Origin of the sequence: Phyllobacterium chamaecytisi, assembly GCF_020164455.1 — a bacterium.
GTDB lineage: Bacteria > Pseudomonadota > Alphaproteobacteria > Rhizobiales > Rhizobiaceae > Phyllobacterium > Phyllobacterium chamaecytisi.
The window spans coordinates 56909-171054 of record NZ_JAIQWW010000012.1 but is presented as its reverse complement, the minus strand read 5'-3'; the positions used below and the strand labels follow the sequence as shown (position 1 = coordinate 171054).

The 114146-nt window shown below is 56.9% G+C and carries 110 protein-coding genes, 2 tRNA genes and 2 pseudogenes (2 of these 114 running past the window's edge); 52 read left to right on the top strand and 62 right to left on the bottom strand.

Features of this window, described 5'->3' with window-relative positions; genetic code table 11:
* The 4 genes from prmC to LB462_RS18905 form a co-directional block, all read right to left on the bottom strand.
* A protein-coding gene (gene prmC, locus LB462_RS18920) for a peptide chain release factor N(5)-glutamine methyltransferase (protein WP_224511193.1) crosses the window boundary here: on the bottom strand, positions 1-540 show its 5' portion. 330 nt of this gene lie to the left of the window's left edge; the window shows 540 of its 870 coding nt (coding positions 1-540); it begins with the start codon at positions 538-540; its stop codon lies off the left edge, out of view.
* Between the two features lie 5 nt (positions 541-545).
* Entirely contained in the window at positions 546-1601 is a 1056-nt protein-coding gene (prfA, locus tag LB462_RS18915; protein ID WP_255626878.1) for a peptide chain release factor 1, read from the bottom strand.
* Positions 1602-1632: 31 nt separating this feature from the next.
* Complete coding sequence (gene ptsP, locus LB462_RS18910) at positions 1633-3873, bottom strand: phosphoenolpyruvate--protein phosphotransferase (RefSeq protein WP_224511191.1); 2241 nt, start codon at positions 3871-3873, stop codon at positions 1633-1635.
* Positions 3874-4011: 138 nt separating this feature from the next.
* Positions 4012-5265, bottom strand: a complete 1254-nt coding sequence (locus LB462_RS18905) for an aspartate kinase (protein ID WP_112532270.1) — start codon at positions 5263-5265, stop codon at positions 4012-4014.
* Positions 5266-5510: 245 nt separating this feature from the next.
* Between LB462_RS18905 and LB462_RS18900 the strand changes: the two genes are divergently transcribed.
* Positions 5511-5903 (top strand): GFA family protein, encoded by a 393-nt coding sequence (locus LB462_RS18900; RefSeq protein ID WP_224511155.1) that lies wholly within the window; start codon positions 5511-5513, stop codon positions 5901-5903.
* Between the two features lie 87 nt (positions 5904-5990).
* Positions 5991-6737 (top strand): bifunctional 2-polyprenyl-6-hydroxyphenol methylase/3-demethylubiquinol 3-O-methyltransferase UbiG, encoded by a 747-nt coding sequence (ubiG, locus tag LB462_RS18895; protein WP_224511153.1) that lies wholly within the window; start codon positions 5991-5993, stop codon positions 6735-6737.
* On the opposite strand, the gene LB462_RS18890 is transcribed toward ubiG, so the two are convergent.
* From LB462_RS18890 to LB462_RS18870, 5 genes are all read right to left on the bottom strand, one after another.
* Positions 6721-7629 carry a DMT family transporter gene (locus tag LB462_RS18890; protein WP_224511150.1) on the bottom strand — a complete coding sequence of 303 codons (909 nt, stop codon included), beginning with the start codon at positions 7627-7629 and terminating at the stop codon, positions 6721-6723. The genes ubiG and LB462_RS18890 overlap by 17 nt on opposite strands.
* 64 nt (positions 7630-7693) lie before the next feature.
* Positions 7694-8107, bottom strand: coding sequence for a DUF1178 family protein (locus tag LB462_RS18885; protein WP_224511148.1), 414 nt, complete (start codon positions 8105-8107; stop codon positions 7694-7696).
* Positions 8104-8970, bottom strand: a complete 867-nt coding sequence (locus tag LB462_RS18880) for a carbon-nitrogen hydrolase family protein (protein WP_224511146.1) — start codon at positions 8968-8970, stop codon at positions 8104-8106. Before LB462_RS18880 ends, LB462_RS18885 begins: the two co-directional genes overlap by 4 nt.
* A gap of 16 nt (positions 8971-8986) precedes the next feature.
* Positions 8987-9256, bottom strand: coding sequence for a glutaredoxin 3 (grxC, locus tag LB462_RS18875; protein ID WP_224511144.1), 270 nt, complete (start codon positions 9254-9256; stop codon positions 8987-8989).
* Between the two features lie 88 nt (positions 9257-9344).
* Positions 9345-10124, bottom strand: a complete 780-nt coding sequence (locus tag LB462_RS18870) for a ComF family protein (RefSeq protein WP_370637223.1) — start codon at positions 10122-10124, stop codon at positions 9345-9347.
* Between the two features lie 62 nt (positions 10125-10186).
* On the opposite strand from LB462_RS18870, the gene LB462_RS18865 reads away from it, so the two are divergent.
* Entirely contained in the window at positions 10187-11068 is an 882-nt protein-coding gene (locus tag LB462_RS18865) for a methyltransferase domain-containing protein (RefSeq protein WP_224511143.1), read from the top strand.
* Between the two features lie 2 nt (positions 11069-11070).
* Here LB462_RS18865 and LB462_RS18860 read toward each other — a convergent pair whose 3' ends face one another.
* From LB462_RS18860 to LB462_RS18840, 5 genes are all read right to left on the bottom strand, one after another.
* A complete protein-coding gene (locus LB462_RS18860; RefSeq protein WP_112532261.1) occupies positions 11071-11400 on the bottom strand; it encodes a hypothetical protein in 330 nt (109 codons plus the stop codon).
* A 110-nt stretch (positions 11401-11510) separates the two neighbouring features.
* Entirely contained in the window at positions 11511-11918 is a 408-nt protein-coding gene (locus LB462_RS18855) for a (deoxy)nucleoside triphosphate pyrophosphohydrolase (RefSeq protein ID WP_224511141.1), read from the bottom strand.
* On the bottom strand, positions 11915-12667 hold the full coding sequence (locus tag LB462_RS18850; RefSeq protein ID WP_224511139.1) for a GNAT family N-acetyltransferase: 753 nt from the start codon (positions 12665-12667) through the stop codon (positions 11915-11917). Before LB462_RS18850 ends, LB462_RS18855 begins: the two co-directional genes overlap by 4 nt.
* A gap of 154 nt (positions 12668-12821) precedes the next feature.
* Positions 12822-14063: a bifunctional glutamate N-acetyltransferase/amino-acid acetyltransferase ArgJ gene (gene argJ, locus LB462_RS18845; RefSeq protein WP_224511137.1), complete on the bottom strand. Its 1242-nt coding sequence runs from the start codon at positions 14061-14063 to the stop codon at positions 12822-12824.
* Between the two features lie 226 nt (positions 14064-14289).
* Entirely contained in the window at positions 14290-15207 is a 918-nt protein-coding gene (locus LB462_RS18840; protein ID WP_209999568.1) for a peptidylprolyl isomerase, read from the bottom strand.
* 270 nt (positions 15208-15477) lie between these two features.
* Here LB462_RS18840 and secA point away from each other — a divergent pair, with 270 nt between their 5' ends.
* The 8 genes and pseudogenes from secA to LB462_RS18800 form a co-directional block, all read left to right on the top strand.
* Positions 15478-18204 carry a preprotein translocase subunit SecA gene (gene secA, locus LB462_RS18835; protein ID WP_224511136.1) on the top strand — a complete coding sequence of 909 codons (2727 nt, stop codon included), beginning with the start codon at positions 15478-15480 and terminating at the stop codon, positions 18202-18204.
* Between the two features lie 129 nt (positions 18205-18333).
* Positions 18334-19749 (top strand): lipopolysaccharide biosynthesis protein, encoded by a 1416-nt coding sequence (locus tag LB462_RS18830; protein ID WP_224511133.1) that lies wholly within the window; start codon positions 18334-18336, stop codon positions 19747-19749.
* Positions 19749-21032, top strand: coding sequence for a type IV secretion system effector crotonyl transferase BspF (gene bspF / locus LB462_RS18825; protein ID WP_112532268.1), 1284 nt, complete (start codon positions 19749-19751; stop codon positions 21030-21032). Before LB462_RS18830 ends, bspF begins: the two co-directional genes overlap by 1 nt.
* A 273-nt stretch (positions 21033-21305) precedes the next feature.
* Positions 21306-22823, top strand: coding sequence for a hypothetical protein (locus LB462_RS18820; RefSeq protein ID WP_224511131.1), 1518 nt, complete (start codon positions 21306-21308; stop codon positions 22821-22823).
* Entirely contained in the window at positions 22754-23785 is a 1032-nt protein-coding gene (locus LB462_RS18815; RefSeq protein WP_370637222.1) for a glycosyltransferase family 2 protein, read from the top strand. Before LB462_RS18820 ends, LB462_RS18815 begins: the two co-directional genes overlap by 70 nt.
* A complete protein-coding gene (locus LB462_RS18810) occupies positions 23782-24171 on the top strand; it encodes a GtrA family protein (protein ID WP_224511129.1) in 390 nt (129 codons plus the stop codon). The genes LB462_RS18815 and LB462_RS18810 overlap by 4 nt, the downstream gene beginning before the upstream one ends.
* Positions 24172-24173: 2 nt before the next feature.
* Positions 24174-24845 carry a class I SAM-dependent methyltransferase gene (locus LB462_RS18805; protein WP_224511187.1) on the top strand — a complete coding sequence of 224 codons (672 nt, stop codon included), beginning with the start codon at positions 24174-24176 and terminating at the stop codon, positions 24843-24845.
* 142 nt (positions 24846-24987) lie between these two features.
* Positions 24988-25367, top strand: a pseudogene (locus LB462_RS18800) (hypothetical protein); the annotation flags it as partial.
* 237 nt (positions 25368-25604) lie between these two features.
* Here the strand turns inward: LB462_RS18800 and zwf are convergent.
* Positions 25605-27062 (bottom strand): glucose-6-phosphate dehydrogenase, encoded by a 1458-nt coding sequence (gene zwf, locus LB462_RS18795; protein ID WP_224511127.1) that lies wholly within the window; start codon positions 27060-27062, stop codon positions 25605-25607.
* A gap of 432 nt (positions 27063-27494) precedes the next feature.
* The gene (locus tag LB462_RS18790) at positions 27495-27845 is read right to left on the bottom strand and encodes a hypothetical protein (RefSeq protein ID WP_224511125.1); all 351 of its coding nucleotides are present in this window, start codon (positions 27843-27845) and stop codon (positions 27495-27497) included.
* A 692-nt stretch (positions 27846-28537) separates the two neighbouring features.
* Between LB462_RS18790 and LB462_RS18785 the strand changes: the two genes are divergently transcribed.
* A complete protein-coding gene (locus tag LB462_RS18785) occupies positions 28538-29260 on the top strand; it encodes a DUF2270 domain-containing protein (protein ID WP_224511123.1) in 723 nt (240 codons plus the stop codon).
* Positions 29261-29401: 141 nt separating this feature from the next.
* Here LB462_RS18785 and LB462_RS18780 read toward each other — a convergent pair whose 3' ends face one another.
* Positions 29402-30922 carry an FAD-dependent oxidoreductase gene (locus LB462_RS18780; RefSeq protein ID WP_224511121.1) on the bottom strand — a complete coding sequence of 507 codons (1521 nt, stop codon included), beginning with the start codon at positions 30920-30922 and terminating at the stop codon, positions 29402-29404.
* 510 nt (positions 30923-31432) lie between these two features.
* On the opposite strand from LB462_RS18780, the gene LB462_RS18775 reads away from it, so the two are divergent.
* Positions 31433-32773: an adenylate/guanylate cyclase domain-containing protein gene (locus LB462_RS18775; protein WP_224511119.1), complete on the top strand. Its 1341-nt coding sequence runs from the start codon at positions 31433-31435 to the stop codon at positions 32771-32773.
* Positions 32774-32927: 154 nt separating this feature from the next.
* Here the strand turns inward: LB462_RS18775 and LB462_RS18770 are convergent, their stop codons facing one another.
* From LB462_RS18770 to LB462_RS18750, 5 genes are all read right to left on the bottom strand, one after another.
* Positions 32928-33329, bottom strand: coding sequence for a cupin domain-containing protein (locus LB462_RS18770; RefSeq protein WP_224511116.1), 402 nt, complete (start codon positions 33327-33329; stop codon positions 32928-32930).
* An 8-nt stretch (positions 33330-33337) separates the two neighbouring features.
* The gene (locus tag LB462_RS18765; RefSeq protein WP_224511114.1) at positions 33338-34822 is read right to left on the bottom strand and encodes a 4-hydroxyphenylacetate 3-hydroxylase family protein; all 1485 of its coding nucleotides are present in this window, start codon (positions 34820-34822) and stop codon (positions 33338-33340) included.
* Positions 34823-34836: 14 nt separating this feature from the next.
* The gene (locus tag LB462_RS18760) at positions 34837-35373 is read right to left on the bottom strand and encodes a flavin reductase family protein (RefSeq protein ID WP_224511112.1); all 537 of its coding nucleotides are present in this window, start codon (positions 35371-35373) and stop codon (positions 34837-34839) included.
* Positions 35374-35475: 102 nt separating this feature from the next.
* A complete protein-coding gene (locus LB462_RS18755) occupies positions 35476-36192 on the bottom strand; it encodes a GntR family transcriptional regulator (protein WP_224511185.1) in 717 nt (238 codons plus the stop codon).
* A 299-nt stretch (positions 36193-36491) separates the two neighbouring features.
* A tRNA-Leu gene (locus tag LB462_RS18750) sits at positions 36492-36576 on the bottom strand.
* A 259-nt stretch (positions 36577-36835) separates the two neighbouring features.
* Here LB462_RS18750 and LB462_RS18745 point away from each other — a divergent pair.
* Together LB462_RS18745 and LB462_RS18740 are read left to right on the top strand one after the other, a co-directional pair.
* Positions 36836-37426, top strand: coding sequence for a YqaA family protein (locus LB462_RS18745; protein WP_224511110.1), 591 nt, complete (start codon positions 36836-36838; stop codon positions 37424-37426).
* 33 nt (positions 37427-37459) lie between these two features.
* Positions 37460-37963 (top strand): disulfide bond formation protein B, encoded by a 504-nt coding sequence (locus tag LB462_RS18740; protein WP_224511108.1) that lies wholly within the window; start codon positions 37460-37462, stop codon positions 37961-37963.
* A 223-nt stretch (positions 37964-38186) separates the two neighbouring features.
* Here the strand turns inward: LB462_RS18740 and LB462_RS18735 are convergent, their stop codons facing one another.
* Positions 38187-38744 (bottom strand): HNH endonuclease, encoded by a 558-nt coding sequence (locus tag LB462_RS18735; protein WP_112524159.1) that lies wholly within the window; start codon positions 38742-38744, stop codon positions 38187-38189.
* 110 nt (positions 38745-38854) lie between these two features.
* Entirely contained in the window at positions 38855-39499 is a 645-nt protein-coding gene (locus LB462_RS18730) for a DNA-3-methyladenine glycosylase family protein (RefSeq protein WP_224511106.1), read from the bottom strand.
* An 80-nt stretch (positions 39500-39579) separates the two neighbouring features.
* Here LB462_RS18730 and gluQRS point away from each other — a divergent pair, with 80 nt between their 5' ends.
* Complete coding sequence (gluQRS, locus tag LB462_RS18725) at positions 39580-40440, top strand: tRNA glutamyl-Q(34) synthetase GluQRS (protein ID WP_224511104.1); 861 nt, start codon at positions 39580-39582, stop codon at positions 40438-40440.
* A 67-nt stretch (positions 40441-40507) separates the two neighbouring features.
* Positions 40508-41392 carry a DMT family transporter gene (locus LB462_RS18720; RefSeq protein WP_224511103.1) on the top strand — a complete coding sequence of 295 codons (885 nt, stop codon included), beginning with the start codon at positions 40508-40510 and terminating at the stop codon, positions 41390-41392.
* Here the strand turns inward: LB462_RS18720 and LB462_RS18715 are convergent.
* Positions 41359-42213, bottom strand: a complete 855-nt coding sequence (locus LB462_RS18715) for a YihY/virulence factor BrkB family protein (RefSeq protein ID WP_224511101.1) — start codon at positions 42211-42213, stop codon at positions 41359-41361. The genes LB462_RS18720 and LB462_RS18715 overlap by 34 nt on opposite strands.
* A 95-nt stretch (positions 42214-42308) precedes the next feature.
* Here LB462_RS18715 and LB462_RS18710 point away from each other — a divergent pair, with 95 nt between their 5' ends.
* The 11 genes from LB462_RS18710 to LB462_RS18660 all read left to right on the top strand — a co-directional run bounded on the left by LB462_RS18710 (position 42309) and on the right by LB462_RS18660 (position 53810).
* A complete protein-coding gene (locus LB462_RS18710) occupies positions 42309-43142 on the top strand; it encodes an SDR family oxidoreductase (RefSeq protein WP_224511183.1) in 834 nt (277 codons plus the stop codon).
* Between the two features lie 43 nt (positions 43143-43185).
* Positions 43186-43383 (top strand): twin transmembrane helix small protein, encoded by a 198-nt coding sequence (locus tag LB462_RS18705; RefSeq protein ID WP_112523457.1) that lies wholly within the window; start codon positions 43186-43188, stop codon positions 43381-43383.
* Between the two features lie 13 nt (positions 43384-43396).
* Positions 43397-43978 carry a cob(I)yrinic acid a,c-diamide adenosyltransferase gene (locus LB462_RS18700; RefSeq protein WP_224511100.1) on the top strand — a complete coding sequence of 194 codons (582 nt, stop codon included), beginning with the start codon at positions 43397-43399 and terminating at the stop codon, positions 43976-43978.
* 50 nt (positions 43979-44028) lie between these two features.
* On the top strand, positions 44029-44790 hold the full coding sequence (locus LB462_RS18695) for a rhomboid family intramembrane serine protease (RefSeq protein ID WP_224511098.1): 762 nt from the start codon (positions 44029-44031) through the stop codon (positions 44788-44790).
* A 182-nt stretch (positions 44791-44972) separates the two neighbouring features.
* A complete protein-coding gene (locus tag LB462_RS18690) occupies positions 44973-45725 on the top strand; it encodes an electron transfer flavoprotein subunit beta/FixA family protein (RefSeq protein ID WP_112523466.1) in 753 nt (250 codons plus the stop codon).
* An 18-nt stretch (positions 45726-45743) separates the two neighbouring features.
* Entirely contained in the window at positions 45744-46673 is a 930-nt protein-coding gene (locus LB462_RS18685) for an electron transfer flavoprotein subunit alpha/FixB family protein (protein ID WP_224511096.1), read from the top strand.
* A gap of 105 nt (positions 46674-46778) precedes the next feature.
* Positions 46779-47660 carry a 3-hydroxybutyryl-CoA dehydrogenase gene (locus LB462_RS18680; RefSeq protein ID WP_224511094.1) on the top strand — a complete coding sequence of 294 codons (882 nt, stop codon included), beginning with the start codon at positions 46779-46781 and terminating at the stop codon, positions 47658-47660.
* 114 nt (positions 47661-47774) lie between these two features.
* Entirely contained in the window at positions 47775-48398 is a 624-nt protein-coding gene (locus LB462_RS18675; RefSeq protein WP_224511093.1) for an exopolysaccharide biosynthesis protein, read from the top strand.
* Between the two features lie 2 nt (positions 48399-48400).
* Entirely contained in the window at positions 48401-48877 is a 477-nt protein-coding gene (locus LB462_RS18670; protein WP_224511091.1) for a YaiI/YqxD family protein, read from the top strand.
* Between the two features lie 150 nt (positions 48878-49027).
* Positions 49028-50956: a DEAD/DEAH box helicase gene (locus LB462_RS18665; RefSeq protein ID WP_224511089.1), complete on the top strand. Its 1929-nt coding sequence runs from the start codon at positions 49028-49030 to the stop codon at positions 50954-50956.
* Positions 50957-51281: 325 nt separating this feature from the next.
* Positions 51282-53810 carry an alpha/beta hydrolase family protein gene (locus tag LB462_RS18660; protein ID WP_224511087.1) on the top strand — a complete coding sequence of 843 codons (2529 nt, stop codon included), beginning with the start codon at positions 51282-51284 and terminating at the stop codon, positions 53808-53810.
* 222 nt (positions 53811-54032) lie between these two features.
* Here LB462_RS18660 and LB462_RS18655 read toward each other — a convergent pair whose 3' ends face one another.
* The 4 genes from LB462_RS18655 to ftsE all read right to left on the bottom strand — a co-directional run bounded on the left by LB462_RS18655 (position 54033) and on the right by ftsE (position 57305).
* On the bottom strand, positions 54033-54818 hold the full coding sequence (locus LB462_RS18655) for a lysophospholipid acyltransferase family protein (protein ID WP_224511086.1): 786 nt from the start codon (positions 54816-54818) through the stop codon (positions 54033-54035).
* Positions 54819-54885: 67 nt separating this feature from the next.
* On the bottom strand, positions 54886-55584 hold the full coding sequence (locus LB462_RS18650) for a YdcF family protein (protein ID WP_224511084.1): 699 nt from the start codon (positions 55582-55584) through the stop codon (positions 54886-54888).
* 106 nt (positions 55585-55690) lie between these two features.
* A complete protein-coding gene (locus LB462_RS18645; protein ID WP_370637221.1) occupies positions 55691-56689 on the bottom strand; it encodes a cell division protein FtsX in 999 nt (332 codons plus the stop codon).
* A complete protein-coding gene (ftsE, locus tag LB462_RS18640) occupies positions 56682-57305 on the bottom strand; it encodes a cell division ATP-binding protein FtsE (RefSeq protein ID WP_245426436.1) in 624 nt (207 codons plus the stop codon). The genes LB462_RS18645 and ftsE overlap by 8 nt, the downstream gene beginning before the upstream one ends.
* 190 nt (positions 57306-57495) lie before the next feature.
* Between ftsE and LB462_RS18635 the strand changes: the two genes are divergently transcribed.
* From LB462_RS18635 to LB462_RS18625, 3 genes are all read left to right on the top strand, one after another.
* Positions 57496-57876 (top strand): hypothetical protein, encoded by a 381-nt coding sequence (locus LB462_RS18635; protein ID WP_224511082.1) that lies wholly within the window; start codon positions 57496-57498, stop codon positions 57874-57876.
* A 202-nt stretch (positions 57877-58078) separates the two neighbouring features.
* Positions 58079-58615 carry a hypoxanthine phosphoribosyltransferase gene (hpt, locus tag LB462_RS18630; RefSeq protein WP_224511080.1) on the top strand — a complete coding sequence of 179 codons (537 nt, stop codon included), beginning with the start codon at positions 58079-58081 and terminating at the stop codon, positions 58613-58615.
* Positions 58616-58774: 159 nt separating this feature from the next.
* A complete protein-coding gene (locus tag LB462_RS18625; protein ID WP_224511078.1) occupies positions 58775-59155 on the top strand; it encodes a hypothetical protein in 381 nt (126 codons plus the stop codon).
* Positions 59156-59225: 70 nt separating this feature from the next.
* Here the strand turns inward: LB462_RS18625 and LB462_RS18620 are convergent, their stop codons facing one another.
* From LB462_RS18620 to argH, 4 genes are all read right to left on the bottom strand, one after another.
* Positions 59226-61793, bottom strand: a complete 2568-nt coding sequence (locus LB462_RS18620; protein WP_224511076.1) for a TIGR02302 family protein — start codon at positions 61791-61793, stop codon at positions 59226-59228.
* A 292-nt stretch (positions 61794-62085) separates the two neighbouring features.
* Positions 62086-63351, bottom strand: coding sequence for a diaminopimelate decarboxylase (lysA, locus tag LB462_RS18615; protein ID WP_224511074.1), 1266 nt, complete (start codon positions 63349-63351; stop codon positions 62086-62088).
* 8 nt (positions 63352-63359) lie between these two features.
* Complete coding sequence (gene lptM, locus LB462_RS18610) at positions 63360-63545, bottom strand: LPS translocon maturation chaperone LptM (protein ID WP_209999448.1); 186 nt, start codon at positions 63543-63545, stop codon at positions 63360-63362.
* A 79-nt stretch (positions 63546-63624) separates the two neighbouring features.
* Positions 63625-65025, bottom strand: a complete 1401-nt coding sequence (gene argH, locus LB462_RS18605; protein ID WP_224511073.1) for an argininosuccinate lyase — start codon at positions 65023-65025, stop codon at positions 63625-63627.
* A gap of 35 nt (positions 65026-65060) precedes the next feature.
* Between argH and tlpA the strand changes: the two genes are divergently transcribed.
* Positions 65061-65738, top strand: a complete 678-nt coding sequence (tlpA, locus tag LB462_RS18600) for a thiol:disulfide interchange protein TlpA (protein WP_224511071.1) — start codon at positions 65061-65063, stop codon at positions 65736-65738.
* Positions 65739-65873: 135 nt separating this feature from the next.
* On the opposite strand, the gene LB462_RS18595 is transcribed toward tlpA, so the two are convergent.
* Entirely contained in the window at positions 65874-66392 is a 519-nt protein-coding gene (locus tag LB462_RS18595) for a gamma-glutamylcyclotransferase (RefSeq protein WP_224511069.1), read from the bottom strand.
* Between the two features lie 114 nt (positions 66393-66506).
* On the opposite strand from LB462_RS18595, the gene LB462_RS18590 reads away from it, so the two are divergent.
* Positions 66507-67616, top strand: a complete 1110-nt coding sequence (locus tag LB462_RS18590) for a DUF2125 domain-containing protein (RefSeq protein WP_224511067.1) — start codon at positions 66507-66509, stop codon at positions 67614-67616.
* Between the two features lie 242 nt (positions 67617-67858).
* On the opposite strand, the gene LB462_RS18585 is transcribed toward LB462_RS18590, so the two are convergent.
* Both LB462_RS18585 and hisC read right to left on the bottom strand, forming a co-directional pair.
* Positions 67859-68794: a prephenate/arogenate dehydrogenase family protein gene (locus tag LB462_RS18585; protein ID WP_224511065.1), complete on the bottom strand. Its 936-nt coding sequence runs from the start codon at positions 68792-68794 to the stop codon at positions 67859-67861.
* Positions 68795-68939: 145 nt separating this feature from the next.
* The gene (gene hisC / locus LB462_RS18580) at positions 68940-70046 is read right to left on the bottom strand and encodes a histidinol-phosphate transaminase (protein WP_224511064.1); all 1107 of its coding nucleotides are present in this window, start codon (positions 70044-70046) and stop codon (positions 68940-68942) included.
* A 132-nt stretch (positions 70047-70178) separates the two neighbouring features.
* On the opposite strand from hisC, the gene metX reads away from it, so the two are divergent.
* Positions 70179-71366: a homoserine O-acetyltransferase MetX gene (gene metX, locus LB462_RS18575; RefSeq protein WP_224511062.1), complete on the top strand. Its 1188-nt coding sequence runs from the start codon at positions 70179-70181 to the stop codon at positions 71364-71366.
* Complete coding sequence (metW, locus tag LB462_RS18570) at positions 71363-71977, top strand: methionine biosynthesis protein MetW (RefSeq protein WP_209999420.1); 615 nt, start codon at positions 71363-71365, stop codon at positions 71975-71977. The genes metX and metW overlap by 4 nt, the downstream gene beginning before the upstream one ends.
* Positions 71978-72097: 120 nt before the next feature.
* Here metW and LB462_RS18565 read toward each other — a convergent pair whose 3' ends face one another.
* The gene (locus LB462_RS18565; RefSeq protein ID WP_224511060.1) at positions 72098-72838 is read right to left on the bottom strand and encodes a class I SAM-dependent methyltransferase; all 741 of its coding nucleotides are present in this window, start codon (positions 72836-72838) and stop codon (positions 72098-72100) included.
* A gap of 104 nt (positions 72839-72942) precedes the next feature.
* On the opposite strand from LB462_RS18565, the gene gloB reads away from it, so the two are divergent.
* Positions 72943-73713 (top strand): hydroxyacylglutathione hydrolase, encoded by a 771-nt coding sequence (gene gloB / locus LB462_RS18560; protein ID WP_224511058.1) that lies wholly within the window; start codon positions 72943-72945, stop codon positions 73711-73713.
* Positions 73714-73715: 2 nt separating this feature from the next.
* Entirely contained in the window at positions 73716-74147 is a 432-nt protein-coding gene (locus LB462_RS18555; protein ID WP_224511178.1) for a cupin domain-containing protein, read from the top strand.
* On the opposite strand, the gene yddG is transcribed toward LB462_RS18555, so the two are convergent.
* Together yddG and LB462_RS18545 are read right to left on the bottom strand one after the other, a co-directional pair.
* Complete coding sequence (gene yddG, locus LB462_RS18550; protein ID WP_224511056.1) at positions 74111-75004, bottom strand: aromatic amino acid exporter YddG; 894 nt, start codon at positions 75002-75004, stop codon at positions 74111-74113. The genes LB462_RS18555 and yddG overlap by 37 nt on opposite strands.
* Positions 75005-75043: 39 nt before the next feature.
* Positions 75044-75850 carry a DUF3108 domain-containing protein gene (locus LB462_RS18545; protein WP_224511055.1) on the bottom strand — a complete coding sequence of 269 codons (807 nt, stop codon included), beginning with the start codon at positions 75848-75850 and terminating at the stop codon, positions 75044-75046.
* 273 nt (positions 75851-76123) lie between these two features.
* On the opposite strand from LB462_RS18545, the gene rpmB reads away from it, so the two are divergent.
* On the top strand, positions 76124-76423 hold the full coding sequence (gene rpmB / locus LB462_RS18540; RefSeq protein WP_112523551.1) for a 50S ribosomal protein L28: 300 nt from the start codon (positions 76124-76126) through the stop codon (positions 76421-76423).
* An 81-nt stretch (positions 76424-76504) separates the two neighbouring features.
* Positions 76505-77155 (top strand): queuosine precursor transporter, encoded by a 651-nt coding sequence (locus LB462_RS18535; RefSeq protein ID WP_224511052.1) that lies wholly within the window; start codon positions 76505-76507, stop codon positions 77153-77155.
* Here LB462_RS18535 and LB462_RS18530 read toward each other — a convergent pair.
* The 4 genes from LB462_RS18530 to LB462_RS18515 form a co-directional block, all read right to left on the bottom strand.
* Complete coding sequence (locus LB462_RS18530) at positions 77128-78141, bottom strand: esterase-like activity of phytase family protein (RefSeq protein ID WP_224511050.1); 1014 nt, start codon at positions 78139-78141, stop codon at positions 77128-77130. The two genes, LB462_RS18535 and LB462_RS18530, sit on opposite strands and share 28 nt — an antisense overlap.
* Before the next feature lies 1 nt (position 78142).
* The gene (gene cobT, locus LB462_RS18525; RefSeq protein WP_224511049.1) at positions 78143-80032 is read right to left on the bottom strand and encodes a cobaltochelatase subunit CobT; all 1890 of its coding nucleotides are present in this window, start codon (positions 80030-80032) and stop codon (positions 78143-78145) included.
* 14 nt (positions 80033-80046) lie between these two features.
* On the bottom strand, positions 80047-81033 hold the full coding sequence (gene cobS / locus LB462_RS18520; RefSeq protein ID WP_112523562.1) for a cobaltochelatase subunit CobS: 987 nt from the start codon (positions 81031-81033) through the stop codon (positions 80047-80049).
* Between the two features lie 86 nt (positions 81034-81119).
* The gene (locus LB462_RS18515) at positions 81120-81773 is read right to left on the bottom strand and encodes a J domain-containing protein (protein WP_112523565.1); all 654 of its coding nucleotides are present in this window, start codon (positions 81771-81773) and stop codon (positions 81120-81122) included.
* Between the two features lie 144 nt (positions 81774-81917).
* Between LB462_RS18515 and LB462_RS18510 the strand changes: the two genes are divergently transcribed.
* Positions 81918-82220: a BolA family protein gene (locus LB462_RS18510; protein WP_112523568.1), complete on the top strand. Its 303-nt coding sequence runs from the start codon at positions 81918-81920 to the stop codon at positions 82218-82220.
* Between the two features lie 8 nt (positions 82221-82228).
* Here the strand turns inward: LB462_RS18510 and LB462_RS18505 are convergent, their stop codons facing one another.
* Genes LB462_RS18505 through LB462_RS18495 form a run of 3 tightly spaced genes read right to left on the bottom strand, consistent with a single transcriptional unit; the run spans position 82229 to position 85253 of the window.
* Positions 82229-83512 (bottom strand): HlyC/CorC family transporter, encoded by a 1284-nt coding sequence (locus LB462_RS18505; protein WP_224511046.1) that lies wholly within the window; start codon positions 83510-83512, stop codon positions 82229-82231.
* Positions 83509-84633 carry a 3-dehydroquinate synthase gene (gene aroB, locus LB462_RS18500; protein WP_224511044.1) on the bottom strand — a complete coding sequence of 375 codons (1125 nt, stop codon included), beginning with the start codon at positions 84631-84633 and terminating at the stop codon, positions 83509-83511. Before aroB ends, LB462_RS18505 begins: the two co-directional genes overlap by 4 nt.
* Positions 84630-85253, bottom strand: a complete 624-nt coding sequence (locus tag LB462_RS18495; protein WP_370637220.1) for a shikimate kinase — start codon at positions 85251-85253, stop codon at positions 84630-84632. Before LB462_RS18495 ends, aroB begins: the two co-directional genes overlap by 4 nt.
* 142 nt (positions 85254-85395) lie before the next feature.
* Between LB462_RS18495 and LB462_RS18490 the strand changes: the two genes are divergently transcribed.
* The 5 genes from LB462_RS18490 to LB462_RS18470 all read left to right on the top strand — a co-directional run bounded on the left by LB462_RS18490 (position 85396) and on the right by LB462_RS18470 (position 88334).
* A complete protein-coding gene (locus LB462_RS18490) occupies positions 85396-85557 on the top strand; it encodes a histidine kinase (RefSeq protein WP_224511033.1) in 162 nt (53 codons plus the stop codon).
* 4 nt (positions 85558-85561) lie between these two features.
* On the top strand, positions 85562-86488 hold the full coding sequence (xerD, locus tag LB462_RS18485) for a site-specific tyrosine recombinase XerD (protein WP_224511032.1): 927 nt from the start codon (positions 85562-85564) through the stop codon (positions 86486-86488).
* A 41-nt stretch (positions 86489-86529) separates the two neighbouring features.
* Positions 86530-87036, top strand: coding sequence for a hypothetical protein (locus LB462_RS18480; protein ID WP_224511029.1), 507 nt, complete (start codon positions 86530-86532; stop codon positions 87034-87036).
* Between the two features lie 140 nt (positions 87037-87176).
* Positions 87177-88130 carry an acetyl-CoA carboxylase carboxyltransferase subunit alpha gene (locus tag LB462_RS18475; RefSeq protein WP_112523587.1) on the top strand — a complete coding sequence of 318 codons (954 nt, stop codon included), beginning with the start codon at positions 87177-87179 and terminating at the stop codon, positions 88128-88130.
* A gap of 127 nt (positions 88131-88257) precedes the next feature.
* Positions 88258-88334: transfer RNA gene (locus LB462_RS18470), tRNA-Arg, on the top strand.
* A 921-nt stretch (positions 88335-89255) separates the two neighbouring features.
* Here LB462_RS18470 and LB462_RS18465 read toward each other — a convergent pair.
* Genes LB462_RS18465 through LB462_RS18445 form a run of 5 tightly spaced genes read right to left on the bottom strand, consistent with a single transcriptional unit; the run spans position 89256 to position 94215 of the window.
* A complete protein-coding gene (locus LB462_RS18465; protein WP_224511027.1) occupies positions 89256-89870 on the bottom strand; it encodes a DJ-1/PfpI family protein in 615 nt (204 codons plus the stop codon).
* Between the two features lie 55 nt (positions 89871-89925).
* Positions 89926-90876, bottom strand: a complete 951-nt coding sequence (locus tag LB462_RS18460) for a substrate-binding domain-containing protein (protein ID WP_224511018.1) — start codon at positions 90874-90876, stop codon at positions 89926-89928.
* A gap of 57 nt (positions 90877-90933) precedes the next feature.
* Positions 90934-91917, bottom strand: coding sequence for an ABC transporter permease (locus LB462_RS18455; protein WP_370637225.1), 984 nt, complete (start codon positions 91915-91917; stop codon positions 90934-90936).
* A 5-nt stretch (positions 91918-91922) separates the two neighbouring features.
* Complete coding sequence (locus LB462_RS18450) at positions 91923-93503, bottom strand: sugar ABC transporter ATP-binding protein (RefSeq protein WP_224511014.1); 1581 nt, start codon at positions 93501-93503, stop codon at positions 91923-91925.
* A gap of 10 nt (positions 93504-93513) precedes the next feature.
* Positions 93514-94215, bottom strand: a complete 702-nt coding sequence (locus LB462_RS18445) for a GntR family transcriptional regulator (RefSeq protein ID WP_224511012.1) — start codon at positions 94213-94215, stop codon at positions 93514-93516.
* A 491-nt stretch (positions 94216-94706) separates the two neighbouring features.
* Here LB462_RS18445 and LB462_RS18440 point away from each other — a divergent pair, with 491 nt between their 5' ends.
* From LB462_RS18440 to LB462_RS18425, 4 genes are all read left to right on the top strand, one after another.
* Positions 94707-95933, top strand: coding sequence for an iron-containing alcohol dehydrogenase (locus LB462_RS18440; RefSeq protein ID WP_224511010.1), 1227 nt, complete (start codon positions 94707-94709; stop codon positions 95931-95933).
* A 15-nt stretch (positions 95934-95948) separates the two neighbouring features.
* Positions 95949-97436: an NAD-dependent succinate-semialdehyde dehydrogenase gene (locus tag LB462_RS18435; protein WP_224511009.1), complete on the top strand. Its 1488-nt coding sequence runs from the start codon at positions 95949-95951 to the stop codon at positions 97434-97436.
* Positions 97437-97452: 16 nt separating this feature from the next.
* Positions 97453-98274 carry an alpha/beta hydrolase gene (locus tag LB462_RS18430; protein WP_224511007.1) on the top strand — a complete coding sequence of 274 codons (822 nt, stop codon included), beginning with the start codon at positions 97453-97455 and terminating at the stop codon, positions 98272-98274.
* A gap of 210 nt (positions 98275-98484) precedes the next feature.
* Positions 98485-98790, top strand: a complete 306-nt coding sequence (locus LB462_RS18425; protein WP_224511006.1) for a hypothetical protein — start codon at positions 98485-98487, stop codon at positions 98788-98790.
* Between the two features lie 137 nt (positions 98791-98927).
* Here the strand turns inward: LB462_RS18425 and LB462_RS18420 are convergent, their stop codons facing one another.
* The 10 genes and pseudogenes from LB462_RS18420 to LB462_RS18375 form a co-directional block, all read right to left on the bottom strand.
* On the bottom strand, positions 98928-99233 hold the full coding sequence (locus LB462_RS18420; RefSeq protein ID WP_224511005.1) for a DUF488 domain-containing protein: 306 nt from the start codon (positions 99231-99233) through the stop codon (positions 98928-98930).
* Between the two features lie 35 nt (positions 99234-99268).
* Positions 99269-100894: a GMC family oxidoreductase gene (locus LB462_RS18415; RefSeq protein WP_224511004.1), complete on the bottom strand. Its 1626-nt coding sequence runs from the start codon at positions 100892-100894 to the stop codon at positions 99269-99271.
* Positions 100891-102420, bottom strand: coding sequence for an FGGY-family carbohydrate kinase (locus LB462_RS18410; protein ID WP_224511003.1), 1530 nt, complete (start codon positions 102418-102420; stop codon positions 100891-100893). Before LB462_RS18410 ends, LB462_RS18415 begins: the two co-directional genes overlap by 4 nt.
* A gap of 31 nt (positions 102421-102451) precedes the next feature.
* Entirely contained in the window at positions 102452-103294 is an 843-nt protein-coding gene (locus LB462_RS18405; RefSeq protein ID WP_224511002.1) for a class I fructose-bisphosphate aldolase, read from the bottom strand.
* Positions 103267-105011 (bottom strand): annotated as a pseudogene (locus tag LB462_RS18400) (glycerol-3-phosphate dehydrogenase/oxidase). Before LB462_RS18400 ends, LB462_RS18405 begins: the two are co-directional and overlap by 28 nt.
* A gap of 11 nt (positions 105012-105022) precedes the next feature.
* Positions 105023-106018, bottom strand: a complete 996-nt coding sequence (locus tag LB462_RS18395) for an aldo/keto reductase (RefSeq protein WP_224511000.1) — start codon at positions 106016-106018, stop codon at positions 105023-105025.
* Positions 106015-107025, bottom strand: coding sequence for a sugar-binding transcriptional regulator (locus LB462_RS18390; protein ID WP_224510998.1), 1011 nt, complete (start codon positions 107023-107025; stop codon positions 106015-106017). The genes LB462_RS18395 and LB462_RS18390 overlap by 4 nt, the downstream gene beginning before the upstream one ends.
* A 1-nt stretch (position 107026) precedes the next feature.
* Entirely contained in the window at positions 107027-108016 is a 990-nt protein-coding gene (locus LB462_RS18385) for an ABC transporter permease (RefSeq protein ID WP_106716035.1), read from the bottom strand.
* A gap of 22 nt (positions 108017-108038) precedes the next feature.
* A complete protein-coding gene (locus LB462_RS18380) occupies positions 108039-109580 on the bottom strand; it encodes a sugar ABC transporter ATP-binding protein (protein WP_224510996.1) in 1542 nt (513 codons plus the stop codon).
* A 71-nt stretch (positions 109581-109651) separates the two neighbouring features.
* Positions 109652-110680, bottom strand: a complete 1029-nt coding sequence (locus tag LB462_RS18375) for a substrate-binding domain-containing protein (protein ID WP_224510994.1) — start codon at positions 110678-110680, stop codon at positions 109652-109654.
* 428 nt (positions 110681-111108) lie between these two features.
* Here LB462_RS18375 and LB462_RS18370 point away from each other — a divergent pair, with 428 nt between their 5' ends.
* From LB462_RS18370 to LB462_RS18360, 3 genes are all read left to right on the top strand, one after another.
* On the top strand, positions 111109-111549 hold the full coding sequence (locus LB462_RS18370; RefSeq protein WP_224510992.1) for a low affinity iron permease family protein: 441 nt from the start codon (positions 111109-111111) through the stop codon (positions 111547-111549).
* Between the two features lie 179 nt (positions 111550-111728).
* Positions 111729-111878, top strand: a complete 150-nt coding sequence (locus LB462_RS18365; RefSeq protein WP_106666964.1) for a DUF1127 domain-containing protein — start codon at positions 111729-111731, stop codon at positions 111876-111878.
* 200 nt (positions 111879-112078) lie between these two features.
* Entirely contained in the window at positions 112079-113626 is a 1548-nt protein-coding gene (locus LB462_RS18360; protein WP_224510990.1) for a VOC family protein, read from the top strand.
* A gap of 38 nt (positions 113627-113664) precedes the next feature.
* Here the strand turns inward: LB462_RS18360 and LB462_RS18355 are convergent, their stop codons facing one another.
* Positions 113665-114146 carry the 3' portion of a ring-cleaving dioxygenase gene (locus LB462_RS18355; protein ID WP_224510988.1) on the bottom strand. Its footprint extends 472 nt past the window's final position, so the window shows 482 of its 954 coding nt (coding positions 473-954); the start codon falls outside the window, past its right edge; the stop codon is at positions 113665-113667.

Below are 114146 nucleotides of genomic sequence, written 5' to 3'. Positions count from 1 at the left end.
ATCCGAACGAAGGCCTGCAAACCGATCCGATACGTTGTTGATGTGGGCATTGTCACGCGACGTATCAAGGGCACCCGCAGAAATATCGACGCCCACTGCGCGCAATTGGCTGAATTGGTCGAGCAACGCCAAGGCAATCGCGCCCGTCCCGGTTCCAAGGTCGATCAGGTCCGCGACACCCTGCTCCTCGATACGCTGGCGCAGAAAAGGGATCGCGAGCTCCACCAGGGCTTCGGTGTCGGGCCTAGGCTCGAGTGTATCGGCGGAAAGCCCAAGTTCGATACCAAAGAAGGCACGTTTGCCGATGATGCGATGCACCGACTCGCCATCGATTCGCCGGATAAGAACTGCGTGAAGCTGCGCAACGATCGTCTGGTCGATCTGGCGAGCGGGATTGCGGATCGCCTCGAGCTGATCACAGCCGGTCAGCCATTCCACCAACAGCCGTGCGTCGAGATCGGCCGTTTCGAGTCCCGCTTTTGCTAAAAGAACGCGGGCCTCTCTGTGCACATCGGCGAGGCGCGTCCCATGCTCTACCATGACGCTCAAAAGCTTTCGTTCATCTGGGCAAGTAGTGCCGTCTGGTAATCGGAGATCAGCGCGCCGATGAGCTCATCGAGATCGCCTTCCATGATGCGATCGAGCTTGTAGAGCGTCAGGTTGATGCGATGATCGGTCACACGCCCCTGCGGGAAATTATAGGTGCGGATGCGCTCGGAGCGATCGCCCGAACCGACCTGGCTCCGCCGGGCCTCGGAGCGCTCGCTGTCGGCCTTCTGGCGCTGCATGTCGAACAGACGCGAACGCAGAACCTGCATGGCCCGGGCACGGTTCTGGTGCTGCGACTTCTCTGCCTGCACGACGACGATGCCGGAAGGAATGTGCGTGATACGGACCGCCGAGTCGGTCGTATTGACGTGCTGACCGCCAGAACCCGATGCGCGCATCGTATCGATGCGGATATCGTCGGGACGGATATCGATGTCGATTTCCTCGGCTTCCGGCAGTACGGCAACTGTCGCGGCGGACGTATGGATGCGGCCGCTCGCCTCGGTGTCCGGCACGCGTTGCACCCGGTGGACGCCCGATTCAAATTTGAGCTTGGCGAAAACGCCCTTGCCCGAAACCATGGCGATCACTTCCTTGTAGCCGCCGGCCTCGCCATCGCTGGCCGATATCAGCTCGACACGCCAGCCGTTTGCGGCCGCATAGCGCTCATACATGCGAAACAGGTCACCGCCGAACAGTGCCGCCTCGGAACCACCGGCACCGGCGCGAATTTCGAGGATGGCGTTGCGCTCGTCGGCGACATCTTTCGGCAAAAGGAGGACCTGGATATCCTTCTCCAGTTCCTCGATACGCTCCTCGATGTCGGGCAGCTCGGCTTCCGCCAGTTCGCGCATGTCCTTGTCGGTGGCGCTGTCATCGAGCATGGCTTGCAACCCTTCCGCTTCGCTGCGCGCAGCGAGCAGATCGCGGATCTTGGCGACCACGGGCTCAAGCTCGGAATACTCCGAAGCCAGCTTCACATAGGTTTCGGAATCAGGATTACTCGCCATCTGCGTCTCCATCATGGAGAAACGCTTCAGCAGTTGATCCATACGATCCTGCGGAATAGAACTCACTCAAACCTCACAATGGGACGCCAGCTCGCTCTGCGAACTTGGTCAGGACATGGCGCAACGACCCGGTTTCGCCGTGATTGTCGATCGCATCGGCGAGTTGCGCGGTAAGTTCTGCCACATCGACAGTGCCGAGCATGGCCTTGATCGGGCCGATCGAAGCGGGCGACATCGAGATGGAGCGATATCCAAGCCCGATCAGCGCCATGGCAGAAAGCGGCTTACCCGCCATCTCACCACATAGCGTCACGTCCGTGTGGTTGCGGTTGCCGGCGTCGGCGATCTGACGCAACACCCGCAAGAAGGGCACCGACAGATTGTCGAACCGGTTGGTGATGATCGAATTGCCGCGATCGACCGCCATGACGAATTGGAACAGGTCATTCGAGCCGACCGAGACAAAATCCACCACCGCCATCAGTTCGTCGAGTTGCCAAAGCAGTGACGGTACCTCGACCATTGCCCCGATCTTGACACGCGTCGGCAGGTTGTGGGCAAAGCGCGACAGGTGCTGGACCTCGCGGTTGATCAGTTCGCTGGCCTTGCGCACTTCAGCCACTTCCGTGACCATCGGCAGCATCAGCCGGAGCTCGCGCCCGCCGGCCGCTTTCAAAAGCGCGCGAACCTGCGTACGCAACAGGCCCGGACGATCGAGCGTCAGGCGGATTGCCCGCCAGCCCATGGCCGGGTTTTCTTCATTGGCATCGCTGCGGAAATAGGGCAGCACCTTGTCGCCGCCTATGTCGAGCGTCCGGAACGTCACCGGTTTGTCACCGGCGGCATCCAGTACCGAGCGATAAAGCCGCTCCTGCTGTTCGGCACGCGGGAAAGTCGAGGCGACCATGAATTGAAGTTCGGTACGGAACAGGCCGATACCAGCAGCACCAGCTTCCACCAATTGCGGCAGGTCGACGAGCAGACCGGCGTTCATCAGGAGCGAAATATGCACCCCATCCTTCGTCATCGAAGGCTGGTCGCGCAATTCCCGGTAAAGCGCCTGACGCTTGGCGCGGAACTTGACCTTCTCCGTGTAGGCGGCTTCCACGTCCGACTGCGGGCGCAAATGAACGCGGCCATCGTCACCATCGACGATCACCGCATCGTTGTTTTCGGCCATGGAAACGACGCCCTTGACCTGCCCGGCAACGGGGATGCCCATGGCGCGGGCTACGATCACAACATGGCTGGTCGCGGCACCATCCTCGAGCACGAGGCCTCGCAGGCGTTCGCGCGGATAGTCGAGGAGTTCTGCCGCGCCCATCGAGCGTGCGATAATGATGGCGTCCTTGGCGAGGGAACCCGCCATGGTCTTGACATCACGGCCCATCAGCTGGCGCAGCAAACGGTTGGCGAGGTCGTCGAAATCGCTCAGCCGTTCACGCATATAGGGATCTGTCAGGTGCATCATCCGGGCGCGGGTATCGCTTTGCACTTTTTCAACGGCAGCTTCCGCCGTCAGGCCGTTGCGAATTGCCTCTTCGAGACGCCGCACCCATCCCGTATCGTGTGCGAACATGCGATAGGCTTCGAGCACTTCGCGATGCTCGCCCTCGAAGGCCACGTCACGGCGCGACAACATGTCATCGATCGAAATGCGCAATGAACCGAGCGACGTTTCGAGCCGGTCGATTTCCGTGTCGATGTTTTCGTTGAAGAGGTTTGTGACGACAATGCGTGGCTCATGCAGCACGACGTGCCCGAGGCCGACGCCATCATTGAAGGCGCTGCCACTGAAGCTCATGGGCTTGCCCATGTCGAGTTCGACCCCGGGCCGTGCAAGCCGCGTCAGACTGCCAGCGGCAACCATTTCCGCCAGCACCATGGCCGTCGTTTCGAGCGCTTCGACCTCATCCTCGCGATAGACGCGCTTGGTTCGGTTCTGAACGACGAGGACGCCCAGGGTGCGCCCCGCGCGGAGAATCGGCACACCAAGGAACGAATTGTAGACTTCCTCGCCTGTCTCCGGCAGATAGGCGAACGCCGGATGCGTTTGTGCGTCGGTCAGATTGAGAGGACGGGCGCTCGCTGCGATGGTACCGACAAGGCCCTGCCCAAGACGCAGTTGCGCCAAATGCACGGCGGACGGGTTCAAACCTTCGGTTGCGTAAAGTTCCAGGACACCATCGGAGCGAAGCACGTAGAACGAGCACACTTCCGCAACCATGTTCTGCGCGATATCGCGAACGATCCGGTCAAGCCTCTCCTGCGGCTCAAGCGCCTCCGCCATCAATTCGCGAAGACGCTTCAGCATGACACGGGGACCTGTTGTCTGCTCGCGCGTTGGCACTGGGGGCCTTTCTCCATAAGAATACCGGCAAGACCGGATGGCCTCACCGCATTCGAGTGATCATGTCAGCCAGCGACGCGGCCGACAAACATTTTCTTGATTCTAATGCTTATCCAGACCGTACACAGAATGCAAAGTGCGTACGGCAAGTTCCGCATACGGGCCATCAATTAGAATGGAAATCTTGATCTCCGAGGTCGTGATGGCCCGGATATTGATACCCTTGTCCGCCAACGCGCGAAACGCCGTTGCGGCAACACCCGCATGACTGCGCATACCAATACCTATGACCGAGACTTTGACCATGCCGGCTTCCGACTGGATGATATCGCAGCCGATCTCCGCCTTGACCTTTTCGAGGACCACGAGAGCCTTGTCGAGATCGCCCGAAGGCACGGTAAAGGTCATGTCGGTCTTGGTGCCGTCTTCAGAAACATTCTGGACGATCATGTCGACATTGATGTGAGACTCTGCGAGCGGGCCAAAAATAGCGGCGGATATGCCCGGACGGTCGGCAACACGGCGCAGCGAAATCTGGGCTTCGTCCTTGGCGTAGGCAATTCCTGTGACAACCTGCTGTTCCACGATTTCTTCCTCGTCGCAAATAAGTGTTCCGGGCGGATTGATGAGATCACCCATGCCCGGCGCATCGGGGTCTTCGAAACTGGACCTGACAAAGGTGCGCACTTTGTGCACCATGGCAAGCTCGACAGACCGAACCTGCAGGACTTTCGCGCCAAGAGATGCCATCTCCAGCATTTCTTCGAACGATATCCGCGACAGCCGCCGTGCTTTCGGTTCGACGCGCGGATCGGTCGTATAGACACCATCGACGTCGGTATAGATATCACATCGATCGGCCTTGACCGAAGCGGCGATTGCAACCGCACTGGTATCTGAACCACCGCGTCCCAGTGTGGAAATGCGATTGTCCGGCCCAATGCCCTGAAATCCGGAGATCACAGCCACCTGGCCCTCGGCGAACCGCTCGATCAAGAACGAACCATCGATATCGAGGATACGGGCAGCGCCATGGGCATTGTCAGTCTTGATCGGAATTTGCCAGCCTTGCCATGAACGGGCGTGGACGCCCATCGCCTGCAGGGCGATTGCAAGCAGACCAGCCGTCACCTGCTCGCCTGATGCGACAATTGCATCGTACTCGCGCGCGTCGTGCATGGGCGATGTCTGCCGCGTCCAGGCCACGAGCTCATTGGTCTTCCCGGCCATGGCGGAAACCACAACAGCAACCTCATGTCCCGCATCGACTTCGCGTTTGACATGCCTGGCCACATTACGGATGCGGTCAATATCGGCCACCGAAGTGCCACCGAATTTCATCACAATGCGTGCCATGGGAAGGTACCGTTCTGGAATGCCTGAAATAAATTGGTAAGGAGCCGCTTGAATCGGAACAGCCACCCGCCAAATGAATGCGGCTCCCATACCGAAAATATCACCGGACTGCAAGAACGCCCGATGGTTGTTTGAACTATCCCCACGCCGGAAGAACGACGCGCCGCCGGCCGCAGCGAGCAATTGCAGGGACAATGCCGTTCGTTGTAAACATTCCGCTCCCTTGATTTCAAAGGAGACACAGCATGGACCGATTCACCGGCGGCTGCCTGTGCGGCAACGTCCGAATTGTAGCCTCGGGACGCCCGTACCGGGTCGGCCTCTGTCACTGTCTGGATTGCCGCAAGCATCATGGGGCTCTTTTTTACGCTGCCGCGGTATTTCCTCAGGATGCAGTAACGATCGATGGCGAAACACGCGACTACGCCGGACGTTTCTTCTGTCCCCGCTGCGGCTCATCCGTTTTCGCCCGCACAGCAGACGAAGTCGAAGTGCACCTGGGAGCTTTGGATGCCCCTGATCAACTTATGCCTACCTACGAAAACTGGATCGTCCGTCGCGAGTCGTGGCTGCCCCCGTTTCCGCTCGCGAAACGGTACGACCAGGATCGTGAGGGCACCGGCCGTTTTGAGGATTAGGCCGTAAGAGCATTGTGAAATGCCGGGTACGGCTTGACATTTTTTGCTGGAAGGGTCCACTCGAAGAGAGCAACAAGGACAGAACCGATGGCAACAGCACAGCGCACGACAATTGATGACGCAGAAGTCGAGCGTTTCTCGCGCATGGCAGCAGAATGGTGGAATCCGCAAGGCAAATTCCGTCCCTTGCACAAGTTCAATCCCACACGCCTTGCCTATATCAAGGAGAAAGTCTGCGCCCACTACGGCATCGATCCGAATGTCCCGGCACCCTTGGCGGGCTTGCGTATTCTTGATATCGGTTGCGGCGGCGGCCTTCTGTGCGAACCCATGGCGCGCCTTGGGGCGACGGTCGTTGGGGCCGATGCCGGCGAAACAAATATCGAAGTTGCGAAGATCCACGCGGCGCAGAGCGGACTCTCGATCGATTATCGCGCAACGACAGCCGAAGCTCTCGCCGATGCGGGAGAACAGTTCGACGTGGTCCTGAATATGGAAGTCGTCGAGCACGTTGCCGATGTCGAGCTCTACATGTCTGCCTGTTCCCAAATGGTCAAACCCGGCGGCATGACCTTTGTCGCCACCATCAACCGGACTTTGAAAGCGCTCGGCCTTGCCATATTCGGTGCGGAGTATGTGCTTCGCTGGTTGCCGCGCGGAACGCACCAATATGAAAAGCTGGTCCGGCCGGAAGAGCTCGAAACCGCCATGTCGCGCGCTGGCCTGGAAGTCGTGGAAAAAGTCGGCGTAAGTTACAATCCGCTGGCAGACAGCTGGAACAGATCAAGCGATACGAGCGTCAATTACATGGTCCTGGCTACCCGGTCGGCTTAGCCTTTGCCGCCATCTGTTGCTGGGCTTTCGTGGTCATCAACACGCCGATGGTGATGACCGCCGCACCAATCCAGGTTGCGAGCTGATAGACCTCCCCGAGAAAAAGCGTTCCAGCGAGCAATGCAACTGCCGCGCCGACATAACCGATCTGGCTGAGATAGACCGGTCCGCCAACGGCCTGGAGCCGGAAGTACAGCGCGAACATGCAAGCTGACGCCAGAACCTGGACAAAGACCAGCCATGGCACAGCACCGAGCGGGGCAATGGGGAATGTGCCTGTCATAAAGAATATAATCGGAACCAGCAGCACCGCTGTAGTCAGATGGCTGCCAGCCGCAAGCTCGGTCGGATCAGCACCTTTCGGCCAATCGATCGTGCGATAGACATTGCCGAGGGCAAGCAGTACCGGGATGAGCAAGCCAATCGCCACCCAGAGAGGTTCAGCCGGCTGACCGACCTGCCCCCGGGTAAACCCCACGAGGACGGCCCCGGCAAAGCCGGTAAATATGCCGAGAAGTCCAAGGAGATTGGGGCTGCGCATCTTGAAAAGGATGGAAAGCAGAAGGGTGAACACTGGCGACAATGTGTACATGATCCCCGTAAACCCTGAGCCGAGGTGCGGAATCGCCGAGAGAGTCATGAGGTTAGGAATGGCATAGGAAATCAGTGCGGCGATAAGGTAGTACCGTATCATATGCGCATCGATACGCGGACGCTTTCCCATGAGAAGGAAGGCAACCAGAAGCACCGTCCCGGCGCCGGTCGAGATAACGAACGCCCATAGAGATGGAGCAATGCCCGCGGCAAAAGCCAATTTGCCGAATGGAAGCGTCAACCCCAGAAAAGCGCCCGTCAACACGAGCAGCGCGGGAGCGGAATTCAGAAATGGCATGGAATTCATCCGGTTAGTCAGAATCGACTACCGCACCATAGACATCGCCATCAGCCTATCAAGATCAATTGTGGTCGTCGGGAAACACCGGCAGCGGCATCACATCGACACCGTCATCGACGAGCGCTTCGACTTCGTCGCGCGTCGCCTCGCCATAAATGCCGCGCTGTTCTGCCTCGCCAAAATGAATTTTGCGGGCTTCCTCGGCAAAATCACTGCCAACATAATCGGAGTTTTCGCGAACCTTCTTGGCCATTTCACGTAGTTCACTTGCCATCTTGCTCATCGCGATGGCGATCTTTTCCTTCTGGCGGCCAGTGGCAACCGACGGCGCCATCAGGGCCTTGTCGACTTTGTGCGAACCACAGACGGGGCAGGAAACGAGCTGCTTCTCTACTTGGGTATCGAAATCGTCATTGCTGCGAAACCAGCCTTCGAACTCATGGTCATGGTCGCAGTGGAGAGAAAATCGAATCATGATGCGGCGTTGAACCTCGTCGCCTGTCCATCGTTTTCCACGACAACCCCGAATGGCCGGGCGTTCTTGAGGTTGGGCACCTTCGTTCGCGCCGTTGCACTCAGTGCCGGATCGATGTCCGCCACAATAACCGCAGGTTCCGCATGATCGGCCTCCGCCAAAACCTCGCCCCACGGCGCGACGATGATGGAATGACCATAGGTTTCCCGGCCATCCTCATGCACACCGCCCTGAGCCGCCGAAATCATGAAGGCGCCATTCTCGATCGCACGAGCGCGCTGCAGCACGTGCCAATGCGCTTCGCCGGTCTGGCGGGTGAAGGCGGCAGGTGCTGAAATCACCGATGCACCGGCCAATGCCTGGGCGCGGAACAATTGCGGAAAACGTACATCATAGCAGATGGCAAGACCGAGCCGTGCAAAAGGCAGATCGATCACGACCGTATCGGCGCCCGGCGCGTAGACAGCGGACTCGCGCCAGCTCTCGCCATTGTCGAGATCGACGTCAAACATGTGGATCTTGTCATAGCGCGTGAGAATATTGCCGTCCGGCCCGAAGAGAAACGCGCGGTTGGCAATCTTGCCATCGTCGCGGGCAATCGCAGTCGATCCTATATGAAGATGAATACCGTGCTTGGCCGCTAGCTCCGAAGCCGTGCGAACGATGATGTCGTCGCTTTCGCTTTTCAAAACGCTGGCAAGTGCCTTGCGATCGCGCTGCAGTGCACCCGTCATTTCCGGTGTCTGGATGTAGACGGCACCCTGGCCGGCAGCATCGGCAACGTAGGTCGCAAGATCGGCGGCATTGCGTTCAGGATCTGTGCCCGAGCGCATCTGGATGGCGGCAGCGCGAAATGAACTCATGTCACAAATCCAATCTTCAAGCGAGTTCGCCGGTCTTCAACAATGTGTCGAGACGGCCCTGATTTTCCAGCGCATACAGATCATCGCAACCACCGACATGAGCCTCGCCGATGAAGATTTGCGGAAATGTCGAGCGGCCATTGGCGCGCGCCAGCATTTCCTGACGGGCGGCGGGCTCGATCGAGGCATTGTGCTCGGTAAAAGCGACGCCCTTTTTAGACAAAAGGCTTTTGGCGGCTGTACAATAACCACAACCGTTACGCGTATAGATTGTTACATCAACCATTCGAAAGCTCCGTTTGCCTTTCTATATAGGCATCAAAACTTCAGGCGAAAAGACCTGTTTTTTGCGCGGAAGTAGTGTCAGAGGACTCTCAGAGAGACAATTCTTTTGATAACACCCGGCCGAAAGTCAGGACATCGACGCTCACCGCGCCGCCCCGGAGCAACGCGCGGGCGGCGGCCTTGACGGTCGCGCCAGTTGTATAGACGTCGTCGATCAGGAGGACATTGCGGCCGCGCACCTTGATTTCCTGCGTCACGGGCACCTTGAACGCACCGCGCACATTGGCGACGCGCTCATTCAGGCCGAGGCCCACTTGCTGTTTCGTCTGCTTAATGCGTTTGAGCGCATCCGGATCAAATGCCTTGCCGCTCGACCGCGCCAGATGCCGGGCAAGTTCGGCGGATTGGTTGAACCGGCGAAACCAGAAACGCCGCGCGTGCAGCGGGACCGGCACGATAATATCGCAATCATCCAGCAATTCGCCACCCGCACGCACCATCCAGCGCGCCATCCATGGCCCGAGGTCAGTGCGATCATTATATTTGAGCCGATGCACCAAATCGCGGATGACACCTTCGTGCACAGCGACTGAACGGGCGCGCCGGAACGGGGGCGGCTCGGCAATCGCTTCTGCGGAGAGGATTTCGGCGCCAAGATCATGACTGAAGGGGATGCCGAGCACCGGGCAATAGGGCTTCTCGATGAAACGCACCTTCGACCAGCATTGACCGCACAGTGACCCTGGTTCCGCGACGTGCTTGTCGCAGCCGGCGCAAACCGGCGGAAACAGCAATCCGAACAACCCATCGGTTGCGCTGCGTGCGAAGAGACTTATCGTTGCTCCGATTGTTTTCCCGCTGGTTTTCATTGCAATTCGTTCCAAGGCGACGCATCTACACCCCAACTATACAGACATCAAAGAAATCCGGAATGGATCGGCATCAGGTCTTCGATCGAAATTTATTGCTGGCGAGGCGTTTGCGCGCTTTGCGGCAGCATGGAAATTCTGCGGATTTCCTGCTTGCGCGCGCTTGCGAAGATCTGGAGGAGCGCCTGTCCGCCGTTGAACGCAAGTTCGACGTTGCCGTGGATCTGGCGAGCCACACGGGTCTCGCCGCGCACGCAATCCAGCGGTCCGGCAAGGCCGCGACGATCGTGCGTGTCGAGCACGCGCGGCAGTTTCTCGACAATACGTTTCCTGCAGTGGTCGCCGATGAGGAAATCCTGCCGCTTAAACCGGCCAGCATTGACCTTATTGTGTCACTACTATCCCTGCATCTCACGAACGACACACCGGGCACCCTATTGCAAATCCGTCGCGCGCTGAAACCCGATGGTCTGTTCCTCGGTGCGATGGCCGGCGAGAATACCCTGGCGGAACTGCGCGAATGCCTGCTGGCGGCTGAGAGCGAGATTTATGGCGGTGCCTCTCCCCGCGTTGTGCCCTTTGCCGACGTTCGCGACGTCGGCGGCCTGCTGCAGCGTGCGGGCTTTACCCTGCCCGTCACCGATATAGAGAGCTATACGGTGCGCTATGACTCTGCCTTCGCCCTGATGCGCGACCTGCGCGCCATGGGCATGCAGAATGTCCTCATCGGACGGTCGCGCCGGCCATTGACACGGCACTATTTCATGCGGGTTGCGGAGATTTATGCGGAACGCTTCAGCGATCCCGACGGCCGGATCAGGTCGACTTTCTCGTTCATCTGGATGTCAGGCTGGGCTGCGCATGAATCGCAGCAGAAACCCTTGAAGCCCGGCTCAGCCAAGGCATCGCTTGCCGATTTTCTCAACGATATCGAGAAGAAATAGCGCTAGCAGTCGCCGATCTTTGAACCATCGCTGTTCAATATACAGACCGCCTTGGGCGAAGACTGCAGTACGCTCCGGCGAATGGTATAGGTGGACGTGGTTATCGGTTCGGGCTTCTTGATCGATCCGGTCTGGATCTCATCGATGGAACGGCTGGTCGAATAATCGACGACAGCCTGCGAACCGCGGTCGGCAAGCGGCGCAATGATCAGAGCCAGCGCAACGGCTGCGGAACCGAAAAGCAACGTGATCCGCAAGATACCTCCGGCTGCACCCGAAAGAGCGCTCGGTTGCAACAGTTCATCATCGAGATAGTCGTTCTTACGCCCCATGCCCCACCTGAAATACGCGTCAAGATTAACTAAAAGTCGCTCAATCAGGTGAAGGATCAATTAAGCATCAGAGTTAACGCGGCAAGAATACAGTCTGGGGTTGCGAAAAGTTATAGGAGATCGACAAGGAACGGGATAAGCGGGATATCTGCGGGCGGCATTGGATAGTCGCGCATATCCTTTGGCCGTACCCATTTGAGAACCTGCCCCTCCATTCCGCGGGGTATTCCCTCATAGCGCCGGCAGATGAACAATGGCATCAGCAGATGGAAGGTCTCATAGGTGTGGCTGGCAAAGGTCAGCGGCGCCAGGCAGGCCGGTTTGATGACAATGCCGAGCTCTTCGTGCAATTCGCGGATCAGGCTTTCCTCGGGCGTTTCTCCCGGATCGACCTTGCCACCCGGAAACTCCCAGAGGCCGGCGAGCGATTTGCCTTCCGGACGCTGCGTCAGCAACACCCGGCCATCAGCGTCGACCAGCGCACAGGCCGTCACGAGAAGGATCGGGTGTTCGCTCATGTCCCCGGCGCCTGCCTGTAGGCATAGCGATAGGCTTCATTGAAGCCCATCTGCTCGTAGAGCGCGACGGCGCCGGTGTTCGCTACTTCGACCTGTAACCACGCCTTCTTCGCGCCGTGCTGCAAGGCCCATTTCAATGCCGATTTGATAATCGTGCGACCGAGGCCCACGCGACGCCGGTTTGCCGCCGTTCCAATGTTGAACAGACCTGCGAGTGCGCCATCCTGCACACAGATCGCCGTTGACACCGGTACTGCGCCCTCTTCGATAACGAACAAGCCCTTGGATGGACGAATGGCATTGATAACTTCGAAGAGGCCAGGTTTCAGCGCGGCATTATCTTTCTGCACCTGCAAGGCGGCGTCGATGAACCGGCCTATATCTTTGAGCGGAATTTGATCGAGCGCGTCCGAAAGATCGACATTTGCCAGATCGACGACCATGACCATGGATTCGTCGAAACGTGCCCAGCCAAGCTCCTCGAGGTAATCATCGAGCGCTTCCGGCGCGAGCGGTGACTGGCGGAAAATCGGCGGTCTGCCATAGGCGCGAAACCGTTGTGCTGCACGTGCCACCCGCTGTTCGAGATTGTCGGTATCACCGGGATCGAGCGGATTGACCGAATTCAACCGCTTCGACGGGTGGCTGGCCGTCATGCGAATTGCCCAGCTTCCATCATAGTGCACCGACGATGCGGGCCAGGACCGGAAACCAACCGCCTCAAACTGTCTGATTTGGGCTAACTGCATGCATGATCCTTGTCAGAGCCTGTTTGTAAGTCGCTGCGGCGCGGCATATGGCGTGGTTTTCGAGAACCGGAGCGCAGCGTACTTAAAGTACGTGAGCACCGGAAGCGGAGAAAATCGCGTCAGATGACCGCCGCAGTAGAGTTTCAAACGGCTCTTAGCTGCGATAATCGCCATTGATCGCCACATATTCCTTGGTCAGATCACAGGTCCAGACAGTCGCCTTGCCTTTGCCGAGACCGATGTCGACACGGATCTTGATATCGTCATTCTTCATATAGGCGGAGGTCGCTTCTTCCGAATAGTCCGGATCGCGCTCGCCTTCGCGGGCAACGCGGATATCCCCGAACCAGATCGCCAGCCGGTCGCGATCCGCCGGTTCGCCAGCCTTGCCGACGGCCATGACGACGCGGCCCCAATTGGCGTCCTCGCCAGCGGCAGCGGTCTTGACCAGCGGCGAATTGGCGATCGACAACGCGATCCGCTTGGCGGAGCGCGCGGAGGTCGCACCCGTTACGCTGATTTCAAGCATCTTGCGTGCGCCCTCGCCGTCACGCACCACTTGCAGCGCGAGATCCTTCAGAACGCGGTCAAGCGCTTTGGCGAAAGGCTTGAGACGCTTGTCCTTGAGCTTGGTAACAGGTGCAGCGCCGCGCTCGGCAGCTGATCCGGTAGCGAAAAGCAGCAGGGTGTCGGATGTCGATGTATCGCTATCGACGGTGACGGAATTGAAACTCTTGCCAACGGATTTCGACAGGAGCTTCTGCAGAATATCTGCCGCAATCGGCGCATCGGTGGCTACGAAAGACAGCATCGTGGCCATATCCGGCGCGATCATGCCAGCACCCTTGGCGATGCCATTTATTGTTACCGGCACGCGGCCCAGCAGTACTGTTTCGGTTGCGACCTTGGGAAATGTATCGGTCGTCATGATGGCGCTCGCGGCATCCTGCCAGCGCTCGGCAACGGCATTCTTCGTCATGTCCGTCAGAAGATGGCTGAATTTACCCGCATCGAGCGGCTCACCGATCACGCCGGTCGAGGCAAGAAAAATATGATGAGGCTTGCAACCCACGGCCTTGGCGGCCGCTGCAGCGGTCAATTTGGCAGACTCGCGACCCTTTTTCCCGGTAAAGGCATTGGCATTGCCGGAATTGACAACGACGGCCCGCGCCGTGCCACCCTCAAGACTTGTACGGCAGTAATCCACGGCAGCCGAAGGGCATTTGGACCGTGTGAATACACCGGCCACGGCCGTTGGCCGATCGAATACGATGAGCAAAACGTCTGTCCGGCCCTTGTATTTGATACCGGCTTCAGCTGTGGCGATCTTTACCCCGTGAATTTCCGGCATGGTCGGATAATGTTTCGGAGCCAGCGGAGAGACGGATGTGGACATGGAACCTCGCAAGGGTTGACGAAGTGAGCGCTGATTATCTCTCCCCTTGTGGGAGAGAAAGGGTTTTCCTGGATTTAGCTTCTTTGCTAAATCCTTGGAAAATCCAAGTGAGGGGATTTCAAAAGAACGTGCAGTTTCCCCTCTCTGGCGATTTTCAGCACTTAGCAATAGCTAAGTGCTGAAATCGCTTTCTCCCCCACAAGGGGGGAGATAAACCGGCACCGTATTACTGCTGGGCTTCGGTTGCAGCCTTGATCGCTGCTTCCGTTGCCGGATCGGTATATTCGATCTTCAGGTCGCCGCGGTCCTTCTTCACCAGCTCCATGTACTTCTCGCGAATGAGGATGGATTTCACCTGGTCCTTGACCTGATCGAACGCAGGCGGCTGCTGGGTACGCTTGTCTTCGAGCTTGATCACATGGAAGCCGAACTGGGTCTGGACGGGTTCTTTGGTGTACTGGCCGACTTCCAGCGCATTGGCTGCCTTGTCAAATTCCGGCACCATCTGCCCTGGTCCGAAATAGCCGAGATCGCCGCCCTGCGCCGCAGAGCCGTCCGTCGACTTCTCCTTGGCAACGTCTTCGAACTTCGCTCCGCCATCGAGCTGCTTGATGATAGCTTCGGCTTCTTCCTTGGTCTTCACCAGAATATGACGGGCGCGGACTTCATTTTGTGGCGGCATCGCTGCGATTTCCTTATCGTAGCGAGCGCGAATGTCAGCGTCGGTGATCTTGTCGACGACCTGCTGCTTGAAGTAGTCATTGTGCAGGGCGCGGTCCTTCAGAAACTCGAGACGAGCCTGGAACTCAGGGGTCTGGTCAAGCTTTTCGGCTTCAGCCTTCGCTGCAAGTGACTTGATGTCGATAATGGCAGCCAGAGCGGCCAAACGCCGCTGATCATCAGGCAGCTTGGCAAATTGCGGATCGAGGTCCGCAGAAATCTGGTCTACGTCCTTGTTGGTGATCTTGCTGCCGTTGATTGTTGCAAGCACTTTATCGGGATCGGCCTTGGCAGTATCTGCCTGTGCGGCATCTGGCTTGGCAGGTTCCGTTTTACCGGCTTCCTGGGCCATTGCCACAGAAGATATACCGGTCAAAAGTGCAGCGACAGTCATTAATGAAAGGGTTTTACGCAATTGGTTCATGGGTCAATTTCTCCTTGGGAGGACCGGTACGGGCTATGAATACGGCAGAATTTTGCCATGAGGCGGCGATCGATCGCTTGTTGCTTCAACATTGACATCATTCGTGCCCCCTCTTATCTGTCCATCGGCTTTGCGTCCAGATAGCTTGGCAACAGATAGACTTATACCTTGGGCTTGGTGTCCGTATTGTATCAGGCGTCTTGAATGTCAGGCTTTGGATGCCTCAAATGCCACAGTTGCTGGCAAAACGTATTATAGAGAGGACCAGGGATGGTCAGTTTCGGCGGCCTCGCCCGCAAGATTTTCGGCTCCTCGAATGAGCGCCGCGTCCGCAGCTTCAAACCCCGCGTTGATCAGATCAATGCGCTTGAGGCAGAAATCTCGTCGCTTACCGATGATGAGCTCAAGGCAAAAACCGCGGAGTTTCGCGAAAAGCTCGCCAATGGCACCAAACTCGACGATCTGCTTGTTCCGGCCTTTGCCGTGGCACGTGAGGCTGCCAAGCGCGTTCTTGGCATGCGCCCCTTCGACGTCCAGCTGATCGGCGGCATGGTCCTTCATAATGGCGGCATTTCCGAGATGCGAACCGGCGAAGGCAAGACCCTCGTTGCGACCCTGCCAGTCTACCTGAATGCGCTTGAGGGCAAAGGCGTTCATGTCGTCACTGTGAACGACTACCTTGCCACCCGCGATGCGCACTGGATGGGCCAGATCTATAATTTCCTCGGCCTCTCCTATGGCATCATCGTGCATGGTCTCGATGATGAAGAGCGTGCCAAGGCCTATAACGCCGATATCACCTACGCCACCAACAATGAACTCGGCTTCGACTATCTGCGCGACAACATGAAATATGAGCGCGCCCAGATGGTGCAGCGTCCGCACAACTACGCCATCGTCGACGAAGTGGATTCGATCCTCGTCGATGAAGCGCGCACGCCGCTGATCATCTCCGGCCCGCTCGACGATCGGTCCGATTTCTACAATCTCATCGATGCGTTCATCAAACCATTGAACCCCGAAGACTATGAGATCGACGAGAAGCAGAAGACGGCGATCTTTACCGAGGAGGGCACCGAGAAGCTCGAAAACCTCCTGAAGGAAGCCGGTCATCTCAAGGGCGAAGGCCTTTACGATATCGAGAACGTTGCTGTCGTGCACCACGTCAACAATGCTTTGCGAGCGCACAAGCTCTTCCAGAAGGACAAGGACTACATCGTTCGCAACGACGAAATCGTTATCATCGATGAGTTCACCGGCCGCATGATGCCGGGCCGCCGCTTCTCGGAAGGCCTGCACCAGGCGCTTGAAGCGAAGGAACATGTGACGATCCAGCCGGAAAATCAGACACTGGCCTCGATCACGTTCCAGAACTATTTCCGCATGTACAAGAAGCTTGCCGGCATGACCGGTACAGCTTCCACCGAAGCGGAAGAATTCGGCAACATCTACGGTCTCGAAGTGACTGAAATTCCGACCAACGTTCCCGTTCAGCGTCTCGACGAGGACGACGAGGTCTACCGGACCGTCGAGGAAAAATACAAGGCGATCGTTCGCGATATTCGTGATGCGACAGCCAAGGGCCAGCCTATCCTCGTTGGCACCACGTCGATCGAGAAATCCGAGCAACTGGCTGAACGCCTGCGCAAGGAAGGCTTCAAGGACTTCCAGGTCTTGAATGCCCGCTATCACGAACAGGAAGCCCATATCGTCGCGCAAGCCGGTGTTCCAGGTGCAATCACCATAGCCACCAACATGGCAGGCCGTGGTACCGACATTCAGCTTGGCGGCAATCTGGAAATGCGCATAGCGCGCGAACTCGACGATATGGCCGAGGGCGAAGAGCGTAAGGCAAAAGAAGCCGCGATCAGAGCCGACATTGCCAAGCTCAAGGAAAAAGCACTTGCGGCCGGCGGGCTTTACGTTCTTGCGACCGAACGCCATGAAAGCCGCCGCATCGACAACCAGTTGCGCGGCCGTTCAGGCCGTCAGGGTGATCCCGGCCGCTCGAAGTTCTTCCTGTCGCTGCAGGACGATCTGATGCGGATTTTCGGTTCCGAACGCATGGATGGCATGCTGCAGAAGCTTGGCCTCAAGGAAGACGAAGCCATCGTCCATCCCTGGATCAACAAGGCGCTGGAAAAAGCGCAGAAGAAGGTCGAGGCGCGCAACTTCGATATCCGCAAGAACCTTCTGAAATATGATGATGTGATGAATGATCAGCGCAAGGTGATCTTCGAGCAGCGCATTGAATTGATGGACAGCACCGATCTCAGCCAGACCACCAGGGAAATGCGCGAGGATGTGGTGGACGATCTGCTGGCGCGCTACACGCCCGAAGGCGCCTACGCGGAACAATGGAAGATCGCCGAGCTCGACGAGGATGTGCGCAATGTTCTCAATCTCAATCTGCCGATCACCGAATGGGCCCTCGAAGACGGTATTACGCCGGACGATATCCGGGAACGCCTGACGGAAGCCGTTGAGAAGGCCGCCGCCGATCGTGCCGAGCGGTTTGGTCCGGAAATCATGGCCTATGTCGAGAAGTCTGTCATTTTGCAGACCCTCGATGCCCTGTGGCGCGAACATCTGGTCAATCTCGATCATCTTCGCTCCGTCGTCGGCTTCCGCGGTTACGCCCAGCGCGACCCGCTCAACGAATACAAGAGCGAAGGCTTCGAACTCTTCCAGACGCTGCTGGCCAATTTGCGCCAGAACGTGACCAGCCAGTTGATGCGCGTGGAACTCGTGCGCGAAGCCGCAAGCGCGCCTGAGCCGGAACTGCCGGTGATGGAAGCACATCACCTCGATGGCCTCACGGGTGAGGACGATTTCGGTGGCGGCAGTGTTCTTGCAGTACAGCAGGATCTGCGTGTCGTTGATCCCAAGGATCGCGATCCGAATAACCCGCAGACGTGGGGCAAGGTTGGCCGCAACGAGGCCTGCCCCTGCGGTTCGGGCAAGAAATACAAGCACTGTCACGGTGCTTTCGTCTGATGAACCCAAAGGCCGCGTTCAAAACGCGGCCTTTTCTCTTGTTCCAACAACACAAGCCGTTGACTTTCCGAACCGTTTCTAAACGTTTACGCAGTAAGCGTCTTGCATTGGAAACGAGTGGAGCTGCCCTTGCGAATTTCTGCGGTCGAAGCTGCAGACCGGTATCTGCCGGATAAACTGTCAAAGCAGCTCCGTCCGTGGCTAGTCCGCCTCGATCAGCTGTTTGACGGTTCAATGGAGCACGCCGCAGCGCAGCGCGTGTCACTGATCGCCTTTTCCATCCGTATTATCAGCGCTGCCATCGCACTCGTCTCGCAGGTCATCTTCGCCCGCTGGATGGGCCAGTTCGAATACGGCATTTTCGTCCTTGTCTGGGTGACGGTGGTTATTCTCGGGAACCTCTCCTGTCTGGGTTTCCAGACCAGTGTCATCCGCTTCGTGCCGGAATATCTGGAACACCGGCAGCTGGATCATCTGCGCGGCATTTTGTTCACCAGCAAGATATTCGCGCTCGGCCTGACGACCTGCATCGCGATCATCGGCGCTGCCGGGGTCTATCTCTTACGCGATGCGATCGAATCCTACTACGTCGCGCCCTTCATCATCGGCTTCATCTGTCTGCCGATGATTGCGCTCGGCGATACGCTGGACGGAACCGCACGGTCACGATCCTGGGCATTGGTCGCGCTGACGCCGACCTACATCATCCGTCCAATTCTCACTCTTGTCATTATGACCATCGCCCATGTGGCCGGCTTTGCACCGACAGCAGTGGCGGCGGTAATATCGGCGATTATTGCGACCTATATGACCTCGCTGGTGCAATTAGCGGTCGTCAATCACAGGTTCAGAGAGGTTGTGTCGCCCGGTCCGAAGGCGATCCGTTTTGGAGAATGGTTCGCGGTTTCGCTACCGATCTTTCTGGTCGAAGGGTTCTTCTTCCTTTTGACCAATGCCGACGTCCTGATGGTCGGCCGCTATATGGACCCGGACAAGGTCGCGACCTATTTCGCGACGGTCAAACTGCTCGCATTGGTCCATTTCGTCTATTTCTCGGTCAAGGCTGGCGCCGCCCAGCGCTATTCCGAGTTGATGCATACCCATGACCATGACCAGCTTGCGCAATTCGCCAGCGATACGGCGCGCTGGACCTTCTGGCCGTCATTGGCGATGGCAATCATCCTTCTCGTTCTTGGCAAGCCGCTCCTCCTGCTCTTCGGCGCCCAGTTTACCGATGGTTATCCACTGTTGTTCATTCTGGTGATCGGCGTCGTCGCCCGCGCTTCGGTCGGTCCGGCAGAAAGCCTCCTCAACATGGCCGGCAAGCAGAAAATTTGCGCCATGGTCTATGCGGTCACACTGATTGTTAATATCTGTCTCAGCATTGTATTGATACCGGCCTACGGCCTTGCTGGTGCCGCTTTTGCGACGGCATTCTCGATGGTGTTTGAAGCGGTGACGCTGGCGCTGACTGTTTACAATCGTCTGAACATTACGATGTTCGTTTTTGCGGGCAGGACAGACGCTGCCAAGGAAGAAGTCTGATGGCAGCCATACCGCTTCTCGAAGAACTTGCCGGAGGCCCGTCCTCGCAGATCCTCTCCCAGCTCTCGGGCTTCGAGTCGCACGAGGCGACTAAGCAGCTCGAGGAGACCCTCGGCACGCGCGCCGTTCCGCGCAAGCTTTCCGTCTATTCGGCCTCCGCCGGTTTCGAACTCCTCGATGAGCTTGAATATCTGACGTATCGTACGGTCGAGCCAAACATCTTCTTCAATCCGCGTTTCCTCGCCCCCGCCATGCCACGCCTCGACGACCGGCAGGTTCGCTTCATGGTCATGCGCGACGAGAACGATGTGAAGAGCCGTTTGCGCTTCCTCATGCCCTATACGATCGAGCGGCCGGGTTTCAATGTGACGGCTTCCATCATCCGCGCCTGGGCCACGCCCTTCGGGCCACAGGGCACGCCGCTGATCGACCGCGACGATCCGGTCGGGGTGCTTAATGACCTGTTCGACATGCTGGGGCGCAAGCACCTCAAATTCCCGGAAATTCTGGTGCTGCCGGACATACTGCTGAACCGCACCGCGGCACAGCTGATCCGTTCCATCGCGCTGGACCGCAATCTTACGATGGTGACCGTCAATCAGGTCGAGCGGCCCTTCCTTGAAAGCGCCAAGGAAGGCGAAGAGTACCTGCGTGATGCCATTGGTGCCAAGCACGCCAAGGAATATCGCCGGCTATGGCGCCGCCTCGCCGACAAGGGCAAGCTGACCTATACCGTCAGCCGCAGCGAAGAAGATATCCGCGTGCGGCTGGAGGATTTCCTCGTGCTCGAAGCCAGCGGCTGGAAAGGCCAGCGCGGTTCCGCCATGGCGGTCGACCGTTTCCGTGCTGCCTTTGCCCGCGAGGCGGTCAACAACCTCGCGACCCGCGATCTCGCCCGCATCCACACACTCGAACTTGACGGCAAGACCATCGCCGTCCTCGTAGTCTTTGTCGAAGCTGGCGAAGCGTGGACATGGAAAACCGCCTATGACGAAAGCCTCGCGGCCTATTCGCCCGGCGTTCTCCTGATGATCGAGATGCTGAAAAACCACCTGGACGATCCCAACATCGACCGGACGGATTCCTGTGCCGTACCGGACCATCCTGTCGCATCGCGCCTGTTCATGGAGCGTGAACCCGTCGGCACGCTGGTGATCGGGCTGACACCCGCCGCCGACCGCGCAGCACGGCAGGCGGCTTCACAGCTTCACCTTTACCGGCGCACGCAGAATATCGCGCGTCTGGTCCGCGAGCGCCTGCGGAACTTGACCGGCCGGAAGTAGATGCGTCGCCGTCAAAGGTGTCCGACTAAAGTCTAGCTTTTCATCCTTTATGTTTTTGTGTAACGAGTAAGAAGCTTTTTTGCATTTTCTCGCGTGCCGCGCCTTATAGGGGGCAGCACGAAGCAACGAAGTATAAAGACGCTATAAATATTTGTGCCATTGCTTTATTTCATTTCAAGGTGATTTTATCACCGGAATTTTCCAGGGTTTATTATTTTGCGGATCCCGATTTCATTTCCTGTGACCAGGGAGGTAGCGATATTTGTATTTTGCATGGTCATTGCTGCAAGCATAGCTGTAACAATGGGGCATGATGCAAATTGGGATCTTCTCAACTACCACTTGTATGCTGGATTTGCGTTAGCCGATTGGAGATATGACTCAGATTTGATGCCAACGGGTGTCCAGGCTATGTTCAGCCCTATCATCGATCTTCCATTTTATTTGATGGTTAAAAATTTTAGCCTTCGGACAACTACGATAATCCAGTCATTTTACTACGGTATTTTGATGTATGTGACATTTAGATTTAACGTTGTGCTGTTTTCGACGGTATCATTATTAAGAAAAGAAGGAAGCGCGGGAAGGATATTCTATACCGTTATGGCAACATTTTTGTGCCTATCGGGTGTTGCTTCTATTTCACAAATTTCTTCTTCGTTTAACGAAATGCAGTTGGCGGTCCTCACTATGCTCGGAGCGCTCCTCATTCTTGCCGCTCTAGAAAGCGACGGACGTGTTGCCCGCTCTTCATTATTTGCTGGCATTGCGATCGGATCGGCAGCCGCACTTAAATTGACGGCCCTTATCTATGCTCCCGCCGGATTGATCGCGTTGTTTTTTGCACTTGGCATTCGGCGAGGGCTGGTTCCGGCCGCAGCATTCTGTGCGGGATGGGCAATTGCGTTTGCGCTGATATTCGGATGGTGGGGATATTTGACCTTCGCTCGTTTTGAAAACCCTATTTTTCCCTTCTTCAACGAAACCTTCCGATCCTCTTGGTATCCGCCTATCAATGAAGGTGACCCACGATTTTTCCCAACTACGTTAGTCATGTGGATCGCGTATCCATTCTTTTGGGCATTTTCGACCGTAACCGGTATGGTTGCAGAACCGCCACTTCGTGATCCGCGATTTGCTTTTTTTCTAACTGCGACAATGGGCTTCCTTCTGTTCGGACGTAAATACCTGTCGCATTCACCCAGAGTCCGTTTCCTGCTTGCCTTCGCCGTCCTGGGTTATGTTGTCTGGCTCATGCGGTTTTCGATCATTCGCTATGCCATACCCATTGAGATCATCGGGTCTTCTATCACCGTATTGGGCTTCGCCACTCTAATTCCGATCCGCGTTGGCAGAATTGCAGCACCCACCGCGGTGATCCTGGTGTGCGTCACCTCGCAGATGCTCACCTCCTATCCGCAATGGGGTCGACTGCCATATTCTTACAAGGACTATGGCATCGAGATTCCACCGGTCGATAACGGTGCCCTCATCGTCGTGGCAACACAACCAGCGAGCTACTTACTGCCATATTTTGAAGCTCGTGAGCTTCGATTCGTCGGAGCAATTTACGTGACCGGGCGCAGCATCGGATATCGCCTTTATGCGCGGACACTGGAGATCATTTCTAACCACCATGGCCGCATCTATACCATCGAGCGTGCCGGCGGCAATGAAGCCGGGATGTTTTCTGGCCTTGGCATGCAATCCTTGCCTGAGACTTGCAAGCCAATTCGATCAAACCTCGAGCCATCCGCCGATTTGAAACTCTGCGAAGCGAGAAAACTTTGACCCATCAGGCCACGTCAATCGAGGTATCCGGCCTGTTGACCTACAAGGTAGCTGTTCTGCTGCCTTGCTACAATGAAGGCTCGACCATTGGGGTAGTAGTAAAAGCGTTTATCGAGGCTCTCCCTCACGCCAGGGTTTACGTTTATGACAATAATTCAACCGATAATACTTCAGCCGAGGCAAGTGCGGCAGGAGCTATTGTCAGACGCGAGCCACGGCAAGGCAAAGGGCACGTCGTCCGGAGAATGTTCGCGGATATCGATGCCGATATTTACGTTATGGCCGATGGCGACAACACTTATGACGCGTCTGCTGCGCCTGCTCTCATACAGGCCCTTGTTGCCAACCAACTGGACCTCGTCAACGGCGCACGCGTTGCACCAGAAGCGCTGGCCTATCGATTAGGCCATCGGACCGGCAACGTAATACTGAGCGGCATCGTCCGGTGCATTTTTGGCCGGCAGTTTCGTGACATGCTCTCGGGCTATAAGGTTTTTTCGCGACGGTTTGTAAAATCATTTCCCCTGATGTCGAAGGGATTTGAAATCGAAACGGAATTTACCGTACATGCTCTGGAGCTGGGCATGTCATGTGCCGAACTTCAGACAGTATATGATGTTCGACCGGAAGGTTCTGAGTCCAAGCTGAGGACTATACCAGACGGAATCAAGATCCTGATGCTGATTGCCCGGCTAATAAAAGATGAAAAGCCTTTTGCGTTCTTTGCGACCCTTGCCCTGGTAGCGCTCCTGATCGGCATGGCAACCGGTATTCCTGTGATTTTCGAGTTCCTTGATACGAGAACCATCACACGCCTGCCCTCCGCAGTGTTAAGTGCAGGCATCATCGTCATATCAGCTCTTTTATTCACGACCGCGCTTATCTTGGACATGGTTACGAAGACACGGCGAGAGATCAAGCGCCTTGCCTATCTGTCCGCCGGAACCAGGCTATGGCTTTGAAGCGGCTCACCGGATTCCTTTTAGTTGGAATAGTGGGGTTTTTGATAGACGGCGGGATTTTGCTGTGTCTCACCGAAATATTTCACATCGAGGTGATCCTCGCTCGCCTGGCCTCGTTCCCCGCGGCAATGGTCACCACGTGGCTGCTCAACCGCACTTTCGTGTTTACTTCGAATCCCTCGGTTTCTTTCGCGGAATTCTTTAAATATTTCACCGTCCAAGGAACCGGCGCAATCATAAACTTCACTGTCTATAGTGTTCTGGTGACAATTACCCGACTAAGCGATTATCCCGTCATTGCCCTCGCGATAGCGGCGCTCCTCGCTATGATCTTCAACTACGCGGGCGCGAACAAAATCGTGTTCAACCGAAAAGCACCGAATTGACCATGCAGGAAACAATTGATCAGCAGTATTATGAGGTTGCTCGTCCCGGAACGGCGGCAGGCAGAATTATGATGCGGGCTCGTGAAAACATGTACGATGAATTCGCCGCGCTTGTGAGGCCTATTGAAACCGAGAGCATATTGGACGTCGGCGTCTCCGACATCCAAACGGACGGCGCAAATTGGTTCGAGGCGCGCTATCCACATAAATCTACTATTCACGCATGCGGTCTTGGGCAGGGCCGCGAATTGAAACAGGCCTATCCGGAGATAACCTATACACAGATATCGGCCAACAAGGCGTTGCCTTTTGCGGACGACCAATTTGACATAGCAACGGCGAATGCCGTTTTGGAGCATGTTGGCAATCAAGAGAATCAGCAGTTCTTTGTCAGCGAACTAATCAGAGTTTCTCGACGTGTTTTCATCACCGTGCCGCATCGATACTTTCCCGTAGAACATCACACGGGGTTTCCCTTCGTGCATTATACGAACTGGTCATTCTCTGTGTCATGTTCAATCTTTGGGAAAGAAGATTGGAGCAAAGAGGAAAATCTGATCTTGATGAGTGCTTCCAGACTACGTTTGTTGTCGCCTCCCGGAAGCAAGGTTGGTTACACCGGCATCCGCCTTGGATGCTTCTCGTCAAACCTGTTTCTTTATTATGAGAAGTGAAGCAGCAGGCGTTCAGGAATGCGGCTGTGCGAAAATCATCCGCATATTTTGGACGCCTGCACCACCTACTGAAAGAGATTGCTTTCGACGCCTTCGAAAGTCGAAAGGCCGAGCTGAAAGGCGACGGTAAGGCAGGGCGCTGGCGCTTGCGGTCATTGATGAAACCAAGCGCCATGCCCGTGAAGGGTTCCTCTTTCCCAGCGTCAAGAAGGGTGTGATTTCAGACGCGACCATGGCGCGCGATACATGGAACGAGCACAAATGACAGCACGTCCGCATGGATCTCGGTCAAGTCTGCGCGACTGGATAGCGGAAGGAACAGACGCACCATACGAAATAGCCGAGACGGTGCTCGGCTATACCGTCGGTGGATCTGTCGAGCGGGCTTATCGACGCACGGATTTCATAGAGCGCCGGCGCGAACTGTTGGCACGCTGGGCGCAGCACGTCGCTGGTCAAAGCGCTCCCATCCAAAAACGCCTGACAATTTCGCCATTGCTTGGTCAAGAAGCCAACTGGTGAATAATTGAAATGCAGCTGGCTCTGGCCCATTATGCGATTTCCGACGCGAATATCAAAAACGTTGTGTGAACGGTTCCCAAGATCTGGGCAACGTAATCGATCTTATGTTGCTCTAGAGCCATCATCCTGAAGCCTCTCATCAAGCTTCGGAGCCAATTGCTACGTCCAGCAGCCTTGAGACTATGTGAATAGTTCCATGACATTCTTGTCGCCTGGAAATGTTTACAAGTCCGCCGATTACTCCTTCGCCGAATCTCGCCAAGCCCGCTCGAAGGGCAGGCGCCAGGCATGAGGCGCGATGAGCTGGTGGATCGATTTCGGCCCCCAGCCGCCCTGATCATAGAGGCGCACCGGCGGCGGGTTTTCCAAGAGGGGTTGCGAGATCTCCCAAAGCCGCTCTATACCCTCGGCGGTGGTAAACAGCGTGTGATCGCCACGCATGGCGTCGAGGATTAACCGCTCGTAGGCCTCGAGCACTTCGCCGATCAGACCGGTTTCGCTCATTGCGAACTGCAACGACAGCTTGTCGAGCCTGAAGCCTGGGCCGGGTCGCTTGCCATAGAAGGACAGCGAGACCTTTGAGGCATCCGCAAGGTCGAACGTGAGGTGGTCCGGCCCTTGCGCCCCAACGCCCGAGCCGGCCGGGAACATCGATTTGGGTGGCTCTCGGAAGGCGATCGAGATGATGCGCTGGCCCTCCGCAAGACGTTTTCCCGTGCGCAGGAAGAAGGGCACGCCCGCCCAGCGCCAATTGTCGATGGCACATTTGAGGGCGATGAACGTATCGGTGTCGCTCTCCGGATCAACTCCCGGCTCCTTGCGGTAGCCGATGTATTGGCCGCGCACAACATTGCGTGGCTCAATCGGCAGCATGGACCGGAACACTTTGTTCTTTTCCTCCGAGATCGGCGCCGGCTCCAAGGCCGTGGGCGGCTCCATCGCCATAAAGGCTAGGATCTGAAAGAGGTGAGTCACCACCATGTCGCGATAGGCGCCCGTCGTCTCGTAGAAGGCCGCGCGAGTGGAAAGCCCCAGCGTCTCCGGAACGTCGATCTGCACATGGTTTATGAAGTTGCGGTTCCAGATTGGCTCGAAAAGTCCGTTGGCGAAGCGGAAAGCGAGGATGTTCTGCGCCGGTTCCTTGCCGAGGAAGTGGTCGATACGGAAAATCTGCTTTTCGTGGAAAACCTCGTGCAGTCTCTTGTTCAGTTCCATCGCACTGACAAGGTCCGTGCCGAACGGCTTTTCCATAATGATGCGGCAACCCTCAACGAGTTTCGCCTCAGCAAGGAGCTGCACGGCCGGAAGCGCCGCCCTCGGCGGCACGGAGAGATAATGCACGCGCCGCGTTTCCGGTCCAAGCGCCTCCTCTGCCCTGTTCACCGCTTCCTTCAGCAAGTCCGCGCCGGCAGAAAGCGAGACATAGTCAAGCGATGAGGAGAAATCTTCCCATTCGGTCTCGGTGAATTTGCGGGTCAGGAACTTGCTGAGCGACTCGCGTGCGATGGCGCGGAAACCGTCGGCATCGATCTCATCAAGCGAGACACCGACGATGCGGCACCCGGGGATAAAGCCAGCCTTAATGAGATGGAAAAGGCCCGGCAGCAGCTTGCGTCGGGAGAGATCGCCCGTTGCACCGAAGAGGACGACGACCTGCGGATAGCCGGGTCCGACCCGAGTGAAATTCTTTTGCACAGTGCCCGTTCCACCTTCTGCTGTTGCCCAGCCCTGCACCTGCGTGGCAGGCCGCCCTAATGCTTGAGGCCCCGCAGCATGCCTCACCCGATCGAAGGCTGAATAGAGACATGAATTACCCAGTCGATCAAGGATTTACGGGTCTCTCCATCCCTCAGGCGCCCAATCAATCCGGAGCAGGGACGCGATGACGAATCGCGCCGCGGCCAAGTCAATCGACGGAAGCCGCGGGTTCCGTGCCCAATAATTAGCGAAACACCACCAGCGACTTCGACACCGCTCGTCGGTGCGCCCCAAGCTCGGCCGCACGACCGTTATCGGCGCAACTGGGACGCGCGTTGTACTGGTCATGTCCGCTTGCAGTACCAGAGATCGGTGGCTCGATGACAATTATGACGGCGCGAAGCGGAGGTCGGCGACTCAGGCGAAGGGCTAGGAAGCGGGTTCGGTGAGGAAGGGCATGATGTCCACGCCGTCTCCTGGAAAGACAGAAAAATGCGGGTGGTTTTCAAAGAGACGGGCGGCGGCCTCGATGGTCTCGGCCTCAACGACGATGTAGCCGCAGAAGGGATTCACGGCGCCGGCGATGCCGTCCTTTGTCACGCGCGTCGTCTTGCCGACCATGCCGCCACGATCGGGTAACGATGCGGCGTTCCTCGCCTCCCAGTCCACCCACTGCTTGAACCCGACGGTGTCGATCGCGTCCTGCTCTGGCTTGGGCAGGCTGCGAAAGCGGGCGAGGTCTTCGGGCTTCATGGTGTAGACGGCGAGAAAGCGGGGCATGCGGCGTGCTCTTCATGCTGGCAGAATGGTATTCGAGCCTAGCCTGCCTACTGGCTGAAGTCACTCCGCATTCGCACCGTTTAGGCGCCTGTCGCCCATCCGCATCAGATCGGGAAGTCCGCTTGCGCAAAGCGGCCTCAAGCGAGGGAATAACGATGGCAGCTTGCAGGATGTGGACGTGGTCGGCGAAATGACCGAGATGCGGGCGCAAAGCCGTCAGTCGCGCCACGATCGCCAAACGGCAGCTTCGGACCACTTGCGGACATTCATTTAATGTCCGCTTCGCACCAATCCGGCGTCATGACTGAGCAAAAGACGGATGCCCGGGCGGAAGGCCTCCGTAGCGGGTATCTTCTTCGGTGCCAGCAACTTCTACGGCTACGTCGCTCAACGGCCATAGGCTCGAGCCTATGGCAAAGGGTGGAGAGCGAACGTCACATCTCCCCTGGATCCATCTGCCTCAGGCTAATTTGAATGGACCAAAGCAAGTAGCCGATGTCGTGACCCACCGGGTTGATAACCCGGTGCTTGCCAACATATCCGCTTCAACAGTGACGCCTTCAAAATATCGAACGAGCATTTTCCACTCTAAGTTCTCTTGACTCTCTTCAACCTCCAGAACGAAACTAGAACGCCACTATTGGCGAATTCAGTTGATTAAATACGGGGGAGGATCTTGCTGGGAGGTGGATATGAACGAAGCTCAGGAACAACTGCCGGTCAGCGACACCGCGGCTCGATGGTCAATCCCGCCGTTCCCAGCCACATCAGCCGAGTACATCACGGTATTGGCGCATTATCACCGCGCCGAGATGGGCCGCATGGCGGGATGGCGCGACAGGATCGACCGCACAACCAACTGGGCCATTACCGGCGTTGCAGCAATGCTGTCTCTGTCGTTGTCATCGCCGACGTCGCATCACGGCGTGCTCTTGTTCGCCATGGTGCTGGTGCAACTTCTGCTGATCATCGAGGCGCGACGCTATCGGTTCTTCGACGTCTACCGCGGACGAGTACGCCGACTGGAGAAACACTATTTTGCTCAGGTCTTTGCACCCCTGCCAGGGTTGGACAGCGACTGGGCGCGCCTACTCGGCCAAGATTTGCGCAAGCCGCAATTCCTGATCTCCATCCGAGCGGCAATGTCGCGGCGGTTGCGCCGTAATTATCTATGGATGTTCCTGGTCCTGCTTCTGGCTTGGGTATTGAAAATCTCGACGCCTAAATTGCAGGATGACGGAGTGGCGCTCGATGTTGCGCGATCACTCCATGAGATCGTCGCAAACGCCGCATTCGGGCCGTTACCGGGCTGGGCCATATTGCTCGGGGTAGTTGCCTTCTACTGCTGGCTCGCCTACGCCGCCCTGCTCGCTGGCGACTCTGACAAGAAGGAGCACGGCGAGGTACATGTCTGATGGACGGCGAAAGCAGAGCGCACTTGATGTTTGCTAAATTGGCCGCCGACGTGTCGGCTCTCCACCCCACGCGGTCCTTTCTGATCAACAGGTGGGCGGCAGCTGAGGGCAAAAAGTCGACGGTCGCAGGATTGCGTGACTTTAAGCGATTTCGCGCTCGATACGCACCTCGGTCTCCAGACTTTCGATATCCCGATATATTGAGGCTGTGGCAAGAACCCGTCCGCCGTTTTTGTATTGCAGCGTGCAGTCCTTCGCTTTGATGTCACCGTCAACGACAATCTCATCCCATTTTCCTGCGTGACCAACGTAGTTGATCGGGACGTCATAGTGCTGGCTCCAGAAGAAAGGCACGGCGTCGAACTTTTGCTGCTGCCCAAGCATGTTGAGTGCAGCGACCTGCCCCTGGCGCTCTGCGACCACCCAATGCTCGACGCGAATGTTTTGACCGGAATGCGGATCTGGCCAGCGCGCGATGTCGCCCGCCGCATAGATCCCCGGCACGCTTGTCTCGAGATAGGCATTGACCATAACACCGTTGTCGATAGCAAGGCCGGCCTGTTCGGCCAAGGCGAGGCGCGGCCGCACGCCGATGCCGGCCACAACGAAGTCGGTCTCCTGCACGGCTCCGCTCTTGAGCCGAACTTTTGAACCTTCAATCGCCGTCACCGCGTCTTCGAGATGAAAAATGACGCCATGCTCTTCATGGAGGGCCCGGATGAAGTCCCCCATCTCCGGTCCGAGAATTCGCTCCATCGGCCGTTTGCTCGGAGCGACGACGTGAACTTCGATCCCGCGTGCGCGCAAAGCGGCCGCAACTTCGAGCCCGATAAAGCTGGCCCCGATCACGACGGCACGTCGACCGCTCTTGGCTGCAGCGATGATGGCGCGGCTGTCATCGAGCGTACGCAACGTATAGACATTCGTCTGATCCGCGCCGGGTATGGTCAAGCGCGCTGGTTCTGCACCGGTTGCCAGGAGCAGCCGATCATAGGGAATCTTCTCGCCGCCAGCAGTCACGACATGTCTTGAGAAAGTGTCGATGGAGGTGACTTCCGTACGAAGGCGGAGGTCGATTTGCGCCTTGCTATAATACTTGTCCGACCGCAGCGGCAGCCATTCTTCGGGCGCACTGCCCGCCAGGTAATCCTTCGAAAGGTTCGGTCGGTCGACCGGAGCTGCGGAGTCCGCGCTCAGCATGACAATGCTGCCTTGGAAATCCCGCCTGCGAAGCATTTCCGCCGCGGCAAAACCCGCCGCACCACCACCAATGATGACGATGCGTTCCGGCGCGGCCGATTGCGATGGCTGTGCCTGTTTTTGGTCATCGCGCTTATGTTGAACGAAGAGATGTCCATCTCGCTTATCGACGCGCCAGCACGACAATGAGCTTAAAGCCGGCGCACGGATAGCTTCGCCGCTGCGCAGATCGAAGCATGCGTGGTGCCAGGGACAGCGCACCGTGCTTTCCACCACTAGCCCGTCGATGAGGGGTCCATGATAGTGGCTGCAATAAGCATCGATGGCGTATATCTCTTCCTCTACGCGCACAAGAAGAACATCCTTTTGGCCGACATGACCAAGGAGCTTCCCTCCGTCGAGGGCAGTCACAGGAACGCCCTGTGTGAGGTCAGGGCCGATTGGGGACTGGTTTTCAACCATAGGTGTCTCCCTTCATAGCGAACAGGTAGTAGCCTTGAAGGCCATACTGGACTTCAGTATATTACGACCTGTTATGCGGGGATAGAAGCGCGCCTACAATCAATCGACCGTGCCGCTTCTGATCCGAACAGTCGGCATCGGTATCGACATAAAGAATGTAAGTCCGCTTTGCGCCACTTGCGGACATTCACAATATTCGCTTCTTTAATCGGGCATTTGGGTCAAGCTTTTTTCTAATTTTCCGGCAGCCTGGTCGTTCACGCGGGTCACGCTTCTCTTCGCAGTCTATTGGCTCCCTTGCGTTCGGAGCGGCTGCATGCATGCCTGGGATCAGGGTCTAAAAAGCCTTGCTTTGCGACGCGCTCGAAGCGCAGCAGACATGAACGGCTTCATCCATCCCGTCGTCCGCGTGCGGTGTCCGTATTGGGTCCTTCGCTGATAAATGAACGCGTTCCACCTGTGGAGAATTGGGCCAATTCACAATGGTGACGGGCGTGATATGCTGGCATCATGCATCCAAGCACCCGATATGCGCGAAGCGGCGGTCTGAACATTGCCTATCAGGTGATTGGCGATGGTCCTCTCGACATAATCTACGTTCCTGGCTTTGTCTCCAATCTCGACTATGCTTGGACGTTTCCGCGCATGGCGCACGTATTCGAGCGACTGAGTGGGTTTGCTCGATTGATCCTTTTCGACAAGCGCGGCACGGGGCTATCGGACCGGAGCGTCGGCTTCCCCACCCTTGAGGATCGAATGCAGGACGTGCAGGCGGTTATGGATGCGGCTGGTTCGCGCCGGGCGGCGCTGGTTGGCACGTCCGAAGGCGGCAATATGTGTATGTTGTTTGCAGCGACGTATCCAGAGCGGACCGCGGCACTGGTACTAAATGGGTCTTTCGCTAAGGGCATCTGGTCGGAAGATTATCCCTGGGGCAAGACACGCGAGCAAGTTGAGGAGGAACTGGCGGTAATCGCTCGCGATTGGGGCGGTCCGTTTGACCTCAGCAATGCGGCACCCAGCCTTGCCGAAGATCGGGAGGCGCGGGACTGGCTTGCCGGCTATTTGCGGAACTCAGCCTCCCCGCAGGATGCAATAGAACTGTGGCGATGGAACACCGAGATCGATGTACGCGGCATCTTGAGCGCCATTCATGTCCCCACACTTGTGCTGCACCGGACGGGTGATCGCTGGGTGAACGTCAATGAGGGCCGCTTTGTCGCTGACCACATCCAAGGGGCCAAATGGGTGGAATTGCAGGGCGACGATCATGTAATCTGGGCGGGTGACGTTGACCGAACACTCGACGAAATCGAGGAGTTCCTGACTGGAATGCGGCCGCGGCAGGCTTCGGAGCGCGTTCTTCTCACGGTGTTGTTCACCGATATTGTTGGTTCAACTTCCGTTGCCAACAAATTAGGCGATCAAAGCTGGAAGGAGTTGCTGCAACGCCACGACGATGCCGTGCGTATGGAGCTCCGCCGCTTCGACGGCACGGAGGTCAAGACCACGGGAGATGGTTTCCTGGCAACTTTTCTAGGGCCTACCAAGGCAATTCAATGCGCTTGCGCGATACACCACCGTGCGTCCGCCATGGGTCTCGACATCCGAGCCGCGTTGCACACAGGTGAATGCGAAAAGCGCGGCCATGACTTGAGCGGGATCGCGGTGCATCTTGCATCTCGGATCCTCGATCACACTGCTCCAGGCGAAGTCGTGGTGTCGAGGACCGTGAAGGATCTGGTCGTCGGGGCTGGCGTCGCATTTGACGCCCGCGGTGAGACAAAGCTACGCGACGTTCCTGGAAGTTGGCAACTTTTTGCGGCCAGTGTGACGCCCTCCGCTCAATGAAATGATCATATATCCGTCATCGTGAGCCTTTTGAATACACACAAGGTGGCAACTTCAATCTACAGCAGACCTTCACTAACGTTCACTTCGCGTCATAAGCGGCAGCTAGCCTCGCAGCGCTCGACCTTACATGTCCAAATCCGACGCCATTGTACTATCGCACGTGTTTTTTGGGCGAAGATGGGTCGGGATAGTAGTGAAACTCAAGTAACAGGCATCCTGTCTCTGACCCGAAGGGACCGTGTCGGACGCCGGGTGGGCGGCAGGCATAAGTGTTGGAAAGGAAGGTCGTCTGATGCTGGGCATCTGGTCCGCCAACGATCAGATCTCCTGAGATCAGATATACCTCCTCCCAATAATCGTGCACAAACGCGATTGCTGTGTAGGCGCTCGGCTTGAACCGAAGCAGTCGCGTCCGGCTTCCCATCATGTTTTCTTCGTCGAGACTGCCGGAAAGTATCTTTTGCTCGATCTCAGGCGGATAGCCGGGAGGCGAATGCCAGCCCTCGCCTTCCATGTCCACGGAGTGGAATTCCTTGTGCTCCTTGGTCTGCATGGAATACCTCAGGCGGCTACAGGGTTTTCTTTGATTTCATCGTCCAGCGCATAGCTGTCGAGCATTTGATCGACCAGCTGCGTGCAACGATCCCAATCAAACGTTCGGAAGCTGTGGCCTGTGGTCACGAATGAAGCTCCGCCGTAAAACATCTCGTATTGCGTGTGGCGCGATGCAAATTCCGATCCAACTGCATCCCAGGCGAGCTTGAAAAATTTCACGCGGCCCTCGGCGGATGTAACCGGCGATTGCTGCGTTTTCCCGATCAGATCGCGCAGTTCACCATTTGCGAAGTCCGAGACCGACGATGGCAGCATGATCAATCCGCCGCCCGCCAGCTCACGCAGCGTCACCATGACCTGTGCGTAAAGCTGCTGAGTCAAGACCTGGGCGGAGTACAAGGTGTGTGCGTCTGGAACGAAGTAACCGCCGTGCATTCGGCCCTTTACCTCCATCGAATGCACGAGCGCATCCACCATTGTGTTGTGGGCAGCCAGACTACCCAGTGTTTCCTTCACTTGAGGGAAGTTGATGACGCCGTTTGTTTCCGCGATGCGCTTGGCGACGCCAACAAGGAAGCGCATCTTCACCATCAGGCGAATCTGCGCCTGATAGTTCTGGTAGACGTGGGCTGGCGTGGTGTGAAACTGCTTCAGGGTCATTTCAATGTCCTGATTAACGAACACGCGTTCCCACGGGACTTTCACATCATCGAAGTAGAGGACCGCATCGTTTTCATCGAAGCGGCTGGCGAGCGGATTGTCGAAAACACTCGTAGCGTTTTCCTCGTACGACTTGCGCGAAAGAATTTTCAGCCCCTTGGCATTCATCGGTATGGCGAAGGAAACCGCATAACGTTCATCACCCTCGCGAAGCGGCTGAATGCAGGTCACCAGCACTTCATTTGCCATAATGCCGCCAGTTGCCAGCATCTTGGCACCACGAATGGTCAGGCCTTCGCTGTCCTCATCGACTACGCCCGCAGTCAGAAATGGATCCTGCTGCTCATGCGCTGCCCTTGAGCGATCGGCTTGAGGGTTGATGATGACATAGGTGAGATAAAGCTCATTGTCGCGCGCATATCGATAATAGTCGGCAAGGGCGGCAGCGCGGGTGGGGTCATAGGTCTGAAATACCTCGATACCCATATACATGCCTGAGACACATGAGGCGACGTGATCCGGCGCACGTCCCAGAAAACCGCCATGAAGTTCGGCCCAAGTCTCCAGTGCCTTGCGTCGTTCCAACAGCTCCTGGTAGCTATGCGGTAGTTGCCAAATCCGGTTGGCGGGCACCCCCGGCGCTTCAGGTACTTCGAACGTCATCAGTTCGAGATTGTCCGCCCTGGACTGAAAATCGTAGAGCATTCCAATAGATTGAATTGTGCGCCGAAAAGCGCTGTGGATCGTAACATCTCCGGCCAACTGACCATTGATATAGACCTGCCTGCCGTCCCTCAGAGTTTCAATGTGCATTGCCCCTGTCTTGATCATTTCCCTCTCCCCTGTCAGTAGTGAATGTCGAGCGGCCAAAGTGGCGCAACGAATTCGGTTGACTCGAGTGCTGCATACCGCCCCTTGCTGAACACAAGTGGCATCCGGTCAATTGACGAATTGAAACTCCGTACTTCCGCTATGAAAAGGATGTGGTCACCAGCGGTATATTTGGCCTTGCGAATGCACTCGAACACCGCAGCAACGCCGGGCAACAAGGGTGCACCGAATTGTCCGTGCGCAAATTTCGCTCCTTCCCATTTGTTTGAACGAGACTTCGCGAACCGATTGGATATATCTTTCTGGTTTTCGGCCAGCACATTGACCGCGTAGCCCGCGGCCTTCTCCCATAGAGGGAGGCTTACGGCCTTGCGATCGATGCTGAAGAGGATAAGGGGTGGTTCAAGCGACAAACAGTTGAATGAGCTGATTGTCATGCCAAGCTGTTGAGACCCCGCTGAGCATGTCACAACGCAAACGCCGGTGGGAAACTGGCCCAAAGCTTGCCGAAACGCCTGTTGATCGAAAGACATTTCCGGCTCGAGACCCATTTTCCCCTCCTCCTTGTTCGAATATCAGGAAGGAGAACCGCTTTGGCTGCCTCTACTTCCGGACTTCAGGCCACAACTCAAACAATCGCACCCTCATTGTCATCAAAACCGACTTCCATGGGTATCTGCTGTGCTGCGCACCCAGCCTGCCGTTGCCGGCGATCGCATGGCAAGCAACGTATTTGACAAGTGCACGGCTATTGAAGCAGCAGCGCGTTCGGGATCGCCCGACCTTATCGCTTCGACGATGGCAGCATGCTCGACCAGTACAACACTGGTGCGCTCCTCAGAGGCAGCGATTGCCTGCACCCCCATTCGCAATTGCCGATCCCGCAGGGTTTCATAAAAATCCGCCAGTATTGGATTCCCGGCAGAACGTACAATCGTCCGGTGAAACTCTCGATCGCACTCGATGAACGTCACCGGGCTTTGCTGCAACTCAGCTTGTCGAACCACGAACTGGTCCAACAGCGCTGCCAGCGGCTCTCCTATAAGGGCCGCACGTCGCACGCACCAATCTTCCACCAGCCCTCTGGCCTGCATCACGGACTCGACATCGGCTTCGGTTATCGCTGCTACGTATGCGCCCTTCTTGGGCACAATTCGCAGAAATCCGTCCGATTCCAACCTCAACAGTGCCTCCCGCACGGGTGTCCGTGATGATCCAGTCGCACGGCAAACCTCCGCCTCTGTGACAAACGTTGCTTCATGGCGTGGCAATGTCAGAACATGCTGCTTCAACCATCTGTAAACAACATCCTGAGCCGCCTCGGCAGGTGGCGCAATTGAAGAGAGCTTTCCAGCTTTTTGTAGTCTCATCATAAACATCATGTATACATGATGTTTATGTTCGTGGAAACAACTTTCTATCGTACTCTCGGGGTGAGACCGCCCTTCCGCAGGCTAGCCGTTGCGAGATGCGACTGCTGGATATTCGCGACTGGAGTAGGGTGGGAAAGTGCTCGTGCAACGGTATGTCGAGCCTATCTCGCCACCCCGGTAATTTTCTACCGTAGTCACGCAACACGACAGCAAATTGTTGACAGGGATACAAAGGTGGATCGCGAAGGCCGGAGCAACCATAACCCATTGAAAAATAGCGATATTACCTTAAAAAGTGGTGCCCCCTGCCGGAATCGAACCAGCACTCCTTTCGGAACCTGATTTTGAGTCAGGCGCGTCTACCAATTCCGCCAAGGGGGCCGCAAGAGCGTCGGACATGGGTGAACTCACGACCGTGAAAAGCCAAATACATGCAGAGCCACCCTTCGGTCAACAGCAATAAGATGATTTCTTAAATGTAACACAGTCGTGTGTTGCCCTGCCCGCACGAGACAAATAGAGGCGAATGGCTAGGAAGACAGCCTTGGCAAAAATTGAGCGGAACGATTCCATTTGGCCGCGGTTTGCTCTAAAGATCACACGACTTTTCAAAATTGCCTCCCCCACAGGAACCGACTTGATGCTGCGCAGACTATACGATTGGACCATGTCTCTGGCTGCGCGCAAATCGGCGGAAGTCTGGCTTGCCGTCATCGCATTCATCGAAAGCTCGGTGTTCCTCGTTCCGGCCGATGTGCTGTTCCTGCCGATGGCACTGGCGCGTCCGCAGCGCGCCTACCGCTACGCGCTGGTGGCAACCATCGCATCTGTCCTAGGCGGGATAGCAGGCTGGCTGCTCGGCTACTACGCCTATGAAACACTGGCGAAGCCGATTCTTGAAATGTACGGCAAGCTCGATGCCTTCGAACAATTGCGCGGTTCGACCAGCGCCGATGCGATCCTGCTCCTGCTCGTCACATCCGGCCTTGCCCACCTGCCGCCGATCAAGGTCGTTACGATTCTTTCGGGAGCGGCAGGTATCAATATCTGGCTGTTCATCATCTCGGCAGTGCTTGCGCGCGGGGCGCGCTTTTTCTTCCTGGCCTGGCTGTTGAGGCGGTATGGGGAGCCTATTCGCGGCTTCATCGAAAAGCGGCTTGGCCTGATCGCGGGCGCGGCAGCGCTTGTCCTGATTTTGCTCTATGCTCTGTTCCACTACACCCAGTTGTAAACCCATCGCCATGAATGAGGACGGCAAGATAGTATGACTGCAACGAATTCCCCCATCCATTTCAGGACGGCCGTATTTCTCCTCGTCGCAATGGTTTTCACGGTCGGTTCCGCGCTCGGTTTTCAATATATCGGCGGCTATCTGCCCTGCAAATTGTGCCTGGAACAGCGCTTTCCCTACTATGCCGGCATTCCGCTGATGGCATTGGCTGTTGTCTCGTCCAGCCTGAAATGGCCAGCGAGCCTTACACGTCTCCTGCTGGCACTTGGGGGGCTCCTCATGCTCATCGGCCTCGGCCTCGCCATCTTCCATGCGGGCGTTGAATGGAAATTCTGGGCCGGACCGACGGATTGCACCGCGGTATCCATGTCGATCACCACCGATGCGGGTAATCTTCTGAAGGATATGAACGCCATTCACCCGCCCGCATGCGATACCGCCGCGCTGCGCGTATTTGGCCTGTCCTTTGCCGGCTGGAATGCCATCGCCAGCCTGATCTTGATGCTCGTCGCTTTCCGGGGCGCAGCGAAGGCGTAGGCGGCACTTATCTCCCCCCTAGTGGGGGAGAAAGCGATTTCAGCAGCTTAGCCTTTGCTAAGTGCCAGAAATCGCAAGAGAGGGGATCTGCAATCATCGTAGTACCCCCCTCACTTGGATTTTCCAAGGATTTAGCAAAGAGGCTAAATCCAGGAAAATCCTTTCTCTCCCACAAGGGGAGAGATAACCAGCGCCAGCCATCGGGGTGGATTGGCAGAGGTTTTTATGGTTCCAGTTCGACATCCCAGTAGAGATAATCCATCCAGCTTTCGTGCAGATGGTTTGGCGGAAACAGCCGGCCGTTATTGTGCAGATCATGCACCGTCGGCTCATAGGGCCTTTGCCGCGGCCACATTTTGGCACGGTTGGGCATCAGACCGCCCTTGCGAAGATTGCAAGGTGAACAGGCCGCCACGACATTCTCCCAGATCGTTTCGCCGCCCGCACAGCGCGGGATGACGTGATCGAAAGTCAGGTCTTCCTCCGAGCCGCAATACTGGCATTCGAACCGGTCGCGCAGGAAGACATTGAACCGGGTAAAGGCAGGATTGCGCGAAGGTTTGATGTAGGTCTTGAGTGATACCACGCTGGGCAGCCGCATCGCGAAGGAGGGCGAGGAAACCTCGTGCTCGTATTCGGCGACGATGTTCACACGGTCAAGAAAAACCGCCTTGATCGCGTCCTGCCAGGACCAGAGCGACAAGGGATAATAACTGAGCGGACGGTAGTCCGCATTGAGTACCAGAGCCGGTAACCCGTCCGGCGAGACGGCTATTGTCAAGGAATCAACTCCCAATCCAACCATCAGGCTTGCATTATTGTAAGCTGGACGTGACAGGAATGTGAAGCAAATTGCGGTGTTTGCTAAGGAAAAACCCCGTTATTTCAACTTCATGGCACTGGTGTGCCATCGCGGCCACGCGTTGCGGCATAGTAAGCCCAGAAAAGTCGGGCGGCAACACCGCGCCACGGGATCCAGCGCTCGGCAAACAGCCGCAGCGCCTTGGAGTCCGGCCGCACTGATTCGCCATAGGCATGGGCATAGGCATGCTGGAGAGCGACGTCTCCCGACGGGAAGACATCCGCATGGCCCGCAGAGAACAGCAGATAGACTTCCGCTGTCCAGGGACCGATCCCCTTCACATTGGTCATGACCTGCATGGCCTCGTCGATCGGCATATCCGCCAAAGCAGTAAGATCGAGTTCTCCGGCAATGACCGCTTCGCTGATCCGGGCGAGAGTGGCCTGTTTGGCGCGGGATAGGCCGGCAACCCGCCACGCCTCCTCGCCAGCAGCAAGATAGTTTTCCGGTGTCAGGGGATCGATGATGCTGACAAGCCGCTTCCAGATCGAATCGGCGCTGGCCTTGGAGACCTGTTGCGAAACGATCACCGAGGCAAGGCTCTCGAAGCCCGGGACGGAACGGCGCAGCGGCAGCGGCCCGGCGCGTTCGGCAATCGCCGCGAGTTCAGGGTGGGTTCGCAGCAAGGCTTCCAGCCCTTCCGCGATATCCTCGAGCGTATCAATTCTGCGCATTTCAATCGTTCACTTTGCTTCGTTTGGGAAACACCGTATCAATTGCCTCGATACCCACGCAAGAACGCCACTCATCACTCATGACAGTTCCGGTATTCCGCTTTGCCCCCAGCCCCAATGGCCATCTGCATCTCGGCCATGCCTGTTCCGCGTTGCTCAACCAGCAGATGGCGCGCGATGCAGGCGGCAGATTGCTCCTGCGCATGGAAGATATCGACCGGGAGCGCTGCACCCCGGAACTCGAACAGACCATGCAGGAGGATCTGCACTGGATCGGCTTCGATTGGGAGAAGCCGGTCCGCCGCCAGTCGGAACACTTCCCTGTCTACCGCGAGGCGCTCGATCGACTGATCGATATGGAACTCGTCTATCCAGCGTTTCTAAGCCGCGGCGAGATCAAACGCGAAATCGAAAACCTTGGCGGAAATGAGAGCTGGCCGCGCGATCCGGACGGAGCCCTGCTCTATCCGCCAACGGACCGGCAGCTTTCAAACGCCGAGCGCGAACGGCGTATCAGCGAAGGACAACCGTTTTCATGGCGTTTGAACATGGACCGTGCGCTTGAACATATCGGCGAGCCATTTTTCTGGACCGAGCTTGCCGGTGAAGAACGCACCGTCGAAGCCGCACCGCGTATTTGGGGTGACGTCATCATTGCGCGAAAGGATATGCCGACGAGCTATCATCTGTCCGTCGTCATCGACGATGCGTTGCAAGGCATCACCCACGTCGTGCGCGGCAAGGACCTTTTCCAGGCAACAAGCGTCCATCGCCTGCTGCAGCGGATATTCGATATTGAGCCGCCTGTTTATCACCACCATGCACTTATCCTGGATCACGACGGGGAGAAACTTTCGAAAAGCCGCAAGGACACCGCGTTGCGTTCACTGCGGCAAGGAGGTGTCACCTGTCAGGAGATACACGCTATGATCGGGTTGTGATCTATCGCCTCTGCCCGTTCCGGTATAGATCAGCACCACAATGCATTCCCGATCCGGTCCCTTGACTATGCCTGTCCGTTATTTTCCCGCTCTGTTCGTCGTTCTTTGGGCCACCGGCTTCATCGGCGCGCGCTATGCCATGCCCTACATAGAGCCGTTCTATTTCCTAACGGTTCGGTTTTTGATCGCGGGCGTTATCCTTGGCCTCTGGGTGGTACTCGATGGCAATCACTGGCCCAGCAAACGTGGTGCAATGCACGCGATCATTGCGGGATGCCTCATACACGGAGCCTATCTCGGCGCCGCCTTCTGGGCCATTCACAATGGATTGCCCGCAGGTATGTCGGCACTCGTCGTTGGACTGCAGCCCTTGATCACAGCGCTGATCGCGGGGCTGGTACTCGGCGAAACCATCCAGCCGCGCCATTGGGCCGGGCTTGCCGTCGGCTGCATCGGCGTCGCCATGGTCCTGTGGCCGAAGCTCGTCATTTCCGCCGGCGGCATCACCCCGGCGACTGTTTCGGCAGCAATCTTTTCGGTTGTTGCCATCAGCATCGGCACCGTCTGGCAAAAACGCTTCGTCGGCACTATCGATCTGAAGGCGGGTACGACCCTGCAATATCTTGGCGCTGCCGTCCTCACTGGCATATGCTCGCTGCTGCTGGAGACGCACACGATCATCTGGTCGGGCGAATTGATATTCGCCATGTTCTGGCTGGTATTCGTCCTGTCGATCGGCGCCGTGCTTCTGCTGATGCTGCTCATCAATCAGGGGGCCGTGTCCAAGGTTGCATCGCTGTTCTATCTGGTTCCGGGTGTCACGGCGCTGATGGCCTATGCGCTGTTCGGCGAAACACTGACACCGTTCCAGCTGGTGGGAATGGTCATTGCCAGCCTAGGCGTTGCCCTCTCGACGGGTCAGAGACGCGTGGCTTCCTCGATTTCCCAATAACGGATGATGGCGGCGTTGATTTCCGCGCCGATGATGAAGATGGCCGCGACGATATAGAGGAAAACGATCGCCGCCATGATCGATGCGAGACCCGCATAGGTCGACACATAGGTTGCAAAGGTTTCGAGATAACTTGCAAAGATCGTAGCGCCAACGGTCCATGCAAGCAGCGTCAACAGGACGCCGGGCAAGATCTCGACAAAACGGCGGTGCCCGGCCGGCAGCCACAAATGCACCACCAGCAAGCCGATAATCAGCACAGCCGAAGCAATACAATAGCGCCAGAAACTGATCGTTCCTGATACGAGAACAAGCTCCGGGATATAGATGGTCGCGATACGCATGGCGAGCGGCGCCAGGATCAGCAGGAAGCTGATGGCCATGATGCCGATCGTTGCGACGATGACATAGCCGAGGCTTTGCAGGCGGCAATAGACGATCGAACGGGTATCGATGACGCGATAAGCACGGTTGAGCGCGACCCGCAGCGCTTCGATACCGTTCGAGGCAAAATAGGCTGCCGCGATCACGCTGATCGTCAAAAGGCCGCCGCGCTGAATATTGAGGACATTGCGCACTTCCTGCGCAATCGGCTTGGCGATCACCTCCGGCCAAGTATCGAAGATCACATGAACAGCCGTATCGGTGAAGGCGCTCGCCCCAAGAAAACTTGCGAGGGAAGTCGCGAAAATCAGGAACGGAAAAAGCGCGAGAATTCCCGAAAGGGCAACGTGGCTTGCGAGCGCCCAACCATCATCGGTGCTGAAATGCCGCCACGTATCGACGACAACACGCCAAAGAAAAGATTTTGCCCTACGCATAGATGATTGTTCGCCCCTTCAACTGAGCAGATTGCAAGGCGCCGGGGAATATGTGAAGTCTTTTCATGCAATCAATTGAAAAACATCCGGAAAACATGACCCGTTCTAGAACGATTTTGATCACAGGATGTTCCAGCGGGATAGGGGCTCATTGCGCCCGGGCGTTGAAACGGGACGGCTGGACCGTCTTCGCGACCGCCCGGAATCCTGCAGATATTGAAATGCTTCAGGCCGACGGCTTAACCACCTTTTACATGGACTACAGCAAATCCGAATCGATCTCTGCGCTGGTCGAAGCGGTGCTCGGCGAAACCGGCGGCACGCTGGATGCCCTCTTCAACAATGGCGCCTACGCTTTGCCCGGCGCGGTGGAAGATCTCCCCATCAATGGACTGCGCGAACAGTTCGACAGCAATTTCTTCGGTTGGCATGAGCTCACCCAGTATCTTGTACCGGTGATGCGCAAGCAGGGCCATGGCCGGATCGTCCATTGCTCGTCCATCCTTGGCCTCGTACCGATGAAATGGCGCGGCGCCTATGTCGCATCAAAATTCGCGCTGGAGGGGCTGATGCTGGTGCAGCGGATGGAACTGGAAGGCTCAGGCGTCCAAATGTCGCTGATCGAGCCGGGGCCCATCGCCACCCGGTTCACCTACAATGCTCGCAAGCAGATCGAAAAGTACATCGACGTCGAAAACTCGGTGCATCGTGATGAGTACCGCAGGCTGATAGCCCGGCTTTCGGGGGGCGGCACCAAGTCGAAATTTAAACTCGGTCCTGATGCGGTCTATGCGGTGCTTAAGGACGCATTGGAAAATCCCCGCCCGCGTCCTCATTATCTGGTGACACGCCCGGCAAAAATTACAAACTTTGCCCGCAGATTTCTATCCGCACGTGCGCTATATCGCGTGCTTGCGAGCCAGTCGTGACAGGAGCAGACTGCAGGCAAGTCTGACGATCAAGGAATAGAGTATGGATGTCATTTTCAAATTTTTGGCGCTCGTGGCAATTGCCGCGGTGACCATCGTGCTTCTGATTGGCCTGCGTAACATGATGAAGGGCGGCGACGCCAACTTCTCCAACAAGATGATGCAATTGCGCATATTATTGCAGCTGGTCGCCATTATCCTCATCGTCGGTGCGATCTATTTCCACCGCGCGGCAGGCTAGAGACACCAATCATATGGTCAAGCTCAACAAGATTTACACGCGTACGGGCGATGACGGCACGACCGGCCTCGGCAGCGGCGAACGGCGTCTGAAACATGATCTGCGCGTTGAAGCCTACGGTACCGTGGACGAAGCAAATTCTTGTCTCGGGCTCGCACGGCTCCACACGGAGAAAGCCTTCCCCGAACTCGACGCCATGCTTATGCGCATCCAGAACGACCTCTTCGATCTCGGTGCCGATCTTGCAACGCCCGATACAGGCGAAACGCTCCCTTATGAGCCCTTGCGCATTATCGACGGCCAGGTCCTGCGGCTTGAAGCGGAGATTGACCGGTTGAACGCAAACCTTGCGCCATTGCGTTCTTTTGTGCTGCCCGGCGGCTCGCCCGCATCCGCTGCGCTGCACCTTGCCCGCACCGTGGCACGCCGCGCCGAACGGCAGATGGTCGAACTCGCCCAGAAGCCCGACGAGACGGTCACACCGGCCGCCCTGAAATACATCAACCGCGTTTCGGATTTTCTCTTTGTCGCCGCCCGCGTGGTCAATGACAATGGCGCGAGGGACGTGTTATGGGTGCCCGGTCACAATCGCTAAATGCCACAATCGCTAAATGTCACGATCGCTGAGGCAGGGGACCGGCGCCGATGTTCATTCCATTGCATGACGCCAACAGTCTCAAATACATCAAGCTGCAATATGTGACGCTTTCGCTGATCGTCATCAACGTGCTTGTCTATCTGGTCATGGCTGTTGACGGCGAGACTGCCCAGGCCGCCGCGATCGGCCTCGGTTACATACCCGCCGTCATCCATGACATCGCGGTTCTGCCTGCCAGTTACTACTTCGTCCCGTCCGATTTCACCTACATCACCTACGCCTTCCTGCACGCTGACATCTTCCATCTCGGCGGCAATATGCTGTTCCTCTGGGTCTTCGGCGACAACGTCGAAGATGCGCTTGGCCACATCAAGTTTCTGATTTTCTATCTTCTATGCGCCGCTGCCGGAGCGTTCCTGCATGGCGTGATCCTGCCCGATTCAGAAGCGCCGCTCATCGGCGCTTCCGGCGCCATCGCCGGCATTGTCTCCGCCTATCTGCTGCTGCATCCACGCGTAAAGGTCTGGGTGCTGGCGTTTGGGCGCATTCCCCTGCGCATCCCGGCAATCTATCCGCTGGTGCTGTGGGTTGTGATACAATTCGCAATGCTTTTATGGGGCGGGCAGGAACAGGTGTCCTGGCCGACCCACGTCGGCGGCATCATCGCCGGCGCTGTGCTTATCGTGATCATGAAACGTCGAAGCGTGCCATTGTTTGACCGGGCTATCGTCTCGCCGCGCGCCGTCGTGGTGGAGAAACAACCGGAGCCAGTCACCCGCGAGGCAGAACCGGTCAAGTGGGGCCGATGATCGTTCTTTCAATCGGTTGAACTTGGCGCAGCCAGATTGACCTTTACTCCGCCCATAATTACGGTCCCGCGCAATCCCGGCACAAACGTGTCGTTTTTCTCACCTCCATGTCGGCTTCCGGCAAGCGGGTAGCACCACGGGACAGGTAAATCTGTCCTTCGTTTATTTGAGAGGGAATCCCTATGAAAGTCCTCGTACCGGTAAAGCGGGTAGTCGATTACAACGTGAAGATCAGGGTAAAAGGCGACGGCTCCGGCGTTGAACTTGCCAATGTGAAGATGTCGATGAACCCATTCGACGAAATCGCGGTCGAGGAAGCTCTCCGTCTGAAGGAAGCCGGCAAGGTCGAGGAAGTGATCGTCGTATCGATCGGCCCGGCACAGGCGCAGGAAACCATTCGCACCGCGCTCGCCATGGGTGCCGACCGCGGCATTCTGGTCAAGGTTGACGATATCGTCGAGCCGCTCGCCGTCGCCAAAATTTTGAAGGGCGTCGTCGACGCCGAACAGCCAAAGCTCGTCATCCTCGGCAAGCAGGCCATCGACGACGATGCCAACCAGACCGGCCAGATGCTTGCGGCCCTGCTTGGCTGGAGCCAGGGCACCTTCGCATCCAAGGTCGAGCTCGGTAGCGACAATGCCAAGGTCACCCGGGAAGTCGATGGCGGCCTGCAGACAATCGAAATCACGCTCCCGGCGATCGTCACCACCGACCTCCGCCTGAACCAGCCGCGTTATGCCTCGCTGCCGAACATCATGAAGGCCAAGAAAAAGCCGCTGGATGAAAAGTCCGCTGCCGATTATGGCGTCGATACCAAGCCGCGTTTGAAGGTCATCAAGACTGAAGAGCCAGGTGGCCGCAAGGCGGGCGTCAAGGTCAAGGATGTCGCTGAACTCATCAGCAAGCTGAAGAACGAAGCCGGCGTTCTGATTTAAAGGATAAGGAATTTCACCATGGCTATTCTTCTTTTTGCCGAACATGACAACGAGACCCTTTCCGACCAGACCGCCAAGGCACTGACGGCAGCGCTTGCCATCGGCTCCGATGTGCACGTACTCGTCGCAGGCAAAGGCGCCAAGGGCGTCGCCGATCAGGCTGCCAAGCTTGCGGGTGTCAAAAAGGTTCTCCTCGCCGACAGTGACGATCTGGCCAACCGCCTTGCCGAGGCAAGCGCAGCGCTCATCGTTTCGCTGGCTGGCAATTATGACACGATCATTGCCGCAGCCACCACCAACGGCAAGAACATCCTGCCGCGTGTTGCTGCCCTGCTCGACGTCATGCAGGTCTCGGACATCATCGAGGTCATCTCGCCCGATACGTTCAAGCGCCCGATCTATGCGGGCAACGCCATCCAGACCGTGCAGGCAACCGACGCCACGAAGGTCATCACCGTGCGCACCGCAACCTTCGCGGCAGCCGGCGAAGGCGGTTCGGCTCCGGTCGAAACTGTCTCGGCTGCAGCCAACCCCGGTCTGTCGAAGTTCGTCGAGGCCAAGCTTTCCGGCGGCGACCGTCCGGAGCTGACATCGGCAAGGATCATCATCTCCGGTGGCCGTGCCCTTGGCTCGAGCGAGAAGTTCAAGGAAGTCATCCTTCCGGTTGCCGACAAGCTCGGTGCAGCCGTTGGCGCCTCGCGCGCCGCAGTGGATGCCGGTTACGCGCCAAACGATTGGCAGGTTGGCCAGACCGGCAAGGTAGTGGCACCGGATCTCTACATCGCCGTCGGTATTTCCGGCGCGATCCAGCATCTGGCCGGTATGAAGGACTCGAAAGTCATCGTCGCCATCAACAAGGACGAGGAAGCGCCGATCTTCCAGGTCGCTGACTATGGCCTCGTCGGTGATCTCTTCGTCATCTTGCCGGAGCTCGAAAAGGCGCTTTGATTATTTAATTCGAACTTTAAAATGAAATTGCTTGGCCGGGGTAGACGAACGCTACCCCGGCCATTTAGTTTGTGTGATATATTCATAAAAAAAGCGGATGGAAACATGGCAGGCTCGATCAAGACCGTAGGCATTGTTGGCGCAGGGCAGATGGGCAGCGGTATTGCACATGTCTGCGCTTTGGCTGGATACGATGTTTTGATCCATGACCAGTCGGCCGAGCAGATCGAAAAGGCGCTCGCCACCGTTAACGGCAACATGGCCCGCCAGGTTTCCCATGGCAAGCTCGAGGAAGCTGAGCGCGTCAAGGGAATGTCGCGTATTCGTCCGGCATTGCGGATGGAAGACCTTTCCGGTGTCGATCTTGCCATTGAAGCCGCCACGGAAGATGAGACGGTAAAACGCAAGATTTTCGCGCAGCTTTGTCCAAACCTCAATCCAGAGGCGATCCTCGCCACCAACACGTCATCGATATCGATCACACGCCTTGCTGCGACCACCGATCGCCCGGAACGATTCATCGGCATTCACTTCATGAACCCGGTTCCGGTGATGCATCTGGTCGAGCTTATTCGCGGCATCGCAACAGAGAACGTCACATTCGAAAGTGCCCGGGAATTTGTCGCAAGCCTCGACAAGACCATTACCGTATCCGAGGACTTTCCGGCATTTATCGTCAACCGCATCCTTTTGCCGATGATCAACGAGGCGATCTATGTGCTCTATGAGGGCGTTGGCTCTGTGGATGCCATCGATACCGCGATGAAACTCGGCGCCAATCACCCCATGGGACCGTTGCAGCTGGCCGATTTCATCGGCCTCGATACCTGCCTGTCGATCATGCAGGTGCTGTATGACGGCCTGGCGGATTCCAAATATCGCCCCTGCCCGCTCCTGGTAAAATATGTCGAGGCAGGTTGGCTCGGACGCAAGGCCGGCCGCGGCTTCTATGATTATCGCGGCGAACATCCCGTTCCGACGCGCTGAATGTCCTCCACGCATGACTGTTGAGATTCATGCCATGACGCGACGAAAATGGTGGGTTTCGAGCACCGGAGCGCAGAAAAACGCCATTTGCAGGCCGTCAGAGCGTGAATATCAATGAGCGGCGACGATAGCACGCCGTACGATCCGGATACGCGGCGCTTGTCCAAAGTCCTTGTCGAGATTGGCGCGGATCCTGCGACAAGAATATCGTTCGACGACATTCTTGACGCCTTGTCTGAACGCAGTTTCGGCGCGCTTATGATTCTTTTTGCGGCGCTCAATCTTGTGCCGCTTCCTCCGGGCACTTCCACGATCTTCGGTATTCCGCTGGTGCTGCTCTCGATCCAGATGCTGCTGGGCTTTGAAAAACCGTGGTTTCCCGCTTTCATGCGGCGCAAATCAATGCAGGTCGAAACGTATCGCAGGTTCATTGCACGGCTGGAGCCCATGCTCGTTCGCTTTGAAAAGCTGGCACGCCCGCGCTATTGGTTCGTTCCGCAAATGATCGTCGAGCGCGTCGTCAGCATCGTCGCGCTGCTGATGTCGCTGATTGTCATCCTGCCGGTCCCGCTTATCAATCAGCTGCCGGCGCTCAGCATTGTCCTTTTGGCCATCGGCCTTGGTGAACAGGACGGCGTCTGGCTTGGAACAGGCCTGTTGGTGGCAGCGCTTGCCGCAGGCATCGCCATCGGGCTCGGCGCCTCGGTCGGTCTCGCGGCCCTGCACATTTTTGGTTGAACATGAACGAAGAAAAAAAGATCACAATTTATGTCGACGCCGATGCCTGCCCGGTCAAGGCGGAGATCTACCGCGTAGCCGAGCGGTATGGCGTCAAGACCTTCGTCGTCTCCAACTCGATGATGGCAATTCCGCGCGATCCGATGATCGAGCGTGTCATCGTCAGCGACGGTTTCGACGCCGCCGATCACTGGATCGCGGAGCGAGTCTCGCGCGGCGACGTTGTGGTGACGGCGGACATCCCGCTCGCCAGCCGTTGCGTCAAAGCCGGGGCCGACGCCATTTCGCCCACCGGGCGCGCCTTTACCGAAGCCTCCATCGGCAACACGCTGGCCACGCGCAATCTCATGGACGAGCTTCGCTCTGCCGGGCAGATCACCGGCGGTCCGCGGCCGTTTTCGCCGAAAGATCGTTCGAGCTTTCTTTCCGCGCTCGACCTCGCTATTGTGCGTTTGAAACGTGCGGGCTTCACCTCCTGACGGGAGTGCGGATGGGAGCTATGCGTTTCTTGGCATTGACGGAACGCGTCGCAGGCTCTACGAGAGCGCAACAAAGCTACATGCGTGCCGCTCGTGCTCCCATTGACGCCGAGCCAACCACACGCCCAAACCAGCACTGAAAGTTCATTGATGACTATTTTTGATTCTATCGCTCCGGCGTTGTCCGGTGCATTGGCAGCCCGTGGCTACGAGACCCTGACGCCGGTGCAGACCGCTGTTCTGGCTCCGGAAGCCGAGGGCGCCGACCTTCTGGTCTCAGCCCAGACCGGCTCCGGCAAAACCGTCGCCTTCGGTATCGCCATCGCGCCGACCTTGCTTGAAGGCGAAGACCGCTTCACCTCCATTGGCGCACCTTACGCACTGGTCATCGCCCCGACGCGCGAACTGGCATTGCAGGTTCGCCGCGAACTCGAATGGCTCTATGAGCCCACCGGCGCGCGCATTGCCTCCTGCGTTGGCGGCATGGACATGACCAAGGAGCGCCGTGCGCTGCAACAGGGCGCGCATATCGTTGTCGGAACACCCGGCCGCTTGCGCGACCATATCACCCGCGGTTCGCTCGACATGAAGGAACTGCGCGCAGTCGTGCTCGATGAAGCCGACGAGATGCTCGATCTCGGTTTCCGCGAAGACCTCGAATTCATTCTCGGCGAAGCGCCGAAAGACCGCCGCACCCTGATGTTCTCGGCGACCGTGCCAAAGCCCATCGCTTTGCTCGCCAAGCAGTTCCAGAAAGATGCCCTGCGCATTTCCGCCACGAGCGACCGCGAGCAGCACGCGGATATCGAATACCACATCATGCCGGTGGCGCCGCGTGAGCGCGAAAACGCCATCATCAATTCCCTGCTCTTCTATGATGCACAAAACACCATCATTTTCGGCTCGACCCGCGAAGCGGTGAAGCATCTGACCAGCCGCCTGTCGAATCGCGGCTTTTCGGTCGTTTCCCTTTCGGGCGAATTGAGCCAAGCTGAACGCACCAACGCCCTGCAGGCGATGCGCGATGGCCGTGCCCGTGTCTGCGTTGCAACCGATGTTGCGGCACGTGGCATCGATCTGCCCAATCTCGACCTCGTTATCCACGCCGACCTGCCGAACAACTCCGAAACGCTCCTGCATCGCAGCGGCCGTACTGGACGTGCCGGTCGCAAGGGTATCTGCGTATTGATCGTCCCCGCATCGCGCCGCCGCACCGCCGAGCGCCTGTTGCAGGGTGCCAAGCTGTCGACAACCATGGTGCCGCCGCCGGACGCGGATGCCATCAACAAACGCAACCATGACCGCATTCTCAATGACCCTTCCTTGACGGAAGTCGTGAGCGAGGAAGAGGCCGGATATGTTGCCGAATTGCTCGGCCTGCATTCTGCCGAACAGATCGCCGCTGCCTATCTGCGCCAGCAGATGGCGGCGCGCCCTGCCCCGGAAGAACTCTCAAACACCCCGTCGCACGTGCTTGAACCGATCCGCAAGGGCAGCTTCGAGGATCGTCCGGGCCGAGGCGAACGCGCTCCACGTTCGGATCGCTTTGAGCAGTTCGAAAGCGGCGCATGGTTTTCCTTGAGCGTTGGCCGCAAGCAGCGCGCCGAGCCGCGCTGGCTCCTGCCGCTGATCTGCAAGGCCGGCGATATCACCAAGACAGACGTTGGCTCGATCAAGATCCTCGAGACAGAAACCCGCTTCGAGATCACCGCCAGCAAGGCCGATGCCTTCATGGCGCGGATCAAGCAGTTCGGTTCCGGCGAAAAGGGCGTGAACATCACCCGCAGCGAAGGCGCTGGGCCTTCATCGCCGCGTCGCACTGAGGGCGGCGACTTCAAGCCAAAGAAAAGTTTTGGCGAGAAGCGCGAATTCGACAATCGCAAGCCACGCTCCAATGATGAAAAGCCGAGAACCGATTGGGCGGCCAAGCCAGCCAAGGCGAAGCCGGAAGGCTGGACCACAGAAAAGCCTGAAAAACCGAAGAAAACACCAAAAGAACGCAAACCAGGCGAACTGCATGGCTTTGACAAGTACAAAGCCAAGAAGGCACGGAAAGCCGCAGCGGGAGGAGCTGAGTAATTCAGCGCGTTCGCATAATCTATAAGAAGCTCCATCTCACGATGGAGCTTTTTTTATGCCCGGTGTTGTTTCAGGAATAGCGCCCAGCTGCCTTCACGATCTGAAGGTTGCGCTCCCTCAAGCCACCTCCCTCCCATCATCCTCCTCCCTCTCCGTCATCCTCGGGCTTGACCCGAGGACCCACACTTCTTGCAGAAAGAAGAACTTAAGGCTGCAGTTCGGACATTCCCATGGGTCCTCGGGTCAAGCCCGAGGATGACGGAGAGGAAGGTGCTTCTACGCCTGCGAATCCCTTGAGTCCCAAACTGGCACGATCATTGCTTATATGATTGATGCGGGCACGTATGTCCCGCAGCCCATGATTATTCGCCACCTTATATTTTTGTCATTTCACGGTCGATTATTTTCAAAATACGACCTCCAGTTGAGGGAATTATTCACAATGACGCAATGGTTGAAACCAGGCACGCGCTTGGCGTGCAGACTTGCACAAACAGCGTGCATATCGGCACTGCTTGCTGCCGCTTTATCGGGCTGCAATGAGGACAAGACACCGGCCGCCGGCTCGACATTCGATGTGCCGGCGGTAAAAACCGTCGTTACGACGGACCTCCCCAAGGAAGAACAGCCGGTTAAAGGCAGTGTGACACCTGTTGCCGGCACTGAATCCGAAAAGCTGCCGCAGACTGGCGGCGGCCTTGCCATTCCGCTGCCGACGAAAGCCGGGCGCTTTACCGAAGTTGCACCCGATACGGGGGGCGGCGCGACATTCTCGTCAACCCCCGCCTATCTGTATGATCTGGGCAATATCGTTGTGAAATCGGGTGGTAGAAATCTTGCTTCTTCCCGCGACGACTCGACCTTCATTGAGCGCGTCAGCGGCTGGGTGCGTTACCCCCGCGAAGCCATCAGCCTATTGGCCCCAAAGCGCCGTTATCCCATTATCATCTTTCAACATGGGATGGGCGAATTTCAGAGTTACAAGGGCTATGACTATCTTGCGGAAGAGCTCGCCACCCACGGTTACGTCGTCATTTCCGTCGATGGTGACTACAACAATGCGCTTGGTGATCCAGCAGGTAATTCGCGCGGACAATTAATCCTCGGAACCCTGGATCTACTGCGTCAGATCGACAAGAACGGCCAGATTGACGCGAACGGCAGGCCCGGTGCATTTGATCTCCTGCAAGGCAAGCTGGATTTCACCCGCATCGGCATCATGGGCCACTCGCGTGGCGGCCAGGGGATTTCCAACGCGATCAAATATAACCAGACCAGAGCTGGAAGCGACCAAGATGACCTAAAGGGGGCATTGATTAAATACAGCGAAATTTTAAAAGGTATTGCACCTGATGATTTGAAATATGGAATGACAGAACCCATCAGTATGTACTTCGGATGGCACTTCAACCAAGACGAACCAAAGATTGGCGCATTAATACTTAAAAGAAACTACCCAGATCTCTTTGACGCTGTCATACCGGCGGTAGAATTCGCGTCCGCGGTCAAGGCCACGCTCGATCCTGATGTTGACCTTGAGAAAGGTACACTGGGCGGCATCAGCACAGAACCCGTTGAGGTTACGCCAGCGGTTGAGCCCATACCTGCCAGCATAGATGACGCGAAATTTGATGCTGCTGTCGCAAAATATAATCTTTCCTATGCCGCCGTTCGGGAAACGGAACTACCCTATGAATTCAAAGGCGCATTCATGCTGGCGCCGACCGATTTTAGCGGCAACCTAGGGATAAACAATGTCCCCCTCGTAAATTTGCTACCCTCCTGTGATGGTGACATGAGTAATCTCCAAGGAGCCGTGGCATACGATCACAACCGGTTTGCTCTGAAAACCGACACGGCACCGCGCTATCAGATCTTCGTGGAAGGAGCGAACCACGATTTCTACAATCGCCAGTGGGGGGATGATGGCAGCGGGAAATATTGCGATCTCACGCGGAAAGATAGTGTTCGTCTGAGCCGGCCGAACCAGGAACGTAATGGTCTTTTCATCATTAATTCCTTCATGCGCTACCATGTCGGAGAGGAGCAGAAATTCGCCGCCTATTGGAATGGAACCGCGCAATTGCCTGAGGCTGCATGTGAGGAGGGCAATAAAACCTGCGACGAGCGTACTATGCTGACCGTACAAAAGAGTGACTACAGGCGGAAACTTATCCAGCGCTTTGCACAGGTCGATAGTCTCAAAAGCAATCAGCTGGGCGGTGCTAACGCGTTTTCAGGCTTTGATGCGGACGGACTTGTGCGTTGCGATATGTCGTTGGGCGGTGGAGTAACCAGCGTCTGCAGTTCTACACAGTTGCCGGAATTTAGATATGCCGGCTCAGGTGGCAGAGGCTTTCTCTCGGTTGCGGATCATGCCGAACTCTCCTGGTCGAAGCCGGATGCGACTATAACCACCGATCTTTCCGGAATCTCTACCAAAGGCATGGATTCGCTGACTTTCCGCATCGCGGTGGTCTGGCCGATGGGCCAGGAAGTGAAAGTGACATTAACCGACAGTTCCGGCAAAACGGCAACTGTGACGGCGAGCGATTACAGCGATGCGCTTTACAATACACCGGCTCTTAAAGCTGTGAGCGGGCCGAAAAAAGATGATCCGAGCAAAGACATCCCGATGACGGATCGTACGGATGATGCATTATGGGCGAAGTCTGTGCCGCAGCTCATGAACATGGTCGCCATCCCGCTGAAAGCCTTTGAGGGTGTAGACACCAACAACTTGAAAGAGCTGAAACTGGTCTTTCCCAAGGAGAGCGGCAAGGTGGCGATCACCGATATCGAGCTGCAGAACCTTGGCCGGGAGAAACCTTCGCAGAAGCTCGCCAAGCAATAGCGAACCCGCAACCTCTTACCCTCCCCTCAATGGGGAGGGTCGGACTTCATCTACTTCTCCGTCATCCTCGGGCTTGACCCGAGGACCCACACTTTCTTGAAGAAACAAGAACGCAGTACTGTGATTTGAACATCCCAATGGGTCCTCGGGTCATCCTCGGGTTTAACCCGAGGACTTAGGATGACGGAGGGAGGCGCGTTTCAGTTCAAACCTGACAGGCCCCTAATTGGTCACCCCGAGTTCTTTCAGCCGCTTCACCGCCGTTGGCGGCATGGGCGGCGGATTGTCCGACTTCGCTGCTTCGATCAGGAGCTCGTCGCAGGCAGCTTCGGTGACCTCTTCGAGCTTCTTCAAAAACGCGTCATTGTCGAGTCCCGGCTGGATCGGCGGCAAGATGCGGCAGTGGATGACGCCGGGATAGCGCATGAACTTGCGGCGCGGCCAGTAGAGCCCGGCATTGTGGGCGATCGGAACGACGGGAACACCGAGTTCGCCATAGATGTGCGCGACGCCGTATTTGTAATGCGGCGGCGCACCCGGCGCGGTCCGTGTGCCTTCAGGATAAATCATCAGCTGCCGGCCTCCGGCGACAGCTTTGCGCGCACCCCTGACAGCCACTTTCATGGCCGCCGAACGCTTGCCGCGATCGATCGGCACCATTTTCATTTTCTGGATGTACCAGCCGAACAGCGGAATCCAGGTCAGCTCCCGCTTGAGGATATAGACCGGATCGGCGATGTGCGGCAGGAAGGCATAGGTATCCCAGAAGGATTGGTGCTTCGGCGCACATATATACGGACCATCCGGAATATTCTCCAGCCCATCGATGTGGACGTCTGCGCCGACGATCACCTTTTGCAGCCACAGATTTGATTTCGCCCAGTTTTTCGGAACGCTCCACGCTTGCTTGCGCGGGCTCAAGAAATAATAGGGCGTGAAGATGATCATCCGGATGATCAAATTCAGATAGAAAAGTGTGTTGAAGGCGATTGATCGAATGATCGTCATTTAGGTCAGGACTCGGGATAAGGTTGGCCTGCGCCTTCCTATACCAATGTGGCCTTGCCGTGAACTCTCAAAAAGTCTTCGCGCCAAGCTTGAGCCCGAACAGGCTATCGGGGAGATGCGAGCGAACTTCAGCACCAAGATATTTCATATATTCTACCAGAAGCACCCGCACCACCAGGCCGCGGGAAATCCAGTCGCCGTCGCGCAAATTGGTGTTGATAATCGGATAAGGGATGAATTCGATGTCCTGCGAGACGCGCCGGAGTTCCACCATGGTGCGGGGGATATGGTAGTTGTTGGTGACCACGATCACCCGCTTGTACTGGTTCATATGGGCCCACTTGACGCTCTCGGCCGCATTGCCGACCGTGTCCAGAGCCGAACGGTCGATATCGACGCAGCATTCGAACAGGGTGGCGTCACCGCCGGTTACACGCTGCAATTCATTGCGATTGGTCGTTGGATGCACGCCGCTGATAAACAGGCGCTCGCCGCGCTTGTTCTTGAGGAGATCGAGAGCCCCTTCGATCCGGGAATAGCCGCCGGTCAGGACGATGATCCCATCGGCAGGCCGGGTGAGATCCGGTGCCTCCAGAGTCGTGACGCGATCGGCGAAAAGAATGAACCCGCCGATGAACAGGACAAGACCGAGAACGCAGACGATGAACAGCGGCAGAACGATCCGCCTGCGGATGAACGCGAGCAGCCGCCCGCCGCGCGTAGTAGCGATCTGATCTTGTTGGTTGCCGTCGTTTGCGCCGCCCATGATGGATTAGAAATGCCTTGTTCGAGATTTGTTCTTGTTCTGTTTAAAAGAGAGTGCCGGGGCTCAGCTTTTGTACAATCCGGATATTAAAATGAATGAAATGGCATCAGGTTTCGTGGCTTTCGCCGCTGCGCCCGTCAACCCGTCTTAAATGCGCTATGACCGTCATTCTTGTTGTTATCATGGTCAGGATGCTGACCGCCAATATGATCAGAACAACACCCGTATAGCCGCCTGATCCAATGGAAAAATTGCCGAAGAGCGCCGTCGCCTGGTCTGCCTCGGGCGTCGCCAGATTGTGCGACGACCACCAGCCGATACACAGGAAAATGATGATGGCAAGCGCCCCGCCGCAAGCTGCACCCTTGAGCGCCGTCCAGAAGAAATGCCGCTCGAACTGACGCGCAACGAAATTCTGGTCCGCACCGATAAAATGCAGAACCTCTATGATATGTCCGTTGCCGGCCATTGCTCCACGCGTCGCGAAAATAACCGTTAGTACAGTCGCTGCCACAACGAGCGCAAGCACCGCCATGCCGATCAGGACCGTCGAACGCGCCATGGAAACGAGCCGGTCGACCCAGTTGCGATGGTCGTCGAAACTGGCGCCCGGAACCTCCTTGACCAGCGCCGCGCGAATTGCAGCGAAATCCGGCGGTGAAGCTTCGTCGAGCGTGACGATCACCAGCCTTGGCACCGGCAGCTCGTCAATATCGAGACCGCTTCCAAGCCATGGCTCCAGCAGGCGCTCGGTCGCGGCACGGTCGATGATGCGCGTCGATTTCACTCCGGCAAAACCCTGGGCAATGGTGCTCGCCTGGTTAAGCAGCGCCTCCATGTCCTGGCCCTCGACCGGACGTATCTGGATGGTGGCCTCGGTCGAAATCTGGCTCTGCCACGTCGTCGCCGTCGACTGGACGAGACTGACGGCGCCAATGGTAAGGCAGGCGAGAAAAGTCATGATGGCGATGACGATCATCAGGGCGTGGCCAACAACATTGCCGGCGGGCACAATCGGTGCCTGCCCGCTTTTGGCTTGAAACCGTTCCATGGCACGGCCAAACAGGTCGAGCGCCAGATATTTGATGCGGGCGGCGTCAATCATAAATGTCGAGCCTCCCCTGATCGAGGATCATGCGCCGCGCATTGATCTGGTCCATCAGCGTCAGGTCATGCGTCGCGATGACGACCGCCGTGCCCGAGCGGTTCAGCTCTCCGAAAAGCCGGAGCAGGCGCCTCGCCAGCGGCGGATCGACATTGCCGGTCGGCTCATCGGCGAGCAGAATTTCCGGTTGATCGATCAAGGCCCGCGCGATTGCCGCACGCTGCTTCTCGCCCCCGGAAAGGACGGGCGGCAGCACATGCATGCGCTCGCCGAGGCCAACCCAGTCGAGAAGCTCTTCGACTTCGGCGCGATAGGTCGCCTCCTCCTTGCCGCGCACACGCAGCGGCAGCGCCACATTCTGATAGGTGGTCATGTGGTCGAGCAGACGGAAATCCTGGAAAACTACGCCAATGCGGCGCCGCAGCAGCGGCATTTCCTTCGACGAGATCGTGGCGATATCCTTGCCAAAGACGTTGATCAGGCCACGCGTCGGTTTCAGCGTCATGAACAACAGGCGCAGCAGCGACGTCTTTCCGGCTCCCGACGGGCCGGTCAGGAACTGGAACGACCGCGGTGAAATATGGAGGCTGACATCACGCAGAACCTCCGGGCCCATTCCGTATCGCAAACCGACATTCTCAAAGCGAATCAAGCGTAACTTTCCAATCTCGTGTCCATGCGTGTTCTATTTTGTGCGGACGGATTTGGCCACCCATCAAACGCAGCCGCGCATCGGCCAAAACATTAATTTTTGTGGGATAGGCTGCCCCATGATTCGGAAAAAATTGTCTGCATGAGGGCAGACGATGCCAAAACCGTATTTTGCAAAGATCGATACAATGGAAACCAAAGATAATCTGAGTTTGAATGCTGTGCCTTCCATCGACAAAGGTGGTGCGGAGGATGTCGATTTCGAGACATTGGCGCGCGGTCCTGTCACCAAGGAGGCTGGGGCTGAGACATGGCAACGCCTGTTGCCCAGTGATGAAGCGTTGACGATACTGCATGCGCGCGAAAGCACAGAACTCAAGGGGCCGGGCTTCGGCTATTGGCTAGTGGTCGCGTTGGTTGCAGTTTCGGTCTTCTGGATAACCGGCGGCCATACATTAATGTCCGGAGCGTCACCCGCTGACGATCCGATGCTGACCACAGGTTCCGTTGCACATAAGAACGAACTCGCGCGCTAGATTTCCAGGCGGCGATCGGGCTATAGCAGTTGCATATGGTCAGAGCCCGTTTGGAAAGTCGCTGCGGCGAGACATATGGCGTGGTTTTCGAGAACCGGAGCGCAGCGTACATTGAGTACGTGAGCACCGGAAGCGCAGAAAAACGCGTCAGATGACCACTGCAGTAGAGTTTCCAAATGGGCTCTCAATCGGGAAGAACTGCATGCCAATGGTCGGCGGAAAAACTATCGAGGTCCTTTTCAGCGCCGAGACGATCGCGGAGCGGAACCTCGAACTTGCCAGGGCAATCGTTGCCCGCAACTTCGAAAACTTGCTGGTGATCTCGATCCTGAAAGGATCATTCATCTTCGCCGCAGACCTCATCCGCGCCATGCATGATGCGGGAGCGGAACCGGACGTGGAGTTCATAACGGTATCGAGCTATGGCAAGGGCACGGAAAGCACCGAGGTGCGCTTGCTCCGCGACATCGACAGCGATGTGCATGGCCGCGACGTGCTTCTGATCGACGATATTCTTGAATCCGGAAAAACGCTGAAATTCACCCGCGAACTTATGCTGGAGCGCGGCGCGCGCAGCGTTTCCATCGCGGTGCTGCTCGACAAGAGCGTCAAGCGCAAGACCGATATCGAAGCCGATTTCAAAGGTTTCGAATGCCCGGATTATTTCGTGGTGGGATACGGCATGGACGTTGGCCATTCATTCCGGCAACTGCCCTATGTGGGTGTCGTGACGGATTAGTGGCGAAGTGCTTTAGAATAGTCAAACTCCTGCTGGCCCAGCACAACTATCGGTGGCCTGCTTGGCTGTGACAATGCCCATCAGCCGCCAATCCCTATACCTGATAACATTCCCACTGAAGGGCAAGTTGGCGCCCAATACATCTCTGGCTGGTGCATTTTGAATGTACACAAAATAGACGATAAATTTGCGGCCACAGTTATACAGAATGGGATTGTAGGAGCGTTTGATAAGGTGGGGACGCAAGTCCTTGAAGGTAAACCCGAGGAGCGACCTCGGGTCGATCTAAGCGAAAACAAGGCTGAATATTGGTATGCAGCCCCAATTATCAAAGGCGTGCCACCAAACCTGGAGCAGGCAGATAAGACGCTTGGGCAATTAAGTGCTTGTGTCGAGAAAGAACCAGTTTTGGCCAGAACCTTCAATCGAGCAGTTATCGAGGCGTCAGGTGCCTATTTCAGTTTTCGAGATCATGATGAACTCCTGTTCGTGATGTTTCCCGAAGAGAAGATTTTAATAGCGGTGCGGTCCTCAGATTAGGTGAAGCTATGCCGGATTTCCGGTCTGGTAGTTTTTGCTACCTAATTCCGGATAATTGGCATCCGCGGTTTCAATCGAATTTCAGCAATCTCTCCAGATAGTCTTTTTCCATTTGCGGGCTCAGCGCATTGCCGAGGCGCTTGCGGATTTCGTCCAGGATTTCGCGCGCCCGCTGAATATCCAGATCTTTGGGGACGATATTCTTGGAGTCGTCGAAGAAATCTCCCCTGGAACGTTGGCGTCCCAAGGGATCGAGCCTGCCATTTTGCTGCTGCTGTCCGTTGGGTCCGCCAGTCTGACCTTCCTGACCCATGGCCTGCTGCATCTGTTTCATCATGTCCTGCCCGCCGCGGCGCAAGGCGTCGAGTGCATTGCTCTGCCGGTCAACCGCCTGTCCGCCATCCGCATCGCCCAGTGCCTTCCCCGCCTGGCCCATGGATTTGTTGGCATCGCCGAAACCTTCACCGGGATTGATACCGAGCCCTTTCAAATCCTTCATCATTTGCTCGAGATCAGACTGCAGCTTGCCCTGGCCTTCCTGCAGGCCGCGCAGCGCCTTGGCGATATCCTCTTCGGACATTTGGCCTTGCTGCCCTTCCTGGCCATTTTGACCCTGCTGGCTTTGGCCCTGGTCCTGCTGCATGCCATTCTGACGCTGCTGCTCAAGCCGGTTGGTCTGGTTCATCATCTCCTGCTGGCGCCGCATCAGTTCGCCCAGCTTGTCCATCTGCTGTCTCATCTGACCTTGGCCCTGCTGATTTTGCTGCTGCTGGCCCATCTGCAGATTGTTCATCATGTTTTCGAGTTCGGAAAGCAGCTGCTGCGCCTGATCCTTCGCGCCCTGCTTGGCCAGATCCTCGATGCGGTCGAGCATGCGGTCTATGTCCTCCTGCCGCAGTTCCATCGCGTTAGGATTTGGCATTTGAGCCATATTCGGGTTCTTCTGGGCTTTCTGGGCAAATTCGCGCAGATACTCGTTCATGGCGCTGCGCAGTTCTTTCATGCGCTTTTCGATTTCTTCCTGGCTTGCACCCTGTTCGATCGCTTGCTTCAAGGCTTCCTGCGCCTGACGCAGGCGCCGCTCGGCGTCTGAAAGAGCGCCGTCCTCAATGCCACGCGCGACTTGCCACATATAGGCGACGACATCGCGCAACTGGTCGTCGCTGCGCGCAAGATTGAGCCGCGAGCGCACGCTGCGCAAAGCGAGGTAATGAGACGCGTTCTTGATCGTCTCCTCCGGCCAGATGGTGATCGCATCCAGCATATCGAGCACTTGCGGCTTGGCATTGGCGTTGAGCGCCAGGATGCGGCGCTGTTCCACGACAGCCTTGGCCAGCGGGTTGGCGAAGGGGCGTTCGGGCATGACGAACGTCTTGGTCTCGCTTCTGGCTTCCTGTTTCGCATCGTCGGTTGCGACCAGGGTCATACGAATTTCGGAACCAGCCCATGGATGCTCGGTGAGATCCTTGGTGGTCGTGGTTTCCTTGGGCTGATCGCCGCGCCGCGGCAGTGCCAGAGGCAGGTCCGGCGCCTTGAAGAGCGGTCGTGCATCCTTGTCGGCAGGCAATGCCTGCTCGATTTGCGCTACCGCGCTCGATGCGCCGTAGTCATCCTTGATTTCGTAGGAAACCTCCATCGTGCCGTTGGCAGCGCTGGAAGGGTCCTTGGTGAAACGGATGGAAGGCGGCTGGTCTGGCGTTACCGAAAACGCCCATTCGGCAAGCGGGTTGCCATCATCTGACAGGCTAACCGTGCTGTTGGCACCGATCGGCAGTTCGAAATTACGCGGGCGGGCTTTGGCGGTCGCTGGATTGTCTTCCGGCTTGCCTTGGTCCTTCGCCGCAATATCGGTTGCCTCCCCGTCCATCGACGTCTGGGTAACCTTCTCCGATCCGCTGCCGCCGATGATGCGGACGATAAGCGTGCTGTCCTGCGGAATGGTGAACTGTTTTTCTTCGTCATTGGCTGCCGCTGTCAGGAAGAGCGGTGCGCGTCCCGTATAGCGTGGAGGCGTCACCCAGGCATCAATGCGGGGCGGTATGGCTTCGCTCTTGCTATGACTGCGGAATGCATCGTTAATGCGACCGCCGAGCGGCCCGCCGGAAAAGGCAAAGGCGACGACGAGAAGCAGGCCGACAATACCGCGCAACGCCCAAGGATCGCGTTCCGGAATACGGGTTTGCGGCAGGCCGCTCTTCAGGTTCTGGATGCGCTCGGCCATGCGCTTGCGGTGTTCGTCCCACAGCGCTTGTGCAAACGGATCGATGCTCTTGTTGACGAGTTCTTCCGACTGGATGGTGATCGGCTGGTGATCGAGCGTGTTGACGCTTTCCAGTCGCTGGCTGATTTCCGAGCGATTGGGGAGACGGAATCTCAACAGGAGATAGAGGCAGAGGGGCAGCGAGAGAACAAAGAGCCCGAGCAGTGCCAGTCGCAACGCATCCGGAATGATCCGGAAAATACCGAACCAGGACAGGCACAGGAAAACGGCAACGGAAAGCAGAAGCGGCAGTACCAGCGGCCACAGACGTTCGAAAACAACGGTCAACCATGCAGACAAACGGAGGCGATCGATACTTTTGAAAATATCGAACCTATACCTGATCGCGTCCCGTTTGTCGGGTTGTTGATCGGTCATCCGCACTCCATCTCGCCGGCATCGACGGTACCGGCATCATAGAACAATACCATTCATCATGGCAAAGGCGAGGCCTTGGGGTAAAAATGCGATCATAGTTTTGTGTAGAGTGGGTGTTCAAGACCCCTCCCCGTCGCTTCGCTCCGTCCCTCCCCACAAGGGGGAGGGCGAGACCGTTGCACCTTTGATGCATGTTCAAGCAAATCTCCGGGATATATGAGCTTGCGCCTAACCCTCCCCCTTGTGGGGAGGGAAGCTGCGTAGCAGCAGGGAGGGGTTTATCCTAGGATTGCTAAAGCCAGTCTGGCACCGAATCGAGCCCTATCAGCTCGTCATAGCTCGTTCTGGGCCGCACCACATGGAACCGGTCGCCATTGACCAGAACCTCTGGCACGAGCAGACGCGTGTTGTAGGTGCCTGCCTGTACTGCGCCGTAAGCGCCTGCCGTTCCAATGGCGATGAGATCGCCCGGAGCCGGGCGCGGCAGATCGCGATCGAGGCCAAGATAATCGCCAGTTTCGCAAACGGGACCGACAACATCGCCGCGAATACGCGGATCGTTGGCCGCAGGTTCCTTGACCGGACGGATGATATGAAAGGCGTCGTAAAGCGTCGGACGGATAAGATCGTTCATGGCCGCATCGACGATGATGAAATTCCGCGCATCGCCTTCCTTGAGGTAAATCACCTCGCTGACCAATATACCGGCATTGCCGACGATGAGACGGCCCGGCTCGAAAATGGTCTTCAGGCCCAGGGGCTTGATATGCTTTTGCACGATTTGCGCATAGGCATCTGGCAGCGGTGGCGGATTATTGTCGAAATGATAGGGAATGCCCAAGCCCCCGCCGAGATCGACATGCTTGATATCGTGGCCGTCCGCCTGCAACTGCGCAACCAGTTCGGCCAGCAGCCTGAAGGCATTATCGAACGGCTCGAGATCGGTGATCTGGCTGCCGATATGCATGTCGATGCCGGTGACCTTGAGGCCGGGAAGCTTGGCGGCATGCGCATAGATCGTGCTGGCCTTGGCAAGCGGAATACCGAACTTGTTCTCCGATTTGCCCGTGGAAATCTTTTTGTGGGTCTTGGCGTCCACATCCGGGTTGATGCGCAGCGATACCGGCGCAATCTTGCCCGCCGCAACCGCGCGCGCGGAAAGTATTTCAAGCTCCGGCTCGGATTCGACGTTGAAACAATGGATTCCGGCGGCCAGTGCATAATCCATTTCGCTAGGCTTCTTGCCGACGCCGGAAAAAACGATCTTGTTGGCCGGGATGCCTGCAGCCAGCGCGCGGCGCATTTCGCCCTCGGAGACCACGTCGGCGCCTGAACCGAGGCGAGCCAGCGTCTTCAGGACGGCCTGATTGGAATTGGCCTTGAGCGCGTAGGCGACGAGCGTCTCCATATCGGCGAATGCCGCCGAGAAGACCTTGAAATGCCGTTCTATCGTCGCGGTGGAATAGCAATAGAAAGGTGTTCCGACCGTCTTGGCGATGTCGGGAATGCTGACGCCCTCGGCATGGAGAACGCCGTCTTTATAGTCGAAATGGTTCACGTACGTGCCTAGATCAACGGGTCGAGGATGAAACGCTTGTCCTGGACCGGCGGTTTTTCGGTCTTCGGCTCGCCGGGCATCGTCGTAACGGAAGCCGGCGGCAGTTCAGGATCGCCCTTTCGGCCACAAGCCGAAACAACGCTTAAAATTGCAATCGACATCAGTATTGTCGTCAAAAAAGAACGGCTCGTCATAAGTTTGATCCCGAATGGCGTTTACTCTGTCTAGCGTATGAAGGCGCGCTTTGCACCCCCATCTCCAGCCAATATTGTTTTAGAGTTTTGCGATACGCTTTTGCCAGAACTTGATCTGGCGGCGAACCTCGCCCGGCGCCGTACCGCCATAGGATTTGCGGCTGCGCACCGATTTGTCGACGGTTAGATAACCGAACACCGCATCGGTGATGCCGGGGTGTATCGCCTGCAGATCCTCCAGCGATAGTTTGCCGAGCTCGGCTTTCTTCTCTTCCGCCAGCGCCACCGCGCGTCCGGTCACGTGATGCGCCTCGCGGAAGGGCAGCCCGAGTTCACGCACCAACCAATCGGCAAGATCGGTCGCTGTCGAGTAGCCGGAACCGGCCGCTTTTTTCATAGCGGCGCTGTTGATGGTCATATCACCGACCATGCCGGTCATCGCGGCGATGCATAATTCCAGCGTCTCCGCCGCATCGAAGACGGCTTCCTTGTCTTCCTGCATGTCCTTCGAATAGGTCAGCGGCAGACCTTTCATCACGGTCAGGAGACCGACCAGCGAGCCGGTGATGCGCCCGGTCTTGGCGCGCACAAGTTCGGCAGCATCGGGGTTTTTCTTCTGCGGCATGATCGATGAGCCGGTGGAGAAACTGTCGGACAGGCGCACGAACCCGAACTGCGGCGTCGACCAGATGACGATCTCTTCGGCGAGGCGGGACAGGTGCGTCGCGGTGATCGCGGCGGTCGAAAGGAATTCCAGCGCATAATCGCGATCCGAAACACTGTCGAGCGAGTTGCGGGTCGGCTCGCGAAAGCCGAGCGCCTTTGCGGTCATGTGCCGGTCTATCGGAAAACCGGTCCCGGCCAGCGCCGCGGCACCGAGCGGCGATTCGTCCATACGGTCGATGGCGTCCCGGACCCGGCTCAAGTCGCGCCCAAACATCTCGACATAGGCCATGCAGTGGTGACCGAAGGTGACGGGCTGCGCCGTCTGCAGATGCGTGAAGCCTGGCATCAACGTCGCTGCATGTTCCTCGGCACGCTTCAGAAATGCTTCGATGAGCTTCTTCAGGGCAATCGCCGTTCTCTCGAATTCCCCCTTGACCCAGAGGCGGAAATCGACAGCAACCTGATCATTGCGCGAGCGCGCTGTGTGCAACCGGCCTGCCGGTGCGCCGATCAGTTCAGCCAGTCGCGACTCGATATTCATGTGGATGTCTTCGAGCTTACGCGAAAACGTGAATTTTCCCGTCTCTATCTCTGACAATATCGTGTTCAGGCCCTTTGCGATCTTGTCGTGATCGTCCGCCCCTATTATGCCGGTTTTCGCAAGCATGGCAGCATGGGCAAGCGAACCCTGAATGTCCTGGGCGTAGAGTTTCTGGTCGAAGCCGATGGAAGCGTTGATTTCTTCCATGATCGCGGCGGGACCCGAGGCGAAACGGCCTCCCCACATTTCATTGCTGTTCTTCTTGTCGGACATGGATAGCGCCTTGGGTGAGAAGCGAGAAGAGTAAAATGACGGATGGCAACGAAACGCAGAAAACGCCACGCGACAACAGCAGGAAGATCATCCTGTCTGCAGCACTCGCAGGCATTCTTGCCGGTGCGGTTGCGGTATACGTGATGGAACGGCCTTCTGGCAATATTGTCGCCGGCACAAACCCGTCCGATCAATGCGCTTTGAAAACCGCGGATGCCAAGAAGATAGACGGGGCCGCCGTTGGCGCCGTTGCCGCCATGCGCGGTGCGGATTCGCCTCAATCCATGTCGGCTTTGACTTTCACCGCTCCCGATGGAAAGCCTGCCCGCCTCGGCGATTTCAAAGGCAAGACGCTTCTTGTCAATCTGTGGGCAACGTGGTGCGTGCCATGCCGCGAAGAAATGCCGGCCCTCGATGCGCTGGAGACGAAGAAGGGCGGCGACAATTTCCAGGTCGTGACCATCAACATCGATACGGGCGACGACGAGAAGCCGAAGGCATTCCTGAGCGAGATCGGCGTCAAGTCGCTGCAGCTCTATCGCGATCCATCGATGGGCGTATTCAACGATCTCAAGCGGAAGAACCTCGCTTTCGGTCTGCCGGTGACAATGCTTGTCGACAAGGAGGGCTGCCAGATTGCGGCGATGAACGGTCCGGCGGACTGGTCCAGCGATGACGCCGCCCGTTTTGTCGATACGGCGACCGGCCTGTAGGTTGCAGGGCCTATCTGGATTCACGTCAGGGCGAGGCGAAAACGGTGGTTTTCGAGCACCGGAGCGTAGCGTACTTTAAGGTACGTGAGCACCGGAGCGCAGAAAAACGCGGTTTGCAGGCCGCCATGGCGTGAATCACCGATCGACTGCCGCGACGACCGCTTCCATCCAGTGATCGCGGATCTTCATCTTGTGCATGTGCTCGAGCGTGCTGTGCACATAGTCTTCATTGCGACCCGATTGACCCACTGAGCCGCGCACAGCCGTAGCTGCTTCGCTGACGGAAAGCCTGCCCGCATACTGAACATGGCTGCGGTCGACGATATAGGTCAGCGCCTCGACCCTGCGCCCGTCTTCGAGCCGTATGGCCAGCCGCCGTTCGAGATAGACATGCGTGACCAGTTCACGCGCCCGCAAATAGGCGACAACCTCGTCCTCGAGATCGCCAGGCACGCGAAACGCCATCCCAAGGCAGGATCCGCCCCGATCGAGGCCCAGCACCAGCCCCGGACGCTCGGGCGTTCCACGATGCACATAGGAGCGGACACACAGCGCCCTGCGATAACCATGAAGGCGGGCGTGCAAAGTCTCCACATGTGCAAAGCCCGGCTTCCACATCAGAGAGCCGTAGCCAAAGACCCAAAAATCGCCCATATCCGTCCTGATAGATTTGCCTGATAGATTTGCCTGAGAGACTGTTTGAGAATTCAGCCTGGCGAGTCAGTTGATGCGGTTTTCGAGACCCGGAGCGCAGTGGACATTTGGTCCATGAGCACCGGAAGTGCAGAAAATCGCATCAAATGGCCGTCGGGGTGGATTGTCAACGGTCTCTCCCTGACCGATAGCGAGACCCACCCCATGCCGTCAAGCACTGCCGAAAAGAGCCGCAAGCCTTCGAGACTTCCGATCATCATCGGCGCACTGATTATCCTTGCCGGCGCGATCTACACCGGCGGCTGGTACTATCTGGCCAATCAATTGGAAAGCCGGGTTGCAACGAACATTGCAGCGTTCAAACAGCAGGGCATCGACGCCACCTGCGAAAACGCCAGGGCGAGTGGCTATCCTTTGCGCGTTGGTCTCGACTGCTCGAAAGTCGGTTGGGTCGACCAGGCCAAAAACATATCCATCACCGCCGGCAGCTTTCGTTCAGCAGCGCAAATCTACGACCCGCTCCAGATTGTCAGCAGCGTCGAAGGCCCTGCCGCCGTGGACGTGCCCGGCGCTCCGCCTCTCGACGTGAAATGGGAACATCTCGCCACGAGCGTCCGGCTCGACAAACCGCTTCCAAAACAACTCTCGATTGAAGGCAGCAATGTCATGGTCAATGAGCGCGGGAATGTGAGCAATCCTGTTCCGCTCGCCGTGATGCAGACCGGGAAACTTGAGTTCAACACCGTCCAACCGCAGATGGATATCGCACTATCCTTCGACAAGTTGAAGATCGCTGACAATATTGTCCTCGACAGACCGTTGCCCGAATTGACCGGCGCTGCCGATGTCCAGCTTGCCAATGGTTTCGCGCTTCTGGCAAAACCCGAGCGTGACCTGTCGGTTCTGCGCGGCCAGACGGGAACGCTGCGAAAAGTCGAACTGTCCTTCGAGGATGGCAGCGGGATTGCGATTTCCGGTCCGTTTTCCGTCGCCGATGACGGGCGCATCAGCGGCGATTTCAAGGTGACGATGCGCAATCCGGAAGGTGTCGCCAAAGTCATGCAGGGCATTTTCCCTGAAGCAGGCAATACGATTTCGACCGTTGTTCAAGCGATGGCGTTCGTTCCGAAAGACGCGAGCGGCGCGCCAACACTTCCCATTACGGTGAAGAACGGCAAAATGTCGGTTGGCTTTATCAGCATCGGACGGCTGCCCGCGCTGTGATTGTAACCTGAGCGTTGCACATCACACGCGGACGGATCCGCTCTTATCTCTCCCCTTGTGGGAGAGAAAGGATTTTCCTGGATTTAGCCTTCTTTGCTAAATCCTTGGAAAATCCAAGTGAGGGGATTTTTTGAACCCAGACCATCCCCTCTCTTGTGATTTCTAGCACTTAGCAAGTGCTAAGATGCTGAAATCACTTTCTCCCCCACAAGGGGGGAGATAATCGGCATCGCCTCTAACGGCTATTGCGTTGAGCTCTGTCCTGCCTTCTGCCGTCCGAAGTCCGGAGCATCCACTTCCTGACCCGCATCGATGATGCCGCGGCGGACGGCACGTGTCCGGGTGAAAAGATCGAACAGCGCATCGCCGTCGCCCCAGCGAACCGATCGCTGCAACGAGGCGAGATCCTCGGAAAACCGCGACAGCATTTCAAGGATGGCGTCCTTGTTGTGCAGGCAGACATCGCGCCACATGGTGGGATCAGATGCGGCCAGACGCGTGAAATCGCGAAAACCCGAAGCCGAATATTTGATGACTTCGGAGTTTGTCACTTCTTCCAGATCGCTCGCTGTGCCGACGATATTGTAGGCTATCAAGTGCGGGAGATGGGATACGATGGCGAGGACGCGGTCGTGATGCAAAGGGTCCATCGTGTCGAGCCGCGAACCGCAGGCTTCCCAGAACTTCGTCAGCTTCGCGATAGCGTCCGGGTCCGTACCCTCCAATGGTGTGAGGATGCACCAGCGGTTGATGAACAGATCGGCAAAACCTGCATCGGGGCCGGAATACTCCGTTCCTGCCAGCGGATGCCCCGGGATGAAATGCACATTCGCGGGGAGTTCCGGCTGCATCTGCGCAATCACCGAACCCTTGGTCGAACCGACATCGGTCACGATCGCGCCGGGCTTAAGCGAGCCGGCAATCTGCCGGGCAACTTCGCCTGACGAACCCACAGGTACTGAAACGATAACGAGATCGGCGTTCTTCACCGCCTCTGCGCTATCAAGTGTATAGCTATCGCCGAGGCCAAGCTCTTTTGCCCGAGCCAGTGTGGCTTCGCTGCGGGTGGAAATGACGATCTTGTCGGCAAGGCCCTCGCGCTTGATGACGCGCGCCAGCGACGAACCGATGAGGCCGATGCCGATCAGTGCGATTGTATCGAAATGAATGTCGGACATGTTTCTATGACCTGTAACTGCGCTGAGATTCGCGCTATGACGCGGCGAAAATGGTGGTTTTCGAGCACTGGAGCGCAGCGTACTTTAAGGTACGTGAGCACCGGAGCACAGGAAAACGCCATTTGTAGCCCGTCATGGTGTGAATCTACTTTAAGAATTCGGAGAGTGCGGCGACCACGCCCAGATTGGCTTCTTCGGATCCAATGGAAAGGCGCAACGCGTTCGGAAATCCGTATCCCGTAACGCGGCGCAAAATATAGCCCTTGCTCGTCAGGTAAGCGTCCGCTTTCTCCGCCGATTTCGCCGGATCTTCGGGAAAGTGCACAAGAAGGAAATTACCGACCGACGGCGTGACCCGAAGCCCAAGCCCGGTCAATTGTTCGGTGAGCCAGGGCAGCCACTTTTCGTTGAAAGCCACCGCATCGTTGAGATGCGCGCGGTCGCGTATCGCCGCAGCGCCGGTGACGATGGCCGCGGAGTTCAGGTTAAACGGACCGCGGATACGGTTGGTCGCATCAATGATATGGGCGGGCGCAAACATCCAGCCGATGCGCAAAGCGGCAAGGCCGTATATCTTCGAAAAAGTGCGGGTCATCACGACATTTTCGGACGACGACACCAGTTCGACGCCTGACTCATAATCATTGCGGCGAACATATTCCGCATAAGCGGCGTCGAGCACCAGCATTACGTTCTTCGGCAGTCCGGCATGCAGTCGGCGAACCTCTTCGAAAGGCAGATAGGTGCCTGTCGGATTGTTGGGATTTGCCAGAAAGACGATCTTGGTGCGCGGCGTGACGACAAGCAAAATCGCATCGACATCGGCTTGCTCGTTCTTTTCGCTGGCAACGACCGGTACGCCACCCGCAGCCATGGTGGCGATCTTGTAAATGCCGAAACCATGTTCGGTATAGACAGCCTCATCGCCTGCAGCGAGATAGGCTTGGCATAACAGGCCGAGCAATTCGTCCGAGCCATTACCGCACATGATATTATCGACGTTCAAACCGTGGATATCGGCGATCGCCCGCTTCAGCAGGGTCGCCTGACCATCGGGATACATCTCCAGTTGCTCCACCGCAGCGCGATAAGCCTCCATCGCATGCTTGCTGGCACCGAGCGGCGTCTCGTTCGACGACAGCTTATGTACCTTCTCAACACCGGGAGCGCTGTGCTTGCCAGGCACATAGGCCGCTATATCGAGCACACCGGCTTTCGGAGTTGGGCGCATGTCTTGTCGTGTCGTTGTCATAATTGTTCGGGTCCGTAACGGGCAAAAGCACCGTGCGGACATAGCTGCATGGAGCCCGGATGTCGAGAACAACTTGACTTTGCGCGAACTGCGACCATACCTACGCGCGATCACGCCCTCAATTGCGCAGACATGACGAAAATCAGCCGACCATCCGCTAAAAAAGCTCAGCAAAGCCAGGAAGCGACAAATCCCCACAGTCCGGTGGTGGATTTTGGCGCTGACAAGCCGCTGCATCTCGATAGCGGCGTATCGCTTTCGCCGTTTCGTATCGCGTATCAGTCCTATGGCGAACTCAACGTCGACAAGTCCAACGCAATCCTCGTCTGCCATGCGCTGACTGGCGATCAGCATGTCGCCAATGTCCATCCCGTAACCGGCAAGCCGGGCTGGTGGGAGTTGCTCATCGGTCCGGGCAAGCCGATCGATACGGATCGCTACTTCGTGCTCTGTTCCAATGTCCTCGGCGGTTGCCTTGGCTCGACAGGCCCGGCCTCGATCAATCCCGAAACCGGCAAGGCTTACGCGCTGGATCTTCCGATCATCACGATAGCGGACATGGTGCGTGCCCAGGCGATGCTCATCGAGCATCTGGGCATCAAACAGCTTTTTGCCGTGATCGGCGGATCCATGGGCGGCATGCAGGTGCTGGAATGGGCGTCGAGCCATTCCGACAAGGTATTTGCGGCCGTGGCGATTGCGACCGGTGCCCGCCACTCGTCGCAGAATATCGCCTTCCATGAAGTGGGCAGGCAGGCGGTCATGGCTGATCCCGACTGGAAGGAAGGCCGCTACCTCGAAGCCGGCACTGTCCCACGCAAAGGTCTCTCGGTCGCCCGCATGGCGGCCCATATTACCTATCTGTCCGAGACTGCCTTGCACAACAAGTTCGGGCGCAATCTGCAGGACCGCCAGAACGTGACCTTCGGGTTCGACGCGGATTTCCAGATTGAAAGCTATCTGCGCCATCAGGGGACCACTTTCGTCGAGCGTTTCGACCCGAATTCCTATCTCTACATGACCCGGGCGATGGATTATTTCGACCTCGCCGCGGAACATGGCGGCCGGCTTGCCGATGCCTTCGCCGGATCGAAAACCCGGTTCTGCATTGTCTCATTCACCAGCGACTGGCTGTTCCCGACCAGCGAAAGCCGGATGGTCGCCCATGCGCTGAATGCAGCAGGCGCGTCGGTGTCCTTCGTCGAGATCGAGTCGGATCGTGGCCACGACTCGTTCCTGCTCGATGAGCCCGAGATGTTTTCGACGATCACCGGATTTATCCGCTCTGCTGCGCGAGCCAAGGGGCTTTTGCCGTCATGAGTGTTAACGTCCATCCCCGCGTCGATTTTGCCGTCATCGCTTCGCTGGTCAAACCCGGCTCGCGCGTGCTCGACGTCGGCTGCGGCGATGGCGAACTCTTGGAGCTTTTGCAGAACACCAAGGATGTGGATGGGCGCGGCGTCGAGCTCTCGCAAAAGGGTGTCAACGAATCGGTGGCGCGCGGCCTGTCGGTCATCCAGGGCGATGCCGACAGCGATCTCAAATATTATCCGGATGGCGGTTTCGATTATGTGATCCTGTCGCAGACCTTGCAGGCGACCCGCAACCCGAAGAATGTCCTCACGGAACTTCTGCGCATCGGCGAAAAAGCCATCGTGTCATTTCCCAATTTCGGGCATTGGCGGGTCCGTACCTCCCTCGCCATCAACGGTCGCATGCCGGTCACCAAGGACCTGCCCTATAGCTGGTACGACACGCCGAATATCCACTTCTGTACGATCAATGATTTTGTCGATATGACCAAGGAAGTCGGCGCAGAGGTCGAGTCCGCCGTCGCGCTGAATGCCTTGGGGGAGCGCCTTGGATTCAACATGCCATGGGGATTCTGGAACCTCTTCGGCCAGCAGGCTGTGTTTCTGCTCAAACGCTAGCGAACCCCGCATAGGATTTGCGCAAGAATCCTCGAATCTTGCACAAAGAGTTGCGATTCCGGTGCAAGACTCATCGATTCTGGCGCAAGAACTTCAACCCATACGGGTAATTTGGTTGCGCTAACGCGAACTGGCGCTCGCTGTTCCTTGCGGTGAGAGGACCGGCACGAACACACGCCGCGACGCACGCTTGGCAACGGGTAGCCCCTGATAGATGCGTTTTTGCGCTTCAACGAGCAACACGCCAGAGAACATCGGCCAAAAACGACGGCCTACCCGCTCAAACAATGAAGAAGGCCGCATCATCGCTTTTCGCGATGACGGCGGGAAGAACAGAGCTTCGCCCCACGGTCCGGGCGTGAAGTTTGCCTCCCTCAGGAGACGCGTCAGCTGACCTCGGCTATAGGGGCGGCCGCTGCCAAACGGCGTATGTTCAAACCTTGCCCATAGTCCCCTCCGATTCGGAACGACGATGACGAGCCGGCCGTTGGGCGCGAGAACACGCCACATCTCCTTCAGTGTTTCGCGTGGATCCTCCGCATGTTCCAGCGCATGTACCATCAATATTCTGTCCACTGCGGAGTCGGGGAGAGGCAAATCCTCTTCAAATATCAATGCTGTAGCGGACGGCTCGACAGGCGGCCAGCTGGCGGCGCCCTGCCCGGCCGGCATGAAGGCGAATGTGCGTTCTGTGTCGCCGCGGAACCGGTCGAGGTAAGGTACGGCGTATCCGAGACCAACCAGCCGCTCGCCTGGCAGCTTCGGCCAGAGCGGCACCAAGGCCATCGTAATGGAGCGCTCGGTCAGATGGCCGAGCGTTGAAGCGTAAAATGAGCGAAGATCGATGATGTCGAGATGCATGGCCGCAAAGTAACATGGAAGATGAGAACATCAAGAAATGACATGGGTTGCAGACCTGGCTTAACCGGGATTATCTTGCCCAGCCAAGAATGAAGAGAACGACCATGCCCCAATTGCAGATAGAACAATTCACCGCCCGCAGCGATAATTTCGGCGTGCTGATCCATGATCCTGAAACCAGCCTGACCGCCTCCATCGATGCCCCCGAAGAGCAGCCGATTCTTGACGCGCTCAAGCGCCGCGGCTGGAAACTGACCCATATTTTCACCACGCATCACCATACGGATCACGTGGAAGCCAATCTGGCGCTGAAGAAACGATTTGGCGTGGAAATCATTGGTCCGGAGGACGAAAAGGCGAAAATACCGGGTATTGACCGCGGCGTCCGTCACGGCGACCGGTTTAAATTCGGCAATTTCGAAGTGGAGGTCATTTCCACGCCGGGGCACACCGCAGGAGAAATCTCCTTTCATATCCCTGCTGCCAAGGTCGCGTTTACCGGCGACACCCTGTTTTCACTCGGCTGCGGACGGCTTTTCGAAGGAGCGCCCGCGACTATGTTCAAGTCGCTGCAGCGGTTGATCGGACTGCCGGGCGAAACGGAAATCTATTGCGGCCACGAATACAGCGAGAGCAACGCCCGCTTTGCCCTGACTATCGACCCGGAAAACTCGGCGCTCAAGGAACGTGCCAAGGAAATCAAGACTTTGCGGGAGGCGGATTTGCCGACCCTGCCAACAACGCTCATGCGCGAGATGGCAACCAACCCGTTTCTTCGCTGGCACGATCCGGCGATCCGCAAAAATCTCAAAATGGAGAGCGCGACCGATGAGGCGGTTTTCGCTGAAATCCGCAAGCGCAAGGACAATTTTTGATGGTGCTGACAGCAGACGAGATTCGCGGGCGCCTCGGGCTTCAGCCGCATCCGGAAGGCGGCTTCTATGTCCAGACGTTCCGCGACAACCAGGGCGATTGGCCAGAAGGCGGGCGCGGGCACTCGACGGCGATCTACTTTCTGCTCGAAGAGGGCCAAATTTCGGCCTGGCACCGCGTCAAGGATGCAGCCGAAGTCTGGCACTGGTATGGTGGTGCACCACTGCTTTTGACCGTGGCAACCGAGGGCTCACCGCACGAAAGTTTTACGCTAGGACTTGATCTAGCAAATGGGCAGCGCCCGCAAGCCATTGTTCCGGCAGGACAATGGCAAATGGCCAAGAGCCTCGGCGCGTGGACACTTGTCGGGTGCACGGTAGCACCAGGATTTGATTTCGCTCAGTTCGAAATGGCGGAACCTGGCTGGGAGCCCTGACGGCGCTTGAAGAGCATGTCCTTTGCTGCGATAACCGCGCCCAGCGTGATCAAGAGGCATGCGAGCATCACGCGCCCCGTTGGCTCCGTCACCCCCGCGATGATCAGCACAAGCGTTGAAAGCAGTGGTGCGGCATAGCTCGACGCACCGAGCACCTGGATATTCCCATGCTTTACGCCATAGTCCCAGACATAGAACGCCGCACCAACCGGAAATAGCCCAAGCCCAAGGACGGCGAGCCACTGGACGAGTCCATCCGGCCAGACCGTCTGCTCAAGCAGCAGGTGTGAAATCAACGAGAGGATCGACGTTGCGATGCAGAAGCCCGTCACAGCATCCGTTGGCACGTTGGAAAAGCGTCGCGACAACAGCGAATAGGCGGCCCATGTCAGTGCGCAGAGGCCTGCCATGGCGTAGCCGAAGCCAAATTGCGGATCGAAGCCGAGGCCGCCACCCTTGGTTATGATCAGCACTGTTCCGGCCAAGCCCAATAACGTGCCTAGAATGTGAAACCAGCGTAGCTTTTCACCAGGCATCAGGGCGGATCCAACAACGATGAAAAGCGGCCAGAGATAGGCGATGAGGCTGGCGTCGACAGCTGGAGCGTTTCGTAGCGCCGTAAAATAGAGGAAGTGATAGCCAAAGAGCCCGACAACGCCGAGCAGCCAGACCTTTGCGGGCTGGCGCAGATGCCGTGCAGCACCCGGCCGCCACAGCCAAGAGATCAACCCGAGACACGCACCGATAGCGAACGTCATCGCGGTTAGCTGAAATGGGGGAACCTTGCCCGACACATCAGTGAAAAGCGCGAGCATCGCCCACATGATGATCGCAAGAAAACCAACAAATGTAGCCAAAAAGCACCCCGGATTCGAAGACGGCCCGCCCAGCCGCGTCTATTGCGTCTTTTCGAAACGGGTTGCGTAAACAGTCACCGTACCGATCTGCGTGCCGATTTTCGCCTGCACCGGTGAATAGATAGCGGACTTGCCGAGGGATGCAAAGGTGAGACTGATCTTGCTCGAGTTCTTCAGATATTCGATAGCTTTTCGCCCTGACTGATAGCCGGCGATCGGGACGAATTTAGCCAAACAGGTAATGGCATCACCCTTGAAGCCCTCGGTCGCAAAGGGCTGCGCCCTGCCCGATGGAGAAAGTTTCAAGTCCACGCGCGTCTGGCCATCATAAAGATGCAACGTCTGCCTGCAGACCTGGTCGAGGCTGCTTGCCGCCACCATCACGCCGGAAATCGGATCGGCAACCGATTGGAGGTCGGCAGGTTTCAGATCCACCCAGTTCTTCTTCCTGTTGATCGGCGGATCATTGGTGGTATTCGTAACATTGCCGTTGGTAAAGGCGATCGACGTGCTCTTGTTTCGGTTTCCATGCCGATAGTTGACAACATAGGAATTCGGTACGGGCCCGGTCTCGGCGAACTGACCGGTAACGTCCAGCTTGCCATTGGTGTCATCGAACAGGCTACCCAGCCCCGAGCTGGCAAGAGACCCGACAACTTTGTAAGCGCGATCATCTGTGACGCTGGTTGAAAAACTTGCCTTGGCTATCGACAATCCGAAGAGTGAAACGCGGTAATCTGTCTGATACGACTGGGCACCGTGCGCCGGATGCGCGCCCATCAGCGCTAGTACAGCGAGCGGCACCAGCATTCGCGTTCGGCTGGCATACTGCCTATGGGCATTCATTCTTGTCATTCTTGTCCAAAGCATCCCTGCAGTGATTGTTCGAGCGTACAAAGCGGGCAAAGTTGTGATATACATCAAGAAGCTGGCCTGTATTATATAAAAGCAGCGCCAAACATGGCATAAGTGCACTTGACGCGCGCGGCCCATATCACTATAGAAACGCGACTTCCCAATAGGCCGCCCATCCGACAAGCGAGCCGCTGCACGGCAACGTGCGATGGTAGCAGGAAATATTCGGACAAAGGCGAATGAAAAATTTGAAGGTGAGACCAGATGTCCCGCACATGTGAATTGACCGCTAAGTCGGTACAGTATGGTAACAATGTGAGCCACGCGAACAACAGAACGCGCCGCCGCTTCTTGCCGAATCTTTGCCACGTAACGCTGATCTCCGAAGCCCTCGGTCAGAGCTATCGTCTGCGCGTTTCGGCCCATGCCCTGCGCAGCGTCGAGCATCGCGGTGGTCTGGATGCATTCCTGGTCAAGGCTGACGAGAAGGAGCTGTCGCAACGTGCTCGTCTCCTGAAACGTCAGATTGCCAAGAAGCTTCTTGAAGCTCCGGTCGCTGCTTAATTAGCAATCGTTTCCGTTTTCTAGTCGTCGAGGCCAGCAAATGCTGGCCTTATTGCTGGTTCCATTACCCAGGATAAAAAAATGCCGATGCAACGCGCCTATACCTTTTCGGACTTTATTCTCCCCGTTTTAGCTATGTGCGCGGTCGTTGCCGCGTCCAATATCCTTGTTCAGTATCCTTTTGATCATTTTGGATTGGGAGAAATCCTGACCTATGGCGCCTTTACCTACCCGATAGCCTTTCTGGTCAACGATCTTGCAAATCGCACATTCGGCCCGGCCTTTGCCCGGAAGGTCGTCTATGTGGGGTTTGCGATTGCCGTCGTCCTTTCGGTCTGGCTGGCAACGCCGCGCATCGCTATCGCATCCGGCACGGCATTCCTGACAGCCCAGCTTCTGGACATCACCGTATTCAACAGGTTGCGGCAGCTGACCTGGTGGAAGGCGCCTTTTGCCTCTGCCATCTTCGGTTCGCTGTTAGACACATTGCTGTTCTTCTCGATCGCCTTTGCTGCCAACTTTGCCTGGATCGACGCCGCGACAGGCCACGCCGATTCGTCACTTGCCATGCTGGTGCCCTTCCTTGGCAGGGAAATCCCATTGTGGATGTCGTTGGGTTTTGGCGATCTGATGGTCAAAATGTTCATGGCTGTCGTGATGCTGGTGCCTTACGGAGCGATCCTTGCAATCTTCGCCCCCGCTATCTACTCGGCAAACCGGAATTCCAGATAAAGATTCCGTTGCAGGATGGAATGATTGTCATCTGAGACAAGCGATAGTCGGGTAGAACCGTCTGCCGTCTGCCAGACATCCAGCCCTTCCATATTGTCTATCTGGTTTCGCATGTCCGCCTGCAGGATGAATTCCCCGTCGACCGTAGCCCCAGGTTTGATGCTTGCCACGGATATTCTTCGTATTCTCAGGACCACGCCGCTGGCTATGCTGAAGCGGCGCTCAAGCAGCAACAAATCACCATCGGGCAGGAAATCGCCATCGCTGACATCGAAATCATCGCGGCGTTTGACAAAGAAAACGCCCTTCTGCGGCCCTTCAAGCACTGCGGCGAACATATCGCCAGCCTTGTTGATGCTTTTTTCGGTTACTGCAACCCGCGCCCCGTGCAATGGGCCGGAGGCCGGCGAATAGGCTATCGTCTCTATGCCGCGGTTGTTGCGCAGCTCTTCCCTCGGTATCGGCAGAGGAACATTCCTTGGCGTCGAGGCAAAGTTTTCAAGGTCCAGCGCATATTCCGCAATCCGGTGGATGCGCTCGAACGAAACCGTGACTGTATCGCCGTAAACGCTCATGCCTTCGGCATCGGAGTTCCACTTGCCCTCAACAGGAAGACCTTCCTCGCTCTGAATCGGTGCCAAGCGAAAATTGCCGATCGATGCGGGTCTGCCCTCCTCATCGCGCTGCATCGTACCCGCATACCAGAAGCCAGTATCGGTGATGCCGAGAAATTTCTTTCCTGAATCCAGATAGCGAAACGCGGAAAGGCCGCCAAAGTCGGAACTCGCAGAGGTCATTTCCAGACCGCCAACAAATTCAAGATCTCCGAACCGCCTCTCGGACGAGCCGATGCGAAAATTGGAGACCACACGGGACTCGATGACGGCAGGGGAAACGATTGCGCTCTCGTCCGCTAAAACCGGCATTGCAACAAGGATTGCGAGGCAAAGCGATGCGCGCCGAAAAGTCAGCGCAGTTCGGTTCATGTTATCGCCGCATTGACTTTTTTGCGCTCTGTCGCTCCGGCTCTTCAAATAATGAAGCCAGCTGTTCAGTCATGGCACCGGCAAGTTCCTCTGCATCGACGATAGTGACAGCGCGGCGATAGTACCGGGTCACATCATGACCGATCCCAATGGCGATCAGCTCAACTGGCGAACGTGTTTCGATCTCCTCGATCACAGCGCGCAAGTGCCGCTCGAGATAGTTGCCCGGATTGACCGAAAGGGTAGAATCATCAACCGGAGCCCCATCCGAGATCATCATCAGGATACGGCGCTGCTCAGGACGGCCCAGCAAGCGTTGGTGTGCCCATATCAAGGCTTCACCGTCGATGTTCTCCTTCAGAAGGCCTTCGCGCATCATCAGGCCAAGATTGCGCCGTGCGCGCCGCCACGGGGCGTCAGCGCGCTTGTAGACGATGTGGCGCAGGTCATTAAGACGACCGGGATTGGCGGGCTTGCCACGTTCCAGCCAGGCTTCACGCGCCTGACCGCCTTTCCAGGCCTTGGTGGTGAACCCGAGGATTTCCACCTTCACACCGCAACGCTCCAGCGTCCTTGCCAGAATGTCCGCGCACGTCGCGGCAACGGTAATCGGCCGCCCGCGCATGGAACCGGAATTGTCGATGAGCAGCGTCACAACCGTATCGCGGAAATCCGTGTCACGTTCCTGCTTATAGGAAAGTGGTTGCGTTGGATCGATTACAATACGCACAAGACGGGCGCTGTCGAGGTAACCCTCCTCCAGATCGAAGTCCCATGAGCGGTTTTGTTGCGCCATCAGACGGCGTTGCAACTTGTTTGCCAAGCGTCCAACGACAGCAGAGAGATTGGCTAGTTGCTTATCGAGAAAAGCCCGCAGCCGCTCCAGTTCGGCCTCGTCGCAAAGCTCTTCCGCATCGGTCGTTTCGTCGAATTCCTGCGTGAAAATCTTGTAACCGCTCTCACTGCCGAGGTTGGAGAACGGCTGGTTGGGGCGCCGCGCCTCGCCCGGTATCTCGGCATCCGCGTCCGAATCCTCGTCCATATCGTCAGACGAAGCGTCGGCGGCTTCGGTCTCGCCGGACTGGCTGTCGTCGCTGGATGTATCGGACTCATCATTCTCGGACGAATCGCTGCCCTCGTTCTCATCCGAACCGCCTTCGTTGTTTTCTTCCGGTTCTGGCGAGTCTTCGTTATTGTCCTGGCTGTCGTCTTCCTGGCTCTCCTGCGCCAGCTCTTCCGCCATCTCCATGGAAGCCAGCATCTCGCGTACGACGCGAGCGAAAGCGTTTTGATCGTTGATCTTGGCACCGAGATGGTCGAGGTCCGCCGCGGCCTTCTCCTCAATCCAGTCACGCCACAGGTCAAGCACATTGCCAGCTGATTCGGGAGCTTTGCGGCCCGTAAGCTTCTCACGGACCAAAAGCGCCACGGCTTCCTCGAGCGGCGCCTCCGCTTTATCGGTTATTGCCGGGAAATTGGCCCGGGCATATTTGTCCGAAAGCATGGAAGTCAGATTCTCGGCAACGCCGTCCATACGCAGCGCACCGATGGCCTCGACACGCGCCTGTTCAACCGCATCGAAGATCGCCCTCGCCTGCTTGCCTTCGGGCGCCAGCGTCGCGTGAATTCGGTCATTGTGACAGGCCTTGCGGAGCGCCATCGAGTCGCCAAGGCCGCGTGTGACGGCGACATCATTGGCAGTTGGACGCTTGGGCAGATCGGGAAGGCGTGCGCGATGACCCGTCAGGGCCGGCTTGTCATTACCGAATCCAACTTCCATTTCATGGTCGCCGGCAATCGCACGCATGCATCCCGTAAGCGCGCGCTTAAAAGGCTCGGAATCAACCGGACCTTTCGGATTCGCACGTGAATTGTCTCCGGGACCTGCCATCTTTATCGTGACGCTCAGCCGATGACCACATTGGCGGTCGATTCAGGCAGTTCCTTGCCAAATGCCCGCTGGTAGAATTCGGCAACGAGTGGACGTTCGAGCTCGTCGCACTTGTTGAGGAACGTCAACCGGAAAGCAAAACCCACATCCTTGAAGATATCGGCATTTTCCGCCCATGTGATCACGGTACGAGGGCTCATGACAGTCGATAGGTCGCCATTGATGAATGCTGCGCGCGTCATGTCAGCAACGCGCACCATCTTGGAGACGATCTCCTTGCCTTCCTTGTTCTGATAATGCTTGGCCTTGGCGGCAACGATAGCCGCCTCATTGTCGTGCGGCAGATAGTTGAGGGTCGTCACAATGGACCAGCGGTCCATCTGCGCCTGATTGATCTGCTGCGTGCCATGATAAAGACCCGTCGTATCACCAAGGCCAACCGTATTGGCGGTGGCAAACAGACGAAAAGCGGGATGCGGGCGGATAACGCGACTTTGATCGAGCAGCGTCAGACGACCCGACGATTCGAGCACGCGCTGGATCACGAACATGACGTCCGGACGTCCCGCATCGTACTCGTCGAATACAAGCGCGACATTGTGCTGATAAGCCCAGGGCAGAATGCCGTCGCGGAATTCCGTGATCTGCATACCTTCCTTGACGACGATCGCATCCTTGCCAACAAGGTCGATACGGCTGACGTGGCTGTCCAGATTGACACGCACGCATGGCCAGTTCAGCCGCGCGGCGACCTGCTCGATATGGGTCGATTTACCGGTACCATGGTACCCGGAAACCATAACACGGCGGTTGAAGGCAAAACCCGCGAGAATGGCCAGCGTGGTCTGCTTGTCGAATAGATAGTCCGTGTCGATTTCCGGCACATAAGCGTCACCTGCCTTATAGGCAGGAACCATCATATCGGTCTCAAAACCAAACAATTTTGCAGCAGAAACCGTTGTATCCGGCAAATTCGCAATATCGCGATCAACCTTATTCATCATGCCTCCAGCGCGACTGCACGCGCAGACGCATAAAGATAGTTTGGAACCTCGCTGTGAAGTTCCGAATTCGGCTCAATCGTGGGTTAGCAGAAACCAGCCGCTTTGAGCAATTGATAGGCCTGGATTACGTCACGGAAACGATCCTCGGAAGCCCTATCACCGCCATTAGCATCGGGATGATGGATCTTCACAAGCTCTTTATAGCGCGACTTTATGTCTTCGCCAGTGGCTTTTGCGCCAAGCCCGAGCGTATCCAGTGCTTTTGACTCCAATGGCTTGAGCTTGCGGATATGCACCCGCGCCTCATTGAAAACGCTGTTGGGGTCACGGAATCTGTTTTGATATGCCGCACGACCCGAACGCAACTTCGAAAAATCCGGTGACGTCTTGGCGCTGGCGCTCGCTTGTGCACGCGTACTGGCGCTTGCGCCCGCTCCGCTTCCAGGTAGTCCTGCAACGGTCCAGGTCGGACGGTCGCCCGTCAAAGCTTCCTTCTGGTATCTGGCTACCTCGGCATCCGAGAGGCCAGAGAAATAATTATAGCCCTTGTTGTACTCGCGCACATGGTCGATGCAGAAATGGAAGAACTCGCCTTCTTTCTCACGCCCCACCGGCGCGCGATGCGGTCCAGGCTTGTCGCAACCATCCCATTGGCAGACGGGTGTGCGCGATTTCTCCTCGTCCACCTTTTTCGGGCGGATGCGGATGCTGTCAAAATATTTCGAACTTGAGGTCATCGAATCAGAATCATCAACGGATCGGTTAGCGGAACAAGAATTGACATTTACCCATGGATAGACCTAACGCCTGAAATGGCGGTAAATTTGTGATCATGAATGGATTTGCCAAGTGAAACTACCATATGGGCGCAGGAGAACGAAATGTCCACTCAGTCAGTCATCGAAAGCAAACTGATGCAGGCTTTTCATCCTGTTTCGTTGGCAGTCATCAATGAAAGCCATCTGCACGCCGGCCACCATCATTCTGACAGCGAACATCATGGCACATTTGACGGTTCAGGCGAAACGCATTTTCGTGTGCGGATTGTCGCGGAGGCATTCGCCGGCATGTCGCGCGTTGCGCGTCATCGCGCCATCAATGAAGTGCTGCAGGACGAACTGAATGGCAGCGTCCACGCGCTGGCGCTTGAACCCGCGGCACCGGGTGAGGCGACACGCGCCTAAAGCTCGGCTCAACCCAGCTTGTCGTCATCCTCGATTGGTCGAATGCGCAGCCGCGTGATGCGATTTTTTTCCCGCTTCAGGATTGTGAAACGCTTGCCATGGAAGGTGAAGGCCTGCTTTTCTTTCGGAATGCTCTGTGTTTCGTGGATCACGAGACCGGCAATGGTCGTCGCTTCGGCGTCGGGCAGGTGCCAGTCCAAGGCCCGGTTAAGATCGCGAATGGGGACTGAGCCGTCAACCAGCACTGAACCATCCGGTTGAGGACGGCAACCCTGCACATCGATGTCGTGCTCATCGGCGATATCGCCAACGATCTCTTCGAGAATATCTTCGAGAGTAATCAATCCTTGCACGTCACCATATTCATCGACCACGATGGCGATATGTGCTTTGCGTCTCAGAAAGGCATTAAGCTGATCCTGAAGGCTTGTCGTGTCCGGAACGAACCACGGCTTCGTCGCCACCTTCATGATGTTGATCTTGGAAAAGTCCCGATTTGCGTCGCGGATCGCCCGCACCAGATCCTTGGCATGAACAACGCCGACGATATTGTCGTTCGCGTCCTTCCAGACAGGAATGCGGGTATGATGGCTCGCCAGGATTTCTGTAATGATGGTCTCGATGGGATCGTCTGCATTGACCGAATCCATGTCGGTCCGATGGATCATAACGTCGTAGACTTCGAGTTCGCGCAGGTCGAGAAGGCCGCCGATCTGGTCCCGATCACCTTTAACGACAGAGCCTTCCTTGTGTAGTAGATCGACGGTGCCACGCAGTTCCTCCTGAGCTGACAACATTGACGTGCCTGCCGCAAGATTGATGCCGAACACCGCAAGAATCTGGCGAACGATCCAATTGACGAGATCAGAAAGGGGACCGAACAGAAAGACTACTACCTGGGCAAACCGGACAAGAGCGAGCGAATTTCGATCGGGACTCGAAATTGCCCAGGATTTGGGCAATACCTCCGCGAAAATGACAAGCAAGACTGTCATTATCGCCGTGGCGTAAGCAACGCCAGCTTGGCCAAACAACGTTAGCAGCATACTCGTCGTCAACGATGAGGCTAGAATATTGATGAGGTTATTGCCGATGAGCATGACACCGATAAGCCGGTCCCGCTTTTCTATCAGGTTTTCCACCACGACCGCGCGCTCGTCGCCGCGCTTGGACAAGCGATGCATACGTGCACGAGATACGGCAGTCAGAGCAGTCTCAGATCCTGAAAACAAGGCAGACATCAGGATCAAAAGGAATATGATTCCGCAGAAGATCCAGATTTCCAGCGTCATGTTGGGTGTTTCTCCTGCAAAAAGCTTAGCACGGCAGATGGCGGCACGTCTTTTGCGATAAATGATTGGCCAATGCCGCGAGTCAAAATGAATGTGAGCGCCCCGCGCGCTACTTTTTTATCTTGCGCAATATAGTCCATCAGTTTTTCCGCGGGAGGTAATTTGCCGGGGATACCGTGTATGGAAACAGGGAGCCCGACCTGGCGCAGATGCGCTTCGACACGAGCCGCATCGTCCGGGCTCGCCAGATTCATCTTTGCCGAAAACTGGTGGGCGAGAACCATCCCGATGGCGACGCCCTCGCCATGAACCAACCGCCCGGAATCGTAGTTCGTCGCGGTTTCCAATGCATGGCCGAACGTATGGCCAAGATTGAGCAGCGCGCGATCTCCCGTTTCGCGTTCATCTCTGGCGACTACATCGGCTTTGGATTGGCATGATATGGCAATGGCTTCAGTCCGCTCAGGCCCGCCATCGAAAATCCCGCGCCAATTCTTTTCCAGCCAGGCAAAAAAATCCGGCCGATCGATCAGTCCATACTTTGCAACTTCAGCGTAGCCTGCACGGAACTCACGCGGAGTTAATGTGTTGAGCACGTCCGTATCGGCCAGAACGAGTTGTGGCTGATAAAATACCCCAACGAGGTTCTTGCCGTGCGCCGTGTTGATACCTGTCTTGCCACCAACAGACGAATCGACTTGCGCCAGCAACGATGTCGGCATCTGGATGAATCCCATGCCGCGACGGGCAATACCTGCCGCAAAACCGGCGAGGTCACCAATGACACCGCCACCAAAAGCAATCACGATATCGCCGCGCTCAAGACGCGCGGAAAGGATTGCATTGGTTACGGTTTCGAGTGTTGCAAAACCTTTCGATTTCTCCCCGGGTGCAACCAAGATGGGCGTGGAATCTATACCGGCAGCCGTCAGGCTTCGCGTGAGCCGATCGAGATGCAGACCTGCGACAGTCTCGTCGCTGATAATAGCGACACGCACCGATTTAGCACGCTTTGCAATTTCATATCCGGCCCGCTCGATCAATCCGGCCCCAATGAGAATATCGTAAGAACGATCCCCGAGCTTGACGGGTACAGTGGTAGTGGTAACCGCGTCGGTCATGAACCGGATTCCTCATTGCTGCGGGATGCAATACCATCAAGATGGCCGGCAATTGCCTGCATTGCTTCGAAGGCAATGATTTCCTTCTTTTCCTCGCGGGAGTTCACCACCAGATCGGCGACCGAATAAATCGGGTGGCGCTCGGTCATAAGCCGTTCCATCACACCTCGGGGATTATCGTTTTTCAGAAGCGGCCGGTTCTGTTTGCGCGCAACACGCGCCATCAGCACATCAAGTTCGGCTTTCAACCAGAGTGAAATACCCTCCGAAGCGATAGCTTTTCGCGTAAGTTCATTCATATAAGCACCGCCACCGGTCGCCAGCACGATCGGTCCATTCTCAAGCATGCGCGCAATAACACGCCGCTCGAGGTCCCGAAATTCGGCTTCTCCATAGGCTTCGAAAAGTTCCGGAATAGTCATCGTCGAGACTTTTTCGATCTCGTTGTCAGCGTCGAAGAATGGCAGCTCGACCAGTGCCGCCAGCTTTTTGCCGACCGTGGATTTGCCCGCGCCCATCAGTCCGATAAGCACGATGGACCTGTGTCCGAGGCGCTCTCTGATGGATTTGGCAAGCTCCGCGATCTCGGCTGCCCCAACTATGTCTTCAGTCATATTCATAATTGCGGTTCGACAGGAAAACCGTGCTGTCGTCAAGCAAACTATGGCGTTAGAAGACTCAAGCTTCATCAAATCATAAGGGTTTGAGCTGCAGGATTATGGAACCAAGCACCCGATCCGACAAAGGCGATTCAAACAGAAAATGCCGACGCTGACACGATTGATCATCATTCTCGCGATTCTCGCGGGGCTCGTCTATGCCGTCATGGTTGGGTTGGTGACTTTCGTGCATCCGACGCAGACGGAAATGACCATTCGTATTCCCTCGGAAAAACTTAATCCGAAACCTGATACCCCGAAATAAGCCGATGCGAGCAGCAGCAGCCATAGAGACCTTCCTTGAAATGATGAGCGCCGAACGTGGCGCCGCACAAAACACATTGGATTCGTATCGCAGGGATCTGGAAGATGCTGCGGGGTTCAGCGTTGCAACAGGTATCCAATTGACCTTTGCGGAGCCCGGAACAATACGGTCTTATCTCGACGACATTGCTGGACGGGGCTACGCAGCAACCTCTCAGGCGCGGCGGCTTTCGGCCCTGCGCCAGTTCTTTCGCTTTCTCTACATGGAGAATATTCGCACCGACGATCCCACCAGCACGCTGGACACGCCAAAAAAGGACCGCGCCCTGCCAAAAATCCTGAGCGAGTCGGATGTGGAAAAACTGCTTTCCCGCGCTGAGGAAGAGACTCTAGACGCAAAATCATCTGGTGCCGTTCATCTTCAGGCGCTGCGACTGCATGCGTTGCTCGAAATTCTTTATGCAACGGGCCTGCGTGTTTCTGAACTCGTTGGTCTCCCGGTGACGGTCGCGCGCTCCGACAATCGCTTCCTCATGGTTCGCGGCAAAGGTTCGAAAGATCGTGTCGTCCCTTTATCAGGCAAGGCACGCGACGCAATGGCAAAATATCTGGCGGTGCGTGACGCATTGCCTAATCTCTCCGCCAGTGTCTCGCTGTTCCCCGCCATATCGGAAAGCGGCTTTCTGGCACGACAGGTGTTCGCACGGGAACTGAAAGGGCTTGCCGCGCGAGCGGGCCTCAAAACATCGGCGATATCGCCCCATGTTTTGCGCCATGCCTTTGCCAGCCATCTCTTGCAAAACGGCGCGGACCTGCGTGCTGTGCAACAATTGCTCGGCCATTCGGATATTTCGACCACGCAAATTTACACACATGTGATGGAAGAGCGGCTGCATCAGCTTGTCACGGAGCATCACCCTCTGGCAGACTAAATGCTGGCTCACCGATGGAGTGGACCCAGCAAACTGGCGGAATGGCCATGTGGCAGCTGTTGAAGAGATTGTTTTACAGATCAGAGTCATCGTCTGTCGAACCCGACAGCGAAGTGATCCACTTTGACGAAACGGGATTCCGCCGCTCCAGCCATTTGACCCGCACGATGAATTGGCGGCAAAACTGGCGCTGGGATGAAGTAACCGCGTTTGGATTTGACTTCTCGCCTTCCATGTTTCCCGATCCCTGGTTCGGCGACGTCATGGAGGGCCGCTGGTTCTTTGCCGTAACCAGCGAAAGCGGACCGGAACACATCTATTTTGACCAGACTTGGCTCAACATCGATCACCTGCCACCAGTTCTCCTGCAAAATTTGCCAGGACTTGATCTAGACGAAGTGCGGCAGGGGCTGATCGCAGCAGCTGGCGGCTTTCACAACTATGCAGGTGAAGGCAGATGGATTGGCTGGAAGCGCAGCAAGACCCCAAAGCGCGCGAGGCGCTCAAACTCCGCCAAGCCGGTGAAACGCAAGAGTCCCGCAAAATAAACCACCATCCCTTTGCCGCAATTCCCTCTATAACGTGCGCCGCCAACGCATGATCTCAGCCTTGCTTCCTTGACATGCGCCTCGGCAACAGCCAGTTAGGTCGTGAAAAATCCACCGTTTTGCAGGCAGACCCCTCGTCCATGTATAACTACCTTGACTTTGAAAAGCCGGTTGCTGATCTCGACGGCAAGATTCTCGAGTTGAAAAAACTTGCCGAGGAAGGCGATGCTCTCGACACCAACGAAGAGATCATCCGGTTGGAAAAAAGGTCCGCCGAGGCGTTGCGCGATCTTTACCGCAAGCTAACCCCCTGGCAGAAGGCGCAGATTGCACGTCATCCAGACCGCCCTCACTGTGTGGATTATATCTCCAAGCTCTTCACCGATTTCACGCCGCTTGCAGGTGACCGCAACTATGCGGACGATGATGCTGTCCAGGCCGGTCTCGCCCGCTTCAATGGTCAAGCCGTCGCCGTTATCGGACAGGAGAAGGGCAACGACACCAAGACACGCCTCAAACACAATTTCGGCATGGCCATGCCCGAAGGCTATCGCAAGGCCGTGCGCATCATGGATCTGGCCGACCGTTTCAACTTGCCGGTGATTACGCTCGTCGATACAGCGGGTGCCTTTCCGGGGATCGCGGCGGAAGAGCGCGGACAAGCGGAGGCCATTGCCCGTTCGACTGCCGCTTGCCTCAATCTGAAAGTGCCGATCGTCTCGGTTATCATCGGAGAAGGCGGGTCCGGCGGAGCCATAGCGATTGCCACGGCCAACCGTGTCTACATGCTCGAACATTCGATCTACTCGGTGATTTCACCGGAGGGCGCAGCGTCCATTCTCTGGCACGATTCCACCCGGGCTAAAGATGCCGCAACTTCGATGCGTATCACCGCACAGGATCTTTACGAATTGAAGATCATCGACGGCATCATTCCCGAACCCATGGGCGGCGCGCACCGCGGCAAGGATGCAGCGATCGAGGCAACGGGCAACATTATCAACGTCGCTCTCAAATCCATGGGCAATATGGATCGTGACATGCTTAGACAGGACCGGCGCGATAAATATCTGGCCATCGGCCGTAGTCTTTAGCCTCCAAAGAAACCGCAGCCTGCAATTCATCTGAAAATAGTTGAGGTTTTTTGAGCGAAGCTGCTTGCAATTCATAGCTCAACCGATTACCAACCGCGCTGCGCAGACTAACGCGCATTTGTGGCACGCGCCCGTAGCTCAGCTGGATAGAGCACCAGACTACGAATCTGGGGGTCAGAGGTTCGAATCCTTTCGGGCGCGCCATAAACTCACTGAAATCATTAAGCGATTTGAATCAGCGGAAAATCACCGCTGGAGCATTTTGTCTTCGAGGTAACGTCTCAGGTAACATTTGACTATCCGAAGGGCGGGAATCGCGAATGCGTGAATCTGAGATTCAACGCAAAGGCGCGCCGTCAACGCGCTCCGTAAACAATCAGCATCCACAGAAGAAACGTCGGAAACAGGATGTTGAATGCTCCAAAGGCCATGCCGAACCAATACATTTTCGGATTGTTTACCCTGCTGTATTCAGCGTCCCGGCCAAACCAAATTTCTGAATGCCACGCTTTCGTTAACATCGGAACGAAGACGTAGATCGCATACGCGAAGTAGCAGACAAAAAAGAGCGAAACGAGCATTTCTATCCCCAAGCGATGGCACAGTCACTTGTAACGCTCTGGCCATGAATTGTTCAATTATTGGTTGCTCGAACAAGTCTATGCCGAGCCATATTTTACGTAACAAGAGACCACTTCGACGGTCTTTCTATCTCAGGTTGGCTTTCTTCGAACCTCAATGGGAGAAAGTTTCGGCCCATCTAAAGCGCCTGAAGTCACACTACTGAAGAGTGAGCTTGAGGCAGCCGCTGCCCGCGTTGCGGAGCCTAGTGGAAGAACATCTTTCCGCTCTGGCATGAGAGCGGTCAGCTTCTGCCGCTGAAAGTCGCCAAGAGTTCCTGGATCGCCGAAGCTGGTCACTCCGAGCCGGTACTCAGCAGCACTCTGGTGCGTGCTGGCCTCAACGCGTATTAGTGCCTAAAACGTTGCCACCCGAGTGAGGCAATAAGCCTTGTCGAATACTATTGGAAAAACCCCAACTGTTCAAAACAGTGTCAAACAAAGGGCCGGATGGCCTCCCATTTTGGATGGCCATCCGCTGTTCCTCGTGAATTCCAGCAAGCTGTCACGCAGCTTTCGCAACGTCTTCACTGTGGTGGATTTCCGTTCCCAGCACCTTGAGGCATTCCCTGATAAAGGCTGCCAGTGCAGTCCAACCCTTGGCGGATACCATCGTGCCATCAACATAGGCTTCTGTCGGCGACAGATCGATGTAAGTGCCGCCTGCAAGCGTCACCTCCGGCTCGCACGCGCCCAGCGCGCCTACTTTTTTGCCGCGTACGACCCCATCCACCGCAATAAGAATCTGCACGCCGTGGCAAATCGTAAAGATTGGTTTCTGCTTATCATGAAAGTGCCGGACGATCGCCTGCACGCGCTTGTCGGTCCGGATATATTCAGGGCCGCGGCCGCCCGCAGCGTAGACGGCATGATATTGGTCTAGCTGCGCCTCGGCCTCCGAGAAAGTCTTGTTGATAGTAAAGTTGTGACCGAGCTTTTCGGTATAGGTCTGATCTCCTTCGAAGTCATGCAGCGACGTCTTGATCAGGTCGCCTGCGTTCTTGTCGGGACAGATTACATGCACCGTGTGTCCAACGGCCTCCATCGCCTGTTGATAGACGAAAATTTCATATTCCTCGGTGAACTCACCGGTCAGCATCAGTATCTTCTTGCCTGGCATGATTTGGCTCCTCTTGGATAGGTTGAGGCGGCGAGTGCCGCCCCAGATTGAATGATCAGAACGGTGAATCCGGAAAGTAATACTCCTTGGCGTTCTCCTGGGTGATGAGCGGGGCATCAAGTTTTACCGTCCCGCGCACAGGCGCCTGACCGACGATATTAGCAACAGTCATGTAGATTGCCGTCTTGATCATGGCCGGTGGATAAGGGGTCTCCACGGGTGTCATTGCATCGCCGTCGATAACCTTCTTGACGATGTCCTTCATGCCGTTACCGCCAAGCGCCAATTTGATGTCCTTGCGTCCCGATTGTTTCACGGCCTCGAGCACGCCGAGAAGCATGTCGTCGTCATTGGCCCACACTGCGTCAATGTGCGGGTATTTTGCGAGATAGTCCTGCATTAATTTGAAGGCTTCATCGCTGTTCCAGTTCGCATACTGTATATCCAATACCTTCAGATCGGTGTCTTGGATCGCATCCTGGAAGCCCTTGATACGTTCGTCATCGATGACGGTCGGGATGCCACGCAGGACGACGAGATTGCCCTTTCCGCCAAGTTTGTCGATCATGAACTTCGCGGTGTTTCTTCCCACGGCGATATTGTCACCCGCGAGGTAAAGGTCCTGGATCGATGGGTCATTCAGACCCCGGTCGACAACGGTGATGAAAGTGCCGGCGTCCTTGACGGCCTTGACGGGCGTCGTCAGTTCCTCAGAGGTATATGGCAAAATCACCAGCGCGTCGAGCTTGCGCGCTGCCGAGAGATCCTCCAAGGCGCTCACCTGAGCCGTCGCTGATGGTGAAGTCTTCACGATGACTTCAACATTCGGAAAGGCGGCGTTGATTTCCTTGGCGGCAGCCTGTGCATGATAGACGATGCCGGCCGTCCAGCCGTGGTCAGCTGCCGGTATCGATACCGCAACGACCTTTTTGTCGGCGGCCACTGCTTGGCCGGCGATCAGTAGTGCACCCACGGCGGCAGCCGCGATCCATTTCGTAGTAGACATTCTTTCCTCCCAGCATTTGGACTCAACAATTATGAACCCGCGCGGTCCGGACGCGGATTATTTCGAAAACCTCTGGATAAGCATGGCAATGATGATGATAACGCCTTGGACACCGGCGACGAGATATTCCGAGACGAAGTCGGACAACACCATCAGGTTGGCAATGAGTTCAAGAATGACGGCACCCGCCACTGTGCCCCAGACATGGCCCTTGCCTCCACGCAGAGCCGTTCCGCCGATAACAACCGCGGTAATAACCTGGAGCTCCCAAAGTACCCCCGTGGTCGGCGTTGCGGCGCCGAGGCGAGGCACATAGCAAATCGCCGCGATAGCGACACACGCGCCCTGAATGGTGTAGGCGATCGTGCGTGTCTTGATTATCGAAATGCCTGAGTAGCGCGCGACATCCTCGTTAGCCCCTACAGCCGCGCATTTTCTTCCGTACTTCATCTTGTAAAGAATGAAGGAGGCGACTGCAGCGACTGCCACCGAGATGATGATCGGCAGCGGTATCCCTGCAAACGTGCCAAAGTAAACGGGGCGATAGGCGTCGCGAAGGCTGCGATCGATAGGGATTGAGCCCCCGTCGGACATGTAGGTAATCAGCGCCCTGAAGATGCCCATCGTGCCGAGCGTGGCAATAAATGGCTCGATCCTGCCGATTGTAACTATCAGGCCGTTCATCAGCCCACAAAAAAGGCCGACGACAATGGCCACCATCATTCCGGCCGGGATTGCCATCATACCCCAGTCCGGTGCCATCCTGTTCATGAACAGGATGGTTATCCCGGTAATGAAGGCGGCCATTGATCCGACCGAAAGATCCAATCCTCCACATGAGATCACGAATGTCGCCCCAACGGCGATGATGGCAATGAAAGCGCTTCTGGTGATGACATTGCCGAGGTTTGTTGCCGAAAGAAAATCGGGATTTATCAGAAACCCGATCAGCATCAGCACGATGAGAGCGACAAAGGGGCCCACATCTGTCCAGCCGATATTCCATTCCCGTTCAGGCCGGATCGCCGTCGAATTCACCATAATTGTCATTTTCTTCCTCCCACGTTGCCGTCGGCCGCGGCGTCGCTTATCGCCAGAAGCGCTACATTATGTTCCGTCATAGCGTCGCCCGAGACCTCTCCTCTTAGGCGTCCTTCCCGCATCACCAGGATCCGATCGCAGATACCTATCAACTCCTGCATTTCCGAAGAGATGACGATGCACGCCTTCCCTTCAGCCACGAGGCTTTGAATGAAGGCGTAGATCTGGGCCTTGTTAGCGATATCGATACCCCGCGTCGGCTCGTCGATGACAACGACGGATGGAGTGGTGAGCAGGACCTTGGCAAGCAGCAGTTTCTGCTGGTTGCCGCCGGAAAGCTGTCCGGCCTTCACCCCGAAGCTCTTGAGCCGGATGTCATACTGTTCGACCGCGGTCCTCAAGGCATCCTGCTCACGCGATCGCCGCAGAAAAATGCCCGGGTGAAAGCGGGTTAGTGCCGAAAGCGTCAGATTGGGCGCCAGCCGTTCGTGAAGCAAAAGACCTTTCCCCTTGCGGTCCTCCGTGAGGTAGCCAATACCGGCATCGAGCACCGCGCGAGGCGAACGGATATTGATCGGCTTGCCTTCGAGTTCGACGGTGCCGGTTGCCGGACGCAGCCCCATGATGCCCTCGAAGAGCTCGGTGCGGCCGGCGCCGATCATTCCGGCGAAACCGAGAATCTCTGATTTGTGAGCCTGGAACGAGATGTTTTTGGCGAACCCTGGAACAGACAGGTCGCGCACCGTTAACATCGCCTCGCCTGCGGCTTTGGTGCGCTTTTCCGGATAGAGGGCAGCGAGATCTCGGCCGACCATGAGGCGCGCCATATCCATCTGGCTGAGAGTTCGACCGGGATAGGTCCCGATTTTTTTGCCGTCACGCAGAACCGTCACCTTGTCGGCCAGCCGCTGCACCTCATCGAGACGATGACTGATGTATAGGACTGCTGCGCCCTGCTCCTTCAGCTGCAGAATAATGGCAAGCAGTCTTTCGACCTCTTCCCCCGTGAGGACAGCGGTCGGCTCGTCGAAGATGACGATCCTGTAGTCGTCCAGAAGCGCGCGTGCAATCTGGACAAGTTGTCGATCCGCCAGCGCGATGTTTCGCACAAGAGCGTTCGGTGACACCAGACAACCGAGTTCGGCAAGTTTTTCCGTCGCAAGACGCCGCATCGTCCGGTCATCGACGACCCCATTTCGCATCAACTCGCGGCCAAGAAACAGATTTTCCGCGACAGTCAGTGCTTCGGCCAGCAAAATTTCTTGGTGGACAAGGGCAATGCCGGCATCTTGGGCCTGCTCAGGCTTGGCAAACCGAACATGCTCACCATTAAGCGCCAGTGTTCCGGCGGTCGGCTCGATATAGCCTGACAAAAGCCGCATGAACGTCGATTTGCCCGCCCCGTTTTCGCCGATGATCGCATGGATCTCGCCCGGCAATATATCGAGCGTAACGTCAGACAACACCGTGACCGGTCCGTATTGTTTGGAGACACCTTCGGCACGCAGGAGAGAGTGGCGAAGGGGATCGGCTTTTTGCGCCACAACCCTCTCCCCCTCTCTTTCGATGCTTAAGACACTGGACATCTTCAGGTCCTTACTCGAATGCCGGTAGCAGCCGGTCGCGCGAACGCTCGAGGTGGATCCGCATCGCCCTCTCGGCCTCAGCAGCGTCACCTGCCGCGAATGCGGCGAGCAACGCTTCGTGTTCGTCCAGCGCTTCCTCTGTCACGCGAGAATGAAACATCAAGCGGAAGATGTGGAAGTGCGTATGCTGGTGGTTGAGCGTCTCCCGGATGAGCTCGTTTCCGGCAAACTCCATAATCTTGTCATGAAACAAAGCGTCTTGCCTTGCGAACGTGGAGTAGCGAAGCCGCTCGTCGGCATCTTCGCGACGTCCCATCACCCCCGCGGCCGTCTGAAGAGCCGCAAGCTTTTCCGTATCCATCGCGGCGGCGGCCCGCGCAGCACTGTCCGGTTCCAAGAGAAGGCGGAGTTGGTAAAGTTCGTCAAACCTCCGCCGGGCGATTTGTGGTGCCGCGCTGTATCCAATCAAATGGGTCTTTACGACCAATCCCTCACCTTCGAGGCGGCCAAGCGCTTCCCGAATAGGTGTTTGCGAAACATTCAACTCTCTAACCAGATTGTCGACTGTAATGCGTGATCCAGGCGCTATTTTCAAGGACATCAACTGGGCGAAGATCGCGTCGTAAACGCTACCTGACAAGCTGTTGGCACGCTGAATAAACCCGCTCGGATCCGGCGCATCGGTGAGATTCATTGAATTTCGGATTTGCATTTTTTGCCTCTTGACATCACCCATCGCTAACACGATGCTGAGCGATATGCAATACTATATCCTATAGGATTTTATATCGGAGAGCTTTTGCGGTGGAAAATATGGGTTTATTGCCCCTCAAAGTTTCGGGAGGACACACCTTTGTAAGCAACGGCTCGTTCTGTTTTGAGCGAGATCGTATCCAACGTGTCTGCGTGTTACGGAGCTTGCAGATTCACCGCTGGTTCAAATCGCCCAATGCTGGAGGCCAAGCAGTCGCACAACGCAACAAGCTTGACGCAATCCAGATCTGCATCCGACCCGAGGGATCGGTCTGGCCTGATCTGATCACGCGCTTGGCTTCAAAGACCGCAGCGCTCAACCCTGCTCCGCTGCGGCGGGTCCAATCCCCTCGCTTAAGCAATGTGAGATGACTTCAAACTCAGCCCGCGTCGAAGACAACCTTCGCGCTCGGCATCTTTCGATAAATTCTCTGCCAAAGGACATTGACGATGACCCTCTTTGCCGCCATCCGGCTTCCAAAAGAAATCCTGTTCGGCAAGGGACAGCGCCACGCTTTGCCTACCGTCGCCGCGCGACTTGGCAGGCGGGCTCTGATATGCACGGATGAGCGGTTCGCAGGAACCCCGGTGTTCAGCGAGATCCTGACCGCCCTAAGGAATGCGTCAATTGAAACCATGGTGCACGACCGGGTCCTTCCGGACGTTCCGCGCGATTCTGTCGCTGTTTGCGTGGAGGAAGCGCGATCTTTCGCGCCAGATATGGTGATCGGCATCGGCGGCGGAAGTTGTCTGGACATGGCGAAATGTGCCGCGCTTCTTTTGAGCCACGGCGGCAGTCTTCAGGATTATTACGGGGAATTCAAGGTGCCAGGCCCGACGTTGCCTGTCATCGCCGTTCCGACGACGGCGGGAACCGGGTCCGAAGTCACACCGGTTGCGGTGATATCTGACCCCGACAGGACACTCAAGGTCGGCATATCCAGTCCCTATCTGATTGCCGCAGCTGCTATCTGCGACCCCGAGCTGACAATGTCGTGTCCGCCAGGACTAACCGCCATCGCTGGAGCCGATGCCCTCACACATGCGATCGAGGCCTTCACTGCTAAACGACGCGGTGCCGATCCCAACTTGGCGCAAAACCACGTCTTCATCGGCAAGAGCGCACTGACGGATCATTTCGCTTTGCTCGCCATCACCCTCCTTGGCCGCAGTCTGGAAGCGGCTTACAGGGACGGCTCCGACGAAAATGCCAGGGCCGATGTGATGATGGGAGCATTAGCGGCAGGCTGTGCATTTGGCACCGCAGGGACTGCAGCTGCCCACGCCATTCAATACCCGGCGGGCGCCTTGACCCATACCGCCCATGGGCTCGGTGTCGCGACTATGATGCCCTATGTAATGAACTACAACCGATCCGTCTCAGCGGCCGAAATGGCGCAGATCGGTTCTGCTCTTGGCCTCGGGCCATGGGAGGAGGATACCGAAAGAACGGCCAAGGCCGCAATTGAAGAGATCCGCAGGCTCTTTGCCGCCATCGGCATTACTGGAACGCTCGCGGAACTCGGGCTGTCCGCCGACAAGCTTGATTGGACCGCAGAGCAGGCGCTTGGCATCGATAGATTGATCAAAAACAACCCGAGATCGTTTGATCTCGATGCGATGAAGCGTCTCGTTCAAGCAGCCTACGACGGCGACCTAGCCGCTTCCGCAGTCTAAACCCCGAGGATTGAAATGACTCTTGCACAACAGATGCCTCAGCCCGATCGCCAACTGCCAAACATTCAGGCTGCCGCTCGCGGCCTTTATATCGATGGAGCTTGGCGACCTGCGCAGAATGGACGTGAGATCGACGTTATCGATCCTTCCACCGGAACCGTCCTTGCAACGGTTCCCGACGCCACCGTCGAGGATGCTCGCGCAAGCGTCGATGCGGCGTCCGCTGCCGCCCCGGCGTGGAGCGCGACTTCGCCCCGAAAACGATCCGAGATCCTGCGTCGCTGTTTTGAACTGATGACAGAGCGCGCCGAGGAACTGGCGACTCTGATTTCCATGGAGAATGGCAAGGCTCTACGTGATGCGCGCAGTGAAGTTTCCTACGCGGCCGAATTCTTTCGCTGGAATGCCGAAGAGGCCGTGCGCATTACTGGCGAGTTCGGTATCGCACCATCCGGTGCGAACCGGATCATCGTGGATTATCAACCAATAGGCATATGCCTGTTAATCACTCCATGGAATTTTCCCGCAGCGATGGCAACACGCAAGATCGCGCCTGCATTGGCGGCTGGTTGCACTGTGATCCTGAAGCCCGCCAGCGAGACGCCCCTGACGGCCTACGCGCTCGCTTCTATTTACGAGGAAGCCGGCGTTCCGCCAGGTGTCATCAACGTCCTGACGACTAGCGAGCCGTCCTCATTTGGTGCTGCGGTTCTTGCGGATCCGCGTGTAAGGAAGCTCTCATTTACAGGGTCGACTGGTGTCGGACGTCTCCTCCTTGCAGAAGCGGCCAAGCACGTCGTCTCTTGCTCGATGGAACTCGGTGGCAACGCACCGTTCATTGTGTTCGACGACGCCGACCTGGACGCTGCAATCGATGGCGCGATGGTCGCGAAGATGCGCAATGCCGGCGAGGCATGTACCGCAGCGAACCGACTTTATGTCCAGTCCGGCATTTACAACGCATTTGCAGAGGCGCTCACAAAGCGGATGGAAGCGCTCAATGTCGGCGCAGGGATCGATCCGCTGACCGAATGTGGTCCAATGATTACGCAAAAGGCGGTGGAGAAGATCGACCGACTGGTCAATGACGCGAAGGTCAAAGGCGCGCGCGTTCTCTGCGGGGGGGAGATGGCCACGCGGACTGGTTTCTTCTACCCGCCAACGGTGCTCGCGGACGTTCCGGCCGACGCCGATATGGCACACGAGGAGATTTTTGGACCCGTTGCACCTCTTTACCGTTTTGAAACGGACGAAGAGGCAATAGTTCAGGCTAACGATACCGAATATGGACTTGCCGCATACGTTTACACCCGCGACATTGCCCGGGGATTACGTGTCTCCTCCCGCCTTGAAGCCGGCATGATCGCCTTGAACCGGGGGCTAGTATCCGACCCGGCCGCACCGTTCGGCGGCGTCAAGCAAAGCGGGCTTGGCCGCGAGGGCGGTCAGCACCACGGCATTGCTGAATTCATGGAAGCCAAATATATTGCAGCGAGTTTTTAGAGCAGTGGAACGATCATTGGAAACCGACCCGTTTCGCATCCGCGCTCATGTAGAGGACTTCGACACTATCATCGCCGAGATCGTCGCCGCAAGTTCTGCCACCCGCCACACACTGCCTATGCTGGCAGATATCGCCTACGGAAGCGACGAAAGCGAAACCCTGGACATCTTCTTTCCGGAAGGACCTCGGCAAGCTCGGCCGGTACATATGTTCATCCACGGTGGCTACTGGCGGATGTTTTCCAAGCGAGACTATTCCTACGTCGCCGATACCATCACCCGCGCGGGTGCCGTTGCCGTCATCCTAGACTACGCATTGATGCCGCATGTAAGGTTAGACGTGCTGGTCGATCAGGTTCGGCGAGCCGGGCAGTGGGTGCGCGACCATATCTCGCGATATGGGGGCGATGCATCGCGGTTGACTATAAGCGGCCATTCCGCTGGCGCACACCTCGCAAGCTTTCTGTTCCAAAAGCAGGCCGAGAGTTCTGGCATTGCGGCGGCCCTGCTGCTTGGCGGTATCTACGATCTGAAACCACTGCAGCAATCTTTTCTTCAGGCGGAAATCGGCCTTACCGACCAGGAAGTCGCCGCCTTCTCGCCTTTGTCGCATTCTCATGACGTACACACAAACTTGGTTGTTGCCGTGGGCAGCGATGAAACACCACCGTTTCATCAGCAGGCGGATGCCTTCACGGCCTCTTTACAGCGACAGGGATTGAACGTTTCCAGGGAAACAATCGTAAATTCCAATCACATGAGCAGCGTCCGCGATCTCGGTCGCCACGAGACCGTAACCGGCCGGCTTTTGAGCGAACTCATCGAAAGACATTCGTGAGATATATATGGTGATCAGGCGGCTCGAAGACGATTGAGCTCAAGTACACGCAGTGGAAACCAAACTCATTGTCTTTTAACGATGTCGGACAAGCAAGTGTTGATGCCAACTCGCTCAGGATCTGGCATCGCCCTGTGAAAAAGTTTGAGTTGACCGTTTTCAATGGCGAGGCGACACTTGCAACCCGCAGCAAGTCAAGAGGAAAAAACGATGGATGAGCCAGACCGCTGGCGCCACATGGCGAGCGCGCCGAAAGACGGTAGTCGAATCCTCGTAACGATTCGTTCGTCCGAACAGGGGCAGGCAGAAGTCGACCTCGCCTATTGGTCGAATGGTGACCAATTCGGTGCCGAAGGCTGGCGCGCCTCTGATTCCTCACCGGGTCGGGTCGTCGAATATGCCGAGCCAGAATTGAAGTGCTGGATGCCGATGCCTTCGGCCGATCTCAATCGCACTTCTATGCCCTCACCCTGGGAAGGCGAAGACGCCGAGCAGCTGGACGGTTCAGGGATTTAAGAACTCGCGTCGTTGCAAAAACGGCCGATGCCGTGTTGCGTGAAATGGCCCGGCGCAATGAACCGCTTGGGCGACAAACCATGAAGCGCTAAAATCTTCAGCCGAGAAGAGGCGCTGTCCAACTGTTTCTCAGTATCTTATGCAAGAAGCGAACTTGCGTAGCGTTTGCGAATCTCGTTCCAGCGATCAGGATCGTGAGCGTACCATTTGCGGAGCTCGCTGCTGGGTGCGATCTCTTTCATCCCCAGAGACAACGCCGCATCTTTCTTCGAAACGCCTCTTGGCCAGAGACGATGGACGGGAACCCGGGTACCGTCTTCGGCGGCCGCCGCTTCATAGGCGCGCTTGAGTTTCACGTTGTCGGCGCGGATCGGCCATTTCCAGAGCGGAAGATCGAACTCGCACTCGCGCTCGATATTGGAGAAACCACCGTGTCCGTCCACCAGCCGAAGTCTTTTATTGCGACTAGGTAATGTTGTCAGTTGCCCTGAAGAATGAGATCGGCAGCTTTTTCCGCGATCATTATGACGGGGGAGTTTGTATTCCCTGAGACTATGGCTGGCATTATTGAAGCATCCACTACACGTAGTTTTTCCAGCCCGCGGACCTTAAGGCTATTATCGACCACAGCTAGATCGTCGCTGCCCATTCTGCAGGTTCCGACCGGATGAAAGATCGTTGTTGCGATGTCGCCTGCACGCTGGATCAGTTCCTCATCGCTCTGATATCTGCGGCCGGGAAGCATCTCTTCCGGCCGGTACTTCATGACGGCCTTTGCGGCCATGAGATTGCGGGCGTGACGGATGGACCTGGCGGCAAGCAGTCTGTCGCCGACCGTCGAGAGGTAATTCGGCCGGATGTCCGGCGCAACACTCGCCTCCGGCCTGGAAATATGCACGGTCCCCCGGCTTTCCGGACGGAGATTGCAGACCGAAACAGTGACGGCCGGGTAGCGGTGCAAGGGCTCGCCAAGGCGATCGGTGCTGAGCGGCTGGACGTGATATTCAAGATCGGGTGTCATTAATGCCGGATCGCTCTTCGCAAAAATGCCGAGCTGGCTCGGTGCCATCGAAAGTGGTCCGGATTGGCGGAAAAGATACTCCAATCCCATCCCGGCGCGCGAAATAAGATTGTGGTAGAGCTGGTTCAGCGTCTTCGCACCTTCGACGCGGAACACCGTGCGAATTTGCAGGTGGTCCTGAAGGTTGGCGCCGACGCCGCGAAGTTGATGAAGTGGTTCGATTTCTGCGCGAGAGAGGATTGCGGGGTCGCCAATCCCCGAAAGTTCGAGGATTTTGGGCGAGTTGATTGCTCCTGCCGAAAGGATGATTTCTCCCGCGGCAGCTGCAACGCGGGCTTTGCCCCGAAGGCCAAAGCGGACACGTGCCGCGCGCTTGCCATCGAACTCCAGGCGTTCAACCTCGGCTCCGGTGACAACGCGAAGGTTGCGCCGCTTGAGAGCCGGGCGCAGAAACGCCTTGGTCGTATTCCAGCGGAACCCACCGCGTTGATTCACCTCGAAATAGCCCGAGCCCTCATTGTCACCCGCATTAAAATCATCGGTCTTGGGAATGCCTAGTTCTTCCGCGGCATCCCGAAAAGCATCGAGGATGGGCCACGAAAGTCGCTGCCGCTCCACGCGCCACTCCCCGCCCGCACCATGCATGGAAGTGCGCCCGCGATAATTGTCTTCGGATTTCAGAAAATACGGCAGGACATCATCCCAGCCCCAGCCGGTATTACCTGCTTGCCGCCAATTGTCGTAGTCGGCGGCTTGCCCACGCATGTAGATCATTCCGTTGATCGAAGAACATCCGCCGAGGACCTTGCCGCGGGGATAGGGCAAGGAGCGGCCGTTGAGGCCCGGTTCCACCGCCGTCTTCATCATCCAGTCGGTGCGAGGGTTACCCATGCAGAAGAGATAGCCGATCGGCACATGAATCCAGTAATATCGATCGCTGCCTCCAGCCTCGAGCAGGAGAACGCGATTTCTCGGGTTCGCCGACAGCCGGTTGGCAAGGACGCAGCCCGCCGATCCCGCTCCTATGATAATGAAGTCGTAGACGCCCTCGTCGAGCGCGGCTTCATGGGCATGCGGGTTCACGCTGCCACCTCCGTCGCGGATGCTCCGCTTCCTGCCATGCGCCGCCAGATCGGCGCCATTGCATCGGCGATATCCAGATAGAGCCGGTAGCGGTGGTCATAATGGACCGAGCGCGCTGCGTCCGGCCTGTAGTGGCGGTCAGTTGAAACCATTGCCGTGGCGCCAGCCTCGAAATCGGCAAACATGCCGACGGCGGTTCCTGCGGCGATCGCCGCGCCAAGGGCGCCCGTTTGGCTCGAGCGGGCGACCGTGACGGGTACTCCCAGCACATCCGCGAAAATCTGCGGCCAGAGCAGGCTGCGCGCACCACCTCCTGACAGCACCGCTTCGTCGAACCCGGCGCCTGCAGCCCGCAGGGTCTCGATATGCTGGCGATGACCGAAGGCAACGCCTTCCAGCAGAGCACGGATCAAATGGCACTTGGTGTGCCAGCCCGCAATTCCATAGAATGCGGCCCGCGCATTGCCGTCCTGCTGCGCTCCATAGAGAAACGGATGATAGATCGGATCGTTGATCGCTGGCTGCACCGAGGAGGCAAGTTCGCAGCACACGTCGAACGGCGAGCGTCCATCCTGCTGCTTGCCGGGAAAGAATTCGCGCACGAACCATTCGAGATTGGCGGCAGATGTAGCGCTAGACTCGATCGCCATGTAACGATCGCGATCAAAGGTCGATGACATGAAGACCGGCCCCTCCAATCGGGGCTGGTCGATGATCACCTGATTGATGCTCCAGGTCCCGGCAATGATCGAGCCAGCCCCCGTGCGTGTGACGCCCGAGCCGATTGCCGAAGCGACGACGTCGAAGAACCCGCCTATGACCGGTGTGCCCACGGCGAGACCCGTTTCTGCCGCCGCCGCGCCGGTCACCGTTCCGGCTATGTCAGCACTTTCGATCAGTCGTGGCAGCATATCCATACAATCACCGAGCCCGAAGGCGGCCATCAGGTCATGATCATAGCGGCGCTCAGTGACGTTCAGCAGCCCGCAACCCGCCATGTCGGAAACTTCGCTGACGCGCTGGCCGGTGAGCCGATTGACGATAAAGTCCTTGCAGAGGAAGACCGTACCGATCCTACCGAATGTTTCCGTCCGATGGCGTTTGATCCAGGCGAGCAATGTTGGTGTCTGGGAGGGCCAGGGGCGTTGCAGGCCGATGGGATATGTACGATCGCCGACGCCTTCGGCCTGCCATTCCTCGACAAGACCGGCTGCCCTTGTATCGAGCGACTGGATGGCGAGTAGCGGCTCCCCCTGCCGGTCCAGCGCATAGAGCCCGTTGCCATGGCCCGCGCACCCGATGGCTGCGATTTCCCTCGGCTCGATGCCCGCCTGCTCGATACATGTCCGAATTACCAGCTTTGCATTTGTCCAGAGTTCACCAAGCCCACGCTCGACATGTCCTGGACACGGCATGCTGCTATGTCCCTCCTCGGCAACGGAGGCAATCTCGTTGCCCTGCCGGTCGAAGATCACCGCCTTGATGATTGTATTGCCGGCATCCAGCCCCAGAAGATATTTTCCCATTCCGAACCCCTCCTCAGGTCCTTATTCATTCTCAGCCTTGCTGATAGCGCGCGTAGGCGTCCTCGCCACTGGCATCGTCATGGATGATTGCCATGAGTCCACGCACCACGGCACCCGGGTTGGAGTGCTGGTAGATGTTGCGGCCGTAAACCATTCCCATCGCGCCCTGCCGCATCAAGGCTGCCGATTTATCGAAGACGGTGCGCAAATCTTCCTTTCCGCCGCCCCGCACCAGTACCGGGCAACGCGCTGCCTCGACTACCCGGTGAAAATCCTCTGCGTTGGTCGTGGGATCCGCCTTGACGATATCCGCGCCCATCTCGCGGGCAAGCCGGGTCAGCGTGACGATCTTGTCGGCGTCGCCATCTACCATATAGCCTCCGCGTTCGGTAACAGGCTGCATGACTAGGGGTTCAATCATCAACGGCATGCCATATTTTTCGCAATCGGCACGCACACGCGAGATGTTCTCGATGCACTGGCGGAACAGGTGAGGCTCATCCGGCAGCATAAACAGGTTCACCACCACGCAGGCAGCGTCGAGTTCGATAGCACCGACCAGCGGCTCGGCCTGATTTTGCAGAACAGCCCACATGTCGCGATGGCGGACGGGGTTATAGGGGTTGCCCATGTCGATGCGCATGACGAGAGCCGGCTTTGCCTTGCCTGCCACGTTCTGGAGAAGATCGGCCTGGCCATAGTTCATCTGGATCGCATCCGGAGCCGCGGCAACCAGCGTCCCGACCACACCTTCCATATCCTCAAGACCATCCAGGAAAGATGGTTCATTGCACACGCCGTGATCGATCGCCACGTCGAGGCAGCGCCCGTTGCCGAACAGTCGGTTCATCCGGACCTTGCGGTTGTTTCGCATATCGTACTCCTTGTTCATTGCGTGCTGTAAGTATTTCAAGGCTGACGCCATGGCGGACGGCGAGAAGATCGAGGAACCGAGACCGTTCGGCAGCCTTGAGTGCCAATGACCAGTGCTTTTCATCTGCGATGATCTCGAGGGCCACATTCGTCATATCGAGCGACAATTGTCCGCTGATCGCGAGCGTTGTTCGTCTCAGCAGGAGATCATCGAGATGTTCGACGCATTCATGGCGTATGAGGAACAGCATCTCGCGGGTGGAGTAACCGGCGACCGGCACGGGTTCGTCCGCTCCACTGGCTATGAAGCCGGCAATCGGGGCGGCTGCTGTTCCATATCGTTCGAAAAGCCCGCTTATGCGTGCTGGCGCAAGGCCCGTTGCGGAAGACGTGCGCGCTATCCAGTCTCCGGTATCCGCCGGGAAAGCGCGCCCGCCGCCAATGGGACGGTCCGCCGTCGTCAGATGGCGGGTTCTCTGCAGGCGACCTAATGCCATGTCCGCACCGAGTTCTCCAAACGAGCGAAACGTCGTCCATTTGCCGCCAATCATGCATAGCACCGCCGGAACGCCATCAGATTCGATGAAGGTGCAAAAATGATCGCGTGGGATACGCCCGGTGAACTTGTCCTTGCTGGCGGGAAGCGGCCTGACACCGGAGAACTGATAGACGATTTCCTCCGGCCGGATTTGAATATCAGGCAACACGAAGGCGAGCGATTGCAGGATATAGTCCCGTTCATCCGGGGTGCAGATAACAGTTGCCGGGTCATCGATCCGAATATCGGTGGAACCAACCAGAACCTTGCCGAGATAGGGAAACAGAATGCAGACACGGCCATCCTCATTCTCGTAGTAGATCATATGGCCATCGAGAGCCTTGGAGAGTTCGGCATTGTCGATAATCAGGTGCGAGCCCTTGGTTCCGCCCATCAGCGGCGCCGGCCGAGTTTCCGGCGAGAACAGGCGGGCATTGGCGATATCGATCCAGCCGCCCGTCGCATTGATGATGAGTGCCGGCTCGATTGCCGTCGTCGTGCCGCCAACAAGGTCCTGCACAATAAAACCCCCGGTTCCGTTGCTTCGGAGCTCAGCATAGTTGAGGGCACGTGCGCCCGGTCCCGCGGACAGCCCGTCCTGCAGCAATTCGATTCCGATGCGTTCCGGCTGCCTGACCCATGCATCGTAGTAGGTTGCCGAACTCTTTATCGCCGGATTGAGCTTGGGCCATTTGGCAAGTGTTCCCCGCCGTCCGCGAAATCGATGCCGAGGCATCAGTGCACGCTTGCGCGTCAGAAAATCATAGATGCTCAGCCCTGCCTTGATGGCGATGGCGCCACGGCGGCTGGGTTTGCGGCCGAGGCCAAGGAAGCGAACGATGCCATTTGCAAGACCGGAGAAGACATCGAAAACAGGAACCATAGTTGGCAGAGGCGCGATAAGATGCGGCGCATTTCTCAATAGCCGATCGCGCTCGACAAGCGATTCCCTCACCAGATTGAACTCTCCGTTTTCAAGATAACGCAGGCCGCCATGCACCATCCGAGACAAGGCTGAACTGGCACCGGAACAATAGTCGCTCTTCTCCACGAGCAGTACGTTGAGACCCTGAAGGGCAAGCTCACGGAATACACTGATACCGTTGATGCCGCCGCCCATGACACATACGTCCACCTTCGGACTCCGGCGAAGCCCGTCGAATATCTCTTCACGATTCATGATGCAGCCCGTTACCTGTCCATATCTGCAAGTTTCACTGCGATGGCCGCGTCGATGGCCGAAAGATCTTCTTTGCCGAGCCGGATCGCTCCGGCTTTTGCATTCTCCAGCGCCTGCTCCGGATTGCGCGCACCGCACAATGCAAACGTCACGCCTTCCTGCGCCAGCGTCCAGGCGATCACCGTCTGTGCAACGCTGGCATCATGCCTGCTGGCTACAGGCTGAATTGCTTCAGCGAACGCTAGCGCCTTCAGCCTATTGTTGACCGAAAACCGCGGATTGTCTTTGCGCTGATCATCGCCGGAAAATGTGCGGTGCGGATCGATCGTTCCCGAGAGCAGTCCCAGCGCCAGGGACGAATAGCTCAAGGTCGAAACGTCGTTCTGCCGGGCCATAGGCAGGAGGTCCTTCCCGATCTCCCGGTCGATCATGCTGAACTTTTCCTGGATAGCATCGAGCGAACCGGTTGTGATGTAGGCATCCAGTTCGGCCGCGCTGAGATTGCTTGCTCCAATTGCCCGTATCTTGCCTGAACTGCGCAGATCTTCCAGCGCCCGAACGGTTTCCTCGATCGGGGTCGTGGGGTCCTGCCAATGGGTGATGTAAAGATCGATATAATCCGTGCCTAGCCTGGTCAGGCTGGCTTCGACCTCATGGAAAATAGCATCACGTCCAAGATAGCGATGGACCGGCTTTTCGTCCTGGTCAAAGAAAAGCCTGCCTTTTTTTGTGTGCCAGACGAGACCGCATTTTGTGGCAATGACCGCTTTGTCCCGCCTCCCTTGAAGGGCTTTACCCACGATCTCCTCAGACCGTCCCAGCCCGTAAGCGGGTGCAGTATCGATCAGAGTGACCCCCGCGTCGAGGGATGCGTGAATTGCCGCGATTGACTGCTTTTCGTCCGTCCCGCCCCACATCCAGCCACCGATGGCCCACGTCCCAAGCCCGACCGCAGAGGCTTGCACGCCTGACCTGCCTATCGAACGCACCAATTGATCACCATTCATGCCAAGGCTCCTTCGACCGCCGCAATATCCAGAATCCGCTGTCCAGTCGCTTCATCTGTGACCAGCGTATCCAGGTGGTTGCCACGCATGATGCTGAGGATCGGCCGTGCTTTGTTGGGTCCGCTCGCGACACCGATCTTGCTTGGGATCGAGGCGAACTCCCGCAAGGTCAGGGAGACAAGGGAATCATTCAGGCTGTAGCCGCAAACCTGGCCCCAGTCGTCGAGCAGATGCGCCAGGAGTTCGCAACTTGCGCCTGACTGCTCTATCGATTGCCTGTCGGTACTGGAAGATGGATGCAGATCATAATAGCTTGAATCGTCGGTCAGGATCGACCCGATGCCGACAAGTGCCACCTTCGCCTCCCGTGCCCGTTTGAATACATCGGCTACCGAGCGCATATTGATCAGCATCGCACGTTCTGCAGCGCTGTCGGCAAAGAGCGGCGCGTGAATCTGATAGGCGCGACCGCCGAGCTTGTCCGCCATGGATGTCGAAACATGGTTCACGTCGGTGTAATGCTTGCCCTGAACGCATCCCGTGGCTGGAACCACTTCGACGTTGAATGAACGTTGTGCATGCAGTCCCGCAACCACGGCACTGACGCCCTTGCCGCCGGTGATGCAGATCGTGTCACCATCGGCGATCTCATCGAGAAGCAGGCGTGCCGCCGCCTCGCCCACGGCCTGAAGCGCGGTCTGCGGATTGTCGGAAACCGTTGGCACGACAACAGCCCGGTTTATCCCGCCGAGCGCCAGCAACCGCTCCTCCAGATCAATCAAGGGCTCGACCGGGGATTTGATCTTGATCTCCACAAGACCAAGCTGCCGGCCACGCTTGATCAGGCGGTTCACAGTCGGTTGCGAAACTCCGAGCTGGTCGGCGATCTGGGCCTGCGTGAGACCCTCCAGGAAATGCAGCACCAAGGCCTGATGCATTTGCCGCGCAATAACGATTTCCTCACGGGGTGCCGAGGACGGTTTTGTGTTTAGTCTGACGATCGTCATGTCAGGAAGCCTTCCGCTTGTGCAGAAAATGATCGATTGAGACGGCACCAAGCAGAATGCACCCCTTTATCATGTCCTGCCAGTAGACCGATACATTGAGCAGGACCAGAGAACTGGTCACCACCGACAACAATGCTATCCCAAGAATGGCACCAAGTATCGTCCCCGACCCGCCATTGAGCGATGCGCCACCAATGACCGCAGCGGCTATAATGTTGAGCTCCATCCCGACACCGAACGTCGGCGTAGCAGCGCCAAAACGCGACATGTAGATGACGCCGGCAAAACCCGCGAGCGTCGAGCAGAGCACGGTCACCCAGAATTTCACATGGTTTGTCCTGATGCCGGAATAGAGCGCGGCTTTCTCGTTACTGCCCGTATAGAAAACCTTGCGCAGCGCCGTTGCGCGCCTGAGCAGGAAGTCGAACAGCACGACAACGGCGACGAAGATGATGATGACATAGGGGAGACCGTGGAAACTGCCCTGCCCGACTGCCTTGAACGCGGGAGGCAGGGTAAAGAGGGAGAGCGGCGTTCCCTTGGTGATGATAAGGCACAGGCCGCGCACGATGACCATGCCGGCGAGCGACGTAATAAAGTGATTGAGCCCGACTACGGTGACGAAAAAGCCCATGACGGCGCCAATCAGCGCGCTTGCGAGAATGCCGATGAGCGAAGCGCTCCATGGATCGAGCCCCGCGAGGAACAGCGAGCCCGACAGGACCATCGCGAAACAGACGACGGAGCCTACAGCAAGGTCAATGCCGCCGACAATAAGCAGGATCGTCATCCCGACGACAACGATGCCTTCCACGGAAAAGCTCATCAGCATCGCGCGGAAGTTTCCGAGTGTCAGAAAATGCGGTGATGCAAAGCTCATGGCTATGCAAAGTGCGAGAATGATTGCGATCAGCCCTGCCTCCCGCATGGAGCCCAGTCTTTTCCATGACGGGGCCCGCACGGCCTTTGTCCCCATCGTCTCAGCCAGCATTTTCTCGTCTCCCATACTTTTCTCAGGCGGCATGTTCTGATGCCAGCCGGTTTTGTGCAGTTTGCGCATTGACGCCTGACGCGAGCCGGATAACCGCTTCTTCGCTCATCGCTTCCGCATCCAGTTCACCAGCCACCGTGCCTTCGCGGATGACGATCACCCGATCACACAGCCCTAGCAGTTCGGGGAGTTCGGAAGAAATGACGATGATGCCAATTCCGGAGCTGGCGAGTTCGCGCAGCAGCGTGTGGATTTCGGACTTCGCCCCAACGTCTATGCCACGCGTCGGTTCGTCCATCACTATCACCTTGGGCTGGACGGCGAGCTGTTTGGCAATCGCAACCTTCTGCTGGTTACCGCCGCTGAGCGAGGACACCGGTGCATCGACACTGCCCATGCGAATATTCAGTTTCCTGGCAAAGTCGCCGGCCAGCTTTGCTTCTGCCCCCGCGTCGATCAACCCAAGGCCCCCGGTAAGCGCGTCCAGGTTGAGAACCGAGATATTCTGGGCTATCGAAAGGTCCAGGAATACGCCGGAGCCCTTGCGGTCTTCCGACAGATAAACGAGACCTGCGTTCACCGCGTCCGCATAGTTTCTTATCGCCTGCGGCTTGCCATGGAGCAGGATTTCGCCGCTCGTAGTGGCTCGCAAGCCGCAGATCCCTTCCGCGATTTCCGTGCGGCCGGAGCCAATGAGACCACCGATGCCAAGGATTTCACCCTTCATAAGCTCGATGTTTACACAATCAAAACGGTGATCGTCGCCAAGGGCGCGAACCGAAAGAACCACCTCATGCGATCGTTCCCCGACCTGTTGCTTGGGTGGATAGAGTTGCGTAATCTCGCGTCCGACCATAAGGCGTACAACGTCGTCAGGTTTAAGATCGGCAACGGGCTCTGTCGACACATGGTGGCCGTCACGCAGAACAGTCACCCGGTCGCAAAGGTCGAATATCTCGGCCATGCGGTGGCTGATATAAATGATCGATATCCCGTTGGTCTTCAAACCGCGGATGATCTCAAAAAGTATGCGCGTTTCCGCTTCAGTCAGTGCGGCGGTCGGCTCATCGAAAATGAGGACACGGCAGTCGAGCGTCAGGGCCTTGGCGATCTCCACGAGCTGTTGGCTGGAGATTGGCAGATCACCCGCCTTGCGGCGAACGTCGATTGGCGCGAGCCGGTTCATTACGTCTTGTGCCTCGCGTTCCAGCTTGCGGTAGTTCATCAGCAGCGAGCGCTGCCGGCTGGTGGTTGCCATGAAGATGTTTTCCGCAACGCTGGCGTCCGGGCAAAGCGCAATTTCCTGGTGGACTAATCCCAGGCCTAGAGATTGTGCAGCGGCGGGCGATCCGATCTTCACCGTCTTGCCTTCCAATACAATCTCTCCCTCATCTGGTTGCAGAACACCTGCGATGATGTTCATCAACGTTGACTTGCCGGCGCCGTTTTCACCGCAAAGCGCATGAATCTCACCACGGCTAAGGGAGAAGCTCACGTTCGTCAGCGCCTTCACTGCACCGAAATGTTTTGTGACGTTGCGGATATTCAGAACCGGATTTCGCATGACGCACTCTTCCAACTGGCTTCGCAAGGTGGCTACCCGGACTTGCCGTCCGGATAGCCGGCTGCAATGGCTTATTCCTCAATGCCTTTGGTGCCACGACGCTTGAGGTATTTGTCCCAGAAGAAATCGTCCGCATTCTCGGCGGTGACAATGGAAAGCCCGTTGTCCACGAAGGGAATGCTCATCGGGTTGAATCCTGCACGCTTGGCGTCGTTCATGGGATCGATCAGTTCCGGATGCTTGGCCAGCCAGAGCAGCATGAAGCCCATGTAGCCCTGCATGCCCTGATTGGGGTTGATCGAGCCGAAGACTTCACCGGCCTTGATCATGTCAAGGATGTTGGCGTTGACGTCCGCACACATGACGAGAATCTTGCCACCGCTTTCCTTGTTAGCCTGGGCGGCGCCGATGGCCGAGTTCGCCTCCGGCATGAAGACGGCCGCGAGATTAGGATTGGCCTGAACGATACTCATCAAGCCCTGATAGGCCTTCGTCGGATCCTGGTTTGAGGCTGCTCTGCCAACGAGCTTCATGTCGGGCCACTTTGCCTTCATACGGTCGATAAAAGCCGTGACGCGCTTGTCGTGGTTATCCTGCCCGGGATTCTCGAGGACGGCATATTCGCCCTTGCCTCCGAGCTTCGTGGCGATGGCGTCGGCAGCATAGGTGCCCTCGCGTATATTGTCGGACGTGATGAAGGAAATTCGCTTGGAAAGCGGCGAATCGGCCGCGAATGTAACAACTGCCGTGCCTTGACCGATCGCCCGGTTGATCGGCTCTATGAATGGATCCGAGTTCATCGGGTGAACGAGAATGCCGGCAGGATTCTGCGCGAGTGCCTGGTCGAAGCTGGCGATCTGCTTGTTGACGTCATATTCCGGTGTTCCGGTATAGGCAGTTTCGCAACCGAGCTGCTTTCCCGCCTGCTTGAACATTTCATAGACAGGGAACCAGTATTCAACGCCAGAAACCATGACGTTCATGACGTATTTTTCGCCTGGCTCGCAGCGAAACGGCGATTCTTCGGCAGCTTTGGCGGGGGCTGCGGAATACGCCATGACCAGGACTGCCATGGCAGTTGTGCTTAAAAAAGTGCGCAAGTGTCCTCCTCGAGGCCGAAGCCCCTCCCATTGGTTTCGTGGTGCCTCGCAAGCCGCCACTATTCGTTGTGAAGTCCAGCAATCCTCCTCGAAATGCTGTCGGAGCAATCAAGCCTAAAAGAAAATCTTTGTCAATATAATTCAGTACATGAATTATAATTCACGCACTATGCCCTCCGGGTTTCGATTGGAGCTTAGTCGTCTACAATCCATGGTCGAAGGGAGCCAAACAAACGATGGCTGCTTCGCATGGTGGCGCGCACTGCTGCACGATAGCCAGACTACGAATCGCCAGAGGTTCGCATCCTCGGGCGCGCCATTTCCCCACAGTCTCACGATCCAACAGCCCTGGGTAGCTTGCAGCGCCTCGTGGAACATTTCGCGCCGCACCAAGTTATCTCCTCGCTGCTTGTCGGGAGGACGACACCATGTTTGGCAAATTGTTTACGCGGATCGCCAACGACGTTGCACTGGCTGCCGGCAAGCCGCTTACCTTCATACTCTGTTGCTTGGTCGTTGTCGTTTGGGGCGTGACCGGCCCAATTTTTGGCTTTTCCGACACCTGGCAATTGATCATCAATACCGGCACGACCATCATTACATTTCTTATGGTCTTCCTTATCCAGAATACGCAAAACCGCGATGGCGTTGCGATTCAGGCAAAACTCGACGAATTGGTGCGCGTGAGCGAGGCCAAGAACGCCTTTATAGGCATCGAGCATCTGACCGAAGAAGAGGTCGAGAAATTCCGCAAGCAATGCGAAGCCGCTGCCAAAAAGGCTGACAAGGTGTTGGCGGAAGAAGCTGCAAACCAGTCAACTAACCGTCGCTCGCCTGCGAGAACGTCCAAGGCAAGAGTCCGAGCCTGATCAGTAAGCAAGAATGTCAAATCGACCTTCAGCGCCTGGCGTTTCGCACGGAGGTGATCCATCATTTCGTTGCAAAGCAGCTATGCAAACTTGTCACTGCAAGTTTGGCAGGCTGTCTACTATATGAGCAGCATGATCGAAAAATGATCAAACAAACAAGAACTTACAAGGTGAGTGAAATGAACCTGATCCGCTCTTACAATAATTGGCGCCGCTATCGTGACACTGTCACGGAACTGAACCGCCTGTCCGCACGTGAACTGAATGACCTCGGCATTTCCCGCGGCGACATTTCTTTCGTCGCCAAGAAGGCCGCTTCGGCTCAGTAAGCAAATTCGATTAACCTCCGGGGCGTTCTCCTCCCAAGTCACGGATGGTCTAGAGATCAGTCTCCTCCCAGCTGATCTTTACAAATAGCACCCACCGCTCCTCCCGCGGTGGGTGTTGTTTTTTGGAGATGTTCTTCCAAGCGTTGCATCCCTGCTTTCTACCCCGTAACAGTCGACTATTGACAGGCCGGGAGATACTCATGACAGGCGGCATTCACCACATCACCCTGATCACGCGGAAGGTTCAGGCAAATGTCGATTTTTATGCCGGCTTCCTCGGTCTGCGCCTCGTCAAGCGCACGGGCGGTTATGAAGACGCAACCCAGCTCCATCTCCTTTATGGGGATGCATCAGGCAATCCAGGCTCTCTGATTACCTTTCTCGTATGGGAAGATGGTTCACCGGGCCGCGTCGGCTATGGGCAGCCAAGCGAAATCTCGCTCGCTATTGCTCCCGATAGTATCGGATTCTGGCTGACACGTGCTCTGCAATTCAACATCGCTACGTCAGGACCAGCACAGGAATTCGGCGAACCGGTGCTGCGTTTGCATGACCCCGACGGCGTGATCGTGAAGCTCGTGGGAACCCAAGCCGTAAAGACCGGCGATCTTTGGGTCGGTGGCGAAATTCCTGCATCAGATACGATAAAACGTATCCGCGGCGCAACAATTCTGACCGAAAAGCCGCAGGGAACTTGCACATTCCTTGCAGATTATTTTTCTTACATTTCAGGCGAGCAAACCGAAACGATCACAAGAATGGTTTCAGCGTCCGGCGATTGCATCGACGTTCGCGATGCAACTGGCTTCTGGAGCTCGGCACCTGGAACCGGAACGATAGATCATATCGCGTTTCGGGCTGCGGACATTCCCACTGTAACGGGAACTTATGATCGCTTGGTCGCGCATGGAATGACTGCAACGGCACTGCATGACCGGAAATATTTCCACTCGATCTACGTGCGAGAGCCTGGTGGCACTCTGCTCGAAATGGCCACCGACGGTCCCGGCATGCTGATCGACGAAACACCAGAGAAGCTCGGCACCCGGCTGTTCATCCCACCGCATTTCGCTGAGGAGGCCGAAAACCTGAAAGTAATGCTGCCGCAATTCGGCTTGCCGAAAGAGGAGCGTTTCGTCTATCGCGAACTTCCGTTCATTCACCGGGTCTACATCCCGGAAATCACCTTTGGGCAAACTCTGATCCTTCTGCACGGGACGGGGGGCAACGAGACCAGTCTCATGCCGTTTGCTTCGAAGGTTGCCCCGCATGCCACCCTGATTGGTCTGCGCGGACGCAGCACGGAAGAGGGTTCGGCCCGTTGGTTCCGGCGCTTTGGACCGCTGAGTTTTGATCAAAAGGACATTCGATCGGAGGCCGAAGCACTTGCCGCGTTTATAGAGGGCGCGGTTGATGCCTACGATCTGGATCTCCAACGAACTACTTTTCTCGGCTATTCCAATGGCGCAAACCTTATTGCTGCAATGATGGAACTGCATCCGGGCATTGTCCGCAATGCAGTTTTGTTGCGCGCAACAAAAGTGCTGGAAGAGACGCCAAAGGCTGATCTTCTTGAGACGAAAGTCCTTGCAATCACCGGCGACCACGATCTGTTTGGAGCGCATGCGCTCGCGCTTGAGGCGGAACTGCGGGGCGCCGGAGCTGATATCACCGTCAAGGCAGTGTCCGCCGATCATGAAATCGGAACGCACGACATTGACGCGGTTCAGCAATGGTTGACCCCATAAAGGAACAGGCCGAAGTTTCTCCGGCCTGTTCAATTTCACTACGACAGAGGCTTGAGCCCGGCTTCGATCGAAGCGCGCTTGCCTTCAAGGAATGGCGGCAACGACAAGCCCTCCCCGAGAGTCTCCAAGGGCTCATCGACCGTGAAGCCCGGACCATCTGTGGCGATTTCGAACAAAATGCCGTTCGGTTCGCGGAAGTACAGCGAGCGGAAGTAGTAGCGTTCCACCTCACCGCTTGACGGCATCCGGAATTCGTTCAGGCGTTCGGTCCATTCATGCAATTGCTGCACGTCCGGCGCGCGAAATGCGACGTGATGCACAGCACCAGCACCCTGCCTTGCAGCCGGAAGATCCGGTTGAACGGCCACGTGCAATTCAGCAGCAGGACCACCCTCGCCCATTGCAAACACATGAACATGCCCTGCACCGTCCGGAGATGGGTAAGTGTTGACCTTGCGCATATTCATCACATGAAGAAGGATCGCTTCCGTGTTGGTAATATCGGGCACGCTGAGGGTGA

What these genes read in the sequence shown, in the direction of transcription:
- prfA (WP_255626878.1), bottom strand. Translation starts at nt 1,601, where the DNA reads ATGGATCAACTGCTGAAGCGTTTCTCCATGATGGAGACGCAGATGGCG.
- ptsP (WP_224511191.1), bottom strand. Translation starts at nt 3,873, where the DNA reads ATGCTGAAGCGTCTTCGCGAATTGATGGCGGAGGCGCTTGAGCCGCAG.
- LB462_RS18905 (WP_112532270.1), bottom strand. Translation starts at nt 5,265, where the DNA reads ATGGCACGCATTGTGATGAAATTCGGTGGCACTTCGGTGGCCGATATT.
- LB462_RS18900 (WP_224511155.1), top strand. Translation starts at nt 5,511, where the DNA reads ATGGACCGATTCACCGGCGGCTGCCTGTGCGGCAACGTCCGAATTGTA.
- ubiG (WP_224511153.1), top strand. Translation starts at nt 5,991, where the DNA reads ATGGCAACAGCACAGCGCACGACAATTGATGACGCAGAAGTCGAGCGT.
- LB462_RS18890 (WP_224511150.1), bottom strand. Translation starts at nt 7,629, where the DNA reads ATGCCATTTCTGAATTCCGCTCCCGCGCTGCTCGTGTTGACGGGCGCT.
- LB462_RS18885 (WP_224511148.1), bottom strand. Translation starts at nt 8,107, where the DNA reads ATGATTCGATTTTCTCTCCACTGCGACCATGACCATGAGTTCGAAGGC.
- LB462_RS18880 (WP_224511146.1), bottom strand. Translation starts at nt 8,970, where the DNA reads ATGAGTTCATTTCGCGCTGCCGCCATCCAGATGCGCTCGGGCACAGAT.
- grxC (WP_224511144.1), bottom strand. Translation starts at nt 9,256, where the DNA reads ATGGTTGATGTAACAATCTATACGCGTAACGGTTGTGGTTATTGTACA.
- LB462_RS18870 (WP_370637223.1), bottom strand. Translation starts at nt 10,124, where the DNA reads ATGAAAACCAGCGGGAAAACAATCGGAGCAACGATAAGTCTCTTCGCA.
- LB462_RS18865 (WP_224511143.1), top strand. Translation starts at nt 10,187, where the DNA reads ATGGATCGGCATCAGGTCTTCGATCGAAATTTATTGCTGGCGAGGCGT.
- LB462_RS18860 (WP_112532261.1), bottom strand. Translation starts at nt 11,400, where the DNA reads ATGGGGCGTAAGAACGACTATCTCGATGATGAACTGTTGCAACCGAGC.
- LB462_RS18855 (WP_224511141.1), bottom strand. Translation starts at nt 11,918, where the DNA reads ATGAGCGAACACCCGATCCTTCTCGTGACGGCCTGTGCGCTGGTCGAC.
- LB462_RS18850 (WP_224511139.1), bottom strand. Translation starts at nt 12,667, where the DNA reads ATGCAGTTAGCCCAAATCAGACAGTTTGAGGCGGTTGGTTTCCGGTCC.
- argJ (WP_224511137.1), bottom strand. Translation starts at nt 14,063, where the DNA reads ATGTCCACATCCGTCTCTCCGCTGGCTCCGAAACATTATCCGACCATG.
- LB462_RS18840 (WP_209999568.1), bottom strand. Translation starts at nt 15,207, where the DNA reads ATGAACCAATTGCGTAAAACCCTTTCATTAATGACTGTCGCTGCACTT.
- secA (WP_224511136.1), top strand. Translation starts at nt 15,478, where the DNA reads ATGGTCAGTTTCGGCGGCCTCGCCCGCAAGATTTTCGGCTCCTCGAAT.
- bspF (WP_112532268.1), top strand. Translation starts at nt 19,749, where the DNA reads ATGGCAGCCATACCGCTTCTCGAAGAACTTGCCGGAGGCCCGTCCTCG.
- LB462_RS18820 (WP_224511131.1), top strand. Translation starts at nt 21,306, where the DNA reads ATGGTCATTGCTGCAAGCATAGCTGTAACAATGGGGCATGATGCAAAT.
- LB462_RS18805 (WP_224511187.1), top strand. Translation starts at nt 24,174, where the DNA reads ATGCAGGAAACAATTGATCAGCAGTATTATGAGGTTGCTCGTCCCGGA.
- LB462_RS18790 (WP_224511125.1), bottom strand. Translation starts at nt 27,845, where the DNA reads ATGCCCCGCTTTCTCGCCGTCTACACCATGAAGCCCGAAGACCTCGCC.
- LB462_RS18785 (WP_224511123.1), top strand. Translation starts at nt 28,538, where the DNA reads ATGAACGAAGCTCAGGAACAACTGCCGGTCAGCGACACCGCGGCTCGA.
- LB462_RS18780 (WP_224511121.1), bottom strand. Translation starts at nt 30,922, where the DNA reads ATGGTTGAAAACCAGTCCCCAATCGGCCCTGACCTCACACAGGGCGTT.
- LB462_RS18775 (WP_224511119.1), top strand. Translation starts at nt 31,433, where the DNA reads ATGCATCCAAGCACCCGATATGCGCGAAGCGGCGGTCTGAACATTGCC.
- LB462_RS18770 (WP_224511116.1), bottom strand. Translation starts at nt 33,329, where the DNA reads ATGCAGACCAAGGAGCACAAGGAATTCCACTCCGTGGACATGGAAGGC.
- LB462_RS18765 (WP_224511114.1), bottom strand. Translation starts at nt 34,822, where the DNA reads ATGATCAAGACAGGGGCAATGCACATTGAAACTCTGAGGGACGGCAGG.
- LB462_RS18760 (WP_224511112.1), bottom strand. Translation starts at nt 35,373, where the DNA reads ATGGGTCTCGAGCCGGAAATGTCTTTCGATCAACAGGCGTTTCGGCAA.
- LB462_RS18755 (WP_224511185.1), bottom strand. Translation starts at nt 36,192, where the DNA reads ATGAGACTACAAAAAGCTGGAAAGCTCTCTTCAATTGCGCCACCTGCC.
- LB462_RS18745 (WP_224511110.1), top strand. Translation starts at nt 36,836, where the DNA reads ATGCTGCGCAGACTATACGATTGGACCATGTCTCTGGCTGCGCGCAAA.
- LB462_RS18740 (WP_224511108.1), top strand. Translation starts at nt 37,460, where the DNA reads ATGACTGCAACGAATTCCCCCATCCATTTCAGGACGGCCGTATTTCTC.
- LB462_RS18730 (WP_224511106.1), bottom strand. Translation starts at nt 39,499, where the DNA reads ATGCGCAGAATTGATACGCTCGAGGATATCGCGGAAGGGCTGGAAGCC.
- gluQRS (WP_224511104.1), top strand. Translation starts at nt 39,580, where the DNA reads ATGACAGTTCCGGTATTCCGCTTTGCCCCCAGCCCCAATGGCCATCTG.
- LB462_RS18720 (WP_224511103.1), top strand. Translation starts at nt 40,508, where the DNA reads ATGCCTGTCCGTTATTTTCCCGCTCTGTTCGTCGTTCTTTGGGCCACC.
- LB462_RS18715 (WP_224511101.1), bottom strand. Translation starts at nt 42,213, where the DNA reads ATGCGTAGGGCAAAATCTTTTCTTTGGCGTGTTGTCGTCGATACGTGG.
- LB462_RS18710 (WP_224511183.1), top strand. Translation starts at nt 42,309, where the DNA reads ATGACCCGTTCTAGAACGATTTTGATCACAGGATGTTCCAGCGGGATA.
- LB462_RS18705 (WP_112523457.1), top strand. Translation starts at nt 43,186, where the DNA reads ATGGATGTCATTTTCAAATTTTTGGCGCTCGTGGCAATTGCCGCGGTG.
- LB462_RS18700 (WP_224511100.1), top strand. Translation starts at nt 43,397, where the DNA reads ATGGTCAAGCTCAACAAGATTTACACGCGTACGGGCGATGACGGCACG.
- LB462_RS18695 (WP_224511098.1), top strand. Translation starts at nt 44,029, where the DNA reads ATGTTCATTCCATTGCATGACGCCAACAGTCTCAAATACATCAAGCTG.
- LB462_RS18690 (WP_112523466.1), top strand. Translation starts at nt 44,973, where the DNA reads ATGAAAGTCCTCGTACCGGTAAAGCGGGTAGTCGATTACAACGTGAAG.
- LB462_RS18685 (WP_224511096.1), top strand. Translation starts at nt 45,744, where the DNA reads ATGGCTATTCTTCTTTTTGCCGAACATGACAACGAGACCCTTTCCGAC.
- LB462_RS18680 (WP_224511094.1), top strand. Translation starts at nt 46,779, where the DNA reads ATGGCAGGCTCGATCAAGACCGTAGGCATTGTTGGCGCAGGGCAGATG.
- LB462_RS18675 (WP_224511093.1), top strand. Translation starts at nt 47,775, where the DNA reads ATGAGCGGCGACGATAGCACGCCGTACGATCCGGATACGCGGCGCTTG.
- LB462_RS18670 (WP_224511091.1), top strand. Translation starts at nt 48,401, where the DNA reads ATGAACGAAGAAAAAAAGATCACAATTTATGTCGACGCCGATGCCTGC.
- LB462_RS18665 (WP_224511089.1), top strand. Translation starts at nt 49,028, where the DNA reads ATGACTATTTTTGATTCTATCGCTCCGGCGTTGTCCGGTGCATTGGCA.
- LB462_RS18660 (WP_224511087.1), top strand. Translation starts at nt 51,282, where the DNA reads ATGATTGATGCGGGCACGTATGTCCCGCAGCCCATGATTATTCGCCAC.
- LB462_RS18655 (WP_224511086.1), bottom strand. Translation starts at nt 54,818, where the DNA reads ATGACGATCATTCGATCAATCGCCTTCAACACACTTTTCTATCTGAAT.
- LB462_RS18650 (WP_224511084.1), bottom strand. Translation starts at nt 55,584, where the DNA reads ATGGGCGGCGCAAACGACGGCAACCAACAAGATCAGATCGCTACTACG.
- LB462_RS18645 (WP_370637221.1), bottom strand. Translation starts at nt 56,689, where the DNA reads ATGATTGACGCCGCCCGCATCAAATATCTGGCGCTCGACCTGTTTGGC.
- ftsE (WP_245426436.1), bottom strand. Translation starts at nt 57,305, where the DNA reads ATGGGCCCGGAGGTTCTGCGTGATGTCAGCCTCCATATTTCACCGCGG.
- LB462_RS18635 (WP_224511082.1), top strand. Translation starts at nt 57,496, where the DNA reads ATGCCAAAACCGTATTTTGCAAAGATCGATACAATGGAAACCAAAGAT.
- hpt (WP_224511080.1), top strand. Translation starts at nt 58,079, where the DNA reads ATGCCAATGGTCGGCGGAAAAACTATCGAGGTCCTTTTCAGCGCCGAG.
- LB462_RS18620 (WP_224511076.1), bottom strand. Translation starts at nt 61,793, where the DNA reads ATGACCGATCAACAACCCGACAAACGGGACGCGATCAGGTATAGGTTC.
- lptM (WP_209999448.1), bottom strand. Translation starts at nt 63,545, where the DNA reads ATGACGAGCCGTTCTTTTTTGACGACAATACTGATGTCGATTGCAATT.
- argH (WP_224511073.1), bottom strand. Translation starts at nt 65,025, where the DNA reads ATGTCCGACAAGAAGAACAGCAATGAAATGTGGGGAGGCCGTTTCGCC.
- tlpA (WP_224511071.1), top strand. Translation starts at nt 65,061, where the DNA reads ATGACGGATGGCAACGAAACGCAGAAAACGCCACGCGACAACAGCAGG.
- LB462_RS18595 (WP_224511069.1), bottom strand. Translation starts at nt 66,392, where the DNA reads ATGGGCGATTTTTGGGTCTTTGGCTACGGCTCTCTGATGTGGAAGCCG.
- LB462_RS18590 (WP_224511067.1), top strand. Translation starts at nt 66,507, where the DNA reads ATGAGCACCGGAAGTGCAGAAAATCGCATCAAATGGCCGTCGGGGTGG.
- LB462_RS18585 (WP_224511065.1), bottom strand. Translation starts at nt 68,794, where the DNA reads ATGTCCGACATTCATTTCGATACAATCGCACTGATCGGCATCGGCCTC.
- hisC (WP_224511064.1), bottom strand. Translation starts at nt 70,046, where the DNA reads ATGACAACGACACGACAAGACATGCGCCCAACTCCGAAAGCCGGTGTG.
- metX (WP_224511062.1), top strand. Translation starts at nt 70,179, where the DNA reads ATGACGAAAATCAGCCGACCATCCGCTAAAAAAGCTCAGCAAAGCCAG.
- metW (WP_209999420.1), top strand. Translation starts at nt 71,363, where the DNA reads ATGAGTGTTAACGTCCATCCCCGCGTCGATTTTGCCGTCATCGCTTCG.
- LB462_RS18565 (WP_224511060.1), bottom strand. Translation starts at nt 72,838, where the DNA reads ATGCATCTCGACATCATCGATCTTCGCTCATTTTACGCTTCAACGCTC.
- gloB (WP_224511058.1), top strand. Translation starts at nt 72,943, where the DNA reads ATGCCCCAATTGCAGATAGAACAATTCACCGCCCGCAGCGATAATTTC.
- LB462_RS18545 (WP_224511055.1), bottom strand. Translation starts at nt 75,850, where the DNA reads ATGAATGCCCATAGGCAGTATGCCAGCCGAACGCGAATGCTGGTGCCG.
- rpmB (WP_112523551.1), top strand. Translation starts at nt 76,124, where the DNA reads ATGTCCCGCACATGTGAATTGACCGCTAAGTCGGTACAGTATGGTAAC.
- LB462_RS18535 (WP_224511052.1), top strand. Translation starts at nt 76,505, where the DNA reads ATGCCGATGCAACGCGCCTATACCTTTTCGGACTTTATTCTCCCCGTT.
- LB462_RS18530 (WP_224511050.1), bottom strand. Translation starts at nt 78,141, where the DNA reads ATGAACCGAACTGCGCTGACTTTTCGGCGCGCATCGCTTTGCCTCGCA.
- cobT (WP_224511049.1), bottom strand. Translation starts at nt 80,032, where the DNA reads ATGGCAGGTCCCGGAGACAATTCACGTGCGAATCCGAAAGGTCCGGTT.
- cobS (WP_112523562.1), bottom strand. Translation starts at nt 81,033, where the DNA reads ATGAATAAGGTTGATCGCGATATTGCGAATTTGCCGGATACAACGGTT.
- LB462_RS18515 (WP_112523565.1), bottom strand. Translation starts at nt 81,773, where the DNA reads ATGACCTCAAGTTCGAAATATTTTGACAGCATCCGCATCCGCCCGAAA.
- LB462_RS18510 (WP_112523568.1), top strand. Translation starts at nt 81,918, where the DNA reads ATGTCCACTCAGTCAGTCATCGAAAGCAAACTGATGCAGGCTTTTCAT.
- LB462_RS18505 (WP_224511046.1), bottom strand. Translation starts at nt 83,512, where the DNA reads ATGACGCTGGAAATCTGGATCTTCTGCGGAATCATATTCCTTTTGATC.
- aroB (WP_224511044.1), bottom strand. Translation starts at nt 84,633, where the DNA reads ATGACCGACGCGGTTACCACTACCACTGTACCCGTCAAGCTCGGGGAT.
- LB462_RS18495 (WP_370637220.1), bottom strand. Translation starts at nt 85,253, where the DNA reads ATGAATATGACTGAAGACATAGTTGGGGCAGCCGAGATCGCGGAGCTT.
- LB462_RS18490 (WP_224511033.1), top strand. Translation starts at nt 85,396, where the DNA reads ATGCCGACGCTGACACGATTGATCATCATTCTCGCGATTCTCGCGGGG.
- xerD (WP_224511032.1), top strand. Translation starts at nt 85,562, where the DNA reads ATGCGAGCAGCAGCAGCCATAGAGACCTTCCTTGAAATGATGAGCGCC.
- LB462_RS18480 (WP_224511029.1), top strand. Translation starts at nt 86,530, where the DNA reads ATGGCCATGTGGCAGCTGTTGAAGAGATTGTTTTACAGATCAGAGTCA.
- LB462_RS18475 (WP_112523587.1), top strand. Translation starts at nt 87,177, where the DNA reads ATGTATAACTACCTTGACTTTGAAAAGCCGGTTGCTGATCTCGACGGC.
- LB462_RS18465 (WP_224511027.1), bottom strand. Translation starts at nt 89,870, where the DNA reads ATGCCAGGCAAGAAGATACTGATGCTGACCGGTGAGTTCACCGAGGAA.
- LB462_RS18460 (WP_224511018.1), bottom strand. Translation starts at nt 90,876, where the DNA reads ATGTCTACTACGAAATGGATCGCGGCTGCCGCCGTGGGTGCACTACTG.
- LB462_RS18455 (WP_370637225.1), bottom strand. Translation starts at nt 91,917, where the DNA reads ATGGTGAATTCGACGGCGATCCGGCCTGAACGGGAATGGAATATCGGC.
- LB462_RS18450 (WP_224511014.1), bottom strand. Translation starts at nt 93,503, where the DNA reads ATGTCCAGTGTCTTAAGCATCGAAAGAGAGGGGGAGAGGGTTGTGGCG.
- LB462_RS18445 (WP_224511012.1), bottom strand. Translation starts at nt 94,215, where the DNA reads ATGCAAATCCGAAATTCAATGAATCTCACCGATGCGCCGGATCCGAGC.
- LB462_RS18440 (WP_224511010.1), top strand. Translation starts at nt 94,707, where the DNA reads ATGACCCTCTTTGCCGCCATCCGGCTTCCAAAAGAAATCCTGTTCGGC.
- LB462_RS18435 (WP_224511009.1), top strand. Translation starts at nt 95,949, where the DNA reads ATGACTCTTGCACAACAGATGCCTCAGCCCGATCGCCAACTGCCAAAC.
- LB462_RS18425 (WP_224511006.1), top strand. Translation starts at nt 98,485, where the DNA reads ATGGATGAGCCAGACCGCTGGCGCCACATGGCGAGCGCGCCGAAAGAC.
- LB462_RS18410 (WP_224511003.1), bottom strand. Translation starts at nt 102,420, where the DNA reads ATGGGAAAATATCTTCTGGGGCTGGATGCCGGCAATACAATCATCAAG.
- LB462_RS18405 (WP_224511002.1), bottom strand. Translation starts at nt 103,294, where the DNA reads ATGCGAAACAACCGCAAGGTCCGGATGAACCGACTGTTCGGCAACGGG.
- LB462_RS18395 (WP_224511000.1), bottom strand. Translation starts at nt 106,018, where the DNA reads ATGAATGGTGATCAATTGGTGCGTTCGATAGGCAGGTCAGGCGTGCAA.
- LB462_RS18390 (WP_224510998.1), bottom strand. Translation starts at nt 107,025, where the DNA reads ATGACGATCGTCAGACTAAACACAAAACCGTCCTCGGCACCCCGTGAG.
- LB462_RS18385 (WP_106716035.1), bottom strand. Translation starts at nt 108,016, where the DNA reads ATGCTGGCTGAGACGATGGGGACAAAGGCCGTGCGGGCCCCGTCATGG.
- LB462_RS18380 (WP_224510996.1), bottom strand. Translation starts at nt 109,580, where the DNA reads ATGCGAAATCCGGTTCTGAATATCCGCAACGTCACAAAACATTTCGGT.
- LB462_RS18370 (WP_224510992.1), top strand. Translation starts at nt 111,109, where the DNA reads ATGTTTGGCAAATTGTTTACGCGGATCGCCAACGACGTTGCACTGGCT.
- LB462_RS18365 (WP_106666964.1), top strand. Translation starts at nt 111,729, where the DNA reads ATGAACCTGATCCGCTCTTACAATAATTGGCGCCGCTATCGTGACACT.
- LB462_RS18360 (WP_224510990.1), top strand. Translation starts at nt 112,079, where the DNA reads ATGACAGGCGGCATTCACCACATCACCCTGATCACGCGGAAGGTTCAG.